The organism is Exiguobacterium sp. s46, assembly GCF_018618875.1.
Taxonomy (GTDB): domain Bacteria; phylum Bacillota; class Bacilli; order Exiguobacteriales; family Exiguobacteriaceae; genus Exiguobacterium_A; species Exiguobacterium_A abrahamii.
Map to the genome: position 1 here is coordinate 2,061,688 of NZ_JACSMY010000001.1, position 115,343 is coordinate 2,177,030.

Annotated in this window: 112 protein-coding genes, 1 pseudogene and 3 riboswitches (2 of these 116 only partly in view); of the genes and pseudogenes, 25 read left to right on the top strand and 88 right to left on the bottom strand. The window is 46.7% G+C overall.

The window, feature by feature from the left end:
* The 3 genes in view from KNQ08_RS10655 to KNQ08_RS10665 are tightly spaced (at most 5 nt apart) and all read left to right on the top strand, a layout consistent with a single transcriptional unit that may run on beyond the window.
* Nucleotides 1–184: the end of a hypothetical protein gene (locus tag KNQ08_RS10655; RefSeq protein ID WP_214805552.1), read on the top strand. 1,526 nt of this gene lie to the left of the window's left edge; only the last 184 of its 1,710 coding nucleotides appear in the window; the start codon falls outside the window, past its left edge; its stop codon occupies nucleotides 182–184.
* Complete coding sequence (locus tag KNQ08_RS17040) at nucleotides 181–441, top strand: YkgJ family cysteine cluster protein (protein ID WP_214805553.1); 261 nt, start codon at nucleotides 181–183, stop codon at nucleotides 439–441. The genes KNQ08_RS10655 and KNQ08_RS17040 overlap by 4 nt, the downstream gene beginning before the upstream one ends.
* A gap of 5 nt (nucleotides 442–446) precedes the next feature.
* Nucleotides 447–1,466, top strand: a complete 1,020-nt coding sequence (locus KNQ08_RS10665; protein WP_214805554.1) for a hypothetical protein — start codon at nucleotides 447–449, stop codon at nucleotides 1,464–1,466.
* A 106-nt stretch (nucleotides 1,467–1,572) separates the two neighbouring features.
* Here the strand turns inward: KNQ08_RS10665 and KNQ08_RS10670 are convergent, their stop codons facing one another.
* The 17 genes from KNQ08_RS10670 to KNQ08_RS10750 all read right to left on the bottom strand — a co-directional run bounded on the left by KNQ08_RS10670 (nucleotide 1,573) and on the right by KNQ08_RS10750 (nucleotide 18,025).
* Nucleotides 1,573–2,739, bottom strand: coding sequence for a nucleotide sugar dehydrogenase (locus tag KNQ08_RS10670; RefSeq protein WP_214805555.1), 1,167 nt, complete (start codon nucleotides 2,737–2,739; stop codon nucleotides 1,573–1,575).
* A gap of 7 nt (nucleotides 2,740–2,746) precedes the next feature.
* Nucleotides 2,747–3,610, bottom strand: coding sequence for a dTDP-4-dehydrorhamnose reductase (gene rfbD, locus KNQ08_RS10675; RefSeq protein WP_214805556.1), 864 nt, complete (start codon nucleotides 3,608–3,610; stop codon nucleotides 2,747–2,749).
* Nucleotides 3,607–4,593, bottom strand: a complete 987-nt coding sequence (gene rfbB, locus KNQ08_RS10680) for a dTDP-glucose 4,6-dehydratase (protein WP_214805558.1) — start codon at nucleotides 4,591–4,593, stop codon at nucleotides 3,607–3,609. Before rfbB ends, rfbD begins: the two co-directional genes overlap by 4 nt.
* Nucleotides 4,594–4,595: 2 nt before the next feature.
* Complete coding sequence (rfbC, locus tag KNQ08_RS10685; protein ID WP_214805560.1) at nucleotides 4,596–5,156, bottom strand: dTDP-4-dehydrorhamnose 3,5-epimerase; 561 nt, start codon at nucleotides 5,154–5,156, stop codon at nucleotides 4,596–4,598.
* The gene (gene rfbA / locus KNQ08_RS10690; protein WP_214805562.1) at nucleotides 5,153–6,058 is read right to left on the bottom strand and encodes a glucose-1-phosphate thymidylyltransferase RfbA; all 906 of its coding nucleotides are present in this window, start codon (nucleotides 6,056–6,058) and stop codon (nucleotides 5,153–5,155) included. Before rfbA ends, rfbC begins: the two co-directional genes overlap by 4 nt.
* A 2-nt stretch (nucleotides 6,059–6,060) precedes the next feature.
* Nucleotides 6,061–6,918: a glycosyltransferase gene (locus tag KNQ08_RS10695; RefSeq protein ID WP_214805564.1), complete on the bottom strand. Its 858-nt coding sequence runs from the start codon at nucleotides 6,916–6,918 to the stop codon at nucleotides 6,061–6,063.
* A gap of 14 nt (nucleotides 6,919–6,932) precedes the next feature.
* Entirely contained in the window at nucleotides 6,933–8,450 is a 1,518-nt protein-coding gene (gene murJ / locus KNQ08_RS10700; RefSeq protein ID WP_214805566.1) for a murein biosynthesis integral membrane protein MurJ, read from the bottom strand.
* A 14-nt stretch (nucleotides 8,451–8,464) separates the two neighbouring features.
* Nucleotides 8,465–9,748, bottom strand: coding sequence for an O-antigen polymerase (locus KNQ08_RS10705; RefSeq protein ID WP_214805568.1), 1,284 nt, complete (start codon nucleotides 9,746–9,748; stop codon nucleotides 8,465–8,467).
* 5 nt (nucleotides 9,749–9,753) lie between these two features.
* Complete coding sequence (locus KNQ08_RS10710; protein ID WP_214805571.1) at nucleotides 9,754–10,590, bottom strand: glycosyltransferase family protein; 837 nt, start codon at nucleotides 10,588–10,590, stop codon at nucleotides 9,754–9,756.
* A gap of 4 nt (nucleotides 10,591–10,594) precedes the next feature.
* A complete protein-coding gene (locus KNQ08_RS10715; protein ID WP_214805573.1) occupies nucleotides 10,595–11,347 on the bottom strand; it encodes a glycosyltransferase family 2 protein in 753 nt (250 codons plus the stop codon).
* Entirely contained in the window at nucleotides 11,340–12,209 is an 870-nt protein-coding gene (locus KNQ08_RS10720; RefSeq protein ID WP_214805575.1) for an NAD-dependent epimerase/dehydratase family protein, read from the bottom strand. The genes KNQ08_RS10715 and KNQ08_RS10720 overlap by 8 nt, the downstream gene beginning before the upstream one ends.
* Before the next feature lie 3 nt (nucleotides 12,210–12,212).
* A complete protein-coding gene (locus tag KNQ08_RS10725) occupies nucleotides 12,213–12,839 on the bottom strand; it encodes a sugar transferase (protein WP_214805577.1) in 627 nt (208 codons plus the stop codon).
* Nucleotides 12,840–12,858: 19 nt separating this feature from the next.
* Nucleotides 12,859–14,709 carry a polysaccharide biosynthesis protein gene (locus tag KNQ08_RS10730; RefSeq protein WP_214805579.1) on the bottom strand — a complete coding sequence of 617 codons (1,851 nt, stop codon included), beginning with the start codon at nucleotides 14,707–14,709 and terminating at the stop codon, nucleotides 12,859–12,861.
* A gap of 41 nt (nucleotides 14,710–14,750) precedes the next feature.
* On the bottom strand, nucleotides 14,751–15,638 hold the full coding sequence (gene galU, locus KNQ08_RS10735) for a UTP--glucose-1-phosphate uridylyltransferase GalU (protein ID WP_214805762.1): 888 nt from the start codon (nucleotides 15,636–15,638) through the stop codon (nucleotides 14,751–14,753).
* 191 nt (nucleotides 15,639–15,829) lie between these two features.
* Nucleotides 15,830–16,609 carry a tyrosine-protein phosphatase gene (locus KNQ08_RS10740; RefSeq protein ID WP_353049224.1) on the bottom strand — a complete coding sequence of 260 codons (780 nt, stop codon included), beginning with the start codon at nucleotides 16,607–16,609 and terminating at the stop codon, nucleotides 15,830–15,832.
* Nucleotides 16,606–17,301 carry a CpsD/CapB family tyrosine-protein kinase gene (locus KNQ08_RS10745; protein ID WP_050678204.1) on the bottom strand — a complete coding sequence of 232 codons (696 nt, stop codon included), beginning with the start codon at nucleotides 17,299–17,301 and terminating at the stop codon, nucleotides 16,606–16,608. Before KNQ08_RS10745 ends, KNQ08_RS10740 begins: the two co-directional genes overlap by 4 nt.
* Complete coding sequence (locus tag KNQ08_RS10750) at nucleotides 17,294–18,025, bottom strand: YveK family protein (RefSeq protein ID WP_050678205.1); 732 nt, start codon at nucleotides 18,023–18,025, stop codon at nucleotides 17,294–17,296. The genes KNQ08_RS10745 and KNQ08_RS10750 overlap by 8 nt, the downstream gene beginning before the upstream one ends.
* A 199-nt stretch (nucleotides 18,026–18,224) precedes the next feature.
* Between KNQ08_RS10750 and KNQ08_RS10755 the strand changes: the two genes are divergently transcribed.
* The gene (locus KNQ08_RS10755; protein WP_214724100.1) at nucleotides 18,225–19,376 is read left to right on the top strand and encodes a hypothetical protein; all 1,152 of its coding nucleotides are present in this window, start codon (nucleotides 18,225–18,227) and stop codon (nucleotides 19,374–19,376) included.
* A 38-nt stretch (nucleotides 19,377–19,414) separates the two neighbouring features.
* On the opposite strand, the gene KNQ08_RS10760 is transcribed toward KNQ08_RS10755, so the two are convergent.
* The 12 genes from KNQ08_RS10760 to KNQ08_RS10815 form a co-directional block, all read right to left on the bottom strand.
* The gene (locus KNQ08_RS10760; RefSeq protein WP_231681775.1) at nucleotides 19,415–20,314 is read right to left on the bottom strand and encodes an LCP family glycopolymer transferase; all 900 of its coding nucleotides are present in this window, start codon (nucleotides 20,312–20,314) and stop codon (nucleotides 19,415–19,417) included.
* A 181-nt stretch (nucleotides 20,315–20,495) separates the two neighbouring features.
* Nucleotides 20,496–21,182, bottom strand: coding sequence for a hypothetical protein (locus tag KNQ08_RS10765; protein ID WP_214805581.1), 687 nt, complete (start codon nucleotides 21,180–21,182; stop codon nucleotides 20,496–20,498).
* 15 nt (nucleotides 21,183–21,197) lie between these two features.
* Nucleotides 21,198–21,887, bottom strand: coding sequence for a hypothetical protein (locus tag KNQ08_RS10770; RefSeq protein ID WP_214805583.1), 690 nt, complete (start codon nucleotides 21,885–21,887; stop codon nucleotides 21,198–21,200).
* A 15-nt stretch (nucleotides 21,888–21,902) separates the two neighbouring features.
* Nucleotides 21,903–22,595, bottom strand: coding sequence for a hypothetical protein (locus KNQ08_RS10775; RefSeq protein WP_214805585.1), 693 nt, complete (start codon nucleotides 22,593–22,595; stop codon nucleotides 21,903–21,905).
* A complete protein-coding gene (locus tag KNQ08_RS10780) occupies nucleotides 22,595–23,305 on the bottom strand; it encodes a hypothetical protein (RefSeq protein WP_214805587.1) in 711 nt (236 codons plus the stop codon). The genes KNQ08_RS10775 and KNQ08_RS10780 overlap by 1 nt, the downstream gene beginning before the upstream one ends.
* 30 nt (nucleotides 23,306–23,335) lie before the next feature.
* A complete protein-coding gene (locus KNQ08_RS10785) occupies nucleotides 23,336–24,034 on the bottom strand; it encodes a hypothetical protein (protein WP_214805590.1) in 699 nt (232 codons plus the stop codon).
* A 44-nt stretch (nucleotides 24,035–24,078) separates the two neighbouring features.
* Nucleotides 24,079–24,762 (bottom strand): hypothetical protein, encoded by a 684-nt coding sequence (locus KNQ08_RS10790; protein ID WP_214805592.1) that lies wholly within the window; start codon nucleotides 24,760–24,762, stop codon nucleotides 24,079–24,081.
* Nucleotides 24,763–24,779: 17 nt separating this feature from the next.
* A complete protein-coding gene (locus tag KNQ08_RS10795) occupies nucleotides 24,780–26,339 on the bottom strand; it encodes a S8 family peptidase (RefSeq protein WP_214805594.1) in 1,560 nt (519 codons plus the stop codon).
* A gap of 137 nt (nucleotides 26,340–26,476) precedes the next feature.
* Complete coding sequence (locus tag KNQ08_RS10800) at nucleotides 26,477–28,051, bottom strand: S8 family peptidase (protein ID WP_214805595.1); 1,575 nt, start codon at nucleotides 28,049–28,051, stop codon at nucleotides 26,477–26,479.
* 123 nt (nucleotides 28,052–28,174) lie between these two features.
* Nucleotides 28,175–30,853, bottom strand: a complete 2,679-nt coding sequence (locus tag KNQ08_RS10805; protein WP_214805596.1) for a glycoside hydrolase family 70 protein — start codon at nucleotides 30,851–30,853, stop codon at nucleotides 28,175–28,177.
* A 207-nt stretch (nucleotides 30,854–31,060) separates the two neighbouring features.
* The gene (locus KNQ08_RS10810) at nucleotides 31,061–34,399 is read right to left on the bottom strand and encodes a hypothetical protein (RefSeq protein WP_214805597.1); all 3,339 of its coding nucleotides are present in this window, start codon (nucleotides 34,397–34,399) and stop codon (nucleotides 31,061–31,063) included.
* 500 nt (nucleotides 34,400–34,899) lie between these two features.
* Complete coding sequence (locus KNQ08_RS10815; RefSeq protein ID WP_149427902.1) at nucleotides 34,900–35,310, bottom strand: hypothetical protein; 411 nt, start codon at nucleotides 35,308–35,310, stop codon at nucleotides 34,900–34,902.
* A gap of 163 nt (nucleotides 35,311–35,473) precedes the next feature.
* Here KNQ08_RS10815 and KNQ08_RS10820 point away from each other — a divergent pair, with 163 nt between their 5' ends.
* Complete coding sequence (locus KNQ08_RS10820; protein WP_251133649.1) at nucleotides 35,474–35,725, top strand: hypothetical protein; 252 nt, start codon at nucleotides 35,474–35,476, stop codon at nucleotides 35,723–35,725.
* Nucleotides 35,726–35,794: 69 nt separating this feature from the next.
* On the opposite strand, the gene KNQ08_RS10825 is transcribed toward KNQ08_RS10820, so the two are convergent.
* The 6 genes from KNQ08_RS10825 to KNQ08_RS10850 form a co-directional block, all read right to left on the bottom strand.
* Nucleotides 35,795–36,220, bottom strand: a complete 426-nt coding sequence (locus KNQ08_RS10825) for a helix-turn-helix domain-containing protein (protein WP_029342712.1) — start codon at nucleotides 36,218–36,220, stop codon at nucleotides 35,795–35,797.
* A 111-nt stretch (nucleotides 36,221–36,331) separates the two neighbouring features.
* On the bottom strand, nucleotides 36,332–37,900 hold the full coding sequence (locus tag KNQ08_RS10830; RefSeq protein WP_214771625.1) for an SdrD B-like domain-containing protein: 1,569 nt from the start codon (nucleotides 37,898–37,900) through the stop codon (nucleotides 36,332–36,334).
* A 135-nt stretch (nucleotides 37,901–38,035) separates the two neighbouring features.
* Nucleotides 38,036–38,350: a four-helix bundle copper-binding protein gene (locus KNQ08_RS10835; RefSeq protein WP_214771627.1), complete on the bottom strand. Its 315-nt coding sequence runs from the start codon at nucleotides 38,348–38,350 to the stop codon at nucleotides 38,036–38,038.
* Nucleotides 38,351–38,446: 96 nt separating this feature from the next.
* Nucleotides 38,447–38,869 carry a hypothetical protein gene (locus KNQ08_RS10840; RefSeq protein WP_029342715.1) on the bottom strand — a complete coding sequence of 141 codons (423 nt, stop codon included), beginning with the start codon at nucleotides 38,867–38,869 and terminating at the stop codon, nucleotides 38,447–38,449.
* Between the two features lie 7 nt (nucleotides 38,870–38,876).
* On the bottom strand, nucleotides 38,877–39,299 hold the full coding sequence (gene fabZ, locus KNQ08_RS10845; RefSeq protein ID WP_029342716.1) for a 3-hydroxyacyl-ACP dehydratase FabZ: 423 nt from the start codon (nucleotides 39,297–39,299) through the stop codon (nucleotides 38,877–38,879).
* A 27-nt stretch (nucleotides 39,300–39,326) separates the two neighbouring features.
* Nucleotides 39,327–39,623 carry a DNA-directed RNA polymerase subunit beta gene (locus KNQ08_RS10850; protein ID WP_029342717.1) on the bottom strand — a complete coding sequence of 99 codons (297 nt, stop codon included), beginning with the start codon at nucleotides 39,621–39,623 and terminating at the stop codon, nucleotides 39,327–39,329.
* A gap of 404 nt (nucleotides 39,624–40,027) precedes the next feature.
* Here KNQ08_RS10850 and KNQ08_RS10855 point away from each other — a divergent pair, with 404 nt between their 5' ends.
* Nucleotides 40,028–41,395 carry a copper amine oxidase gene (locus KNQ08_RS10855; protein WP_069940026.1) on the top strand — a complete coding sequence of 456 codons (1,368 nt, stop codon included), beginning with the start codon at nucleotides 40,028–40,030 and terminating at the stop codon, nucleotides 41,393–41,395.
* Between the two features lie 96 nt (nucleotides 41,396–41,491).
* Entirely contained in the window at nucleotides 41,492–42,427 is a 936-nt protein-coding gene (locus tag KNQ08_RS10860) for a class F sortase (protein ID WP_214805599.1), read from the top strand.
* Between the two features lie 38 nt (nucleotides 42,428–42,465).
* Here KNQ08_RS10860 and KNQ08_RS10865 read toward each other — a convergent pair whose 3' ends face one another.
* The 5 genes from KNQ08_RS10865 to KNQ08_RS10885 all read right to left on the bottom strand — a co-directional run bounded on the left by KNQ08_RS10865 (nucleotide 42,466) and on the right by KNQ08_RS10885 (nucleotide 46,720).
* The gene (locus tag KNQ08_RS10865) at nucleotides 42,466–43,056 is read right to left on the bottom strand and encodes a hypothetical protein (protein ID WP_214805601.1); all 591 of its coding nucleotides are present in this window, start codon (nucleotides 43,054–43,056) and stop codon (nucleotides 42,466–42,468) included.
* A 14-nt stretch (nucleotides 43,057–43,070) separates the two neighbouring features.
* A complete protein-coding gene (locus KNQ08_RS10870) occupies nucleotides 43,071–44,132 on the bottom strand; it encodes a YheC/YheD family protein (protein ID WP_214805603.1) in 1,062 nt (353 codons plus the stop codon).
* The gene (locus KNQ08_RS10875; RefSeq protein ID WP_214805605.1) at nucleotides 44,129–44,746 is read right to left on the bottom strand and encodes a class D sortase; all 618 of its coding nucleotides are present in this window, start codon (nucleotides 44,744–44,746) and stop codon (nucleotides 44,129–44,131) included. Before KNQ08_RS10875 ends, KNQ08_RS10870 begins: the two co-directional genes overlap by 4 nt.
* Nucleotides 44,743–46,371, bottom strand: coding sequence for a hypothetical protein (locus KNQ08_RS10880; RefSeq protein ID WP_214805607.1), 1,629 nt, complete (start codon nucleotides 46,369–46,371; stop codon nucleotides 44,743–44,745). Before KNQ08_RS10880 ends, KNQ08_RS10875 begins: the two co-directional genes overlap by 4 nt.
* A 79-nt stretch (nucleotides 46,372–46,450) precedes the next feature.
* Complete coding sequence (locus KNQ08_RS10885) at nucleotides 46,451–46,720, bottom strand: LPXTG cell wall anchor domain-containing protein (RefSeq protein WP_214771659.1); 270 nt, start codon at nucleotides 46,718–46,720, stop codon at nucleotides 46,451–46,453.
* A gap of 102 nt (nucleotides 46,721–46,822) precedes the next feature.
* Between KNQ08_RS10885 and KNQ08_RS10890 the strand changes: the two genes are divergently transcribed.
* Nucleotides 46,823–48,340, top strand: coding sequence for a serine-rich family protein (locus KNQ08_RS10890; protein ID WP_214805609.1), 1,518 nt, complete (start codon nucleotides 46,823–46,825; stop codon nucleotides 48,338–48,340).
* Nucleotides 48,341–48,373: 33 nt separating this feature from the next.
* On the opposite strand, the pseudogene KNQ08_RS17045 reads toward KNQ08_RS10890, so the two are convergent.
* The 3 genes and pseudogenes from KNQ08_RS17045 to KNQ08_RS10900 all read right to left on the bottom strand — a co-directional run.
* Nucleotides 48,374–49,411, bottom strand: a pseudogene (locus KNQ08_RS17045) (adhesive domain-containing protein); the annotation flags it as partial.
* 318 nt (nucleotides 49,412–49,729) lie between these two features.
* Entirely contained in the window at nucleotides 49,730–50,053 is a 324-nt protein-coding gene (locus KNQ08_RS10895) for a winged helix-turn-helix transcriptional regulator (RefSeq protein ID WP_023469481.1), read from the bottom strand.
* 67 nt (nucleotides 50,054–50,120) lie between these two features.
* On the bottom strand, nucleotides 50,121–51,278 hold the full coding sequence (locus KNQ08_RS10900; protein WP_149427914.1) for an AI-2E family transporter: 1,158 nt from the start codon (nucleotides 51,276–51,278) through the stop codon (nucleotides 50,121–50,123).
* Nucleotides 51,279–51,528: 250 nt separating this feature from the next.
* Here KNQ08_RS10900 and KNQ08_RS10905 point away from each other — a divergent pair, with 250 nt between their 5' ends.
* A complete protein-coding gene (locus KNQ08_RS10905; RefSeq protein ID WP_214771665.1) occupies nucleotides 51,529–54,069 on the top strand; it encodes a HAMP domain-containing sensor histidine kinase in 2,541 nt (846 codons plus the stop codon).
* Between the two features lie 100 nt (nucleotides 54,070–54,169).
* The gene (locus KNQ08_RS10910; RefSeq protein ID WP_214771667.1) at nucleotides 54,170–55,018 is read left to right on the top strand and encodes an NAD(P)-dependent oxidoreductase; all 849 of its coding nucleotides are present in this window, start codon (nucleotides 54,170–54,172) and stop codon (nucleotides 55,016–55,018) included.
* A gap of 52 nt (nucleotides 55,019–55,070) precedes the next feature.
* Here the strand turns inward: KNQ08_RS10910 and KNQ08_RS10915 are convergent, their stop codons facing one another.
* Together KNQ08_RS10915 and KNQ08_RS10920 are read right to left on the bottom strand one after the other, a co-directional pair.
* Complete coding sequence (locus KNQ08_RS10915) at nucleotides 55,071–55,853, bottom strand: flagellar hook-basal body protein (protein ID WP_214771670.1); 783 nt, start codon at nucleotides 55,851–55,853, stop codon at nucleotides 55,071–55,073.
* 12 nt (nucleotides 55,854–55,865) lie between these two features.
* A complete protein-coding gene (locus KNQ08_RS10920; RefSeq protein ID WP_214771672.1) occupies nucleotides 55,866–56,654 on the bottom strand; it encodes a flagellar hook-basal body protein in 789 nt (262 codons plus the stop codon).
* 226 nt (nucleotides 56,655–56,880) lie between these two features.
* On the opposite strand from KNQ08_RS10920, the gene KNQ08_RS10925 reads away from it, so the two are divergent.
* Nucleotides 56,881–59,739 (top strand): sensor domain-containing protein, encoded by a 2,859-nt coding sequence (locus KNQ08_RS10925; RefSeq protein WP_214805611.1) that lies wholly within the window; start codon nucleotides 56,881–56,883, stop codon nucleotides 59,737–59,739.
* 44 nt (nucleotides 59,740–59,783) lie between these two features.
* Here KNQ08_RS10925 and KNQ08_RS10930 read toward each other — a convergent pair whose 3' ends face one another.
* Nucleotides 59,784–60,983 (bottom strand): multidrug efflux MFS transporter, encoded by a 1,200-nt coding sequence (locus KNQ08_RS10930; RefSeq protein ID WP_214771678.1) that lies wholly within the window; start codon nucleotides 60,981–60,983, stop codon nucleotides 59,784–59,786.
* A 180-nt stretch (nucleotides 60,984–61,163) separates the two neighbouring features.
* Between KNQ08_RS10930 and KNQ08_RS10935 the strand changes: the two genes are divergently transcribed.
* Nucleotides 61,164–62,033: a hypothetical protein gene (locus KNQ08_RS10935; RefSeq protein ID WP_214771681.1), complete on the top strand. Its 870-nt coding sequence runs from the start codon at nucleotides 61,164–61,166 to the stop codon at nucleotides 62,031–62,033.
* 470 nt (nucleotides 62,034–62,503) lie between these two features.
* Here KNQ08_RS10935 and mreB read toward each other — a convergent pair whose 3' ends face one another.
* The 27 genes from mreB to prfA all read right to left on the bottom strand — a co-directional run bounded on the left by mreB (nucleotide 62,504) and on the right by prfA (nucleotide 86,462).
* Complete coding sequence (gene mreB, locus KNQ08_RS10940) at nucleotides 62,504–63,484, bottom strand: rod shape-determining protein MreB (RefSeq protein WP_149427919.1); 981 nt, start codon at nucleotides 63,482–63,484, stop codon at nucleotides 62,504–62,506.
* A gap of 219 nt (nucleotides 63,485–63,703) precedes the next feature.
* Nucleotides 63,704–65,008: a UDP-N-acetylglucosamine 1-carboxyvinyltransferase gene (gene murA / locus KNQ08_RS10945; RefSeq protein WP_214771697.1), complete on the bottom strand. Its 1,305-nt coding sequence runs from the start codon at nucleotides 65,006–65,008 to the stop codon at nucleotides 63,704–63,706.
* Between the two features lie 251 nt (nucleotides 65,009–65,259).
* Entirely contained in the window at nucleotides 65,260–65,460 is a 201-nt protein-coding gene (locus KNQ08_RS10950) for a DUF1146 domain-containing protein (RefSeq protein ID WP_230088486.1), read from the bottom strand.
* A gap of 348 nt (nucleotides 65,461–65,808) precedes the next feature.
* Nucleotides 65,809–66,222: a F0F1 ATP synthase subunit epsilon gene (locus KNQ08_RS10955; RefSeq protein ID WP_023469493.1), complete on the bottom strand. Its 414-nt coding sequence runs from the start codon at nucleotides 66,220–66,222 to the stop codon at nucleotides 65,809–65,811.
* 26 nt (nucleotides 66,223–66,248) lie between these two features.
* Nucleotides 66,249–67,667 (bottom strand): F0F1 ATP synthase subunit beta, encoded by a 1,419-nt coding sequence (atpD, locus tag KNQ08_RS10960; RefSeq protein ID WP_029342738.1) that lies wholly within the window; start codon nucleotides 67,665–67,667, stop codon nucleotides 66,249–66,251.
* Nucleotides 67,668–67,703: 36 nt separating this feature from the next.
* Nucleotides 67,704–68,555 carry an ATP synthase F1 subunit gamma gene (atpG, locus tag KNQ08_RS10965; RefSeq protein WP_029342739.1) on the bottom strand — a complete coding sequence of 284 codons (852 nt, stop codon included), beginning with the start codon at nucleotides 68,553–68,555 and terminating at the stop codon, nucleotides 67,704–67,706.
* 42 nt (nucleotides 68,556–68,597) lie between these two features.
* Nucleotides 68,598–70,106: a F0F1 ATP synthase subunit alpha gene (gene atpA, locus KNQ08_RS10970; RefSeq protein WP_023469496.1), complete on the bottom strand. Its 1,509-nt coding sequence runs from the start codon at nucleotides 70,104–70,106 to the stop codon at nucleotides 68,598–68,600.
* A 19-nt stretch (nucleotides 70,107–70,125) separates the two neighbouring features.
* Nucleotides 70,126–70,659: a F0F1 ATP synthase subunit delta gene (locus tag KNQ08_RS10975; RefSeq protein WP_050676947.1), complete on the bottom strand. Its 534-nt coding sequence runs from the start codon at nucleotides 70,657–70,659 to the stop codon at nucleotides 70,126–70,128.
* Nucleotides 70,659–71,189 carry a F0F1 ATP synthase subunit B gene (gene atpF, locus KNQ08_RS10980; RefSeq protein WP_214805613.1) on the bottom strand — a complete coding sequence of 177 codons (531 nt, stop codon included), beginning with the start codon at nucleotides 71,187–71,189 and terminating at the stop codon, nucleotides 70,659–70,661. Before atpF ends, KNQ08_RS10975 begins: the two co-directional genes overlap by 1 nt.
* A 127-nt stretch (nucleotides 71,190–71,316) precedes the next feature.
* The gene (gene atpE / locus KNQ08_RS10985) at nucleotides 71,317–71,529 is read right to left on the bottom strand and encodes a F0F1 ATP synthase subunit C (protein WP_023469499.1); all 213 of its coding nucleotides are present in this window, start codon (nucleotides 71,527–71,529) and stop codon (nucleotides 71,317–71,319) included.
* A gap of 75 nt (nucleotides 71,530–71,604) precedes the next feature.
* Nucleotides 71,605–72,348 carry a F0F1 ATP synthase subunit A gene (atpB, locus tag KNQ08_RS10990; protein ID WP_023469500.1) on the bottom strand — a complete coding sequence of 248 codons (744 nt, stop codon included), beginning with the start codon at nucleotides 72,346–72,348 and terminating at the stop codon, nucleotides 71,605–71,607.
* Nucleotides 72,349–72,356: 8 nt separating this feature from the next.
* A complete protein-coding gene (locus KNQ08_RS10995) occupies nucleotides 72,357–72,743 on the bottom strand; it encodes an ATP synthase subunit I (RefSeq protein ID WP_214805615.1) in 387 nt (128 codons plus the stop codon).
* The gene (locus KNQ08_RS11000) at nucleotides 72,740–72,958 is read right to left on the bottom strand and encodes an AtpZ/AtpI family protein (RefSeq protein WP_023469502.1); all 219 of its coding nucleotides are present in this window, start codon (nucleotides 72,956–72,958) and stop codon (nucleotides 72,740–72,742) included. The genes KNQ08_RS10995 and KNQ08_RS11000 overlap by 4 nt, the downstream gene beginning before the upstream one ends.
* Before the next feature lie 777 nt (nucleotides 72,959–73,735).
* The gene (gene wecB / locus KNQ08_RS11005) at nucleotides 73,736–74,869 is read right to left on the bottom strand and encodes a non-hydrolyzing UDP-N-acetylglucosamine 2-epimerase (protein ID WP_214724159.1); all 1,134 of its coding nucleotides are present in this window, start codon (nucleotides 74,867–74,869) and stop codon (nucleotides 73,736–73,738) included.
* A 125-nt stretch (nucleotides 74,870–74,994) separates the two neighbouring features.
* A complete protein-coding gene (upp, locus tag KNQ08_RS11010; RefSeq protein WP_029342745.1) occupies nucleotides 74,995–75,624 on the bottom strand; it encodes a uracil phosphoribosyltransferase in 630 nt (209 codons plus the stop codon).
* Nucleotides 75,625–75,696: 72 nt separating this feature from the next.
* Nucleotides 75,697–76,653 carry a hypothetical protein gene (locus KNQ08_RS11015; RefSeq protein WP_214771700.1) on the bottom strand — a complete coding sequence of 319 codons (957 nt, stop codon included), beginning with the start codon at nucleotides 76,651–76,653 and terminating at the stop codon, nucleotides 75,697–75,699.
* Between the two features lie 153 nt (nucleotides 76,654–76,806).
* Nucleotides 76,807–77,475 carry an ABC transporter ATP-binding protein gene (locus tag KNQ08_RS11020; RefSeq protein WP_214771703.1) on the bottom strand — a complete coding sequence of 223 codons (669 nt, stop codon included), beginning with the start codon at nucleotides 77,473–77,475 and terminating at the stop codon, nucleotides 76,807–76,809.
* Complete coding sequence (locus KNQ08_RS11025) at nucleotides 77,472–78,500, bottom strand: ABC transporter permease (protein WP_214805617.1); 1,029 nt, start codon at nucleotides 78,498–78,500, stop codon at nucleotides 77,472–77,474. The genes KNQ08_RS11020 and KNQ08_RS11025 overlap by 4 nt, the downstream gene beginning before the upstream one ends.
* Nucleotides 78,501–78,575: 75 nt before the next feature.
* Nucleotides 78,576–79,931, bottom strand: coding sequence for a HAMP domain-containing sensor histidine kinase (locus KNQ08_RS11030; protein WP_214771707.1), 1,356 nt, complete (start codon nucleotides 79,929–79,931; stop codon nucleotides 78,576–78,578).
* The gene (locus tag KNQ08_RS11035; RefSeq protein WP_214771710.1) at nucleotides 79,928–80,596 is read right to left on the bottom strand and encodes a response regulator transcription factor; all 669 of its coding nucleotides are present in this window, start codon (nucleotides 80,594–80,596) and stop codon (nucleotides 79,928–79,930) included. Before KNQ08_RS11035 ends, KNQ08_RS11030 begins: the two co-directional genes overlap by 4 nt.
* Before the next feature lie 75 nt (nucleotides 80,597–80,671).
* Nucleotides 80,672–81,931, bottom strand: coding sequence for a serine hydroxymethyltransferase (glyA, locus tag KNQ08_RS11040; protein ID WP_029342751.1), 1,260 nt, complete (start codon nucleotides 81,929–81,931; stop codon nucleotides 80,672–80,674).
* Between the two features lie 111 nt (nucleotides 81,932–82,042).
* Nucleotides 82,043–82,582, bottom strand: coding sequence for a TIGR01440 family protein (locus tag KNQ08_RS11045; protein WP_023469511.1), 540 nt, complete (start codon nucleotides 82,580–82,582; stop codon nucleotides 82,043–82,045).
* Entirely contained in the window at nucleotides 82,582–83,022 is a 441-nt protein-coding gene (gene rpiB, locus KNQ08_RS11050; RefSeq protein ID WP_023469512.1) for a ribose 5-phosphate isomerase B, read from the bottom strand. Before rpiB ends, KNQ08_RS11045 begins: the two co-directional genes overlap by 1 nt.
* A 5-nt stretch (nucleotides 83,023–83,027) precedes the next feature.
* Nucleotides 83,028–83,543, bottom strand: a complete 516-nt coding sequence (locus KNQ08_RS11055; protein WP_023469513.1) for a low molecular weight protein arginine phosphatase — start codon at nucleotides 83,541–83,543, stop codon at nucleotides 83,028–83,030.
* A 17-nt stretch (nucleotides 83,544–83,560) separates the two neighbouring features.
* Nucleotides 83,561–84,559 carry an L-threonylcarbamoyladenylate synthase gene (locus KNQ08_RS11060; protein ID WP_064299235.1) on the bottom strand — a complete coding sequence of 333 codons (999 nt, stop codon included), beginning with the start codon at nucleotides 84,557–84,559 and terminating at the stop codon, nucleotides 83,561–83,563.
* The gene (prmC, locus tag KNQ08_RS11065) at nucleotides 84,556–85,404 is read right to left on the bottom strand and encodes a peptide chain release factor N(5)-glutamine methyltransferase (RefSeq protein ID WP_214771716.1); all 849 of its coding nucleotides are present in this window, start codon (nucleotides 85,402–85,404) and stop codon (nucleotides 84,556–84,558) included. The genes KNQ08_RS11060 and prmC overlap by 4 nt, the downstream gene beginning before the upstream one ends.
* The gene (gene prfA, locus KNQ08_RS11070; RefSeq protein WP_047394495.1) at nucleotides 85,404–86,462 is read right to left on the bottom strand and encodes a peptide chain release factor 1; all 1,059 of its coding nucleotides are present in this window, start codon (nucleotides 86,460–86,462) and stop codon (nucleotides 85,404–85,406) included. Before prfA ends, prmC begins: the two co-directional genes overlap by 1 nt.
* A gap of 156 nt (nucleotides 86,463–86,618) precedes the next feature.
* Between prfA and KNQ08_RS11075 the strand changes: the two genes are divergently transcribed.
* The 8 genes from KNQ08_RS11075 to treC all read left to right on the top strand — a co-directional run bounded on the left by KNQ08_RS11075 (nucleotide 86,619) and on the right by treC (nucleotide 95,140).
* Nucleotides 86,619–86,987, top strand: coding sequence for a GntR family transcriptional regulator (locus KNQ08_RS11075; RefSeq protein ID WP_029342757.1), 369 nt, complete (start codon nucleotides 86,619–86,621; stop codon nucleotides 86,985–86,987).
* Complete coding sequence (locus KNQ08_RS11080; protein ID WP_214771718.1) at nucleotides 86,981–87,847, top strand: ATP-binding cassette domain-containing protein; 867 nt, start codon at nucleotides 86,981–86,983, stop codon at nucleotides 87,845–87,847. The genes KNQ08_RS11075 and KNQ08_RS11080 overlap by 7 nt, the downstream gene beginning before the upstream one ends.
* Nucleotides 87,840–88,814 carry a hypothetical protein gene (locus tag KNQ08_RS11085; protein ID WP_214771721.1) on the top strand — a complete coding sequence of 325 codons (975 nt, stop codon included), beginning with the start codon at nucleotides 87,840–87,842 and terminating at the stop codon, nucleotides 88,812–88,814. The genes KNQ08_RS11080 and KNQ08_RS11085 overlap by 8 nt, the downstream gene beginning before the upstream one ends.
* Nucleotides 88,815–88,985: 171 nt before the next feature.
* On the top strand, nucleotides 88,986–90,344 hold the full coding sequence (locus tag KNQ08_RS11090) for an alkaline phosphatase (RefSeq protein WP_058704141.1): 1,359 nt from the start codon (nucleotides 88,986–88,988) through the stop codon (nucleotides 90,342–90,344).
* Nucleotides 90,345–90,355: 11 nt separating this feature from the next.
* Nucleotides 90,356–91,003, top strand: coding sequence for a DUF4352 domain-containing protein (locus KNQ08_RS11095; protein WP_214771727.1), 648 nt, complete (start codon nucleotides 90,356–90,358; stop codon nucleotides 91,001–91,003).
* A 128-nt stretch (nucleotides 91,004–91,131) separates the two neighbouring features.
* Nucleotides 91,132–91,839: a trehalose operon repressor gene (treR, locus tag KNQ08_RS11100; RefSeq protein ID WP_214771729.1), complete on the top strand. Its 708-nt coding sequence runs from the start codon at nucleotides 91,132–91,134 to the stop codon at nucleotides 91,837–91,839.
* Nucleotides 91,840–92,038: 199 nt separating this feature from the next.
* A complete protein-coding gene (gene treP, locus KNQ08_RS11105) occupies nucleotides 92,039–93,478 on the top strand; it encodes a PTS system trehalose-specific EIIBC component (RefSeq protein WP_047394480.1) in 1,440 nt (479 codons plus the stop codon).
* 21 nt (nucleotides 93,479–93,499) lie between these two features.
* Nucleotides 93,500–95,140: an alpha,alpha-phosphotrehalase gene (treC, locus tag KNQ08_RS11110; protein WP_214805619.1), complete on the top strand. Its 1,641-nt coding sequence runs from the start codon at nucleotides 93,500–93,502 to the stop codon at nucleotides 95,138–95,140.
* Nucleotides 95,141–95,434: 294 nt separating this feature from the next.
* Here the strand turns inward: treC and KNQ08_RS11115 are convergent, their stop codons facing one another.
* Complete coding sequence (locus KNQ08_RS11115; protein ID WP_214724179.1) at nucleotides 95,435–96,793, bottom strand: alanine/glycine:cation symporter family protein; 1,359 nt, start codon at nucleotides 96,791–96,793, stop codon at nucleotides 95,435–95,437.
* Between the two features lie 188 nt (nucleotides 96,794–96,981).
* On the opposite strand from KNQ08_RS11115, the gene KNQ08_RS11120 reads away from it, so the two are divergent.
* Nucleotides 96,982–98,685: a methyl-accepting chemotaxis protein gene (locus tag KNQ08_RS11120; RefSeq protein ID WP_214805623.1), complete on the top strand. Its 1,704-nt coding sequence runs from the start codon at nucleotides 96,982–96,984 to the stop codon at nucleotides 98,683–98,685.
* A gap of 53 nt (nucleotides 98,686–98,738) precedes the next feature.
* Here the strand turns inward: KNQ08_RS11120 and KNQ08_RS11125 are convergent, their stop codons facing one another.
* The 9 genes from KNQ08_RS11125 to KNQ08_RS11165 all read right to left on the bottom strand — a co-directional run bounded on the left by KNQ08_RS11125 (nucleotide 98,739) and on the right by KNQ08_RS11165 (nucleotide 107,291).
* The gene (locus tag KNQ08_RS11125) at nucleotides 98,739–99,560 is read right to left on the bottom strand and encodes a DUF6612 family protein (RefSeq protein ID WP_064299228.1); all 822 of its coding nucleotides are present in this window, start codon (nucleotides 99,558–99,560) and stop codon (nucleotides 98,739–98,741) included.
* Between the two features lie 212 nt (nucleotides 99,561–99,772).
* Complete coding sequence (gene ribH / locus KNQ08_RS11130) at nucleotides 99,773–100,231, bottom strand: 6,7-dimethyl-8-ribityllumazine synthase (RefSeq protein ID WP_035395821.1); 459 nt, start codon at nucleotides 100,229–100,231, stop codon at nucleotides 99,773–99,775.
* Nucleotides 100,228–101,418, bottom strand: coding sequence for a GTP cyclohydrolase II (ribA, locus tag KNQ08_RS11135; protein WP_214805626.1), 1,191 nt, complete (start codon nucleotides 101,416–101,418; stop codon nucleotides 100,228–100,230). Before ribA ends, ribH begins: the two co-directional genes overlap by 4 nt.
* Nucleotides 101,418–102,044 carry a riboflavin synthase gene (gene ribE, locus KNQ08_RS11140; protein ID WP_214805628.1) on the bottom strand — a complete coding sequence of 209 codons (627 nt, stop codon included), beginning with the start codon at nucleotides 102,042–102,044 and terminating at the stop codon, nucleotides 101,418–101,420. Before ribE ends, ribA begins: the two co-directional genes overlap by 1 nt.
* Nucleotides 102,029–103,069 carry a bifunctional diaminohydroxyphosphoribosylaminopyrimidine deaminase/5-amino-6-(5-phosphoribosylamino)uracil reductase RibD gene (gene ribD, locus KNQ08_RS11145; RefSeq protein ID WP_214805631.1) on the bottom strand — a complete coding sequence of 347 codons (1,041 nt, stop codon included), beginning with the start codon at nucleotides 103,067–103,069 and terminating at the stop codon, nucleotides 102,029–102,031. The genes ribE and ribD overlap by 16 nt, the downstream gene beginning before the upstream one ends.
* A gap of 159 nt (nucleotides 103,070–103,228) precedes the next feature.
* A riboswitch (FMN riboswitch) is annotated at nucleotides 103,229–103,373 on the bottom strand.
* Nucleotides 103,374–103,556: 183 nt separating this feature from the next.
* Nucleotides 103,557–104,762, bottom strand: coding sequence for a M20 family metallopeptidase (locus KNQ08_RS11150; RefSeq protein WP_050676973.1), 1,206 nt, complete (start codon nucleotides 104,760–104,762; stop codon nucleotides 103,557–103,559).
* Between the two features lie 22 nt (nucleotides 104,763–104,784).
* Complete coding sequence (locus KNQ08_RS11155) at nucleotides 104,785–105,603, bottom strand: MetQ/NlpA family ABC transporter substrate-binding protein (protein WP_023469540.1); 819 nt, start codon at nucleotides 105,601–105,603, stop codon at nucleotides 104,785–104,787.
* Nucleotides 105,604–105,622: 19 nt separating this feature from the next.
* On the bottom strand, nucleotides 105,623–106,273 hold the full coding sequence (locus tag KNQ08_RS11160; protein WP_023469541.1) for a methionine ABC transporter permease: 651 nt from the start codon (nucleotides 106,271–106,273) through the stop codon (nucleotides 105,623–105,625).
* The gene (locus tag KNQ08_RS11165; protein ID WP_214805634.1) at nucleotides 106,263–107,291 is read right to left on the bottom strand and encodes a methionine ABC transporter ATP-binding protein; all 1,029 of its coding nucleotides are present in this window, start codon (nucleotides 107,289–107,291) and stop codon (nucleotides 106,263–106,265) included. The genes KNQ08_RS11160 and KNQ08_RS11165 overlap by 11 nt, the downstream gene beginning before the upstream one ends.
* An 86-nt stretch (nucleotides 107,292–107,377) precedes the next feature.
* Nucleotides 107,378–107,481: riboswitch (SAM riboswitch) on the bottom strand.
* Between the two features lie 249 nt (nucleotides 107,482–107,730).
* A riboswitch (SAM riboswitch) is annotated at nucleotides 107,731–107,832 on the top strand.
* 67 nt (nucleotides 107,833–107,899) lie between these two features.
* Between KNQ08_RS11165 and KNQ08_RS11170 the strand changes: the two genes are divergently transcribed.
* A complete protein-coding gene (locus KNQ08_RS11170) occupies nucleotides 107,900–108,658 on the top strand; it encodes an alpha/beta hydrolase (RefSeq protein ID WP_251133650.1) in 759 nt (252 codons plus the stop codon).
* A 72-nt stretch (nucleotides 108,659–108,730) separates the two neighbouring features.
* Here the strand turns inward: KNQ08_RS11170 and KNQ08_RS11175 are convergent, their stop codons facing one another.
* Entirely contained in the window at nucleotides 108,731–109,345 is a 615-nt protein-coding gene (locus KNQ08_RS11175; protein WP_029342777.1) for a thymidine kinase, read from the bottom strand.
* Nucleotides 109,346–109,528: 183 nt separating this feature from the next.
* On the opposite strand from KNQ08_RS11175, the gene KNQ08_RS11180 reads away from it, so the two are divergent.
* The gene (locus KNQ08_RS11180; RefSeq protein WP_050676976.1) at nucleotides 109,529–110,179 is read left to right on the top strand and encodes a DedA family protein; all 651 of its coding nucleotides are present in this window, start codon (nucleotides 109,529–109,531) and stop codon (nucleotides 110,177–110,179) included.
* A 36-nt stretch (nucleotides 110,180–110,215) separates the two neighbouring features.
* On the opposite strand, the gene KNQ08_RS11185 is transcribed toward KNQ08_RS11180, so the two are convergent.
* On the bottom strand, nucleotides 110,216–110,461 hold the full coding sequence (locus KNQ08_RS11185; RefSeq protein WP_023469546.1) for a type B 50S ribosomal protein L31: 246 nt from the start codon (nucleotides 110,459–110,461) through the stop codon (nucleotides 110,216–110,218).
* Nucleotides 110,462–110,552: 91 nt separating this feature from the next.
* Nucleotides 110,553–111,926, bottom strand: coding sequence for a transcription termination factor Rho (rho, locus tag KNQ08_RS11190; RefSeq protein ID WP_050676977.1), 1,374 nt, complete (start codon nucleotides 111,924–111,926; stop codon nucleotides 110,553–110,555).
* Between the two features lie 355 nt (nucleotides 111,927–112,281).
* Between rho and KNQ08_RS11195 the strand changes: the two genes are divergently transcribed.
* A complete protein-coding gene (locus tag KNQ08_RS11195) occupies nucleotides 112,282–112,959 on the top strand; it encodes a C40 family peptidase (protein ID WP_029342780.1) in 678 nt (225 codons plus the stop codon).
* 71 nt (nucleotides 112,960–113,030) lie between these two features.
* The gene (locus KNQ08_RS11200) at nucleotides 113,031–113,798 is read left to right on the top strand and encodes an SDR family NAD(P)-dependent oxidoreductase (protein WP_133207851.1); all 768 of its coding nucleotides are present in this window, start codon (nucleotides 113,031–113,033) and stop codon (nucleotides 113,796–113,798) included.
* 273 nt (nucleotides 113,799–114,071) lie between these two features.
* Here the strand turns inward: KNQ08_RS11200 and glpX are convergent, their stop codons facing one another.
* Together glpX and murA (KNQ08_RS11210) are read right to left on the bottom strand one after the other, a co-directional pair.
* Nucleotides 114,072–115,037, bottom strand: coding sequence for a class II fructose-bisphosphatase (glpX, locus tag KNQ08_RS11205; RefSeq protein ID WP_035410722.1), 966 nt, complete (start codon nucleotides 115,035–115,037; stop codon nucleotides 114,072–114,074).
* Between the two features lie 32 nt (nucleotides 115,038–115,069).
* On the bottom strand, nucleotides 115,070–115,343 hold the 3' end of the coding sequence (murA, locus tag KNQ08_RS11210) for a UDP-N-acetylglucosamine 1-carboxyvinyltransferase (protein ID WP_047394432.1). It continues 974 nt past the right edge of the window; only the last 274 of its 1,248 coding nucleotides appear in the window; its start codon lies beyond the right edge, outside the window; its stop codon occupies nucleotides 115,070–115,072.

Below are 115,343 nucleotides of genomic sequence, written 5' to 3' on the forward strand. Positions count from 1 at the left end.
ACAAGTAGAGATGACGAATGAAATTGCTAACCAAATAGAACACACCACATCTGATCAAGAAATAAACTTAACTCTTTCAAACATCGTCGAAAAATATAATGTCTATTTAGCTTACGATGGAACGATTGGTGGTTTGGATGATTTTATGGATGATTCTAATACAATTTTAGAGTTTAAATTATGAGTTTCCCATGTAGCCAATGCGGACTCTGTTGCAAATCTCTAGATAATTCTTCGATTTACGATGATTTAAACCGTGGTGATGGCATCTGTGTTCACTTTGATGAACAATCCAATATGTGTTCAATTTACGAAGAAAGACCTCTGAAATGTAAAATTGATGCGATGTATCAGCATCATTTTTATAAATTTTATTCTTTAAAAGAGTACTATGCGTTAAATGAAGCAGCTTGTAATGAATTGAAAAAAAAGGAGACTTGATGAAAATGCCACTTCCATTTATTATTGGCGGAATCGCAATCGCAGCAGGAATTACAGGTGTTACAGCGGGTACAAAAGGTGTAAAAAAAATTGCTGATGCAAAGGCTATCGTCGAAGAAGCTGAAACTAAGTACAATAAATCAAAACGTGAACTTACTAAAGTTGAAAGTGAAACGGGAGCACAATTAGAATCTTTAGGGAAACTAAAAGTTGAAATCTGGAAAGATTTCGATCGCTTTTCAAGCGCTTTCGAAAAGATTAAAAACCGTCCGGAATTTGAGAACAAAACAACAGGTGAGTTCAAGATGCCTGAACATTCTCTTCATAAAATCGAAGAAATTCAAGTACAAGCCATTGAAGTTTTAGGTACGACAGCCGCTTCCGCTGGAGCAGGCGTAGCTACAGGTTTTGCTGCATATAGTGGTGTCATGGCTCTGGGGACAGCTTCAACTGGAACTGCAATCAGTTCTTTATCTGGAGTCGCAGCAACAAACGCAGCTTTAGCTGCTCTAGGTGGCGGTAGTCTAGCTGCAGGTGGTGGTGGAATCGCTTTAGGTTCCCAAGTATTAATGGGAGCAGTGACAGGTCCTGTTGTTGCCGTCGGAGGACTACTTGTAAACGCTAAGGGGAATTCAAGCTTAGAAAAAGCATATGAAGTAGAAAATGAAGTAGACAGTGTCATTAAGGTCATTAAGCGTTCTTTAGATTTTTTACGTCGTGTAGCTGTATTAGCTTCTAAAATGGAAGCTGATTTAATCCTTATTCAAGATACCTACCTTAAACAGGTTAGTCGTTTAGAAAACTTAGTTTCTCGTAAAAATGACTATAACTTCTTTACTCATGAAGAAAAAGTATTAGTTGATACGAATATCAAAATCGTTGCGATTTTGTATAAGTTATCGAATCAAGATCTAGTAGAGCATAATTCGGAATCAAAAGCTCTTCCAACATTACTTGATAATCAAGTTGATGAATTGATTCTAGAATCACAAAAAGCAATGGTAGCATTAAATATTAAAAATTAATTCAAGAATTAAGAGTTTATTATGCAAAATAGGAGTGCAGAATTGTACGTCAAAAGCGTACTTAATTCTGCACTCCTATTTTTGAACCCATACATGTCAAAGCTAATTAATCTCTACTATACAAATCTCGCGTATAAACCTTCTCTTCCACATCACTCAACTCTGGATGCATCCGATTTGAAATAATGATATCCGATTCTTGCTTAAACGCTTCAATGTCACGAATGACACGTGAGTTGTAGAACGTATCTTCAGTTAAGACTGGCTCAAAGACAGTCACTTCAATTCCTTTTGCCTTGATTCGCTTCATGATACCTTGGATCGATGACGCACGGAAGTTGTCCGAATCTGTCTTCATCGTCAAACGATAGACGCCAACGACTTTTGGATTTTGTTTGATGATCGTATCTGCAATATAGTCTTTACGCGTCCGGTTTGCTTCGACGATTGCACCGATGATGTTGTTCGGAACATCCTCATAGTTCGCAAGTAGCTGCTTCGTATCTTTCGGTAAGCAGTACCCACCATAGCCGAATGACGGATTGTTATAGTGATTCCCAATCCGGCTATCGAGACCAACACCTTCGATGATTTGCTTCGTATCTAAATTACGCACTTCCGCATACGTATCAAGTTCATTAAAGAACGCGACACGCATAGCAAGATAGGTGTTCGAGAAGAGCTTGATCGCTTCTGCTTCCGTCGAGTCTGTCAATAAGACAGGAACGTCTTTCTTCACTGCCCCTTGCAATAATAAATCAGCAAACTGTTGTGCGCGCTCTGAACGTTCGCCCACGACGATACGAGATGGGTACAGGTTGTCATGTAACGCCTGTCCTTCACGCAAGAATTCTGGCGAGAAGACGATATTCGGTGTATCGAATTTTTCTTTTAATTCTTCTGTATAACCTACTGGTACGGTCGACTTGATGACCATTGTGGCATCCGGATTAATCGCAAGTACCGTTGCGACGACGCTTTCGACTGTCCGTGTGTTGAAGTAATTGCGTACTGGATCATAGTCTGTAGGAGTTGCGATGACGACGAACTCTGCTTCTTTGTAGGCTTCGAAGTTATCTGTTGTAGCGTGTAAGTTCAATTCCTTATGTTGAAGGAAGTTTTCGATTTCTGCATCAACAATAGGCGATTTACGGTTGTTAACCATTTCTACCCGTTCTTTAATGATATCAATCGATGTGACTTCATTATGCTGGGCGAGTAATACGGCCATCGATAGACCTACGTATCCTGTTCCTGCTACTGTGATTTTCATGTGACTATCACTCAATTTCTTGTTTGATTTTTTGTTTCTGCTTAAAACGATTTAAAGCATCCTGCCAAGTCGGAATTTCATAACCCAAACTCTCGATTGAAGATAAAGATAATATACTTCTCATTGGTCTTTTAGCTTTTTGTGGAAACGCATCAGAGTTACAAGCTAATACTTTAACTGCTTTCTCTTTAAGAATCTCTTGGGCAAAATCGTGCCATGAACAAACGCCTTCATTTGAAAAGTGATATAGTCCTCCTGCTACTTTTTGGTTTACGATAAACCACATAAAACGTGCTAAATCTTCTGAAAAAGTAGGTCTTCCCAATTGATCAGACACCACATTTAATTCACTTCTTGTTTCCGATAGCTTTAACATTGTATACACAAAATTGTGACCATGAACCCCAAACACCCACGATGTTCGAATAATAAATCCGTCTTCCTTTAAAATCTCTTGAACAGCTTTTTCTCCAGCCAATTTTGCTTTACCGTACTCGTTCAAAGGATTAACAGCGTCTGTAGTTTCATAAGGCGTTTCTTTTGTACCATCAAAAACATAGTCCGTACTCACGTAAATCATTTTAGCATTGACTGTCTTAGCAGCTTTTGCAATAATTTCAGTCCCTGTAGCGTTCACTAGCCAGTTCTGTTCCTTCCCTTCGTCTTCTGCTGCTTCGACATTCGTATATGCAGCAGCGTGAAGAATCCAGTCTGGTTGAATCGAGTTCACGATGGTTTGAACTGCACTCTCATTCGTGATATCAAGTTCTGATTTTGTAAAAGCAACAACTTCAAATGCTGAAGCGTCAATTAACTCAACGAGATCTTTTCCTAATTGACCATTGGCACCTGTTATAATGACTTTCTTCATTTAACTAGTGTCGCTTTCTCTTTGAGTGGACGCCACCAAGCTTCGTTCGCTAGATACCAGTCGATAGTTTCGATAATTCCTGTATCAAATGTATATTTTGGTTTCCAACCGAGTTCTGTTTCTAATTTAGCTGGATCAATCGCATAACGACGATCATGTCCTAAACGATCTTCTACATACTTCACTAGGTCAGAAGAAACATTCAAACGTTCCACAATCAAGTCTACGATTTGGTTGTTTGTTCGTTCGTTATGTCCACCCACATTATAGACTTCACCCGATTTTCCATTATGGAAAACTAAATCGATTGCCGCACAATGATCGGTTACATGCAACCAATCTCGAATATTTTCACCATCACCGTAAATCGGTAATTCTTTTTGATCCATCGCATTGGTAATCATCAATGGGATGAGTTTTTCAGGGAAATGGAATGGACCATAGTTATTTGAACAGCGTGTAATGTTGACATCCATGCCGTATGTTTCAAAATAAGACCGTACTAACATATCTGCTCCAGCTTTAGAGGCAGAGTAAGGACTATTTGGTGCCAGCGGCGTATCTTCAGTAAAGTATCCTTCTGCGCCTAGAGAACCGTATACTTCGTCGGTCGATACTTGTACATATTTTTTAAGATTATGTTTCCGTGCAGCGTCCAGTAATGCAAGTGTTCCTTGAATGTTTGTTTCCACAAACACTTCAGGATTCAATATGCTTCGGTCTACGTGCGACTCTGCTGCAAAGTTGATGATACCTTCTACATTATGTTCTTGAATTAATCGATCTAACAATTGGCGATCAGTAATGTTTCCTTCTACAAATATATGATTTGGGTTGTCCATGACATCAGCTAAGCTGTCTTTATTGCCTGCGTACGTAAGTAAATCTAAGTTAATGATTTTATAGGTAGGATATGTATGTAACATATGGCGAACAAAGTTACTTCCAATGAATCCAGCTCCACCTGTAACGATAATATTCATTATTATTTCCCACTCCATTCAAAGTTGTTTTCTGCTTGTTCAAATGTCGGATGTTTTGTATCTTTATCTGAAAGAATCGGATTAGAAATTGGCCAGTTAATATTTAGTGCTGGATCATCCCACTGAATTCCTCGATCGTGTTCAGCTGAGTATAATTCGTCAACTTTATAAAAAACATTTACATCCTCAGTCAGGGTACAAAAACCATGTGCAAAACCCTTAGGAACCAATAATTGTCGTTTATTATGTTCACTTAAAATAAAGCCTTCCCACTCTCCATAAGTAGGAGAATTTTTGCGCATATCTACAACGACATCATAGATTGCACCAGTACCTACACGAACTAATTTTGTTTGCGCTTTTGGATTTAATTGATAGTGCATACCTCGCAAAACACCAGCTTCTTTAGATAACGAATGGTTATCTTGAATGAAGTCATGTTTAATACCTGCCGCATGAAATGTTTCTTCGTTGTAACTTTCCATGAAAAAACCACGATGATCGCCGAATACTTTCGGTTCAAGCAATACTACACCGTCTAATTTACTTTTAATTACTTTCATGATTGAACACCCTCCTCCTGAAGAAATCGATCTTTCACGGTGTTAGCGACATGCAAAAGATATTGACCATAAGCATTTTTCTTCAACGGTTGTGCTAAATCAATCAATTGTTTTTTTGAAATGTAGCCCATGCGATATGAGATTTCTTCTAAACAGGCAATCTTCAATTTTTGTCTACGCTCAATGGTCTCAATAAAAGTAGAAGCTTCGAGAAGTGATTCATGAGTTCCTGTATCAAGCCATGCAAAACCGCGTCCGAGGAGTTCAACACGTAATGAATTATCTTCTAAATAACATTTATTCAAATCAGTAATTTCAAGTTCTCCTCGAGGAGAAGGTTTCAAGGATTTTGCAAATTCAACTACACGATTATCATAGAAATACAAACCAGTAATCGCATAATTACTTTTAGCGACTTCTGGCTTCTCTTCAATTGAAATAACATTTTGCTGCTGATCAAATTCGACAACACCAAAGCGTTCTGGATCATGTACGTGATAGCCAAACACCGTAGATCCTGATTGTAAGGAAGAAGCTTTTTGTAGAAGCTCTGTGAAGCCATGACCATAATAAATATTATCGCCTAATACAAGAGCAACTGAATCATCACCAATAAAGTCTTCACCAATAATGAAAGCTTGAGCTAAACCATCTGGAGATTCTTGAACTTTATAAGAGATCTTTAGACCCAATTCTTTACCATCTCCTAAAAGTTGCTCGAAGCGAGGAGTATCTTCAGGAGTAGAAATAATTAGGATTTCCTTAATTCCAGCTAACATCAGAGTTGACATAGGATAATAAATCATAGGTTTATCGTATACGGGTAACAATTGCTTTGAAATTGACTTAGTTAATGGATATAAACGTGTACCACTGCCGCCAGCTAAAATTATACCTTTCATTTTTAAAGCCCCTCTCTTTTTCCTAGTTCATTCTTTTTATAAGCTTTATAACCTAAATAACTGCTCTTTATTTTATTGACCTTATCTTTTTCGCTAAAAATTATTTTATATATATATTTACTTAGTAAATAGTAGGACATTTTAACTATTTCTTTATTATCTTTATATTTTTTTCTAAAATAAAAATTATTTCTAACCATATAGTAATATCTTGAATTATTATGTTGAGTTTTTCTCAATAATATATTGATTAAAGAACCTTTTATAGGATCACCTAATTGTTGATATTGCGTTGATTGACCTACTAATATAATTTTATAGTTATTTATTCTCAAGAAAGTTCCTAAGTCAATATCTACGTAGGATAAGAAGAAGTTTTCATCAATCATTCCAATATTTTGTATCGCTTCTAGATTTACAAAACTTCCAGATGTCATAGTCCAATTTTTTTCTATAACTTCATTAGTTTTTATAGCAGGTTTACTATTTTTATTAGTATATATTTTCACATAATTAGGAGAAAAAATCCCGACTCTAGAAATATCTTTTCTTGATTGATTAGATATATATTCTTTCATTTTATTTATTTCATTCTCTGTATATTCTGTGTCTTGATCCATAGTTAAAATAAAATCAGCACTGATCTTAATAGCTTCTTGAAATGACCAATTTAAAGCTTTAGAAATTCCATTATTCTCAAAATTAGAGTAGTACACAATTTTTTTACTACTTTCAACATATTCTTTAATTTCTTTGTTTAATTTACTGGAATTATCATATATAAAAACTTTTTCAGAAACTTTTTCTAAAACTTTAATTCTATTTACCACTTCAGATGAAGCATTATATAAAATCATCATCGAACAATATCTCATTATTTTCTCCCTCCACTATTTGTATTTATTTTTATTATTTTAAAAAATATTAATAATAATATTATTACCGTATACAGTCCTGTCCCCATTAAAATATTGATTATGAATTTAGCACTAATAAAAATATGTATAAAATCAAAAGTGATTTTTTTAGTTATCCATATTGATAAATATGATGTAACTATTATTATAAAAATTTCGAGTAACATTTTTTTGTCTATTATTTTTAACACTTTTTTATTTATATAGATATACATAACTAAGCAAGAAATCGCTGTAGATACACTCGTGCTAAATGCTAAACCACTTAATCCATAATTTCTATAAAGATTTAAACTTAAAAAAATATTTAGACACAAAGAAAATATGGATAATATTGTAACTTCTTTAACTTTTTTATAGGAAAAGAAAATTCTTAATAGAAATTCTCTAACACCTAAAAATACTAGTGATACTGAATAGAGTTTAAATACAGATATTGTTATATATAATGACTTATCAGTCATTCCTCCTCTTCCTAAAAGAACATTTACTATTTCTTCAGCATAAAAAAGCATAATTATATTAATAGGAAATAAAATCAAAATTAAATTTTTTATATTTTCAGTACAAAATTTTGAGATTATTTTTTTACCCTCATTATCTGAAATCTTTTTTGAGATTATAGGATATAATATTGAAACCAAAGTAACAGAAATAAGTCCATGTGAAAATAAAAGAAGCTTATTTGAATAGTTTAATATTGAAACTCCACCTTCAATAATTCTAGAAGCAAGATTTCGATCAATTATAGTATTCAATTGATTTATAGCAACTCCGATAAAAGCTGGTAAAGCAATACTTAACATACCTTTAATTTCATAACTTACTTTAGGCTTTTTACTAAGTTTAAATTCAATATTGAAAACAGTTTTTTTAAACAGGAAATATACTGTTACAAATTGAACAAAAACTGTAATTAAACTAGAATACCCTAAAAATAACGAATTTGTTTTGTAGCTTATAAATATTATAAAAATAGAAAATAAAGACGCAGGAATACCTGCAAATATAGCTAAATAGTATCTTTTGTTAATTTGAAGTAATGTATTAATTATAAAGATACTCCCAGAAAACGCTAAACTAAGTGAACCAATTCTTGTAAACAAAACAGTCGTTTCAATAGCTTCTTTATCAAAACCTGTAGCAATTATTTTTGTTAGAGGAAAAGCAGTAATCCAGATTATAATTGTCAATACTAGAGAGAATAGAATTACTATTGCTGCTAAGTTATTTAAAAACTCTTGAGTGTATTTTAAGTCTTTATTTTTTTTTACTTCAAAATAAATTGGTATTAAGCTAGTAGTTATAGCAATACCGACATATTCATAAATAGTTCCTGGGATTGTCAAAGAAATTAAATAAGCATCTGTAATCGAATTTGCACCATAAAAATAAGCTAAGCTTATATCCCTAACAAACCCTAAACCTTTGCTAATAAATGTAAATATAAATACTAGTATGAAATCTCTTTTCATTGATTTCCCTCTTTTTATGTCTCTTTATAAATTTTTATTTTATTACGTATTAAAATCAAATATACACAAAAGAATACAAATGATGCTATAAAACTCATATATGACCATGCGCTAGTCACAAAATAAGTTAAAAAGAAGAGTATAGCTGTTAACAAAACACTGCTTAATTTATCTTCATTATTATTTTGTATTTTAAATGTGTATTTCGCGATTAAAATACCAATTCCGATAAAGATTAGTAGAGAGAAGAATATTCCAAAGTCCTCAATTAATGGTCTCATCCAAGTGTAAACATTAGTAGAAAATATGGGACCTGTAAAAACAACTTCTTTATATAAACCTGGTTGACGTTCTACAATACCTAAGAAATCAAAAATACCATAAAAAGTTTTAACACCGATCGAACTAATATCAGTAAATTTGTAATGACTTATCCATTCATCGAATGCAGGAATATGACCAAAAGCATATGTTAAAAATTTATTTGATAAAAGTTTGATTGTAAATATATCGAATTTCCCAACTCTTAATAACATTGCAGTAAACAATAAGCTTATAATTATACATAGACTTATGATTATACCAAAGAAATTCTTTAGGGTTTTCTTCCACGAAAAACCCGATTTTTTTTTAACTAAATTCCCGACTAAATATGCAGAAATAAACAAAAATGTACTAGAAATTACTCCTGCTTTGGCATTTTGAGTAAGCATTATAGATATACTAGGCAAAAATGTAAGTATACAAAAAATTATTTGTGACTTTTTAATTGTAAAATTCAAATTGTATCCACCAATTAAAGGTGCTAAATATACGCTTATCAATAAAATACTATTTAAAAGTGATCCATTATTACTTTGTCCAGCGTATCGTTCTGTAGCCATTAAGTTGTTTATCTCTAATAAATTATTAAAATTAAATAATGAGGATAAACTGATATTTTGTTCGTATATATTTTTTATTGGAAATATCATAGAAAGAATAATAACTATTAACATTAATTTGAACGCTAAGTTTTCATTAAAATAAGTTCTTTTCTCCTGATAACTATTATTTTTTACAGTTGCAAAAAATAATAGTTCTCCAACAAATAAGAATATAATCATAAACTCTATATACAATATTCCTAAATAACTAAAATTGAAATTGTAAAAAATTATTAATGAAATCGAAACCATTATAGTCCACAGACTACAAATTAAATTAAAAGGTGTATTTAATCGATCATAGTTTTTGGATGACATAGAAATAAATAGTAAATTTAATATCAAAATTGAAATAGAAACTAGTACATTCATATTATTTAATACCTTCTCTTGATATATTCATCATAAAAAATAGTAAATGAATTCTTCCAATAATTAAACTTTTTGGTGTCGTTAATGCCAGACATTGATCCATCTTCTTTGTGAATAACTTCTAATTCATTAATATATTTAAATTTATACATATTGTTTCTCGCAAATAAAACTAACCATAACTCCTCAGCTAAAAGAAACATTTCATTGTTAAATATTTTAAATGAACTGTCATAACTTTTTTTAGCTACCTCATATGGAATAATTATAAATGCTCCGTGTAAAGCATCTACTATATTACTGTTATTAGATATAATCTTCGAAAAATTGTTAATAAATTTAGAATAAACAATAGAGATATACATAAAAATTTTAAAATTTGTTACGGCACTCAATTTTAATAATTTCATGCTTAAATCTGTTAGCTTATGGTAAAAAGGATTTTGATTATTACCACTTAATGTTGATATTTTAGGTCCTATAATTGTTTTTCCATCATCATATCTAGATATTTTATTATAAGGTAGGGTTTTTAAGAGAATGTCTGGATTTGATATAATAAGATGCTTAAAATTATAATTTTCTATAGCTTTATCAATACCAAAGTTATTACCGTAACTAAATCCTTTATTATCGATGGAATAAAAATCACAATTATATATAGCAGATACTTTCTTTAATTCATCATTTGTTAGATTGTCATAAAAGCTATTTACAATAATTACTTTATAAGAAAAGTTATTAGTTGCCTTTTCTCTTATACTTTTTACTAAATCAACTATATCTTCTGTATTTTTATATGTTAGTACAACAAATATCATATCCACATTTTTTTTTGTCATCTTTCTAAACCGTCCGTTTCTTATTTTTAAGACCTTTAATAATCCAGTAATGAATCAAACCAATTGTTTTAAATATCGATAATTTTTCATAAGTTCTATATACAATCCAGTGATATTTTATTAGTGAAAGTTTGTTTTGAGATATAGAACCACTTCTAATTCTATGACTGGCTAAAACTTCATTTAATCCATAAATTTTTTTTGTTTTTTTAATTATAGTTAACCACATTAAATAGTCGTTTCTTTTTCTTATATTTGGAATAAAAAACTTACCTATATTTTTAGCATTGTACATTACTGTAGAATTTCCACAGTTGTACTTTAGTAGGTTTTTGTAATCCATTTCATTTTGTACACTTATTTTATCTAGAATTATTTCATTATTCTCATTTATTTTATTGTATGCAGTACTAGAAAAATCATATTTATTTTTTATCATGAAATTAAGTTGCTTTTCTAATTTATATGGATCCCAGACATCATCACTATCTAAAAATGCTATGAAATCACCTCTTGCAACTTCAATTCCTTTATTTCTAGACAAAGCTGCACCGCTATTTTGCTGATTTTTTATGTATTTAATCCTTTCATCAAAGATTTCAAATTTCCTTATGATTTCTTTAGATGTGTCTGTCGAACAATCATCAATTAATATCATTTCCCAATTTTCATAAGTCTGTTTTTGAACGGACTCAATTGTCCTAGTTAAATATTTTTCACAATTATATACAGGAGTTATTATTGATACTTTATTCATAGTTTTTACTTAGACCTACTTCCGTAATACGAATACTTTCTTTAAAATCATACATTTTATTTTTTATATTTAATTGATCAGTATCTTCTTTGTAATACAAATCTCCAAACAACTTGTTTAATGAACTATTTTTTTTAGAAAAAAACATTATTAAAGGATTAAGCAACTTAAAAGAAATTGTATGTTTTCTTTGATTATTCCGAATTTCTTTTACTAAATTTATAGTAGAAACATATTCGTTGTTTTGTGGGAGATAGATTCCACTGGCTCTTCTTAAAACAATCTCTTTTACATAAATTTCTAAGTTTTTCACAAAAATCATGCTTCTTTTATTGTTAATATTAGGGAAAAATATTATTTTCTTACTTAAGTAAGAAAGTTTTCTGTAATTACCAGGGGAACTATTACCATAAATCATTGGTGGTCTTAAAACAGAAACTGTAAAATCTTTTGATGCTAATTCTAATAATAAATTTTCAGCTTTTAATTTTGATTGTCCATAAAAAGTTTTTGGATTTGTTTGTGTGTCTATACTTATTGGCCCTTCCTCAACACCATATACACTCATAGTACTAAAAAAAATAAAGTGCTTAACACCTTCTCTTTTACTTTTTTTAGCTAATTCCAATGTTAAATCGCTGTTTACTTTCATATAATCTTCTAATTTATATTTCTGCTCGTTTTTATGAACTAATGCTGCGCAATGAATTACAACATCAGTATTACTAAAATCGATTTTTTCCCATTCATTATTTCTCAGTGAAATTGTCTTAGCATAAAATTGATTGACTTGTTTATTAAAGAATTCTTTTAGTGATGTACTTAGATATCCCTTAGAACCAGTTAAAATTATATTTTTCATTTTTTATTCCTTTGTAGATGCAATTTCATCTATTTTTTTTTGAGCAATATTACCTTCAACAATCCCATCACTTTTTAGTACACTAATAATCGTCAAAGCAAAGCAACGAACGTCCATAAAAAATCCTATTTGTTTTATATATTCTCCATCAAACCGAGCCTTAATTTCAATCGGTAATTCATCACGACCGTTGATTTGCGCCCATCCTGTCAGGCCTGGTAATGTATCATTGGCTCTATATTTATCACGTTCGTCTATCAAGTCATATTGATTCCATAATGCAGGACGCGGTCCAACAAAACTCATCTCACCTTTTAAGATGTTAAACAGTTGTGGTAGCTCATCTAAGCTTGTCTTCCGTAAAAACTTCCCGACGCGCGTAATATAAACATCCGGATCAGCAAGCAAATGAGTCGGTGTATCTTGTGGTGTTTCAATATACATGGTCCGGAACTTCAAAATGTTGAAATGACTTTTCTTCAACCCAACTCGTTTTTGTTTGAAAAAGACAGGTCCTCTTGATTCAATCTTTATCGCTCCCATGATGCATAAAAATACTGGTATCAATACGATACACGCCACAAGTGCTAGGGTGAATCCTAACAACCGTTTCACTGTCATATAACTCATTTGCTTTAGCTCCTTATGTTTATACTAATTTTTGTTGTTTCATCGCGACGTCATTGGCGATATCAAGTAGCGTATTGCGTAGTTGCAATGGATTCAGTTGATGATTTTCTACCATCCGTAATATTTCTTCGATTGGTTCAGCTTGTTTCGTTCGACCAACGAAAATCTTTGGATAGATCGCTTCTGGATCAACTTCTCCGTCTTTAAGTAATTCTTCATACATCTTTTCTCCCGGTCGGATTCCTGAGAATACGATTGGCATCTCGTCTTCCGTGAAACCACTCAACTCAATCATGTTTTTCGCAAGATCAACGATTTTAACTGGTTCACCCATATCAAGGACGAAGACTTCTCCACCGTCTGCTAGAATCCCCGCTTGAATGACCAATCGACTCGCTTCTGGAATCGTCATAAAGAATCGTGTCATCTCAGGATGCGTCACCGTGACAGGTCCACCAGCTTCAATTTGCGATTTAAAGAGTGGAATGACTGACCCACGACTACCAAGAACGTTACCGAAACGAACGACGGCAAATTTCGTCTGACTTCGTTTCCCTAAATCCTGAATGATCATCTCGGCAATCCGTTTCGTCGAGCCCATGACGTTCGTCGGGTTGACTGCTTTGTCCGTTGAGATCATGACGAACCTTTCGACCTGGTGACGATCCGCTACTTCTGCGACGTTCTTTGTACCATATACATTATTTTTAACAGACTCATATGGATTTGCTTCCATTAAAGGCACATGTTTATGAGCTGCCGCATGGAAGACGACATCCGGTCGGTGTTGTGCAAACACTTCGTCGAGACGCATTTGGTCTTGTACATCGGCAATAATTGGCACTAGGTTGATTGCAGTCTGTAAACCACGCAGTTCTCGTTCAATCAAATAGATACTGTTTTCACCGTGACCGAGTAATACTAACGTCGTGGGATTAAATTGAATGATTTGGCGGCAAATTTCTGATCCAATCGATCCACCCGCTCCTGTGACAAGGACCGTCCGTCTCTCAATTTCACTCCGAATCCCTGAGATGTTCAGTTCAACCGGTTCGCGTCCGAGTAAGTCTTCAATCGATACATCGCGTATCGCGTTGATCGATACTTTCCCCGTCACAAGTTCTTCAATCATTGGCAAGGTTTGAACGTTCTTACAGAGTGTCTTTGCCTCGGTGATGAGTTCAATCCGGCGTTGCTGTGACAATGATGGAATCGCTAAGACGATGGCTTCAATTTTATGTCGTTCGATGACTGCCTTTAAATCCTCAGTCGTTCCTGCAACTTCGATTCCTTGAATCACGAAATGCATGTGTTTCGGATCGTCATCAACGAATGCCACTGGCTTCAATTCGTGAAATGGTGATGCATAGAGTTGACGAACCAGTGCTCGTCCGGCACGCCCTGCTCCGATGACCAATGTTCGCTTACGTGATTTGATCATACGCCGCGGTAGAGCATATTTCCGCCAGTGCTGACCGATCCCAAGCAGACGTAATGCTACGCGGATCGCTCCAAGTAACAGTAAAGAAATACAAAAACTTAATAGTGTGATACGTTCTAAGACTTGTCCGAAGAATAGAACTTGATACACTATTAAGCCGATTGAGCTGAGTCCCAGGGACAATGATAATGTCATTGCTTCCTGTACACTCGCATATTTCCAGTTAACACGGTACAGTTTCATCAGAAACGCGACTGTGATGAAGAGTAAAGCAAATACCGTCGCTGACTGAACTAAATCACGACTGTCGATCAATAAAAATAATTCCTTTGGATATAAGAAAAAATATGTAAAGCTCATTGCAACCATTAATGCACAGGCATCCATACATGCTAATAAAATCGTTCGGTAATAGTAATACTTCTTCACGAACATTCACTCCTTTCAACTAATATTTGAAATGCTGTTTTTCAGACAAGCGATTGTGTTTTGTGTGCTTGCAACAATTCTTCCATCATTTCTGCCACGTCTGCTCCTAGGTCTTCACGGTTCAAAGCAAACTCGAGAGTCGTCCGAATGAATCCTAATTTTTCACCGACATCATAGCGTTTGCCATCAAATTCGTACGCAAAGACCCGCTGCATTTCGTTGAGTCGCGTAATCGCGTCCGTCAATTGAATTTCGCCACCAGATCCGACTTGTTGTGTTTCAAGATATTTAAAGATTTCTGGAGTCAACAAGTAGCGTCCTAGAATTGCTAAGCTCGATGGGGCTGTTCCTGGTGCTGGCTTCTCGACGAATGATTTCACCTTATGTAATTGCTCTGAGATGCTAGAGCTTGGATCAACGATGCCGTAACGATGTGTATCCTTTTCAGGAACTGGCTGCACACCAATGATTGAACTATTCGTGATTTCATACTGTTCGATTAACTGTCGCGTACAAGGTACTTCAGCCTGAACGATATCATCACCAAGCATGACGACGAATGGTTCATTACCCACGAATGCTTTCGCTTGAAGAATCGCATCCCCAAGACCTTTTGGTTTCGATTGACGAATGAAATGAATGTTAATCTTCGTTGTCTCTTCGACTAAGTATAGTAATTCTGATTTATTCTTCGAAATCAGGTTCGCTTCCAGTTCCGGTACGGAATCAAAGTGATCTTCGATCGCGCGTTTCCCTTTACCAGTGATAATCAAGATATCTTCGATTCCTGATTCAATGGCTTCTTCAATGATGTATTGAATCGTTGGTTTATCAACGATCGGTAACATTTCCTTCGGCATCGCTTTTGTCGCTGGCAAGAAACGTGTTCCGAGTCCCGCTGCTGGAATAACTGCTTTTTTTACTTTAATCACATAATCATCTCCTATATATAATTTCGGTTTCCCAAATTATATCTAACATTCCATTCTTTATGTAAAATACAATAACATAGGACAAGCGTCACTTTCCATAAAGATTTCCATAATTTCATAATGTAAGCGTTAACATAGAAAAAAGAGAGTGCCATTTCACTCTCTTTCCCTCACCTTGACAAAAAATGTTATACCCACTGTCCTTTCCAATTCTTCTCGACAGGACTCGGGGGATTGATTGTCACGAGTTGGTTCAAGAGAACGGCTTCATTGTTTTCATAAATCTCATCGATCAACCAATCTTCGAATGTTTTCTCAAGCATCCGTTCGCATTGCTTCCAGTAGAACGGACGTTTCTCTAGTTGATGTGCATCACTTGCCACAAGATGGGCTAACCCATTCTCAAGCAAGGCAATCGCAAACCGCTGGACATCCTTTCCGTATTTGCCGATCAAACTAGCACACGTCACCTGACTGATGGCACCGTTTGATATCAATTCAAACAGTAATGACGGATTCTGAATAATCGTCTTGTTCTTTTCCGGATGGGCAACAACGGGAATATAACCATCAGAAATCAATTCTGCAAAGACTTGGCGCGCATACGATGGAATCCCACTTGACGGAAACTCGATCAAAATATAGCGTGAATCGTTGAGTGTCAGCGCTTGCCCTGCTTCTAACGCTTCCATCAACTCACCGATCAACCGGATCTCATGACCTGGATAGACGGTTAGTGGAATATCACGTTGTTTCAACAAGACATTGAATTCATCGACGGTGAGCTTCACATCGACATCTTCTGTTTCGAATTGTGGATGATAGAGGTGTGGTGTCGCGATGATCCGCGACACCCCCTCTGCGACGGCTTGTTCAGCTAACTGTAAGGCATGTTCGACACTAGCCGGACCGTCATCGACGAGCGGCAAGATATGACAGTGGATATCAACCATATAGATGTCCCTCACTCATAGGAATAGTAGTATTGGTATGCTGAATCATCCGTCAGTTCACGACGGTTCAAGACGACACCGAGAATTTTCGCTTCGGCCAGTTCAAGCTGTTCTTTCGCTTTTAACACTCGTTGACGATCAGATGTCGTACAACCGACGACAAGGACAACACCATCCGTTAGTTTCGAAGTAATCCGACTATCGGCGACTTGTAGTAATGGCGGTGCGTCAAAGATGATGATGTCGAATTCTTCACGTAGTTGTTCCGTTAGATGCTCCATCGCACGTGACGACAAGAGCTCCGCTGGATTCGGCGGAATCGGACCGGCTGTCAAAATTGATAGGTTATCGACTTTCGTTGGTAAGATTGCCTTTTCTTTTTCCGCTTGGCGAGTTAAAAGACTCGAAAGTCCAAGACCATTCGCAACACGGAACGTATAATGAACCGTTGGGCGACGCATATCCGTATCGATAATCAATACTTTTTTCCCTTGCTGTGCGTAAGCGACAGCTAAGTTCGAAGATGTCGTTGATTTTCCTTCGCCTTGCGTTGCAGAGGTGACAAGAATCGCTTGAATCTCACGATCGACGGCCATGAATTCAATGTTCGTCCGGATCGTCCGGTACTGTTCGGCGACAGGTGACTTTGGTTGCGTGACTGTAATCAGTTTCCGCGCGTCTTTATTCATTTTGCTCTTCTTAGCCATATTGTTTGACCGCCTCTCGTTTTGCTGCTTTTGACGATGACTTGAATACTTTACTATCAATATCCGGGATACTACCGAGCACCGGCAGATCAAGAATTTGTTGGACCTGATCTTCTGTTCGGATGCGACGATCGAGTACTTCACGTAAGAACGCAAGACCGACACCGAGTAAGAATCCGACGACTGCTGCGATCGCTGTGTTCAAAATGATGTTCGGACTGACAGGTGACGTTGGGATACCTGATGTCGACAAGACAGTAACGTTATCAACACTCATTAATTCTTGAACGTCTGAACTAAAGACTTCAGCAATCGAGTTCGCCAAGTTGGATGCTAATGCTGCATCGGTACTTTGGACCGAAACGTTAATGACCTGAGAGTTTTGCTCACTTTCGACCGTGACCATGTTGTTCAAAGCATTCATATTCGTTGGTGCGTTCGGAACTTCCTTTTGAACCTGTTCTAAAATCGCCGGGCTCTTGATGATGACCCGATATGTATTAACCAATGTGACAGACGACTGGACAGACTGTGCATCAATGACTTCATTGTCTTGTTTCTTCGGTGTGACGAGAATTTGCGTCCCTGCTTGATACGTCGGTTTAATCAAAAAGCTACTGACGGCAAATGAGATGAGGGCGGCGACAATCGTCAACGCCAAGATGCGCCAGAACGATTTACGTAAAATCGAAAATAATTCCTGCAAGCTAATCGTTTCATTCATGGTCTAATTATTCTCCTTTATTTGTCTAATTCAGTGACTTTCCTACATCAACTAGGACTCAGTATAACAAATATTTGGGAAATGGTTGATGTTTTTTTAGGAAATGACATACGTTTATTGAAAAACATTGCGTATAATAAAAGATGAATTGTTACTTTTTACATTCATTTCCGTATCTCGACATAGGAGGAATTTCTTTATGCATCGCTCGTTACAAGCGCTACAATTCTATACATCTCACTCGAAGGAAGATATCGCACGACTTCATGAACGGATTCGTTCGAGTCTTGCTTCGACGGAATCCTTGACGGATACGATGATCCGAATTACCGGTCAACCGCCACTGATTCCTTATGACGAAGATACCGTTACGGTCGACGAATGGAATGCATTTCTCGCCGGAAAACATCATGCGACATTAGCTGACTTTTACGGTACATTAGTCGCTCGTCCAATCTTGGACGAAGATGGTCCACTCCCGGACGAGGCAGAAGAACCACTTCCGACTCTTTCACGGAGTCAACGCGAACCGGAACCAAAACGACGTAAAAAAGAGAAAGAAATCAAGCATGCTGGAGCAAAACGACCGTTACCTTGGGGCTGGATCGCGCTGTTGATTCTTTGTTTCTTACTTGGAGCCGGTGGAACTTACGTCTACTCGACATACTTCGTAGGATCTGCAGATACGACACCAAAGGCTACTGTCGAAAAACCGGTCACAGTTGAAAAAACGAAGGAAAAGAAACCAACAGCACCAGAAGAGACTGCCGCTGTTGATGATGTCCTATACGTCAAAACACGTTCGAGCAACATCTATCGGGAAGAGTCGATGACGACATTGCTGTACGAAGCCGATTTCGGTGACGGATATCGCATCGTCAAGAAAAATGACGGCGTGACTGAAATCGAATTGTCGGATGATTTAACGGGGTATATTAAAACGTCCGATACGACAAAACAGCTTGAAGGTGAACCACTTGCTGATGAAACGCTTTTGACGTGGGTCAACGATCAGCTCGATACGAGTTTTGTTACCGGGACCCTCATTGACCTTATCGGCAAAAGTAGTGAAGAACTGAATAGTCTTTATGGACCAGCCGATCGGACTTTCAATGATGAATTGCATGACTACCTGTTTTACGGAAATCACTTTTTTGTCTTGAAGGACAACAAAGTGATCGCCATTGACTGGACGGAGACGACTATTACGAATGAGCAATTAGCCTCACTCGCCCCCCTTCAACTCGAAACTGAATCGACAGGACTCGTCACGAGTAACTCGTATCGTCTCCAACGTTTTGCAAAAGACGGAACGATCAGTCGGATTCGTCTAGCGGAACAATCGTTTTAAACAAAAGCACCGACTCATAGTGGAGTCGGTGCTTTTTATCATTCCATATCAAGTGAATAGCGTAATGCCGTTTGTGTCTCTTTTAATGAATCTTCTGTCGGGTGCCAGTAATAGATTCCGTCGCCTTCTTTTCCACCCGTTCCTTCGAGTTTCAAGTTCTTTTGGTTACGGAAGGCATCCATGTAATCAAAGGCAAGTGTCCGCATCGGTTTGAACGAGACGTTCGTCTGCGCGTTTTTCCCGACGACATCCATGATGGCGTTGAAGTTACTAACCGACACGTCGGATGACAATTTGTTTGCGACTTGGGCGATGACTTCCCGCTGACGCATCTGACGACCGAAGTCACCTCGTGGATCTTCGTAACGCATCCGTGTGAACTTCAAAGCCGATTTTCCATCTAAGTTGACTTTACCAACCGGAAAATGTGTTCCACTGACAGTAAAGTCGATATCATTATTGACCGTCACACCACCAACTGCATCAACTAGGGACGTGAATCCCTCCATGTTGATTTCCGCATAGTAGTTGATTGGGATGTTGAGGAATTTCTCGACCGTCTTGATTGCCATCTCTGGTCCACCGAATGAATACGCGTGGTTGATCTTATCGTTCGTTCCTTTTCCGACGATATCGACCTTCGTATCCCGTGGAATACTGATCAATCGACTTTCGTTCCGTGTCGGGTTCAATGTCATGACCATGATCGAGTCACTGCGTCCCCGTTCCCCTGGCCGTTGGTCGACACCGAGCAATAGAACGGAGACCGGCTTTTGCTCTTCGACGACCTTGTCTCCCGTATTCTTGACCGGTGACTGAATTTTTTTGACCGTCTGGTCGACTTGATAATATGTATAGCCGATGAATCCGCCGACACCGACGACGAGGACAAGTGCAATCAACAACATGATTTTAAGTGGCGTCCAACGTTTTTTCACCTTACGTCTTTTTTTTACTCGTTCCAACTGCGTCCATTCCCTTCTGTGTTTTGCTTCTCGTTAATATCGGTTGTGTATGAAAAGACTTACAGTCCGAGTATAGCGAAATTCGAGGATGATTTGTCAAAAACGGGAAAAGATGAAAAAAAGAGCCTATCGTTAAGATAAGCTCCTTTGTTGATTAAAGCGTTGTTTGACTAGCCACTTTGTAGGTCTTTTTCTTGAAATCATAGTCCATGATGATATATTTGCGTTGGCTTGTCGACGTCGGGAAGACATACCATTTCGTGTATCCTTTGACGCCTGCTCCGATTTCAAGCTCTTGTTTCGATTGCACAGATGTCCAATCAATGGTCGTCAAACTCGTCCATTCCCCTAGACCCTTTCCAGACAAAACACCGTCCAATTGCTTTTCAGTCATGCCATTTTTAATCTTTTTCCCTTTCATGAGCTTCATCTTACTTTCGCGGAATCCCGTAACTGAATCTAAACGTAAAAGACTGACCGTTTTGCTTGTCAAACGATAGACGGAACTCTTTTTCTTCGTCATGAACATCAAGCCTGTCGAATCCAAATATGTTTTTTCGTTGATGAACGTATAAAATGTCGCCTTCTGTCCATTCGTAGTACTTGTAGAATCTGCTTTTTTCTTCAAGACTGTCGATCCACTTTTTTTCGTCAGTTGTTTCTTATAGTCTTTTCCATAGATGACTTTTGCTGCTTGTTCGATTGTCATCCCAGCTTTTAACGCTGTATAGCGATTCGTCACTTTCGTTTCATCTTTCGTCGCAGCAGATGCTGCACCTCCGAATAAAGTCGTTCCTGCGAGTACTGTTGCTACTGCAACTTTCGTAAATGTCATTTTCATGTTCCTATCTCCTTTTTAGAATGTCTCGTGATTTTCAATAACGTAGGCTTTCTTTTTCGTGTCATAACTCATCTCAACGTAAACACGTGATTTCGTCGATTTTTGGAAGACATACAATTTTCCTTTAAACGCTTCAATCTCATAGTCTTTGATTTCTTTCGCACTGAAGACGCTTCGTGCATCTTCCTCAAGCAATCCAGCCCATTCACCAAGACCAGACCCCGAAAGCACACCATCGAGTTGTTTCTCCGTCATTCCCGTCTTGATTTTAGCGCCCGCGTTTAACTTCCGTGCACTCTCTCGGTATTCGGAATATGTATTCCGTCCCATTTCGACTTGTTTCGAAATAAGACGATACACGGAATCGTTCTTTTTCGTCATGAAACCGAGCGACATCAAAGTCGGAGGAATCTTTGCCTTCCGATCATAGATTTCGTAATAAATTTCTTTACGCTTATCTTCAACGTCCTTAAACTCTTCTTTCGTCTTCAATACTTGTGAACCGCTTTTCGTCGTTAATTGTTTTTTGTAGTCTTTGCCGTATAAGACTTTTGCGACCTGCTCCATCGTCATACCCGCTTTGAGTGCTGTGTATTGATTTGTCGCTGTTGTTTCGACTTTCGTCGCCGCCGATGCCGTTCCACTAAAGAGTGTTGATCCCGCGATGATTGTTGCCACTGTGATTTTCATGAAGGTCGTGTTCATACTCTACTCTCCTTTTTAGTACTGACTATGATCTTCGACACGATACGCTTTCTTTTTCGTGTCATAGATGAAAAAGATGTATTGCCATTTATGTGTTGCTGTCGGAAAAACGTATGATTTCGTATGAATGATCGTTGCTTTCCTTGCTTTGACTTCTTTTTTTCGAAGAACGGATGTCGTATCGACGTGACCGAGTGTCCCGAATGCTCCGAGCCCTTTCCCCGTCAGTAATCGATCAACTTGTTGCTCCGTCATCCCGTTCTTGATTTTCGCACCTTTGATCAGTTTACGATCGCTCGTCCGGAATCCGGCTGCCGTGTCACGTTTGAACTCCATTTGTTTCATCGTCAGCCGATACTTCGTTCCGCCCGTCTCCGTCATGAACATCAGGACACCGATCGCTGACGGGAATTCCACTTTTCGATTCACAAGATCATAGAGAAGGACGTTCCGATCCCATTCCTCCATCTCAATTTCTGTGTTCAATCGTAAGACTTGTGAACCGTTTTTCATCTTCAGTTGTTTTTTATACGTCTTGCCATAGAGGACTTTGGCGACTTGTTCCACCGTCATCCCGGGCTTTAAAGCACGATATTGTTTCGTGGCGATCGTCTCAGCCTTCGTTGCAGCACCCGCCGTTACTGGATGTAAAGAAACTATTGCGACAAGTACCATGAGAAGCCATCGTTTTACGTTCCACTTATGCATCAGAATCCACCGTCTTCGTTTGCGCCGGAAACTGTCATTACATCCGCAACGACATAGCCTTTACCCGTATCATGCATCCTGACGCGCTTCTGCTTCTCCTTATTATCCGTCTGGAAGATATAGATTTTCACTTTTGCATTTCCGAATCCAATGTTTTTCAGCTCTTGTTTCGAGAAGACCGAGCGATAGTCCATCACAGCCCACGTCATCCAGTCGCCGAGCCCTTTCCCTGTCAGGACAGCATCTACTTGTTTCGTGGTCATGTCGAATCGAATCTGTTTCCCTGTCATGAGCTGTTTCGTACTTTGCCTTACGGTCATCGGGTGATCTCGTTTCATGTCCACGCCTTTAAATACAAGGCGATAGAGCTTATCCTTCGGTTTTTTCATGAACATGATTTGCATGACATGCATCGGCTCTTGTTTCGTTTGATCATAGAAGAAATACTGGAGGCTATCGACAGATTCTTCTGAAATGACTTTCTTTACATCGTGTTTGAGAACAGTCGATCCATTTTTCTTCGTTAAGTATTTTTGATACGACTTGCCGTACATCTGCTTAGCAAACTCTGTCACCGTCATCCCGAACGAATAGTTTTTCAAAGAATCGGTAAATTGTTGTTCGTTTTTCGTTGCCGCCGAGACCGTTCCACTGCTAAGTAATACGATGACCATCAGACAGACGAAACTCGACTTGATCCACTTCTGCATCCCGTTCACTCACTTTCTATTGCACGTGCTTTAGTTTTTTTCCTGAATCGTCCGAACATCACTGATCTCATAAGTTCTTTTTTGTTCGCTATACGTCAGTTCGACATGTTTCCACTTGTTCGTCGTCGATTTAAAGACATATTCTTTGATCCGAGACACTTCAGCAAACCCACGTTTTTGTTCGTCCAGCGTATAAGCAGACGCTGTATCCATATGACCGAGCATCGTCCAGTTGCCAAGACCCTTCCCCGTCAATTTCGCATCGAGCTCTTTTTCCGTCATCCCGTTCTGAAGCGCGGCACCTTTGACGAGCGATCGTGTACTTTCGCGATACCCTGTCTTCGTCTTCCGTTCGATGAACAAGCCTTTCGTCACCAAGCGATACTTCGTACCCTTCTGTTTCGTCATGAATTGTAAGACTAGTTCAGTCGGGGGATGTGTTGTTGTCGAATCGGAGAGGACGTGGATTAATTGCTTATGTCCTTCTTCATCCCCTTCGAAGTTGATTGGAAGTTTAAGAACAGTCGATCCGTTTCTTTTCTTCAGGTGTTTCTGATACGACTTGCCATACAGGACTTGCGCGACTTGTTGCATCGTCATTCCATTTTTCAAGCCTTTGTACTGTGACGTCGCAAGCGTTTCTGCTTTTGTTGCTGCGGATACTGTTCCTGGAACAAACAGACCAAGCAACAGTACTAAACAGAGTGACCCTATCATGATGCGTTTCATATCTGTTTCCTACTCTCCTCGATGACTCCACGAATCATCCTTATTCATTTTTCGTATTTCAATGAAATCCCGATTTCTGTATCAACCTCATATCGCTTTTTCTGCTTGTTATAGGACAAGGTGACGACCTGCATCTTTTTCGAATGTGGTCGATGGAATTGATAGATTTTGTAGCGCCCCGTTTTCATCGGACTTTCTTTGAAAACGGACGAAACGTTCCAACTAAAATACATTGACACCTGTCCGAGCTTTTTGCCGGACACCAGTTGGTCGAGTTGTTTCTCCGTCATCCCGTGGCGTAATGACGCCGGCTTCATGAGTGTCCGGCTATTTTCATACAACCCATTTTCCGTATCGGCTTGATAGTACAGCGCTTTTTGTGTCAGATAATATGTCTTCTGGTGCTGTTTCGTACTAAATTCAAGAAGCGTTGTCGTTGGAAGGTTTTTGGAGGGGCGATCAAGTACGTATCCGAGGGACCGATACCCTTGTTCGTTATCGGTCGTTCCCGGTTTTTTCGTAAAGATGACACTACCATTTTGCTTCTTGATGTATTTCCGGTACTCTTTTCCGTATATTGTCTTCGCGACTTCCCTCAGCGTCATACCGAACTTGAGTGCTTTGTACTCTTGTTTAATCTGCAGTGCTTCCTTTGACGCTGCTTGTCCTTCGAGTGTCCCACTGAAACAGAGGACACCGATGAGGAAGACACATAGAATACGTTTCATCGTTTAACCTACTTTCCTTATTTCACGAGCTGAACGGCGCGATCGGCATTCAAGCGACCGTATCCGTACGTCGTGTCACGACCTTTTTTGCCGAGGTCCTTTGCTGACTTCCGAAGAATCGATTCGACGTCCGTCACTTTGATACTTGGCTTTAAGCTATAGAGGACACTCGCGACCCCTGCGACATGCGGTGTTGCCATCGATGTGCCGCTCCAGAAGATCGATTCGCCGTCTTGCAAATAACTCGCGATATCCTGCCCCGGTGCGACGAGATCGAGTCCTTCGCCATAGTTCGAGAACGACGCTCGTTTATCGAATCGGTTCGTCGCCCCGACCGAAAAGGCATATTTCGAGCGTGCCGGATAGGACAGTTTCGATGCGCCTTCGTTACCGGTTGCTGCTGCGACAAAAATTCCTTTCTTACGCGCTTCCGCTAAGGCATCTTCAATCGCTAAGGAAACACCGCCACCACCAAGACTCAAGTTGATGACTTTTGCCTTTTGTTTCACAGCGAACAGAATGCCTTTGGCGATATTCGAGTTCGACGCATAGTTATTGCGCGAGATGACCTTGATCGGAATGATGCTTGCTCGATCGTTGATCCCCGTCATCCCATACCCATTGTTTGATGTTGCAGCAATGACACCGGCAACATGTGTGCCGTGTCCGTGATCGTCATAAGCGAGTTGATGTTTATGAACAAAATCGTATCCGAGATCCATCCGGACGCGTCCAGCGAAATCCGCATAGGTCGGATTAATCCCCGTATCGACAACTGCCACGCGAACGGTCGAACGTGACTTGTTGGCAATCCGTTTGACCATCGCGTGATAACCGATATCCGCTCCCTTGACGCCTCCGCGTTGTCCAGTGTTTTTTAATGCCCACTGGACGGACTGGAATGGATCGGTGCTGAGTAACTTCATCGGTTGATCGAGTTCGACGTACCGGACACCTTTTGTTTTTTCAAGTTGGCGTTTGGCTGCCATCGCTTGGATGAAGCTGTTGTAGGAGAACTTCTCGAGCCGTAGCGTACTGTCGATCGTTTCGTGATCAGTAGCCCGTGACGTCTGTGACAACGTACTCGCTTTCGTCGCTCCGTTCAGACGAACGACAAGACTCGTTGCCTGTCCGGTTGTCGTTGATTTTGTCGCGTATTCTCGAATTGGTTCGAGTCGTTCGAGTTTATAGGGAATCGTAAAAGCTTTATTCTTCGTTCCCGTTACTTCAATGTATTGTCGTCCACTCCATGTCAGTGGGAAAAAGAGTGTCTTTTTACTATTCGCATACCGCGCATACGGATCTTTTTGTTTGTATTCCGTCTGCGACGTATAAACGGTCGCTTTTTTGGAAGTGTCAAAGGCGAACTTCAAGTGTGTTCCACCTGACAGATACGTCTTCGTATCAAAATAGAACAAGGCTTTCCCGCTCGCATCGAACGTTCCTTTGATGTAGCCTTTTTTCGTTTTGCCTTCAATGGCCGGCACTTTTTTCGCCGTTGTCGCAGCTTCTGTCGTATCCCATGTATATGTACCAAATGCACTCACGAGGAGAGCACTGACGATGACCTTTTTCATTTGGGTTTCACTCCTTATCGTTGTATCCTTTTTCATTATAATGGAAAAAATTGATTTTCCTAGTTCTTTTTACCTCTATCAATCAATGAATTGACTGAAAAAAAGAAGCCCTGTTCGCACAGGACTTCTTGACTGCATTACGGAATCATTTTGACTGCGTTATCAGCATTCAAACGACCGGCACCATAACTCGTATCATAGCCTTTTTTACCGAGATCCTTCGCTGATTTCTTGAGGATACTTTCCACACTACTTGCTTTCAAGGACGGCTTCAGACTGATCAAGAGACTCGCGACACCCGCGACGTGTGGCGTCGCCATCGAAGTACCACTTCCATATAACAACTCTCCATCTGCGAGGTAGCTTGGAATCGAGACGCCAGGGGCAACGAGGTCCAGTCCCGTTCCGTAATTCGAGAACGACGCTTTTGTATCCTTTCGTCCGGTTGCACCGACCGACAAGACATATTTCGAACGGGCCGGATATGCGACCGTTCCGCGTCCTTCGTTCCCGGAAGCAGCGACGATCAGGATGTTCTTCTTGACCGCTGCGGCTAATGCCGACTCGATCGATTTTGAAGAAGAACTACCGCCGAGACTCATGTTGATGACCCGGGCACCTTGTTTTGTCGCATGCTGGATGCCTTTGACGAGTCCCGAGACCGAACCAGCCCCTGACTCATCGAGGACCTTGATCGGAATCAACGTCGTCATCGGATTGATACCGGTCATCCCGTACGTGTTATTTCCACCTGCAGCAATGATCCCGGCGACGTGTGAACCGTGTCCGTTGTCATCCCAGGCTGTCTTATCGCCATTGATGAAATCATAGCCGAGATCCATCCGGACTTTACCTGCGAAGTCGGCATACGTCGGATTGATGCCGGAGTCGAGGACTGCGACTTTCGTTGCAGACAGCTTCTTGCCTTTGATCCGTTTTTGCATGGCGACGAAGCCGATGTCTGCTCCTTTCAGTCCCTTCTTTTGTCCCGTGTTCTGCAGCGACCATTGATGTTTTTGATAGGCGTCGACACCGAAGGCTTGAATCGGTGCGTCGAACTCTGCGAACGCCACGCTGTTTGATCGCTCGAACTTTTTCTTCGCCGCTTCAGCGTCAGCATAGGAATCATAGACGAGTCGTTCGATGCGGAGCTCAGACGCTAGTGATTCGACTTTTGAGGCCCCGAACGATTGCGCCCGCATTGCACCAGGACGTGTCTGCACGAGTAACGCCGGTTTGACTGCTTTGACGGCAGCTGTCATTGATTCCTCAATCGGTTCATAACGCGAGATGTAGGCGGGAACAGAATAACGATCGCCCGGATAGCCTTCGAGAACTAAGTACTGCCGTCCGCTCCAACTGAGTGGGAAGTAGAGTGTATCATCCGTGACTTGGTAATACCGATTGTAGACACGACCTGCTTCCGCGTCAGCTTTACTGGCGAACATCGTTCCGTACGTGTCGTAGTCGAGTTCGAACTCAAAGTGCGTTCCTTTTGCGACAAAATCCTTCGCATCAAAATACCATACCGCAAATCCATCCGAGTCGAAGCGACCTGTCAAGGCACTGCCGGCTTGTTTTGAGAAGGTCGGGACTTCCTTCGCCTTCGTTAATGTCGCCGGACGAATCGTTTCCTGCTTTTCAAGCGCCTTGACTGGTACTGTACTGCAGATCAAACCAAGTGCTAAGCTCCCTGCTAACCATGTTCGCATCATTGTTCCTCCCTCTAGGTCTTTCTTACTAATACCCGGATTAGATGGGATTATGTGGAATATAGTAAAACATTGACGCAAATCGAAAAAACATCACTCTCGCAGGGAGAGTGATGTCTAATATTACTTGACTGTGACTGTGAATGTTTTGACGACTTTGTAGTTTCCTACTGTCGTGTATGTGACACGGATCGTCGTCTTACCTGCTTTGATTCCTTTTACGTTACCACGTGACGAGACTTGTGCAACTTTTTTGTTTGCTGATGTATACTGAACAGATTTGATCTTATCCGTTGCTGACGTATACGCGATACGTGTCGTCTGGTTCTTCTTGAGTGTTGCTTTTGTTGCTTTCAGCGTGACGCTGTTTGCTTTTGTTTCGATCGGTAAAACTGTTTTCAAGACAAAACCGTCTTTTAACGTGACCGTTGCTTCAACCGTCGTCTTACCTGTTGCTTTGCCTGTCAGGCGACCTTTTGAATCAACTGTCGCTTTTTTCGTATCAAGGACACGGTAGCGTGTTGACGCAACTGCTGATGTCGTGTTCGCGACTGTCGTTTTCAAGTCGAGTGCTTTTCCTTGGTAGACAGCACCTGCTTTGATTGCTGCAACTGGCGCTTTTGTTGCTTGTGGAACGAAGACGCCGACGTAACCGTTGACTTCAGCTGTCTTGATACCTTTGACTGGAACCGTCAAGATACCGTTCTTATCTGTAACGAGTTTCGTGTTCGTGACGCCACTAGCATCGACGAAGACTTGGTTCGCGTGTGTTTTACCCATGTTGACTTGAACCGTCGTATCAAGCGCTGCGTTTTTCCCGATGACTGTCGCGACACCTGTGTTGCGGTCTTTTCCGAAACGGACGCTTGAGATCAAGTCTTTACCCGCTTCTTTTGACGTGTTCGACGTATGGTACGCAACGTGTTGTTTACCATACGCATACTGTTTACGGACTTTTAGGAGATTCGTGATTTCATCATAGTACGGTGTCGTTTTCGACATATACGATGCATCCGTCTGGTAGAGATCACCGTAGTAGACTGTTGGTACCGTGTTTTTGTTCGAAAGAAGGAACGCGTATTGCGCGACGACGTTTTCCGTCGAGTATTTCTTCGTTGGACTTGCGAGTTCTTTGTTATAGATCGCAAGTGCCTTCGCTTCATCTTCTTTATTGTAGAGCTTCTCGAACGATTTCGGCTCGCTGTCTTTTCCGTACTGCGTATTCGTTTTGATGCCGTACGTATCAAGCATGATTTGGTTGACGCGGTTTTTCTCTTGGTCATGGTTGTTGACGAATGACCAGTTCGCTTGAACGTTCGTCGCGCCGTCACCTTCACGGTTAACGACTGAGACTTTCGCTAAGTCACGGAGTGCACGTTTGTTCGATGGCGTAAGTGCTGAACGGAGCGTGAAGTAAAGCTCTCCGTCCATGACGAGTTGTTCATTATTGTTAGCTTTCATGTAAGCATTCTGTTCTGTTTTATAGCTCTCGATGTAGCTGAGGTAATCTTTTTTACCGAAGTGCGCTTTTGACACTTCTGCTTCTGCATTCAAGATTCTCGTATCATAGTGTGATGCTGCATCGATCCGGAAACCGTCGAACTTGTATGTCTCAAGCATCCACTTCATCCAGTTCTTTTGCTCCTTGATGACTTCTGGGTTCGAGTTCGCCAGGTCGACACCGATCAAGAACTCATCGTTGTTCGTCATCGTTTTGTTGTATGCCTGCGTTGGGAAGCCAGTCTCATCGACGAAGAGGAATTGATCTTCGATGTCGATCCCTGAGTTATCGTTTTGGTATGAACGTTCTTCTGATCCATAACCGTACGCAGCCTGCGTTTTCATGTATTCTTCCGTCAACGAAGCGATTTTTCCGTTTTCCGTTGAAGTGAGCAATGCTTCTTTTGTTGCGAAGCCGTTTTGTTTCATGTACTCGAGGTATCCTTCATCCTTCGCGTATTGCGAAAGCATCGGCTTCCAGTTCTCTGGTGAGACTTCATACCAGCCGTCTGCTGCGAGATACGTATCGATGACATTCAAGTTCTGTGTCTTCGCTGCGTCAAGCAACCATTCTGGTAAGTAGTTCTTCGCATCGTCTTTGCCGAAGTAACGGTATGGTTTACCGTCTTTGTCCGTCATGACGCGGCCCATCCCCTGCCCTTGCAGTGATGTTCCATTGATGAACGATTTGTTCCATTCTTTGAGGTAACCATATTTTGCTTGTCCCATACCGCCACCTTTTGTATAAGCGAGATAAGGTGTTGCGAGCGTCTTCGTTTTTTCTCCGCCTGTGAACGGGTTCGTAAACGGCTCACCTGAGCTTGTCGCACGACGAACGAAAACAGCTTCACGTTGATTGAGACCGAGCATTTGGTTCGGAACGAGGTCCATCTGGACTTTGATGTTGTCGTCATGCAACATGTCGACCATCATCTCGAGTTGTGTGGCTTTTCCGTATTTCGTCGCAACTGTTTTATTTGGTCCTTGTGGGAATTCACCGAGGTCATAACGGTCAGCGATTGCATATCCTTCCATGTAACGTGCCATATCGAATGAACGATATGCAGGCGGCAACCACACATCTGTTACGCCCCATGAATTGAGCAATTCACCTTTTTTAGCAAGCGTCCGGTACATGTTGCTTTCGTACGGTTGATACAGGCTGAAGCTTTGGAAAATAACGCGATTGTCGAGCTTTTCACTTGGTGCGAAAGCCTTTGCGCTTTCTGGTGCATACGTCAGTCCGCTTGTCGCGACCAATGCCGCAAGCAAACCTGTCGAGACTTTTTTCGTCTTGTTCATGAGTCTAATCTCCCTTTTAAAGATGTATATTTTTGATTATTTCTACCTAAAATTCCAAATAACATCACATAATTTAACATCTTTTTAAAGTAAAGACAGATGTAAATTTATAAAATAGGTAAATAGATTTACCAAAATGCAATCGATTGCGCTATTTTGTCACAAAAAAACCTCTCCCTACCGTAGTAGGAAGAGATTTTACGTTTCTTATAGTCCGAGAAGAACTGCTTTCTCGTAACCACCAGTCAAGACAGAGTTGTCATACGACTGAAGCTCTTTGTTGACCGTGATGACGTTCGACAATGTTTTAAGTGTCCCTTCTGGAACTTTGATCTTAACGATGTCGAGACCGTTCGTGATATCATCATCCGAATCTGCAAGCGAGATGCTTGTGCCGACTGGGAGATTTTTTCCGTTCAACGTGTACTGTGCAGTGTTCGTTGCATCGTACATTCCAGTGTATTGAACACCTTCTGTGAACTTGATACGGATGACGTCTTTTTCATCTTTTGCGTTAGCTGTGACTTTAGCGATTTCGAATGGCGAAGCCACTGGTGTGACTGGCGTTTTCGAAACTTTGAAGTCGTGTGTCGCTGTAGCGACAGTGTTTCCGACATCGTCAGAGAGTGACTTGACGACGACTTTCCACTCTTCGCCGTATCCTTCTTTGTCGACGAGATACTGAAGGTTATCATTCGCAGCGACGCGGAAGTTCATATCTGAGCTATCCGTGTAACCAACGACTGATCCATCGATCGTAACGGTTTTACCGTTTTTATCTTTACCGATGAACTCAACTGTTGTTTTCGGCGGAAGTACTGTACCTTCTGCGTTGATGAGTGGTGTATCCGACTGATCAAGACCACGAAGTTTAACCGGCTCGCTCATCATGACTGTGAAGTCATTCGTCAAGAGGTAACGGTCAATCGTCGTGATTTCCGCACTCTTCAGATCTGGAGAGTTGAGCGGTGAACCAGCATAGTTGAGATCAAGCGACAACGCGTCGTTTTTCTCGCCGTTTGCTTCTGCTTTGACAGAATCTTTTGCGAGCGAAAGTTTGAACTTATCGTTGTAGTAGTTCTCTTTCGTGTTGACTGTATCGTAGATTTCCGTCCAGTCCTTATTGAGTTCGAGGAGAACTTCGCCTGTCTCTTCATCGTAGTACGTGACATCAGCATACTGGCTGAAGTCTTCGTACAACTTCGTGTTCGAGTTGTAACGCTCGAGTTTCAACTTCTTCGAAGCAAGCAATGCTTTGACTGCGTCGAGGTCGAGACCTTTAAGCTGTTTGCTGAACATGATACGGAATTGTTCTGGTGACTCAACAACGACGCCTGCAGTTGGCTTGACTGTATCAGCAGCAACTGTGAAGTCGAGGTTTTGTGTCGTTCCGATGTTCGACTCATCCGAAAGGGCTGCGAAGTCCATCGTGTTCCAAATTTGGAGTGAGTGTTTACCAGGTGCGAAGTAGCCTTCTTTTGCTCCTGGATACGCTTCTTCTGGAGCAACACCCATCATTTTCGCATCGTTCAACGTGATGATGACTGTATCACGGCGATCGACACCTGTTTTGTTATCAAATCCGAGGTATTCGACTTTGAAGTACTTCTCGCCGTATTGACCATCGATTTTGAACTTCGCATCTGCGATTGCTTCAGAGAATTTCACTTCAAGTTGGTTCAGACCGACTGGTTTGACCGAAGTGACTTCCGGCTGACGTGCATCCGTCAACTTGAAGCTTGCTTTTGACTTCACTTCTGTATCCGTGCTGCTCGTGATTTTCGCAAGCACTTTAACAGTTGCGTTGTCTTGGAGTGGTGTTTCTTTATCAAGGATCAATTCGAATGCCTTTGGATTCGAAGGAATCGATTTGATACCGATGACGCGTTTCGAACCATCGAATTGCTCGATTTGGATGTTGTCGTTTGCGAGGTATTCGCTCTCGTCAACCGTCGGTAATTTCTTATCGAGACCGAACGATTTCAAGAGAAGATCACGTGAAACGGCTTTATCGAGGAAAATCGTCACACGATCCGCTTGGTTCGATTCCGCTGCAAGGACGTTGATCAATTCAACTGGTGCTGGCGTAACCATGACCGTGCTGAATTTGACTTTCGCTTGTCCATCGATTTTACCGATCAAGTCTTTGTACTCACCGTTGACTGTCTCGATGATTTGCGCGTCGATTGTTGCTTCGATGTCTGTGTTGCTGAACTCAGACGTCAAGAGAACCGTCGCTTTACCATCTTGAATCGTAACGCGTTCTTTCGCGAGTGAACCGAATGATGTCGATAATTTCAAGACGATATCGTCTGCTTTCGTATCGACTTCACCTGTTGCTTTGTTTTTCAACTGGAATGTGACTTCCGTGTTGTCTGATCCGTTTGCAAGGATCGAAGACGCTTTTGGTGTCACTTCAAGCATCCAGATGTTTTCGACGCTTTGCGTCATGAAGCTGAGTGAACCGAGGTCTTTTGCAACGCCACCAATCAAGATGCCTTTTGCGTCAACTGAGTAGTCCATGCCGTACTCGAGTCCTTCGACTTCAAGAACTGCTGACTTCTTGTCTGCGCTAAGTGTCGCTGACTTGACTGTCGCACCTGCGATTTTGAAGTTGTCTGCTGAGACAGAGTCAACGGCACGCGAGAATGAGACTTCGACTTTCTCTTTGCCGATTGCTTTCGCTGAAGCGAGGACCGTGTTTGCGATCGTGAAGTCCATCGGAGCTGATTTGACATCGCCGACTTTGACGACGTAGCTGTGCGTTCCTTCTGGAATGCCACCTTGCGACGCCATGAACTTCCCTTTCGAGAGCGTTCCTTTTGCAACGATTGGCGTCGTTGATAAGTCTTTACCTGGGTAGATCAAGAGTTCTGCCATTGCGCCCACTGCTGGGTACATGACATCTGCTTTGACTGAAAGCATCTGATCATCGACGCTTCCCATGACGTTCGAGATGCTTGCTGCCTTGACTTCGTAGTTGATGTAACCTGTTACGACAGAATTAGCACCTTTGTACGAGTAAGCCAGTTTATATTTGCCTGCTTTTGAAGTCGATGGAGTTTTGAGATTGAACTTGCTGATTGGGCGTTTCACGATGATACCTGATTTGTACTGGATGCTGATCGTGCTTGGCAATTGAACTTTTCCGCCAACAGCGACCGGCTCGAGGACTGGTTCGAGAACATCAACTGGGTAGTTTTGAAGTTCGACTTTGAGGATCGCTTTTTTCGTCGTACCCGCTACCTTACCGTAAAGGACTTGGTATTTGTTGATGTATTTCTTTTCGAATTTGACAGAACCGCTCCATTTGACTGAGCGCATTTCGTACTTGCCGTTTGAAAGTTTGACTTTGACTTTCGTCGGAAGCGTCAATTTCTTTACTGCATATTTCGAACCACCAGCGTGCTTCATCAAGATTGGAGAGATGTATTTAACCGAGACCTTCGATGCTGCATCAGCAGCAACCGGTGCTACGACAGACGCCGTGACTGCAAGCGCAGCTGCAGCAGCGTACAATTTGTTCGTTTTCTTCGAATAACCCATGTTTACTATTCCTCCTCTTTTCTAACAAATCAAAAGCGCAAATCCCAATTTATAATCTACAATATAAGTAAAATATAGAAATATTTTACTTTAAAGCAGTTAAAAAATTCTTTAGTCGTCTTAGGAGGAGTACGTTCTGTTTCACGTGCGACTTTTCGTCTATCATCAAGACGATCCATTCGTGAGCCATTATGTATCCGATTGGGATGAACTAAAGAAACTGCCGAAATCGCTCCAAGAAGCCATTTCTGATTGTAGATTCGTGCGTTCCACCGTTTCGTTTTTGAGAATCGGTAGAAACGCTACAGGTCAAATATACAAAACTAGGAAAGACGCCACAATAGATTTTTTGTAAAAAATAGGTGAATAGTAGTAAGATAAAATATATTTACATGGGCTGTGCATGGAAATTAATTTTTGGATTCACCCCTTTAAAGAAAACGCTTACATTTTATTAAGTTTTCCCTTTATTTTCGTTTTATTAAAATAAAGTTTTGATTTCACGAGATAAAATGATCTGCTTTTTCGATTGCTCGTAGGAACGATTCCCGATGCAAGCGATGGATATCATCAGCCCACATTTCAATCTTCGTTCCGCGTCGCTTTAATTCAATCGGTAATCCGCGACCAATCCAATCGAGCTGTCGTTGCAAGACATGACGTTTTCGTCCATCTTGTCGCTCCGCCTCCGTGAACTGGCGCAGATACTGTAAGACATAACCGAATCCGAACTCGATCGGAATCCGCAGTTCCGCTCCTTTGTCGCGTATCCGGATGATCCCGGCTCCATAATGGATGGCTCGAAACAATTCCTCATTGATGCGCTGATACCACGTTCCTTGTGTCAGACAGTGCGGCTCTAGTGCGCCTTTTTTCCCACTCGGTAAGACTGCAAAATAATCAATGACCATGCGTCTGCTCCTTTTCATCAAAAATAGGTGAGTCCGCGAGGGGCTCACTTATCATGACAGGTCAAACGGTTCGATTGTTCGAAACGGATTTGAATCTTTTCCCATCATTCAACATCGAAAAAGCTTTCCGAATACGCTATACTGGATTACGGGAATGGGAGGAATGCTCGTGGCTATCATTATCTTTTGCCTCGTCTGTCTCATTGCGTATCGGATCCGCAAGCTTCCCGAAGCACTACGGACGATTTTACTCATCCTCGGTTTAATCAGTGGATGGTTCGCGCTCTTTGAGATGATCAGCTTCATCGAAGCTAACCCGTACTTGGCTGCAATCCCGATTGGACTGGGACTTGCTTACTGGTACTGGTACCGTAAAAAGAAACAAGCAAGCGACAAAACCCCTTCCGACTCGTGAAGTGGGTTTTTCTTATGGTCGAACGAAAAAAAGCGATGTCTCCTCAATTGGGGACATCGCTTTTCGTGTTCAGGACTGAACTTTCCGTTCGATTGCTGCGATTTTCTCTTCGATCTCAAGCAACTTCAGTTCGTGCTCGAGTTCGAGACGACGTTTTTTGCGTTTGAGACGATCAAGTTCTTCTGCGAGTGACTCGTTTGATGCTTCCGGCTTCGGTGGGGCTTGCTCCATCGATTGACGGAGTGGGTCAAACAAGTTTGATTTCGCGAACTGAGCCGCTTCCGGTCCGAACATATCTTGGATGAGTGGGAGAATCTTGTTCATCGCGGTTCCTGGAATCTGCGACTTCTCATCGACGAGACGTTTCAGCGCCAACTCATCGACGAGATACCCTTTTCCGTCCTGTTCGGCATGCAATTCGCCCGTCCGAATCCAGCGACGGACCGTTTCTTCTGAGACACGTAACAATTCACTGATCTGTTTTGTCGTTAACATCGTCATCCCTCTTTCCCTCTAGTAGTACCTTTACTATACACACATGTGTGCGTGTGTGTCAAAGTATACACACATCAAAAAAGAGACCCTCGTATAGAAGGTCTCTAATCGTTATGCTCCCCGACGAACGAGTAACCAAAGGCCGACGATAGCAAGTCCTACTCCCGTTGCTGCATATGGGAACGGCTTGTCTTCACCTGCTTGTGGTAATGTGCCCGTTGCTGTCGTTGTCGTAGGTTTCGATTGTTTTTCAGCCGAATCGACTGTCTGAACAGATGTTTCTGTTGACGTTGGTGTTGGCGTCGGTTTTGCGACCGGTTCTGCTTTCGCGATTTCCGCGAGCAAAATCGTACCGAGGCTGCCGTCTTCGATCGTCACACCCGCTTCCGGTGATTTTCGCTCGAAGTACTTCAACAATTCATCAATCATCTCTTGTTCTTCCGGCGAGATTGCTTCTTCATCGCTCGCCATCAGTTTCATCGCTTTCGCTTGCTGAGCGAATGACTCATAGTCTTCATACATCTCTTCGTCCATATCCATCATCAAGTCATCCATGTCAAGGTGATGCATCGCTTTGACCGTGTAACCCGCTGCGACTTCCGTCTTGATCGTGTACGTTCCCGGATCAAGTTGGAGCATCATTAAATCATCTTTTGCGATCTTTTCCTGATAGACGTCCTTTCCTGTGATCGCATCCGTCACCGTATACGTCGCAGGAAGTGTTCCTTCATCAAAATCTGGCTGTTGGTTTCCGTTTGCATCAAAGAAATTGACAACGGCTAACCAATGCTCGAACGCACCGTCGAGCTCTTCGTCGCCGTAAATCCCAGCGTCGATCACTTCCGTCTGACCTGCGACGAGACGGACTTTCTTCATCCCAAAGTCTTCATCGACATCGGAGTCGATCGTCCGGTCGTCACCAACGTTTTGCTCGGAATAGAAATAGTACCCCATGTCATATCCGTCGACTTCGACTTCATATGTTCCTGGTTTTAAATCCTTGAAGCTGTATAGACCATTCTTCGTGTATACTTCATCGATGACATCTTCATTCCGGTCCATCAAATAGACGACGACATCATCGAGACGTGTTTCCTTCTCTTGGCGAATGCCGTCTTCGTTCTCATCGAACCAGATCGTTCCTTCGATCGTTGCCGTCGTCGGTACCTCGACTGGTGTCGGTGTCGCGTCATCACCTGTCTCTGGCTCGTCTGTCGTCGGCTCTTCCTTGACCGGTTCTTCCGTCACAGGCTCTTCCGGTGTCGGTTCGTCTGTCGTCGGTTCATCCGTTGCCGGATCTTCTTTAACCGGTTCTTCTGTTACTGGTGTCTCTGGAGTTGGTTCTTCTGTCTTCGGCTCTTCTGGCGTGACGACTTTACCGAACTGGACAAGAATCGTCCGTTGTCCATCTGCTGAGACGACCTTGACGACAGGTGCCGTCTCTGCCGTGAACGTCACGACCGGTGTCTCTTCGATGTTGACGTCTTCACCTGTCACGCCATCTTCAAAGACGAGTGCCGTCTCCGACGTGATATCAACGATGCCTGTGCCTTCAAACGTCAACGTATATGGACCCGTGCCCGTCCCGGTGACGTCCCACTCGACAGTTTCTGCGTAGACCGGTAACTTCAGTCCGAACGCGACGACGAGTGCCATCAAAAGTAAGCTAAGTTTTCTCATGAGTGTATGTATGCTCCTATCGTGATTTAATATTACCTCCCTAAATAGTAAACAAATCCGCCAAAAATAACCAGAAAAAATCTTGAATTCCTGCTATTTTTTTATAATAAAAAAGCCTTGTCGAGAGACAAGGTCTTAGACGAGCTGACTACACGCTTGCGCACATGCCGTACACGCCTTCGCACACGCTTGGCAATGGTCATGATCGTGTTTACTACACTCAGCGGCACAGGCTTCACATATCTCCTGGCATGCCTTTGCAAGAACCGCGACATTCGAGCTGTTTCGAGCGATTGCTTGTAGCAAGAGGCTACAGATATCCGCACAATCCCGGTCGAGTCGAATACAATTCGCCATATGTCCGACATGTTCTTCCTTCAGACAGGCATCAAAACAATGATTACAAGCAAGAATACAATCTGTCAGTCGTTGCTGTACCGTGTGATTCATAATGATTCCTCCTTTGTATATGTTTTTTGTACCCTGACGAGCCGAAATCAAACAAAAATAAGACAGCACATGGAGCTAGAAGCTCGCTATGCTGTCTTATTTGACGATCTCAAGCGGAATCTCGATCCCACGCCCTGCTCCTGCATCAATGATGAGGACCGGAAGACGTTGGTCATCGAAGACTTCTTTTTCAATCGTCGTATTGGACGTATAGGTCCGGATTTCCCCCATCTTCTTCGCTTCGAAGGAGACGAACGGAAACGGAATCGATTGATTGGCGACTTCGAGCCGAATATCGACCTGTTGGTCATCGAGTCGAATGTCATTCGCTGTCCGGATAACAAGACGCATCCGGTCATTTTCCGTCAGAGTGACCTGAGCGGAAATGTTCTCGGTCTGTCCTGCACGCTTAACGGGATCTACGATGACCGTCGGGGAAGCGGTCTTCGCTTGTTCTGCGCGCTGACAACCAGGAACGACGAGTAAGGAAATCGCGAGGGGGAGAAGCCAGCGTTTCATGTTCGCTTCACTTCATAGCAAACGTCAGTTCAGCGACACAGGCGACTTCCCCATCGACTGTGGCTGTGGCACGACCTTTACCGATTGGTCCGCGGACCTTCGTCAATTCGACTTCGAGGCGGAGCTGATCCCCGGGCACGACTTGACGTTTGAAGCGGCATCCTTCAATTCCTGCGAAGAAAGCGAGCTTCCCTTGATTCTCTTCCATCTTCAATACGGCAAAGGCACCGACTTGCGCGAGTGCTTCGACGATCAAGACGCCGGGCATGACATTGTATTCTGGGAAATGGCCATTGAAGAATTCTTCGTTCGCCGTGACGTTCTTGATTCCAACGGCACGTTTTCCCTCTTCGACTTCCAAAATGCGGTCAACGAGTAAAAATGGATACCGGTGCGGAATGACTTCCTTGATTTGTTCGATCGTATACATATTCGACAGCTCCCATCACTGATTAAATTAAGATTTCATCCAAAAATCGGTGATGCGGGTCCATGTGTCGAGCTTTAACACATCCATTGCCTCGCCACCACCAAACGTCGCATAACCCACCATTGCGCCGACGATCAGTGCTACGACGATGAGAACGAGAACGATCAGTACACGTACGATGATCGGAACTCGGCGTGTCGAATATGCACGAAGACGTCGCTCTGATTTGTGCTCCGGATTGCCGGTTTCCTGGTTTGAAGCCTGTTGCTTCTTCTTCAGGCGTTCACGCGTTGGCTGATCCGTGCCTGTTTGGTTTTGTACCATCTTGATCACCTTTCATTGATTCAGTCTGAGAACAGTATAGCATATTAGTACCTGGTATTAAATAGTTCCAAATTCGCTACAAAACGTGTTCCGCAACTAGTGTAACACGACCAGACAGGCAATTCCTCTAAAAAATTTTAGTTTGTGTATATAAGGAAGGCGAAAAACAGTTTCCCACGTTCTGCGGTTTTTTTACACTTTTTTAAATCCAAACTGAACTGTCCGGCGTAAGCTTTCCAGAACGACGCAACAACGGTCCTTGGATGGCACGAAATATCACTTCAACAACTCATTAAAAAAATTAAAACTTTATGCAATCCAAATCACCCGACGTTGCGTAAGCTATTCAGAACAGGCAAGAAACACCTACCAAATAAACCAAAAACTGAGAGGAATGATTTAAGATGAAACACACGAAAAAATTCGCAGCATCAGCAATGGCAGCAGCACTCGTACTACCAGGAACGGCAGCATTCGCTTCCGGTGGCGGAGAAGACATGAAACAAGATGCACCGAAAAACGTCACGGTCAAAACAAAAGCCGCTGACCTTCGTGCAACACTCGATCAATTACTCTCTGAGCACTTCGTCCTCGCAGTCATGGACATGAAGAAACAATATGACGGTTCAAAAGATGCACAGTACTACGAAGCAGCACTCAAACAAAACGCACTCGACATGACTCCAGCAATCGCTTCAGTCTACGGCGAAGAAGGCGCAAAACAGTTCGAGAAAATCTTCGTTGATCACAACAAATATACGACAGACCTCGTCAAAGCTGTAAAAGCAGACGACCAAGACGGTATCAACGCTTCGAAGAAAGAAACAGAAGAGTTCGTTCAAGATCTCTCAAGCTTCCTCGATACAGCTACGGAAGGTAAACTCCCGAAAGCAGCAGCTGAAGAAGTCCTCCGTGCTCACGAAGCAGACGTCTACAAAACATTCCAGCAATATGCAGCTGGTGACTACGAAGGATCGTACAACACGTTCCGTGAAGGTTACAGCCGCATGTACGATATCTCAAAAGCACTCTCTGTTGCGATCACAACACAGATGCCTGAGAAATTCGACAATACGAAAGCTGACTCAAAAGCAGCAGACCTTCGTTCAACACTCAACAGCCTTGCAGCTGAACACGTCGCTCTTGCAAACCTCAGCTTAACAGCTGGTGTCGATCAAGCGAAAGACTACGATGCAGCAAACTGGGCTGAAGATATGCACACAGCTGACTTCAAAGCAGCAATCAAATCAATCTACGGTCAAGCCGGTGCAGATCAGTTCGAGCAAGTTTGGACGAAAAACCACATCGAAGCACAAGCGAACCTCGTCACAGCAGCAATCAATGACGACAAGAAATTGATGGGTGACGCACAAGACATGCTCAAAATGTTCTCGAACGACTTCGGTGCATTCCTTGGTGCCGCTACAGAAGAAAACCTTCCAACAAAAGCAGCACAAGAAGCCGTATCAGGTCACGAGACTTACGTCCAAGATACGTTCATGCAGTATGTTGAAGGCGACTACAAAGGTTCTGTCGACACATTCCGTGAGTCTTACGCTTACATGTACGGCGTAGGAGCTAACCTCGGTGATGCAATCGTTAAACAATCACCAGAGAAGTTCATGGATGGTACTCCAGGATCAATGCCTAACACAGGTAACGGTGGAATGAGCGACAACAACTCAGCTGCAACAACTGGTGCGATCGCAGTATTCGGTCTTGCACTCGGAGCAGTCGGTCTTGTCCTCGCACGTAAACGTCAAAACGCCTAAGAAATTGGGTATAATCAATAACAGGATAGCGACATGCTATCCTGTTATTTTTGTACATAGAGGGAATCTCTTCTCTCGGAAAGGAGATACGCGTTTATGAAACGTTGGTTATTACCGGCGAGCATCCTCTTGATGGTCGCATCGGTCGGAACGTTATTGTTCCTCTTATTCGGTCAAACAAAACCGGATACATCAAACATCACGCAAGGTGACCCCAAAACAGAATCCGCGGCCTCTTCCGAGACGAAGGAAGAAGATCCGCTCAAGCCGTCTGAAATCTTCAAGAAGGAGTTCAAGGACCTCTCGGCAACAGAGGTCGAGCTTCCAAAACAACTCGTCATCCCGAAGCACGACATCAAGACGAAGGTCGAACAGGTCGGGCTCGATAAAGATGGTGCGATGGCGACACCTAAAAATGAACAACAAGCCGGCTGGTATAAGTTCGGTCCGCGTCCCGGTGACGTCGGTAATGCCGTCATCGACGGTCACACTGATACGAAGACTGGGCCAGCAATCTTCTATAAACTGCATGAGCTGAAGAAAGGGGATCCCGTCGAAATCACCGATGCGTCTGGACGTAAGCTCGTCTTCCGCGTCAAAGAAATCGTTCAGTACGATCACTTGAAAGCACCACTGAAAAAAATCTTCGGTCCAGCCGATACCCGGAACCTCAACTTGATTACCTGTATCGGAACGTATGATGAGAACCAAGGCACGTATGATGATCGTCTCGTTGTCTTCACGGAACTGGACGAGAAAGCATCGGATCCGGTCAAAACACCACCGAAGCCGGCGACGAACATTCGGATCAGTGGTGGATTCGTCAACTGGTATGCGTCAACCGATGAAGACGTCGTCAAATACAACGTCTATCAAGAGAAGGATGGAAAACGCAAAAAACTCGGTACGACAGAATCGATCGAGCGTAAAGCGTTCCCACTCCCAGAAGATGCAACAGGTCGTTTCGTCGTCACAGCGGTCAATAAAGCAGGAATCGAATCAGAAGACGCGTTCAGCGCCGTCCAGAAATGACAAAACGGGATGTCTCCAACTTGGAGGCATCCCGTTCTTTATTTTGCTGCTGGTAATGCAATCCGGAGTTGCTTCTTACCGGACATCGTCTCATAGAACAGACTGAGTCGCCCTTCCGTCACACGGAGTTGCTCCGACGGAATAAAGACGATCCCGATCCGACTCTCATCCGGTTTGTATTTACCGTTCAAGGCATTAAATTGATCCGCAATCGTCACAATCTCGTCCGCTGTCTCATACTCCCCGATCTTTGGTAAGATTTCAATCTCGTCCGCTGACTGATTCGTCACTTTGACCGTGATCGCAAGCAACCGCCCCGGCTCCCCCATCACTTGGAGGAGCTTTTGTTTTTCGACCTTCATCTGAACGAGCGGTGTTTGTCGCGTTTTTTCCGTCGTATCGACGTCCAGCGTCTTCAGCTTCAATCCTGCCATCTCATAGACGACACCGAGTCGATCTTCGCGATCGAACTGCTTCAGCTGTGCTTCATCCAGTCGAATTGACGTCCGTGGTTTCGTTTCTTTTACCGGCTCCTCTGCCTGAAACCAACCGAAGAGTGGGACCATGAATTTCGTTACGATGATGAGGACGAGCAAGCCCGACATCACATAAAACAATACTGTCTTCACACGTCGCCTCTTTTCTAAGCCTCGATCCGTTCCTTCATCCATCCCCGGTCGAGTCCATGTATACCGGGACGCCCATGTGTCGCAAGGTACTGGCAATACTGGACCGCGAGATACTCTGCCTGAAACTCGACATAGCGCGTACCAGGCAAGCTGTTGACCTCATAGAGATAGATACGTCCATCCGCACCAATCCCGACATCGATCCCGAGCGCATCGAGCGGGTAGGCATAAAACGATTCGAAATAAGCCGGGAACCGTCGCGCAAAATCGACGATTCGTCGCGAAATCGCTTCATGTTGATCCGGATAGTTCTGCTTCATGAAGATGTCCATCCGCGTCGTCGAGAACGCTCCGTGACTGAGATGGCTGACCGATTCTTGGTGATTGTTGCTGACGAACGGAAAATATTTGACGAGTTTCCATTGCCCGTTCGCTCCCTTCGCGACATGGATTCGCATGCAATACGAATGCCCATGAATCGTTTGCGAGGTGATGAACGGCTGGACGATCATCGGATTCCGTTTCGTCTCTTCTTCGATGCGGTTGATCAATTCCCCTGTCGAACAGACGGTCGACTCGAGTAGATGGCTGAATCGATACTGATCTCCCTCCTGCTCGATCGTATAAATCCGTTGCCCTTGTTTCCCGTTCGCCGGCTTGAAGACGATTTTTCCGTACTTCTCAATCAGCGGGAAAATCGTCTTTCCTTTCTTTACCCGGTGCATCGGAATCAAGACGTCCTGAAACGATCCTTCTTGCGCCAGTTGACGTAAGACGACATTTTTATTCCCAATCCGGTGTGTTGTAAACGGAATCTCGGCTGCGAGACGATTGAACAATTCCTTGTCTGCATCACTGAGCGGCAAATGATTGTAGATGACGTCCGGAAACTCATACATACTTGGATGCCACGCATCTTCGTCGAAGAAGAGTCCGCGGATCGTCCGATTTTCGAAGTCGACATCGCGCGGACGGAAAAAGAAGATGTCAACACCCATCGAAGCACCGATGACGCAGGCAATCTTATCGCGAAACTGTGGATTCTCGTTTAGGCGTAAAATTCCGATTCGTGTCATGACGCATCCTCCTCGACCGGTTCAAAATAGATCAAATAACGTTTCGTACTGTCCGTGACGTTATAAAACGGATAACAGGTCGAAACGACGAGTGACTCCTGCTTCGTTGACTCAAGGACCCGCGTGTCTTTGTAATCGACAATCTCGCTCGATTGCATGACGTAGCGATAAGACCCGTTCGCGAGATAGAGGACGACCTCGTCGCCCTTCTTCAACTGACTGATTTTCGAGAACGTCGTATCGTTATGCCCGGCGAGGAAAATCCGGTCGCCTTGCCCTGGAAAGGCCGTCTCCGGATGATGGCCGACACCTTTTGCGAGTGTCGCATCATCGACGCCTTCAAGCACCGGTAACTCCATCTCAAGTGATGGCACCCTTAAATATCCGACCGTCTCACCGGTTTGGAATAGGACATCCTCTGTCTTCTCCTCCGCTTGTTTGCTCGTTGCTTCTGATTTTGATGTGGTCGATGACGTTTCTTCCGCCCGAACGACATCTTTTGCTTTTGCGAGTTCCGTCGTCAAGGTTTGCTGGACCGTCAGTTTTTGATATCCGACGTATCCAAGTAAGGCAAGTCCGATGACGAGTAACAGCGTTGATACGCGTCGCATCATGACGGCACCTCCTTCAGCATTCGTGTCCATGCCCGGCAATACCCAGATAAATTATGCTCGACGTCATCGATTCGAACCCGCATCGAGTGGTGCCGGATATAAAAACTTCCGAGAATCCGACCGGGTTTCTTCATATACATCGCGACTTCTGGATAGAAGAAGCCGTTTCGCTGATAAATCATCCGTCGTTCAATCGTCTGGTCGAGCCAGTCCAGCGGAAAATCTGCTAACAAGTCGGCTCGTCCGAGCACTTCGATTCGGTCAATCATCTCGCGTGCCGCAAGCATCAGTTCAAGGAACGTCGGGTACGTCGTCTCCCGGTGATGAATGAAGTCGAGTTTCGGGGAGACGTTCTGGAGACCGAACTGGAAATACCGCGCTTCCGGTAACCATTTCGTCAACTCATTCGCACTGTAGCTCAACCAGTGATCGTGGAACTTCCAGTACGATTTAGCGATGAAATGATCAAACGATTGGACGACACTGTCGAGCCAACGTGAATTGGAATCGAGTGCGTACAACCGCATCAAGGCATACGTTGCTTCTCCTTCGTAATAGATGATTCGGAAGGCATCCTTCAACGCAAACGACGGGTACTCGAGTACATGCAGGTATTGACCTGATGGTTGTTGCAGTGAAAGAATGCCGGCTGCGAGTCGTTGACTGAGTCGTAGATCCTCCGTCGTCTGAAACGTCTGCATATATTCCGTCAATGCTAAGATCGCTGCAGCATTCGCGCCGAGCTTGATTTCGTTCGATTCACGATCAAGCAAGAAGGAACGCTCCCCTTCATGTACGATCAATTCCTCGATCAAATAGCGTTTTGCTCGATCGATTGCTTGGCGTAATCGTTCGCTTGATGTCAGTCGATAGGCTTCAATCATTGAATAGAGTGTACTTGCATGACGTAAGCTGTTGTAGAACTTGATCGGTTTATCAAAGCATGGGAAGTAACCATATTGGAAGCGACCATTCGTCCGGACTTGGCGAGCAAGATACTCACTCGACTGGGCGACGATCGTCTTGATTTCAGAAGGAAGTGGGCTTGTCGTCTCACGGATTTTTTCGACATCACGTATGACTTCAAGTACATATGGTGTTTCGTCTGCGAAGACACCGAGTGTATCAAAGAGGAGGCATGGACTTGTCGGATGAAAGTCCATCCGCTCCGTCCGCCCTTGTTGGTGCGCATAATTGCTCAAGTTCGTTAGATTGATGTGTAGTTCTTGATGCGTCGGATCTTTTGTCAAAACGGCATTACCATTCAATTCTTCTTCTAGATAGGCACAATGCATCTTCCGATCGAATGCGATTCCGTGTCGGAAGTAATTTTTCCGAGTGTCTTTCACACGCTCGTTTAAAGTCTCAAATGAGAGTGCCTCAAAGTTTCGAGCGATATCGAGTTTTAACCACTCCATCTCCGGTTGTTTACGGAGCCAATTGCGTGCTTGATCTTTTACGGATTGTAGCCCTTTGCCTTGAAATCGAACGACACGAGCCCGCTCTGATGCTTGTCCGAGTGAGACGAATAACATCATCTGACGATTCCAGTAATAGATATCATCGGTTTTCATGTGTTGTTCCAGTACATCGATGGCAGTGGTGAATCGGTTGAGCAGATCCATGTTCAGCTTCACTCCTATTCTAAAAGGATGAATCGCAGTGAGGCACAGATGGCCCCACTACGATTAACTACAGCATGACTTACTCTTGTGGACGGCGGCGGAACAGTTTCGTGAACAATCCGGCAGCTGTCGCAAGCATTCCCATGAGGGTGATCAAGAACAGATTTTCCGAAGTGTTCGGTAACGTACCACCAACGATTCGTTTAACTGGTTGAGTGATCGGTTTTGAAACGAGTGGTGATTTCGCGGTTGATGCTTTAACCGAAGTGTTTGGTAACGTCGGTTTAACGCTCGAACTACTTAGAGAGCCTGATGAAGGTGTAGGCTTGATGTTTGATCCTGAACTCACTATTGGAGATGGGGTGATGACTGGTCCATTACTAGGCGGTGTCATAGGTGGTGTCACGGCTGGAATCGTTATGACGATATTATCATTGTCAGTATTAGTGTTTTGATTCGAAACATTGTTGGAATCGTCTCCACTATTTTCGTTGTTACCATTATCTCCACCATTAGTATTGTCAGTATTGTCGTCATTTCCACCATTAGCATTATCCTTGTCTCCATTGTTATCGTTATCCGCATCAGCATCCGCATCGGCGTCGGCATCCGCATCCGCATCAGCGTCAGCATCGGCATCGGCGTCGGCGTCGGCATCGGCATCCGCATCGGCGTCAGCATCGGCATCTGCATCGGCGTCAGCGTCGGCATCCGCATCCGCATCGGCATCAGCATCGGCATCCGCATCAGCGTCGGCATCCGCATCAGCGTCGGCGTCGGCATCAGCGTCCGCATCGGCGTCGGCATCGGCGTCAGCGTCGGCATCCGCATCGGCGTCAGCATCCGCATCGGCGTCAGCGTCGGCATCTGCATCAGCATCGGCATCAGCGTCGGCATCGGCGTCAGCGTCGGCATCCGCATCGGCGTCAGCATCAGCATCGGCATCCGCGTCGGCATCCGCATCGGCGTCAGCATCAGCATCCGCATCGGCATCCGCGTCAGCATCAGCATCAGCGTCAGCATCAGCATCGGCATCCGCATCAGCGTCCGCGTCGGCATCGGCATCCGCGTCGGCATCCGCATCCGCATCGGCGTCAGCATCAGCATCAGCGTCGGCATCGGCATCCGCATCGGCGTCAGCGTCGGCATCCGCATCGGCATCTGCGTCAGCATCCGCGTCGGCATCGGCATCAGCGTCCGCATCGGCGTCAGCGTCGGCATCCGCATCAGCATCGGCATCAGCATCGGCGTCAGCATCAGCATCGGCGTCAGCATCAGCATCCGCGTCAGCATCCGCATCAGCGTCTGCGTCAGCATCGGCATCCGCATCAGCGTCGGCGTCGGCATCAGCGTCCGCATCGGCGTCGGCATCGGCGTCAGCGTCGGCATCCGCATCAGCGTCGGCGTCGGCATCAGCGTCCGCATCGGCGTCGGCATCGGCGTCGGCATCGGCGTCAGCGTCGGCGTCAGCGTCGGCATCGGCATCCGCGTCGGCGTCGGCGTCAGCATCAGCATCCGCATCGGCATCCGCGTCAGCATCAGCATCCGCGTCGGCATCCGCATCCGCATCGGCGTCAGCATCGGCGTCAGCATCGGCATCCGCATCAGCGTCCGCGTCGGCATCGGCATCAGCGTCGGCATCCGCATCCGCATCGGCGTCAGCATCAGCATCAGCGTCGGCATCGGCATCCGCATCGGCGTCAGCATCAGCATCGGCATCCGCGTCAGCATCGGCGTCAGCATCGGCGTCAGCATCGGCGTCAGCATCAGCATCAGCATCGGCATCCGCGTCAGCATCGGCGTCAGCATCGGCGTCAGCATCAGCATCAGCATCAGCATCGGCATCGGCATCCGCGTCAGCATCAGCATCCGCGTCAGCATCGGCGTCAGCATCAGCATCCGCGTCAGCATCGGCGTCAGCATCTCCATCTGCCTCTTCATCAAAGACGATCGTATCTTGACCATCTAGATCGGCGAGCAGTTGTACATCGATTGCAGACGTATTGACGACAGATCCTGTAACAACAACTTCGTCTTGAGCAACTCCAGCCGGTTTATCAACGATGACATTGGCACTAACAGAAGTTGGTCCAAGTACTTGTACACCTGCGAGTTCATTCGACAAGTTCACTGTATCGTTCGTTACTGCCGTTAAAAGACTGTTCACACCTGGCAGTAAATTTTTGACTGGGTTTAAAACAGGATCAATTAAGTTTCCTGCTATTCCGGATAGTTTTAAATTCGTGATGGCGTTGACTAAATCGGTTAAGGCGTCTTGGACAACTTGTTTCGTTACCGTATCAAGATGCTGTCCTAAACCATCACTAAAATCGATGATGATTGAACCATCCGGATTAATCGTGACTGGAGCGGAGCCCTCATAATCTAGAAGGTCTGACAGTGCGGTATCTAAATTCTGTAGATTGTCCAGAGCATCCGTTAATTCTGTGAGCCCCTCCACTCTCAACAAACTACCTACGACTGGAGTACGTTGTAATCGATCGATACCCGCTAATAGGTCAGTCACAGTATCTGCTACTGTTCCCGTCAACGGATCTAGCTGTCCTTTAAGCGTCGGTAAATCTTCAAGTGTGATGGGTAATAATTCAACACTGACCGACGCACTACCGTTCGCCTGCATTTTTCCCGCTAAATCTGGAATGTTGAAGACAGCCACCCGGTCCGGGTTCAATACTTCCGCATCGGCTAATCCGATTCCGGTTAAATTAAGGGCTAAATCATAGTTATTCGGTTGTTCCGTCAGATTTGCATTGACCGCGACATCCGTCAATAGTTGAACTTCAGCTAAGCTGACTCGATTCGGTCCTTGGACAAGCGAGTTTCGAACTGAGTTCGCGAATTGGCTTTGTTGCGTCTGAAACTTCTTTTCAGAATTCTCAGCTGCTTCGGTTTTCGTATAGGTGAATGAGATCGGAGAGAGGGCGAGAGAGGACGCTGCCAGCAGTTTTACTAGTCTTCGTGTGTGGTTTCTATGGTGTCGATTCATCTTCTTTCGAAAATCAGGTGCTTTTTTCTTCATTTCAACACTCCTTTTCTACGGAAAAAATAATCGTACACCTATTATTATGCATGCAATTACCATAAAAATATACAATTTTTTACAAAAGTAATGGTTGAATAGTTATTATTAACCAGTATTTTAGATATTAATTTACCATAAAAATATAAATAATATATATTATTAATAATAAACCACTAAAATATATTGTAATTTTATTTCATACTAGTTCTATCCATTTTGTGTAAAAACGACTTAATTTAATTTTATATGACCATAGTTTTAAAAAACGTAAAAAGACCTACGAGCATCTGCTCGTAGGTCTAGAACCCTGTTTTTTTAGTATCGAATGTGCTGTTTACTCCACCGAATCGATTCCTTGAACTGTCGGACGAGATCTTCAGCGGGTGCCGTTAAATAATAGGCAAGTCCGTGTACTTTCTCAGACATCTGTTGGACTACGAGTCCATCTTCGATCAATTCCTGTAACTGTTCGAGGATTTGACCGTGCGACTGATCGATCCGTTGCTCGAGTTCCCCGATCGTCAACGCACCATCACGCAAGAGATAAATGATGCTCGACTTCAAGCTGTTCTCGAAGTTGTGTTGGAATTTCTGCAATGCCAGTAAATCGGCTTGTTCTTCGGTATGACGTGAATCCATCTGATTCCTGCCCCCTTTTTCTTAGCTACCTCTTCAGTATGACGTACTTTTACGTGAATTTCAAAACTCAATCGCGCTCCGTGATGATCGTATCAAACGTCTTCTCTTCCTCTGTGATGACCATCTTCTTCTGCGACCGGAGATGATAGAGACGACGAATGTTCAGGATGACGACCTTCATGACAGCGTAGAACGGAACACCAAGCAAGACGCCGAAGAAACCGGCGATGTTACCAGCGACGAGCAAGACGATGATGATTGTCAACGGATGAACGTCAAGCGTCTTCCCTTGCACGAGTGGTGACATGATGTGCGAATCGATTTGCTGCGCGACCGTCATGACGATGATCGCATAAATCGCAAGAATCGGATCCTGGATGAACCCGACGATCAAGGCCGGAATGACACCGAGAACCGGACCGAGGAACGGAATGATGTTCGTTAGTGTCGCAAACAAAGCGAGCAATAACGCATAATCGATCCCGATGATCAGGTATCCGATGTAAGCTATAATCCCGACACCGATGCTGACGATGACTTGCCCGCGGATGTAGCTCATGATCGTCAAGTGGACGTCCCCGAGGATTTTCTTCGTTTCCTTATGGTACTCATACGGCATCAGCTTGACGAGATTGCCTTTGAGCTTATCGCCGTCAAGCAACATGTAGATCAACATGATCGGAATGATGACGATCGTCACGACCGTCGTCGTCAGGACACTGACGAATCCACCGACACCTGTGCCGATATTCTTCAGGAACGTCGAAGCGTATTCCGAGATGTTTCCCGAGAACTTATTGAATAAGTTGTCTTGCCCCGTCATGAATCGTGAAAAGAACGCACTGTTCTCCAGTTGTTCCCGAACGTCGACCAATTGCCGCTGGAACTGTGTCGCAAGCGTCGGAATCGAATTGACGAACTGTGTGATCTGCTCTGACAACATCGGACCAAAGATGAATCCGAGTGTCGTCAGTATACCAATCAAACCGACCAGCACGATCAAAACAGCCGGGCGCCGCTTCATCTTTTTCTCGAGCAACTCGACGATCGGTAGCAGGACATAATACAGAATTCCGGCAATCGCGAGTGGCGGTGCGACCATCTGAAGCAGAATCGCGATTGGTCGGAATAGGAACGTAACGTGATTACCAATCCAGACGATGATCAGTAACGTCATGACCCACCAAGCGAATCGGTACCATTTGTTTTCGAACATTTTTTGCATCTAACCACTTCCCTACATAAAATGATGAAGTTCAATATCCTCTTTAGTTTTCCTTAAAACGATACTTCTTAATCCTTATTCTTAGAAAATATATAGTTCGTTATCGTTTAACACATATATGATATATTTGTTTTAGTCAATTTTGCAGATTCAGATTTGCCGAGACCTTCAAATCTACGTAAGATAAGTGTATTCGGCATTTAAGAAATCTTTTTGATACATGTAAAAATAGAATACGGAGGATACCCCAGTGAAATGGATCAATCATACCATCGGTCGCCAATTGATGTTCGCCTTCTATATGGTGTTCGTCGCCCTCAGCATCACGTCTGCGATCGTTTATTTCTACACGGAACAGAAGATCGATCAGGCGAATGCGACGTTCGATGATTTGCGTGAACGACGGACGAATGCAAACGCACTCGCTAGCGAATGGACTGCTGCCCAAAGCAACGTCAAATCCTACTTATTGACCGGCTCACAAGAAACGCTTGATGCCGTCAAGACAAACCAACAGGAGATCAATCGCTTGACGACATGGTTTGAGAAGTATGCCGTATACGAGCAAGGTCAAGAATATGCAACCGCGACACGTCAAATGTATGACGATTATTTCGGAACGTCGCTTCCGCTCCTCAACGAATACGTCGAAGGAAAAAAAGATGGAAAGATCAACGAAGATTTTGTTGATCCGAATACACTCGCAGCCCTATCGAACGGAAAAGATTTGTTCACTGAAAACGGTACGTTACGCGGATCGGTTAGTTTATCCGACGCTGATGTCGACATGACACGGATTGATACGTTACTTGCTGATTATCTGACGCTGATCCAAGGGAAAGAAGTCGATGCGAAGAACGATCTCCTTGGCGAAATGCGTGTTGCTCAGTTCATCTGGCTCTCAAATCTCGTCGTCTTGATTCTCGTCCTCTTCTCGCTCGTACGCCCGTTCATCAGCCGCGTCACGAAGCAGGTCAATACACTGTCTCGCGACAGCGCCTTACTTGCGACGGGAGAAGACATTCAAGCGATTCCATTGCCGAAACGCAAGGATGAACTGCATACGCTGACGGCATCGTTCAATCAGATGGCGGCTTCGATTGCCGATAACAAGGTCCATATGCTGGCGAAGAACGAGGAACTCCAAGCGCAACAAGAGGAACTCGTCGCCCAACAAGAAGAATTGCAAGCGCAGCAGGAGGAACTCGAAGAAGCACTCGATATCACGCTTCGCAGTGAACAACACCTGAAGTATCGCAATGAATTGACGGAGACGCTCGCTTCTCGTGAGACGTTGACGGCTTATCCGGAAATCATCGAAAAGCTCGTCTCCATCACGCATTCTGAAATCGGTGCCCTGTTGTTCCTCGATCAACAAGAAGTCCGCTCGACGATCGATTACGGGATGACGGAAGAGATGGTCGGTCGTCTTGTCTCTGACGATCAGTCACTCTTGCACCGAGCGAGTCTCTTGAAGCGTCCTGTTCATTCATCAAAACAGGTCGCGCACGAGAGTCCGCTTCCGTATCCGTACTATATGTATGAGGTCGCGGTTCCTGTCATGGATCCGTCAAAAGAGCATATGATCGCCTGCATCTATCTCGTTCGTTATCGTGATGCCTTCACGACGGAGCAAATGAGCGACATCCTGTCGTTCTCGCATCAATTGTCACTCTCACTCCTACGGATGGGCATCTATGAGGAAATGATCCGTGAGAAAAACAAGACGACACAACTATTGAACTCGATTCGGGAAGCCGTCGTCTACATCGAACATGAGACAGATGAGTTACTCGTCAACGAACCGCTGATGACGTTATTCCCGGAAGTCCCGACTCAGTTCGAGGATGAAGAACGCTCCGCCTTCGAGCAAGCGATGCAGGCATTAGCTGACATCATTGATGAACCGGCAGCGTTCGAACGCTACATCGAACAAATCGTCGAACTCGATTTACCGAAAGATAGCTTGATTGTCTCGATTCGAAAGTATAGTACCTATATCCAGATTTACGCTGAGAAGATTGAAGTCGACGGCACATGGGTCGGTACGATGCTCGTTCTTCGCGACGTGACGAAAGAAACGGAAGCCGAGCGGATGAAGGAAGAGTTCGTCTCGACCGTCTCGCATGAGTTACGGACCCCACTCTCTTCGATTTATGGCTTCACGGAGCTGATGCTCAACAAACGGTTCGAGGAAGAACGGCAACGGAAATATCTGCAGACGATTCACTCCGAGACTGGTCGCCTGACGACGCTCGTCAATGACTTCCTCGACGTTCAGCGCATGGAGTCGAGTGAACATCGCTATGAGATGATGACGTTCGATGTCGTCGAACTCGCCCAGGACTTGATCGAGTTCTATGATGTCTCGCACGAGACGCATCAAATTGATTTCGAAGCCCGTGGACCAATCATGATTGACGGCGATGCAGAAAAGATGAAGCAGTTGCTGAACAACCTACTCAGTAATGCCGTCAAGTACTCCCCGAGCGGTGGTACGGTCTTGATACGGATTACAAATGAACTCGGTTTCGCTCAAATCCGGATCCAAGATGAAGGTATCGGGATTCCGCAAGACGCGCTTCCGAAATTGTTCGATAAGTTCTATCGTGTCGATAACTCCGAGACGCGAAAAATCGGCGGGACCGGTCTTGGTCTCTCGATCTGTAAGGAAATCGTCAAACACCACAACGGAACGATCGATGTCGAATCCGTCGTCGGTGTCGGATCAACCTTTACGATTCGCTTCCCGATCGCTGTCATCTCGACGATTCTCACATATGAAGATTAATCACCTGACCGTTCACATCACATGGACGGTCTTTTTTGTCGTTAGATTCAATCAGGCGCGGGGTATAGTCAAAAGCGCATTATTTTAAGGAGGAATCGACATGCAACTTGGATGGATTGGGTTAGGACATATGGGGGTACCGATGGCAACACGTCTACTTGACGGTGGGCATGGCTTGACCGTCTACAACCGGACGTATGAAAAGACAGCTCCACTGACTGAACGAGGAGCGACAGCTGTCAAAGAAGCACAGGACGTCGTGCGTCAAAGCGATATCGTCTTCGTCATGCTCGCGGACGGACCAGCTGTCGCATCCGTCATCGAAGACATCACACCCGCTCTTAGCGGTAAAATGATCGTTAATTTAAGTACGATCTCACCGGAAGAAACGAAGGAGATGGCTCGTCTCGTCGAAAAAAGCGGTGGCACGTACTTGGAATCGCCGGTCTCGGGCTCCGTTCCGGTCGCAGAAAACGGTCAGCTCGTCTTACTTGCCGGTGGTGACTCAGAAGTCGTCGCGACCTGTCAGCCATATCTTGACCTACTCGGCAAGGAAACGATTCATTTCGGACCACACGGAACAGGCAGTGCGGCGAAACTTGCCATTAATTTATTGCTTGCTGTCGTCGGACAAGGGGTCGCGGAGACGTTGTTGCTTGGAGAAGGTGCGGGGCTCGAGAAGGAGAAGCTGATTCAGATGATCAGTGCTTCCGGGATGAACACCCCGCTCTTCACCGGGAAACGCGACATGTACCGGAAGAACGACTTCCCGTCCGCCTTCCCGCTCCGTCTGATGGCAAAGGATCTCGGACTCATCACGGCGGAAGCAAAACGTCAACAGCTCGAACTACCACTTGCAGAAGCGACGGACGCTAGCTACGCTGAAGCAAAACCGACTTATGGTGATGCGGACATGGCAGCGATCTATCTCGCGTTACAAGAAAAATAATGAAAAGGGTGATACCTCTCGATATGAGAAGCATCACCCTTTTGCTGTGAGATTATTTAAGAGACGTGACGATTCCCATCATCTGATCACTCGTCATCAACGCTTTCGAGTTGAACTGATACGCCCGCTGCAGCTGTGTCAAGTTCGTCATCTCAAGTGCCATATCGACGTTTGATGTCTCGAGTCGACCGACCGTCAACGGATTGCCCGCTGCATTCTGGTATTGTCCGGTCGCCGTGAACAAACCACCACCGACTTCCGTCAACTCACCGTAGTTCGGGATGTCCGCGACACCCACTCGAGCGAGGACACGACGATCCCCGTTTAGGATCCCCGTGATGTTGCCGTCCTTATTCAGCTCAATCTCTGTCGCGTTCGCCGGCAAGACGATCGGATCATTCGCTTGGTTGATGACTGAGCGTCCGGCATCGTCCGTCAGCAAAACTTGTCCGTTCGCTTGCGGTGACAACTGAAAGTTCCCGTCTCGCGTGAACTTCGTTACGCCATCCGTATCGATGACACCGAAGAAATGGTGTGGATTCCCAAGTGCTGCGTCGAGTTTTCGGTCCGTCGTCCGGAACGTTCCGACGCCAAACCGTGTCGCTTCGTTTGCGACGTAGCCTCCAACACCGAGTCGAAGCCCTTCTGGTGTCGTCAATGGACCTGGTGTGAAGCCCGCCGCTTGGTTATTGATGTTACGGACGAGCAATTCATTGAACTGGGCATCCCGACGCTTATAGCCGTTCGTATCGACGTTAGCCAGGTTTTGACCGGTCGTGTCGAGCTGTTTTTGCAACTGTCCCATCGTACTTGCGGATGTATAGATTGATTGCATCGTATCCTCCTATTAGCGAACGCGTCCGATTTCGGAAACAGCCTTCTCCGCTGTCCGGTCGTACGCTTGAATGACTTTTTGATTGGCTTCGAACTGACGCAGACCAGCATTCATCTCTGCCATCGTCTGTTCAATCTCGACGTTCCCGAGTTCGAGTACACCTTGATCAACTCGGACGTTTCCGGCGTTCAATGGATTAGCGGAACGGAACAAGCCGTTTCCTGTCCGCTCAAGCGTCTCCGGTTGATCAGTTACGACAAGACCGAGGTTACCGATCGCCTGACCGTTTCCGTCTGTGACGGCACCATTCGCGTCAACGAGGAAATCTTCATTGACGACGTTGAGTGGTTGTCCGTTCGTATCTAGGACGAGATCATTCTCCGTTGTCCGGAGTAATCCATCCTGTCCGACGGCGAACTGTCCGTTCGTCGTATAAAGTGTCTCTTCCTCTCCCGTCAACGGATCCTGATGGCGAATCGTAAAGAGCGGTGCCCCGTCAAGCGAACTGATTTGCAAGTCCGTCGCATTGCCCGTCTCCGTGATTGAACCTTGCGTGAAGTTTGGCGTCGCTGCCTGCATGAAGACACCGGTCGCGAGTTTTCCGACCGTCGCGACTCCCCGCACACCTGTCCGTTCATTGTTTGCTGTCTGCTGGATCAGCATCTCCGGAAATGTCCGGAGTGACGCTTGATCGGCTCGGAAGCCCGGCGTCCGCGCATTGGCCAAGTTGTTACTGAGCATTTCCTGTTGGCGTTGTAATGCCTGCATCGCATTCGACGCCGTATACATTCCTCGTAGCATGCGTTCATCTCCTCATTGACTTCATGTTCAATTCTTTCCTCTCAGTATATCGGTCGCTTCTTCATCAATTATGAGCTTTTTTGAACAAAAAGGTAATGTTCGGAAGAGATGAATCAAAAGACCTATCAGAATCCCGTTCGCCTTTTTTTTAATAGATTACATATTAAAAATTGACAAATATTGTTATGCTATAAACAACAAAAACATGATTCTCGAGGTGAAACCTATGAGCTTCTTTAAAAAACGTGCCACTGAACGAACTGTGCCTGGGTCTTTGGATTTATACACACTGTCCGACGTCACTTATTTTTTGGAAAATCATCCGGATGCCGTCTATACGATGGATACAAAAGGTCACTTCATTTCCTTCAACAATAAATTTCCGCTTATGCTCGGTTACGACCGGGATAGTCTTAAGCAACTCCATTTCGAAACGTTTTTAAAGCCCAATGATGTAGAGGAAGTCAACCAGTTCAAGAAACGGGTCTATTCGGGCGAAACCGTCCACTTCACGACGACGGTTCGTCATAAAGATGGGCATTGGTTGACGTTGAACGTCACGAACATCCCGATTTACGATCAACGTGTCATCATCGGTCTTTATGGGATTGCCCGTGATGTATCACAGCAACAAGAACTCCGAACCGATTACCAGCGCTTATTGATGAAAGATCGATTGACGAACGCAATCGAAGGAGTCAGTTTCGTTGAATACTTTCCAACGTCAAAAGAAATCGTTGCATCACCCTCTCTCGCTACACTATTACAACTTTCTAAGAAACACTTAGCGAAGATGGACACCTATGACTTTCTTGAAGAACTCCACCCAGAGGATCGAACGATTTTTCGCGAACAAAGTCTCGCGCTGCATATGGGACAAATTCCAACCTTCTCGATGCAGTTACGAATGGGGCGCAGAGGTCAATTCCAAAAGATCGTCCACTGTGAAGGGGTCGTTCAGACGGATACGATCCCGAGTTCACTTCTCTTCATACTCAAAGATGCGACACCCCTCATCCATCTCGAGCAAGAACGGGATCTTGCGATTGCCTCTCTTAAAAAGTTCTTCACGTCGCTGCATACTACTGCTTATGAGCATCGTTATAAAGATAATACCGTGACGTTTCATGCTGCCGGGTTCCTCGAACCGTACACCGATTATCTCCGACGAATCGAACAGGATCATCAATTGTGGACGAAACTCGTCTCATCCGAAGATCTCGTCCTCATGAAAGAGGCATATCCGAAAATTCGTCAAGGGGAAGTCGTTCGACTCGTCTATCGTTTAAACTATCCCGACCGCCAATTCTGGGTCGAAGAGACGTGTATCCCGATCATCGATGCACATGGTGAAGTTCTCGGTCACTATGGAGTCTCGACCGATATCACGCGTCTAAAGGAACAACAGCATGAGATTTGGCACTTGTCGATGCATGACCCGATCACTGATCTACCCAATCATGCCTTTACGTTAGAACAGGTTCGGGAATTATTGAAGCATCGTTCCCCCTTCACTTTATTAACGGTCACGTTTAATCAACACAGCCGTCTCGCTGAGCGATTCGGTCACGAAATCGGGGAAGAATGGATCCGCCAGACAAGTGCAACTGTGAAAAAGATTATCAAAAAAGAAGTATTCATCGGTCATCTATTTGGTGATAAATTCCTTATCATCCTAAAAGGTAAAATCGACGAAACACGGGCAATCGGACTTGCTAATCAATTGCTCGAGCTGACTCATCACCGGTTCGACGTCTTGTCCTATGAACTGTTTTCGAAGGTCTTCATCGGCATCACCTATTCCGTCCATCACGATCATACGGCAGAAGAGTTGATTAAACAGTCATATACAGCACTCCGTCGTGCCAAGTCGATCTCTAAGAGTAATTTCCAATTCTATTCGTCGAAACTCGACATCACGACATACCGTCGCTATCAACTCGAACGCGATTTGCGCCATGTCATCAAGAAGAATCAACTCTTCCTTGAGTATCAACCGAAAGTCGATAGCTGGAGTGGACGTATCGTTGGTGCGGAAGCGTTGATTCGTTGGGAACATCCAGAGTGGGGGCGACTGGCGCCAAAGGATTTCTTATCTCTGTCAGAAGAAAGTGATCTCTACATCCACATCGGTGACTGGGTACTCGATCAAGCCTGTCGATTGATTCGTGATCTACTCGATGAGCAACCGGAGCATGTTGTTCCGTTATCGATCAACTTATCACCGAAACGGCTGTTCTACGGTGATTTTGCGAGTATCGTCGAACGATATTTAAAAAAACACGGTGTTCCTGGACATCTGTTGGAGATTGAACTACTTGAGTCCGACGTGCTACTTGAAGGCGGACAAGTCCTCGAGACACTCGACCGTCTTGTTGATCTCGGTGTCAAACTATCACTCGATGATTTCGGAACAGCTTATTCATCGATTTCTTATGTCCAGCGTTATCCGGTGCATTGCCTGAAGATTGATCGATCGTTCGCAATCCATGCCGAACACGATCCAAAGAGTCTCTCCGTCATCAAAAGCGTCATCTATATGGCGAAGGAGTTCGGTTTGACCGTCGTTGCAGAAGGCATCGAGAACATGCAACAGCTGAATCTGTATCGAGACTTGGAATGTGAGATGATCCAAGGCTATCTCTTCAGTAAACCCGTCGATATCGAGACTTTTAAGCAACTGCTTGCAAACGGCACTCTCTATCCGAAAGATACGGGCACCGCTCCACCGAAGGAGCCGATTCTTAGTCTGCATGCGAAGGTGACGATTTCGAAGCTGAATGGACAGTCGATCCAAGTCGGATCGTCTCCGATCTTGATTAATCGTTGTACGAATCGGACGATTTCTTTCTATTCCTCGATTCGTCTACCGGTGAATCATAAACTGGAGCTCTCCCTGCAACTGCATCACCTGACACACCCTTACATCTTCCTTGAACCGACGTCGATTTCTGAACTCGATAACGGTCTCTTCTACTATATGGCTGACTTCCAAGTCCGCGCGCTATCCCTCATCGTCCAAGAACAGTTAAATCATTCCCATCATTCCCGCGTCGACGACTTCTTCGAACAATCGACTGTATGAAAAAAGCTTCCATCCCCTTAATCAAACGGGAATGGAAGCTTTCCTTAGTTATTCGGATTTTTGTTCAAGACAGCGGTCTGTGTCCGCTCAAGCACGGCATTCGTGATGACGATCAAGCCGGTGAAGAGGAACAACGCTTCAAAGCCGAAGTGACCAGCAATCTGTCCACCAGCCAGTGGTCCGAGGAAATTCCCCATGAACTGCGCGGACTGATTATATCCAAAGATACGTCCTGATGCATTGGCTGGCGTATTCTTCCGGAGCAGTGCCTGTACCGACGGCATCAGTGCTGCTGTCGCAAAACCGATTCCCATCCGTAAGACAATCAACTGACTTGTATCCGTGACGAATGCTTGCGGAATCAAGAAAGCAGCAAAGACGAGTAATGCAAAGAATAAGACACGCTCTGCGCCAATCTTATCGGAGAGACGACCGAGTCGTTGCGCTGCAATCAAGGCCGCGATACCAGGTGCCGAAGCGACGATCCCGGATAGTAACGCCAGACGTTCTGTCCCCGGACTGAGTTCGCGGACGTAGAGCGACAGGATTGGACTGATCGATTGTGCCGCGAACTGAATCAAGAACGTCGTCAAAAAGAGGCTTAAGATGAGTTCCGGATGACGCAGCGACTGGATGATTTCCTTTGCGGACGCCATCTTTTTAACTTCCATTGGGACGAAATCTTCTTTGACTAAGAAGTAGGTCACGAGGAAGGTAATGAAGAGCGGTACGCTCGTAAAGAGAAAAACGGGTCGAAGCCCAACAACGTCGGCGAGGAATCCTCCAATGAGGGGTCCTAGCAATCCACCAGCAATCCCACCGGTCGACAGGGTGCCGAGCGCCCAGCCACTTTTCTCTTTTGGGGTTTGGGAAGCAACGAGTGTGATGCCGGCTGAGATGAATCCGGATACGGCTCCCATGACAAGACGTAAAAAGACGAGTTGATAGACGTCTTGGACGAAACTGATCAAGAACATGACGATCGACATACCGAGACTTGCGCGAAGCAACATCAGCTTACGACCTTTTCGATCGGCAAGACGTCCCCAGATTGGTGAGACGATCGCAGCGACGAGGAATGTAGCACCAAAGGCGATCCCAGACCAGGTCGTAATATCTTGTCGGCTGTCGACACCGAGTTCTTCAATGAATAAAGGCAAAAACGGCAATACGAGACTGAGGGCGGCGGCGGTCAAAAAACTACCAAACCAGACGACGACTAAATTTCTTTTCCACAATGGCATTGTGGCATCACTTCCTTTTAATTGACAATTCGTTTCAATGCAACAACTTTTAATATACACTTCACATTATGAAATGTCTAGGATTTGAACTGTCAAAGTGTAGAACGGGACCTTTGATGCATATAAACTAGCTGACTACGACCGATAGTAAGGTAATCCACACGAAGGAGTGAAAATGAAATGAAACGCTTTTTGATTAGCGTAGTCTGTCTATCGTTACTTCAATTCGGACTACCACTCAAGAGTTCAGCTGCCGTTTCCGTCACTCGTCACACGGTCATCTGGTCCATCCCAGAGGCCAAATCCATTTCAACGAAGATCAATCAGCTGGCAAACAGACAGATGAAACGTGTCTATCTGCATGTCGCTGTCGAGGGTGACCGTACTCTCTACCGAACATTCGTTGAAAAAGCGCACGCTGTCGGCATTGAAGTGTACTTTCTATTCGGACAGCCGCGCTGGATCACAAACGAAGGAACGACAGCTCGACCAAACGTCGAGGATCCGTTAGCCTGGATTTCGACTTATCAGCAAGAAACGATCAGTCATCCGGACGGCATCAGCGTTGATCTCGAACCGTATGCCTTACCGGAATGGGAGACGGACCAACCACGTGTCATCGCCTCCTATGAACGGATCTTACTTGCCTTTCGCGAGAAAGCGTCTGTTGAAGGATTACCGCTGCAACTGTTCCTTCCGTTCTGGTTCCATACCGTACAGGATGAAAGCGGTCGCCCTCTCAGTGAATGGGCAATGGAGCTCGCTGATGAAGTCACGTTGATGAGTTACCGAACTGTCTATGGTGGTGGGAATGGACTTGGTGCCATTACAATGACGGACGCGCTCTATGCCGCAAGCAACAATCACACTTTATCGTATGCGATCGAGTTCACTGAACTTCCTGAGACACCGGACATCACGTTCTATGGCAAGACGCGGACGCAGCTGAATCAGCTCGTCAATCAAACGATGGCCAGTTCACTGCCGCCAAGTGCGATCGTCTATCATGATTTTGAAGCGTACCAAGCGTTCATGCGTAGTACGCAGTGAGCTATCTTCATCTGTCTGCCCCCTTTGCTTTTCATCCGCTTTCCTCAGGCGAGACACAAGCCAGTCTTCACTGTTCGTATAACAGTGAAGCCGGGTCTTGTTTGTCTCTGACAGCGCAAAATCGCGCTTTTCCCTGTAGGAGTCGGATGAAGCACAAGGAGGCACATGATCATTTAGTACCATGGCATTGCATTATGTTTAAAACAAAGGGAGTCCAGTTTCCGATACGTACTTCGGAAACTGGACTCCCTATTGGTTTGATTCATATCGAACGAACTTGTCCATTCTCGACTCCTGCAGGAAAAGAAAGTGCAAGCAGCACTTTCGTCAGGGATAGGTAAGACCCGACAACTCGCATGAAATGCACGCTGTCGCGGCTTACCTCCCGCCTGTGGAAAGCGAGAAGGACAAGACGGTCGTTATAGGAATGAACTTTTACGAGAGATCATATCCTTTACGCTTACACGCTCTTACTTCCCAAGATTGTCGAGCATGATTCCTGTACCGCGCGCGACACATAACATCGGATCTTCTGCGATCAGAACCGGTAGACCGAGTTCTTTTGCAAGCAGTTGATCAATTCCGTCCAGCAACGCGCCCCCACCTGTTAAGATGATGCCACGATCGATGATGTCTGCTGCAAGCTCCGGTGGTGTCTTCTCGAGCACACGCTTCGTTGCTTCGACGATCTCCATCGCTGCTTCCGCTAGCGCATCGTGCATCTCTTCCGATGTCACCGTGATGTTGTGTGGTAAACCCGTCACGAGATTTCGTCCACGAATATCCATCTGCTCACGACGTCCGTCTTCTGATACAGTGGCAACCGTCGTCTTGACTGCTTGTGCCGTCCGTTCTCCGATGATGAGCTTATGTGTCTCCTTGATCGAACGAATGATGTCGTGGTCGAAACGATCTCCTGCGACCTTGATCGTCTCCCCGCATACGATATCACCCATCGAAAGTACGGCAACATCCGTCGTTCCGCCACCGATATCAATGACCATGTGCCCTGCTGGCATCCAAATGTCCATACCGGCACCAACTGCTGCGACCTTCGGCTCGACTTCAAGGAAGACCGTTTTTGCGCCTGACTTTTCACCGGCTTGACGAATTGCTTTCGCTTCAACTGTCGTAATGCTTGCTGGTGTACAGATCAACATCCGGACTCCACCGAACATCTTACGAACTTCAATCTTATCGATGAAATGGCGAAGCATCGCTTCCGTCATTTCGAAATCGGCAATGACACCGTCTTGAAGTGGTCGAATGGCTACGATGTTCCCCGGTGTCCGCCCTACCATCAAATGTGCTTCCGTACCTACCGCATGAATCTTACCTGTTGCCTTATCGATCGCGACGACCGATGGCTCATCGAGGACGATGCCTCTCCCTTTGACATGAATGACGACGTTCGCCGTCCCTAAGTCGATTCCGATATCTCTTGAAAACATCTCGTGTGCTCTCCTTTACCCACTGGCTATTCTTCCAAAATATAGAACGTCGTTTGGACGTCTAACCCATTTATGTATACATACCTTTCAATTCTAGCATATGCCCCCTCATGAAACGACTTTCTTTTTCCCCTTTTCGGATTTCATTGTCGTCATTTTCAAAAGACGACAAAAAAGAGCATTATCCCGCAAAATGGGATGATGCTCTCATATAAGTGCTTAAAGTTTTGTAGCAGCTGTTTCTTCAACGACTGTCGCTTCTTCTGTCACACGTTCTACGTCTGCACCAAGTGCTTGTAACTTCAAGTGGAAGTCAACGTATCCACGGTCGATGTGGTGAAGCGCACCAACGCGTGTTTCGCCTTCAGCGATCAATCCTGCTGTGACGAGTGCCGCACCTGAACGAAGATCCGTTGAAAGAACTTCTGCACCTTGCAACTGGACGCCACCGTTGATGATCGATGAACGACCTTCAATCTTGATGTCAGCGTTCATACGACGGAATTCTTCAACGTGCATGAAGCGGTTTTCGAAGACCGTTTCCGTGATGACTGATGTGCCGCCTGCTTTGAGGACGAGTGCCATCATTTGTGCTTGAACATCTGTCGGGAAGCCTGGGTGTGGCATCGTCTTGACGTCGACTGCTTCGAGTTTCGCTGGACCGACGACACGGAGACCTTCTTCTGTATCCGTGATCTTAACGCCCATCTCTTCCATCTTCGAGATGAGTGGACGAAGGTGTTCGCGCTCTGCGCCAATGACTTCGACGTCACCTTCTGTGATCGCTGCTGCGATCATGAACGTACCTGCTTCGATCCGGTCAGGAATGACATAGTGTGTTGCACCGTGTAATTTCTCGACGCCTTCGATGCGGATCGTTTCTGTACCTGCACCGCGGACTTTTGCGCCCATTGCGTTCAAGAAGTTAGCAAGGTCTACGATTTCTGGTTCTTTTGCGACGTTTTCGATGATTGTCGTTCCTTCTGCGAGTGTCGCGGCCATCATGATGTTTTCTGTTGCACCGACTGATGGGAAGTCGAGGTAGATTTTTGCACCTTGGAGGCGACCGTCGACATGTGCTTCAACGAATCCGTTTCCGATGATCGTTTTTGCGCCCATCGCTTCGAATCCTTTCAAGTGAAGATCGATCGGACGTGATCCAATTGCACATCCACCTGGCATTGCGACACGTGCGCGCCCGAGGCGTGCAAGTAATGGACCCATGACGAGAATCGAAGCTCGCATCTTACGCACGTACTCGAGTGGTGCCTCGTCTTTGAGATTCGGCTCTGCATTGACCGTCACCGTGTTCGCTTCTGCGTCGAATTCGACTTCCGCGTTCAAGTTGCGTAAGACGTTATTGATTGTATAGACGTCTGCTAGACGTGGTACGTTTTGAAGAACTGATTGTCCCTCTGATGCAAGCAATGTCGCGACGAGTGTTTTTAAGACCGCGTTCTTTGCACCTTCTACTTTGACTGTTCCAGCTAATTTACGTCCGCCACGGACAACGATTTTTTCCATTCTCCCTACTCCTCTGCTTCGTTTCTGTTCTAGTATGTTCAATTCGTGATTGGTGAGGATCATAGTTGGAATTCAACGAATGTTAGAAAAGAAACTTCCCTATAGTTGATCTCTTACTACAAAGCCAATACGACGTTTCGATTGTAATGTTAGATGATTGCTAAATGACTGTGTTCCTTCATTGAAAGAGCAGTGTCCTGTTCCATGGTAAAACAAATTACCATTTCAGGGTTTACAATGCAGTTACAAGTTCACCCGATTAAAAACTGAAGACGTTGTGCAAAACCGGCATAATCCAGTAAAAAGCGCGCTACGATGGATCCGAGTGCAATCGCAAGAATCGTTCGTAAGGCTACCGCATGCGGTCCTTTAGGATGTTGCAGGATTTTCTCCCATTTGACTGGTAACAAGGACCACCAAGCGAGCAAAATCGCCACGATATAGACCAGCATACTAACTAACGCACTCACACCAATAGATGTCACTTTCGTTGCACCTCTTCTTCATAGTTTCTTCAACTCTACTATGATTTCATAAAATGAATGATTGCGCAAACAAAAAAGAACACGCTGAATTAATTTTAGCGTATAAAATATATTTATTGAAGATAAATTTGGTCTTCTACTGAAAAAAGGTTGAAGAATTCGTGAAGACGAGGCATATAGTGTACTTTTACATTTTTGCAGTATTTTAAACCTGTATCCTTCATCGTGTTGCGAAAACGGTTGCCATACGGAAAATCATTGATGGTTTGTACAAAAAAACCCCTGTTCCGCGAACGGAACCGGGGTTTCATCAAATCAATCGCGACCGTAGTCTTTCAAGCTGAGACGGTTAACTGCTCGTTTCAGTGAAAGTTCAGCACGCTTGAATTCGAGTTCTGATAATTTCGTGTCCTGGAGACGACGTTCTGCACGAACCTTCGCAGCTGCAGCACGGTCATAGTCGACCTTGTCTGCTTGCTCCGCAGTTTCCGCAAGAACTGTTACAGTATCCTGGCGCACTTCCATAAAGCCACCGCTGATAGCGATCAACGTGCGTCCGCCATCTTCGTGGCGCAACTTCAAGATGCTGATATCGAGTGGTGTTACGAGTGGGACGTGGTGTGGGAGAACCCCGATCTCACCAGAAATCGTCTTCGCAACGACCATACGGATATCGCCATCATACACTTCGCCATCCGGGGTGACGATATTGACATGAAGTGTGTTCATCTCAAGTCCCCCTTATGCTTTGTCACTTAGACAAGCGCCTTCGCTTTTTCAATCGCATCTTCGATCGGACCGACGAGACGGAATGCTTCTTCCGTTAAGTCATCGTGTTTACCTTCGAGGATTTCTTTGAAGCCGCGGATCGTGTCCTTAACTGGGACGTACGATCCTTTTTGTCCTGTGAACTGCTCAGCTACGTGGAAGTTCTGCGACAAGAAGAACTGGATACGACGCGCACGGTGTACAGTCAATTTGTCGTCTTCTGACAACTCGTCCATACCGAGGATTGCGATGATATCTTGAAGTTCTTTATAACGCTGAAGTGTTTCCTGAACTTGACGTGCAACACCGTAGTGCTCTTCGCCGACGATTTCCGGTGAAAGGGCACGTGATGTCGAAGCAAGTGGATCCACGGCAGGATAGATCCCCATCTCAGAGAGACGGCGCTCAAGGTTCGTCGTTGCATCTAAGTGAGCAAACGTCGTCGCAGGAGCCGGGTCAGTATAGTCATCGGCTGGTACATAAACCGCTTGGATCGATGTAACCGAACCTTTGTTTGTTGATGTGATTCGCTCTTGGAGCATACCCATCTCTGTTGCGAGTGTCGGCTGGTAACCAACGGCAGATGGCATACGACCGAGAAGGGCCGATACCTCAGAACCCGCTTGTGTGTAACGGAAGATGTTATCAACGAAGAGAAGAACGTCTTGTCCTTGCTCATCACGGAAGTACTCTGCCATCGTCAAACCAGTCAAGGCAACACGAAGACGTGCACCCGGTGGTTCGTTCATCTGACCGAAGACCATCGCTGTTTGTTTAATAACGCCTGAATCCGTCATCTCGTGGAACAAGTCATTTCCTTCACGCGTCCGCTCACCAACACCTGCGAATACCGAGATACCGCTGTGCTCTTGGGCGATGTTGTTGATCAATTCCTGGATGAGGACGGTCTTACCTACACCGGCACCACCGAAGAGACCGATCTTACCACCCTTGATGTAAGGAGCGAGCAAGTCGACGACTTTAATTCCAGTCTCGAGAATTTCAACTTTCGTTGAAAGGTTATCGAAAGTCGGTGCTTTTTTGTGGATCGGAAGACGTTCCACGTCAGCAGCGATTTCTTTTTCATCAATTGGGTTACCGAGTACGTTGAAGACGCGACCAAGTGTCGCTTCTCCGACGGGTACCGAGATTGGAGCATTCGTATCGATTACTTCAATTCCACGGCGTACTCCATCCGTTGAGTCCATCGCAATGGTACGGACGACGTCGTCACCAAGGTGCAGGGCGACCTCAAGCGTCAAGTCGATAGCCACTTCTTCTACAGTTTGCGGCGTATATTGAATACGAAGCGCGTTGTAGATGTTCGGTAAGTGTCCTTCGAACTTAACGTCGATGACAGGTCCCATGACCGCGACGACGCGGCCTTTTAAACCGAGTTCGTTCATCGTGTTTCCTCCTACCTATCGTTACGTCAGTCGGGATTACTGCTGTGCAGCAGCCCCACTGACGATCTCTGTGATTTCTTGCGTGATTGCAGCTTGTCGAGCTCGGTTGTAGACGAGAGTCAATCGACCGATCAAGTCATCTGCGTTATCTGTCGCACTTTGCATTGCTGTCATACGTGACGCATGTTCTGCTACTTTCGCGTCAAGAAGCGCACCGAAGATCAAGCTCTCCGCATAACGCGGGAGGAGTTCAGCAAGGATTTGTTCCTCGCTTGGCTCGTACTCATAAGTCGTCGAAGACGAAGCTTCGATTTCTCCGAGTGGGAGAAGAGTTTCGACTTTCACTTCTTGGCTGATGACAGATAAGAAGTGGTTGTAGCACAGCTTGAGCTCGTCGATTTCGCCAAGCGTGAACGCACTCACTGTGCGCTTCACGATCTCAGCGACGTCGACATACGAAGGAGAATCGTTCAAGCCTGTGATCGCATCCGTGACCGTGATTCCGCGTGAACGGAAGAACTGGACACCGACTTTACCGACCACGAAGAGAACGTAACTGTCCGCAGTATGCTTTTCTTTGATTTCCCGGTAGACTTCACGCAGCACGTTGGCGTTATATGCACCAGCTAAGCCGCGATCCGATGTGATGACGATGTAGCCCGTCTTTTGGACGGGACGTTTCTCGAGCATCGGATGGCTCGCACCTGTCGTGCCATTCGCAATGGTTCCGAGTACCTCTTGCATTTTCAGCATGTAAGGTTGGAACTTCGCGCTATGTGCTTGAGCGCGGTTCAGTTTCGACGCCGAAACCATGTTCATCGCTTTCGTGATCTGTTTCGTACTTTTCGTCGAGTTGATCCGCGTTTGTATCTCGCGCAACGATGCCATTTCGATTCACCACCTTGTTAGTATCAAGAGCGTTCCGCCGGATTAAACCGTCGCTTGGAACGTTTTCTTAAATTCTGAGATTGCTGCTACGATCTCTTCGTCTGCTGGAAGGTTACCTGTCTTACGGATCTCATCGCAAAGTTGTTTGCGGTTTTGATCGAGCCAGAGGTTGAGTTCCTTTTCAAAACGACGAATATCCGTTACAGCAACATCATCAAGGTGACCACGAGTCAAGGCATAGATGATGATGACTTGCTTATCGACAGTAAGTGGTTGGTTCAAGTCTTGTTTCAAGACTTCAACTGTCCGCTCACCACGGTTAAGCTTCGATTGAGTCGCTTTATCAAGGTCAGATCCGAACTGAGCGAATGCTTCAAGCTCACGGTAAGATGCGAGGTCAAGACGGAGCGTACCCGCTACCTTCTTCATCGCTTTTACTTGAGCCGAACCACCTACACGCGATACCGAGAGACCCGGGTTGATCGCGGGACGGACACCTGAGAAGAAGAGATCCGATTGAAGGAAGATTTGACCATCCGTGATCGAGATAACGTTCGTCGGGATATAAGCTGAGATATCCGACGCTTGCGTCTCGATGAACGGAAGAGCAGTCAAGCTACCTGCACCAAGCTCGTCGTTCAACTTCGCCGCACGCTCAAGAAGGCGTGAGTGGAGGTAGAAGACATCCCCTGGGTAAGCTTCGCGGCCTGGTGGGCGTTTCAAGAGAAGTGAAAGCTCACGGTAAGCAGCTGCTTGTTTTGAAAGATCATCATAGATGACAAGAACGTGTTTGCCTTGGTCCATGAAGTGTTCACCCATCGCGACACCTGCGAATGGTGCGAGGTAAAGAAGTGGAGCTGGCTGTGAAGCCGCTGCCGAAACGACGATCGTGTAATCGAGGGCACCGTTTTTACGGAGCGTTTCGACGACGCCACGGACTGTTGATTCTTTTTGTCCGATTGCGACGTAGATACAGATCATGTTTTCTTCTTTTTGGTTGATGATCGTATCGATTGCGATCGACGTTTTACCCGTCTGACGGTCACCGATGATCAACTCACGCTGTCCACGACCGATTGGAACGAGGGCATCGATCGCCTTGATTCCTGTCTGAAGTGGTTCGTGTACCGATTTACGCGCCATGACGCCAGACGCCTTACGCTCGATCGGGTTGTAGTGTTCTGTTTCGATTGGACCAAGACCATCGATTGGCATACCGAGTGGGTTGACGACACGTCCGAGGAGTGCGTCTCCTGTTGGTACTTCCATGATGCGGCCCGTACGGCGAACAGAGTCGCCTTCTTTGATTTCAAGGTAGTCACCGAGGATGATGATACCGACGTTGCCTTCTTCTAAGTTTTGCGCCAAGCCCATTGTGCCGTTAGCGAATTCTACGAGCTCTCCCGACATGACGTTGTCGAGTCCGTGTGCACGAGCGATACCATCACCGATTTGGATGACCGTACCTGTCTCGTTCACTTCCATCGTAGAACCGTACTGCGCGATACGCGCTTTAAGCAGGGCGCTGATTTCTTCAGCTCTAATGCTCATGCGTTTCACCCCTATTTTCTTACGCTTTTAACAGCTCACGCTCAAGGCGCGTTAGTTTAGTTTCGATCGTACCGTCATATGTCGTGTAACCGATTTGGACGCGAAGTCCTCCGATGACGCGCGTGTCGACGACGTTCTCGACTTCAAGCGTTTTACCTGATTTTTGGCCAAACGTCTCTTTCACTTTCGTGAGTTCCTCGTCTGACAATTTGTATGCACTCGTGACGATTGCCGTCGCGACATTGCGGTGTTCATTCAATAATGCAATGAAGTGTTCCGGTAATGTAACGATCTCTGCTGCCCGGTCGTTTTCGACCATGACAAGCAATGTGTTTAAGACGATCGAGTTGAAGCCAGTGAAGCTTGTTTGAAGAACTTGCTTGAGCTCTTCAGCAGAAATCGATGGGTTATCTAAAACCGAAGCGAGCTCTGGTGTTGCGTGGAGCACTTCGCCGAGCGTCCGCACATCAGCTTCTGCTTGCTCGAGCACATGGTGCTCAAGCGCAAGATCGAAGAGCGCTTTTGCGTAGCGTCCCGCTACGTGATCACGCATTAGTTCGTGCCCTTAGTATCAGCAAGGAATTGATCGACGAGTGCTTTTTGAGCGGCTTCGTCTGTCGCAAGCTGTGTTTTCATGACGTGGCGTGCTGCAGCGATTGCTTGAAGAGCGACATCGTTCTTCAAAGCAGCTTGTGCTTCAGCGCGTTCACGTTCGATCGCACGGCGAGCTTCTTCCTTACTCATTTCGGATTCAAGACGTGCCTGCTCCATCGCACGTGCTTGCTCTGCTTCTGCCTGACGGCGTGATGCTTCTAAAAGATCGCGTGCTTCCGTACGCGCCTTGTTTAATTCTTCGCGTTGTTGTTCTACGTAGACTTCAGCGTCTTTACGGCTCTTTTCAGCCGAGTTGATCTCGCTAGCCACATGCTCTTCCCGCGCTTTCATCATGTTGACGAGCGGGCCCCATGCGAATTTCTTCAAGAGGATGAGGAGCAAGAGGAAAACGACGATCGTGACGATCATGTTGGCTAATAAGAGATGGCTTTCGCCACCAGTTTCTGCCGCAAGATACGTTAGATTCATTCGATTACACTCCCCTCGTGGTTGGTTCAACTTCAATATCTACATAAGGGAGCCTAAGCTCCCGTGACGGTTCACTCAAACGTTGAACGAATAGCGCCCTATGTAGTCCGTTCTCGTTAATCGTGGATTAAGAGTTGAGAAGAAGGAAACCGACCGCTACACCGATGATTGGAAGTGCCTCAACGAGACCGATACCGATGAACATTGTTTGACGAAGTTCGTTTTTGAGTTCTGGCTGACGTGCTTGACCTAATACTGTACCGTTTACGATAAGACCGTTACCGATACCTGCGCCGAGTGCGCCGAGTCCGATGATGATCGCTGTTGCAATAAGATTCATGATAAATTGCCTCCCTAGAGTATGTTCATTGATTTGTCGTGCTGTTATCGGAAAAGCGGATGCTTTACCTTCGAATTAATGGTCGTGCGCTGCCTTATGTCCGATGTAAACCATCGTCAAGATAAGGAAGATATACGCTTGGATACCACCGATGAAGAGTGAGAATCCTTGCCAGATCAACATCGGGATACCCGAGATGATCGCGCCGACTGGTCCGAGGAATTGGAAATCGTTCGTACCAGAGACGATACCGATCGAAAGAATGATTCCGATCATGATTTCACCAGCGAAGATGTTTCCGTAAAGACGAAGACCGAGCGTCAACGTGTTTGCAAACTCCTCGATGATGGTAATGATAAACATCGGCGTCATGAATGTTTTCGCATAAGCGCCGAAGCCTCGCATCTTCACACCGTAGTAATGACTTAAGACTACTACGAGAGATGAAAGTGCCAGTGTCACGTAAGGATCTGCAGTTGGTGAGTTGAACCAAATGTAGTGTCCCGTCACGACGTTGAATGGGAGACCCATGATGTTGGACACAAGGATGAACAGGAATAATGTCATTCCGAACGTAAGGAAGCGACCCCCTGTTTTCCAGTCCATCGTGCTGCTGATAATTCCGCGAACGAATTCAAGGAACATCTCCATCACGTTTTGAGCACCGGTTGGCTTCATCACAAGACGTCGCGTACCGGCCACGGCAATCAAGAAGACGAGAGCAGCAGCAATCAATACTGTGATCAAGTTCGTCCAGCTACCGTACAGAACGAAGTCACCCCAGAGTGGGATTTCGTAAAGTGGCATTTCGTGGTTCATTTGACTATTCACCTCTTTTCCCGCTTGAGTTCGTGAGTCAAGAACTCACAAAATTGTATGACGTGGCCGGCGAGAAGGCCTATTACCACCGCAGTTAATGACAATTCAGTTTGATACTTCAAACCGATCATCACACAAAGTACCGCGACCGCCATGCGTGAAACGGTCCCTCGAGACACTGGCTTGCGCCCCGTCTCGATTACACGATACATCCGATCGACGCTGAGTCGTTGAAGCGTCAAGATCAGAAAGCTGCCAGTTCCACCAAGTGCTAGTCCATAGATGACTAGGTCACTCGGGCGTCCGATGAGCAGCAGGACAGCCAGGATTCCGTAAAAGAGTCCAAACCATCGTAAGTACGCACGATACAACGCATCTTGAAGGATGATGTTCATGTCTTCTCCCCTAACAAGTGCCTGATCATGGCGATCATGCAAAGAATGCCGATGAAAATCCCGATGAACACGGCGAACGTCGCACCCATTTTTTCCCACCATTGTTGTTGTTCCCCATAGTTCCCAACCAAAAAGCCAATGACGATCGGTGCAGCCAGTGCCGTCGAAATTTGCGAGGCCATGACCATACTCTTCGCGAGCCCACTTTGGCGCACTAGAGACGACCCCCTTTTTTCCCAATTGTGAGTTCTTTTTCTTTCCCACAATTTGCGGATTTTCATACTAGTCAAGAATACAATGAAGCAGCTTTCATAGTCAAATGAATTCACAATAAAAACAGAGCCGAAAAACCTATACATATCAACGATTGATAAGGTTTTCACAGATGTCTTCCATGCAAGTCATTTCACGAAGATGTGAAGAAAATATGTAGTACTATCAACGGTTAAAGAGATTGTTCATATGGTGAACAAAACCGTTGAATAGTAACGTTATATCGTGCCCGTTAAAGCGAAACAAGACCTCTAAAATTGATTTGTGTCGATTTTGTGAAAAAACATTTTTTGTTCACAATTGAAAACGCTTCCGAATCGGGACATAAAAACAGCTCTGACATCTGTTTGTAACAATACATTTCAGCGATTTCCATTTTTTCAATCGTGCGGTACGTCACAGCTTGAATCGTCATCGTTTCCTTTCCAGTTTCAAGGTCATCTGGTTTTACATTTTCTAAACAAATGGGCTGAATTTAGTGGAAATGGTAAGATTTAAAGATATTATTCCTGTAAACTAAAATCTTTTGCCGTCATAGATGTACTAAAACAAAAAAGAATCGCTTATTTCACGCGACTCCTACAGGAAAAAGCACAAGTCTTTGTGCTGTCAGAGACAAGTGAGACCCGACTCCTCGTCTAAGGACGATGAGACGCGGCTCACGTCTCGCCTGAGGAAAGCAAGTGAATGTAAGCGATTCGGAGGGTGATCGTCGTTTTTTATTGTGTGAGTAACGGTGCCGGAGCTTCCCCTTGACCGAAGTGATGCAGGATTGCTTGGACGATGCGTTCGGACGCATGACCATCGCCATACGGATTCGAGGCATGCGCCATCTCTTGATAAAGTGTTTCGTTCGTCAAAAGTTCCGTTGCCATCTGATAAATCGTCTCTTCTTCCGTACCGGCAAGCTTCAACGTTCCGGCAGCAATCCCTTCTGGACGCTCCGTCGTGTCGCGTAAGACAAGCACAGGTACACCAAGCGACGGTGCTTCTTCCTGTACGCCACCTGAATCAGTCAGGATTAAATGCGCACGGCTCGCGAAGTTATGGAAATCAAACACATCGAGTGGGGCGATCAGAGAAATTCGATCATGCCCTTCAAAGACCGTCTTCGCAGCTTCTTGAACGACCGGATTGAGGTGAACCGGATAGACGACATGCGTATCCGGGAACGCATCGACGAGGCGACGAATCGCCCGGAACATCTGATGCATCTTCTCGCCTTGGTTCTCACGACGATGTGCCGTCATCAGGATCAGCTTCCGGTCCCCGACCGTCTCAAGCATCGGATGGACATAATCGGTTTGAACGGTCGTCTGCAGAGCATCGATTGCCGTATTCCCCGTGATGTAGACACCAGCGTGACGGTTCTCGGATGCGAGATTCGCTGCTGCTTGTGCTGTCGGAGCAAAATGTAAGTCCGCGAGCGTCGACGTCAACTGACGATTGACCTCTTCCGGGAACGGCGAGTATTTATTATACGTGCGCAGTCCCGCCTCGACGTGACCGACTGCGATCTGATTGTAATAGGCAGCCAGGCTTCCGACGAACGTCGTCGTCGTATCCCCATGAACGAGGACAAGATCTGGCTTGATCTCCTTCATAATCGCATCGAGTCCCTCGAGACCACGCGTCGTAATATCAACAAGTGTCTGACGTTGCTTCATGATATTTAAATCATGATCCGGTTGGATTTCGAATAAATCGAGCACTTGATCGAGCATCTCGCGGTGCTGGGCAGTGATCGTAACATGAACATCAAAAGCAGGGTGTTGCTTCAGGGCATTGACGAGCGGTGCCATCTTGATGGCTTCCGGTCGTGTCCCGAAAATCGGCATGACTGTAATCGGCATGGTGACTTCCTCCTTTTTTCCTTTTTTCATTAAAGCATACTTCAGCAGTCTTGCGCAGTTTACGAAATAGCAACGAAAAGACCGCAGATCATCGTCTGCGGTCTTTTTGTGTAGCTTGCTGTTTTTTACTTCGTTCCGAAGAGACGGTCTCCTGCATCACCGAGTCCTGGGACGATATATCCGTGGTCGTCCAACTTCTCGTCGAGTGCCGCGAGATAGATGTCGACATCCGGGTGTTCTTCTTGAACGCGTTTGACGCCTTCAGGTGCTGCACAGAGACATGCGAGCTTGATGCTCTTTGCCCCTTGTTTCTTTAAGGAGGAGATGGCGTCTGCCGCCGAACCACCTGTCGCAAGCATCGGGTCAACGACGACGAAATCACGTTCTGCGACGTCTGTTGGGAGCTTGAGGTAGTATTCCGTTGGCTCGAGTGTCTCTGGGTCACGGTACAAACCGATGTGACCGACTTTGACGTTCGGCATCATGCGGAGCATGCCGTCGACCATACCGAGACCGGCGCGGAGAATCGGGACGATCCCGAGTTTCTTGCCTTCGATCATCTTTTGCGTCGTCTTCGTGACCGGTGTCTCGATCGCGACATCTGTGAGTGGAAGGTCACGTGTGATTTCATATGCCATCAATGAAGCCACCTCGTCGACAAGTTCCCGGAATTGTTTCGTTCCTGTTTCGACTTTACGCATGATCGTCATCTTGTGTTGAATCAATGGGTGATCAAATACATGTACTTTACTCATTGTTTGCATCTCCTCTCCATTCTCTTTTCGCATTGTACTCTAAAAACGTACTGCTTGGGAACTGTTTTTTCGTCAGTTTCCGAGCGTACTCTTCCCTGATAGAATTGCTTTTGCGGCGTAAGACCATTCATTGTCCGGTTGTTTCGCGAGTTCTTGCAAGGTCGCACGATAATCACCTTTTTTATATTTTTGTTCATAGACCGCTTGCATCCAGAGGACGTCACTCATGTATCCGGACTTCGGGAAATCTTTCCGATAGGCAATATAATCCGCCTGTGTCGTCTGCTTGAGCTTTCCGACAGCGATCAACTTATAGAAGCGTGCCATACCTGCTGTCTCTTTGTTCGTCAAGACGGATCCGGTCAAGACACTGTCTGCTCGTTTGTAGTCTTTCGCCTGAACAGCAGCAACCCCTTGCTCGAGTGCTTCTTTCGGAGGTAGTTGCGTCTGCTTTGTTTCGGAAGAAGTCTCCTTCTTCTCTGGCTTAATCGCTTTCGCTTTTTCTTGCTCACTTGCCAGCTGCTCGTTTTTTTCTTTTAACTGTTCGACTTCCGTTTGCAGCGCTGCGAGTTGTTGCTCGACCTCTGTTTGTTTCGTTGCGACTGGTGTTGCGGGTTCGCTATCCAACTGTGTCCAGACGAGAACGAGAGAGACGACAGCAACGGCTCCACCAATCCACCATGGATTCAGTTTTCCGAGTCGCTTCCAGTCTTTCAATTGCGGATGATTCTGAACCGTCATGGGAAAGGATGCCAATCGCTTCTGGGCAAGACGCTTCCCACCTGCTTTTCCTGCGATCGCCAGGCGATAACGATAGACTTCTGCTGGCATCGGTAAGATCTTCCACTGTTCAAAACGAGCATCTGCCTGTTCATAAAATCCTGCCTGTTGCATGATGACGATTGCTTTGAAATCTTCGAGCATCCGGTAATATTCCCGGCGCTCGTGGCTTTTATGGGTGAACCATTCTGTCAGGCGTTCCGTTTGAATGGCTTGAAGTTCTGATTGGATCAAGGTTGATAAGTTCACATTTATTTCCACCTTTATCTTTTTTTACTACGGTTAAGTATAGCAAAGATAACGCTTCCGCAAATGGTTCGTTTCCCCTATCTTCTTGACGAAGCATTGAAAAAAACCTCTTGTTTTCGTACGTCGATGTACGAAAACAAGAGGATGAATCGTTTAACGATGAGAATAGGATCGGGATGCTGTTGCTTCCGTGATCCGCCCATCTTCAATCCGCCAAATCCGGTCACAGACGTCAAGCATCCGTTCGTCATGCGTGATGACGATGACGGTCTTGTTCGACTCATGCGCTTGTTGTTGCAACAGCTCCATCACCCGGCGACCATTCGGATAATCGAGACTTGCCGTCGGTTCATCCGCGAGTACAAGTCGTGGTTCATTGACGAAGGCCCGGGCAATCGCGACACGTTGTCGTTCGCCACCTGATAAGGCGTGCGGCAAATGGTCTTTCCGGTGCTCGAGTCCGAACACGGCGAGCGCCGCCGTCGCGTCAACCGTCCGTCCAGCCTCCTTTGCGACCAATTCGAGTTGCTCTCCTGCTGTCAAAAATGGTACGAGATGCGATTCTTGAAAGATGAACCCGACTTCCTCGAGACGCAAACGACGACGTTCTTCGTCCGCTGCTTCACTGACGCACGTATCATCAAAGTAGACGGCACCGTTCGTTGGTGTCTGTAACAATCCAAGCAACTGGAGCAATGTACTTTTCCCGCTACCACTTGGTCCGACGAGGGCAATCAACTCACCCGCTTCTGCTTGTAAGTTGATGTCATGTAGAACCGTCATCTCACCATAACTTTGCTCAATCTGATTTAATCGAATCATCCGTTCATTCCTCCCATCGCATCTGCCGCTTCGAGTTTCTTGACCATCCGTAACGGAACGAGCGCACCGAGGATTGCCGTTACGAGTAAAATGCCGCCGTACATCAGACTAGTCGACCATTCAAAACGGAATGGAAGATCCGCCGGTAAGAAACGACTTGTTAAATAGGTGATGGCGACGCTGACAGCAAAGGCGAGGCTCGTCAAGAGGATGACTTGTACGAGTAGACTCGCACCCATCGTCCGGGTCCGGATGCCGATTGCCTTCAAGACACCGAGCTGTTTCATCTTTTGCATCGTCAAAATATAGAAGAAGGCAGTCAGAATCAATGCCCCGATGACGACGAGTGCGACCCGCATCATCTGGAAGGAGTTTTGCTCCGCTGCATAGCCTGGTACGTTCTCAACGACTGCTTGTTTTGAGAAGACGGCTTGATCCGTTTGCAACGACTGACCGATATACGCTGAGACGTATGATGCCCCCATCTTCGATTGCCATGCTTGCCACGATTCATCCGTCATCCAAAGGACCGGTGCGTGACTATAACGTCCGTCCGTTACTGTACCGGCAATTCGGAACGTCTCTTTCGTCCGAAAATCCGTAATCGTATCGCCAACACGGGTTCCGCGTTGCTCCGCGTACGCAGCATCAACGAGAACTTCACCTTTTTGCAATGATTGCAACTGTTTTGGACCATAATTCGTCGTCTCTGGTAACGCAAAGACCGTCACATCATCCTTCGTTCCATTCTTCTTCTCAAGCACCATGTTCTGGACACCGAGTGCTTCCGCGCCCTTTGGTGTCTCGTCCGCCTGTAAGAACGAACGCGTCAGCTGTCCTTCTGCATCTTTGCTCAGCGCAAACTGCTCGACCGGTAGATTCCGGACGGCAGCCCCATTGTCGTAGGCCAGCCCGTCCGCAAGACCGGTGATCATCAAAATCAATAAGACGATCAACATCGTCACGATCGTCATCCAACTGAATCGTCCTTTCATTCGGACGAGTTCTTTCCATCCTAACTTCATCGCGTGATCCCTCCTGTATGTTCGCTACAGGATTGATGATACGACTGCAATATGAACGGAACATGAACGCACGCGTCAAATGCGTAAAAAAGTCAATGTCACAGTCAGACTGGATGAATCAGACGACAAATTCGCGTCCCCACCAAGTTGGCGCATCGTCTCTTTAACGATCGCAAGCCCGAGTCCCGTCCCGCGCGACGTTCGGGATGCATCGCCTTGATAAAAGCGTTCAAAGGCATGTTCCATCTGTTGTTCGGTCATACCTGGTCCTTCGTCCTTGATTCGGACGATGACCTGATTCACTTGTTCTTCCGCTTGAATATGAATCGTCGCTCCTTCGGCTGAGACTGAGACGGCGTTTCGAATGACATTTTGGAAGACATGTTCGAGCGCACTGGCATCTGCTTGAATCTGTAGTGCTGGCGATACATCGAGTGCGACAGCGATGCCTTGCTCATCCAGCTGAAAGGCAAGTGTTGTGAGTGTCGTCTCTAGACTCGTTCGTAGATCGAGTGCTTGTCGTTTGAAGCGCCGTCCTTCATCGAGCTTTGCTAAGATCAATAATTGACGCGTCAGCTCCGACATTCGCGCTGCCTCTTGTTGAATGATTGCCCGTCTCCTGACGTCTTCTCCCGTCACGTCGAGTTGTCCAGCGTACCCCGAGATCGTCGTCAACGGCGACTGGAATTCATGCGAGACGTTTGCAACGAACCGGCGTCGTTCCGTATCGGACGCTTCAATCGCCATCGCCATCTCGTCAAAGCGTCGGGACAGTTCACCAATCTCATCGCGCGCCTTCGTTCCGACACGAATTCCATAGTCGCCGTCTGCCATCTGTTCCGTTGCTTTTGTCAGGCGCCGGATCGGACGCACGAGATACCGGATCGAGAAGACGAGCAAGAGAAAGCTGATCACGACAAGCAGTCCGAGGAACAGACCAACGAACAGGTGTAACTCGCGAATCTGCCGACTCAAGTCCGGACGGACGAAGATTGCATCCGTTCCTTGTGCCGTCTTGACCGACGTCCCGTACGTGTTGATGACTTCGTTATCGAATAGTCCAAGCAGGAAGAGATGAAACGGATACTCACGCATCCCGTAGTACGGTTGACCATTTTTCACTTGCTCGATGACTTGACTCGAGAGCGTTTCATTGCGAAATGTGTTTCCGTAACGCTCCGTTCCGTCATCTGTTCGAACATACAGTTGAAAGCCAGTTGCTTGTAACATCCGGTAAAACGATTCCGTCTTTCCGTCACCGTGCGTCTCGTAATAATCGATCGCTGTCTCGACCGCTTCCTCGACTTTTTGGCTATAGCTGTCCTGCCAAAACGAATAGTAGGCGATGTTACTGATTAAAAGAGCAAGCAGGGCGGACACGAGTAAGACGACACAGACGAGTCCGACGATTTTCGTATAGAGGCTCCTCATGCGTCGACCTCCAACCGGTACCCGAGTCCGCGAACGGTCTCAATCTTCACCTGATTCGTCTCCTTCAGACGTCCACGAAGTCGTTTGATGTGGACGTCAATCGTCCGATCGTCTCCCATGAAATCAAGTCCCCAGACGTGTTCGATCAATTCCTCGCGGCTAAAGACCCGTCCCGGAAAACTCGCCAACTGATGTAATAATTCGAACTCGCGCCGCGGGAGTGTCCACTCGGTCGACTGGATCGTCACGAGCTGACTGCGTTTATCAATCGTGACATCCCCGAGATGTAAGACGGGTTGCGCCGCTTTTTGATAGCGCCGCGCCACGGCGTGAAGCCGAAACACTAATTCTTCCGGATCGAACGGTTTCGTGATGTAATCATCAGCACCTGCTGCAAAGCCGTCCCGCTTATCTGTCAGTTCACCGAGCGCCGTCAGCATCAAGATTGGGATGTCCCCGTTTTGCCGTAACCGCTCACATAGGACGAGACCGGTCTGCCCGGGAAGTAGGACATCGAGCACGGCTGCCTCGAACGTCATCGTTTCAATCCAAGCGAGCGCTTCGTTTCCGTCTGCTGTCGCTCGGACGGAGTGTCCGTCGGCCTGTAACGTCGATACGACAAGTGATTGGATATGTGGGTCATCTTCAACGACTAAAATATACAATCGTACGCCTCCTTTTTTAGACAAACAAAAATCCCCTCCCCCTTCTCATAATGAAAAGGACGAAGGGGATGACAATCATCCGCGCTCTGGGTAGAGTGGGAAACGACCTGTCAAAGCAACGACACGCTCACGTGCTTGTGCGAGAACGTCTGCTTCTTCTGGGTGGTTCAAGACGAGTTCGATCAACTCGGCGATTTCTTTCATCTCGGCTTCCTTGAAGCCACGTGATGTCATCGCTGCCGTTCCGATCCGGATACCACTCGTGACGAACGGGCTCGCTGGGTCGAACGGAATCGTGTTCTTGTTGACCGTGATGCCGGCTTCGTCAAGCGCGTGCTCAGCAAGTTTCCCTGTGATCCCGAGCGGTTGTAAGTCGACGAGGAGCAAGTGATTGTCCGTTCCGCCTGAGACGATTCGGAGTCCACGCTTCGTCAATTCCTCACCGAGGACTTTTGCGTTCGTGACGACTTGACCGATGTAGTCCTTGAACTCTGGTGCAAGAGCTTCACCGAACGCGACAGCTTTCGCGGCGATGACGTGCATGAGTGGACCACCTTGGATACCTGGGAAAATGGCTTTATCGATTGCTTTCGCATGCTCTTCTTTACAGAGGATCATCCCACCACGTGGACCACGCAACGTCTTATGCGTCGTCGTCGTGACGAAGTGCGCATGCTCGACTGGGTTCGGGTGCTGACCTGCTGCGACAAGTCCAGCGATGTGTGCCATGTCGACCATCAAGTAAGCACCGACGCTGTCTGCGATTTCACGGAAACGTTTGAAGTCGATGACACGCGGATACGCCGATGCGCCCGCGACGATTAATTTTGGTTTATGCTCTTCTGCTAATTTCGCAACGACATCGTAATCAATCATCTCTGTCTCTTGATCGACACCGTATTCCACAAAGTTGTACTGGACACCGGAGAAATTGACGGGGCTACCGTGCGTCAGATGGCCACCGTGCGAGAGGTTCATCCCGAGGACCGTATCTCCCTGCTCGAGAATCGTGAAGTAAACCGCCATGTTCGCTTGTGCACCCGAGTGTGGTTGCACGTTCGCGTGCTCCGCACCGAAGATTTCCTTCGCGCGGTCGCGTGCTAAATTCTCAGCGAGATCGACATACTCACAGCCACCATAATAACGACGACCTGGGTAACCTTCTGCGTACTTGTTCGTCAAGACGCTGCCTTGTGCTTCCATGACAGCTTGCGAGACGAAGTTCTCGGATGCGATCAATTCGATGTTATCCCGTTGACGACCTAGTTCCTGGCGCATTGCCGAAAAGAGTGCCTCATCTTGTTGTTTCAGATACGTAAGCGGTGTTTGTTCCATCTGAATTCCCCCATTTCATTTCGATAGACCTATCTTAACACGAATGTTTCGTTCCCGGCATCCCTAAAAACAACATCAAAAAAGCAAGGGGTGCGCAACCCCTTGCATCAATCATTCGTATTTAGCACGTGCTCCACCGATTAATTTCGGTCGTGTCACGGCTGCCGTCACGTGTGCCTCACCGATTTCCTTGTGCGGCAAGCGCACGGGAATCGCAACAGCTTTCAAGTGCATCCCGATGAACGTGTCACCGATATCAATCCCGGCGTCTGCCTGAATCGCTTCGACGACGACCGGTGCCGAGAAGCGCTGATAGGCAGCACTCGCCATCGATCCACCGGCTTCCGGAACAGGAACGACCGTCACTGGATCGAGTCCGAGTCGTTCTGCCGTTTGCCGCTCAAGCGTCAGCGCCCGGTTGATATGCTCACAGCCTTGGAAGGCAAGATCGACTTGGTGCGACCGACGAAAGGCATCGAAAACATCGAACAACGCGTCTGCGACTTCCGGTGAACCGGCCTTGCCGATTTGTTTGCCGATGACTTCACTCGTCGAACAGCCGATCACGAGCAATTTTCCTTTTAAGGAAAATCGTTCATCCAGAGCGTTCAGTGCTTCTTCTAAATCGTGCTGGATGCGTGTCAAGTCCATTACTTCACCTCATAATCTGAGATTTTGCAAACGCGGTTCTCATGACGTCCGCCTTCGAATTCCGTTTCAAGCCAAAGCTGTGCGATCTCACGAGCCAGTCCTGGACCGATGACGCGTTCGCCCATCGTTAAGATGTTCGAATCGTTGTGCTGACGCGTCGCTTTCGCGCTGAACGTATCATGGACGAGTGCTGCTCGGATGCCCTTGACTTTGTTCGCTGCGATTCCGATCCCGATCCCTGTTCCACAAATCAAGATGCCACGATCAAACTCTCCGCTTGCGACTGCCTCAGCGACTGGAATCGCGACATCCGGATAATCGATCGAGTCGGCTGAATGCGTACCGAAGTCCGTATAGTCGATGCCGAGCTCTTGTAAGAGGTCGTTGATTTCTGCCTTTAACTTAAAACCGCCATGATCCGCGCCGATTGCTACTTTCATCTTTACTATTCCCCCGTTTGTTTAGGTTGTTTTTTCGGAAGTTTCCGTGTATCCGGAGCTTTTCTTCCGTTTCCGTTCTGCGTCAATTTTAACACAAGACGGTTGACGAGGGGTTCGAGTTCATTACGTACTTGCCGGTAGACGTTCATTGATCCGCCGTACGGATCGTTGATGTCCCGTTCAAGCCCTGTCACATATTCATATAAGGTGAACGTCCGTTCCTTCAGTTCCGGATAGCGTTCACCGACTTCCTGCTTGTGCTGACGCGTCATCGTCAAGATGATGTCAGACCAACGCCCGAGTACATCATCAAAGACTTGCGTATAGTGTTCGAGTTCGATCCCGCGCTCACGTAACACTTGTAAGGCGTTCTCGGACGCATCAAATCCTTGCATCGAACGTAGTCCTGCTGAACGGACGTCGAATTCCTGATCGGCGACTTTCGAGCGTAGTAACGCCATCGCCATCGGGCTACGGCATGTATTTCCTGTACAGATGAATAAAACGCGACGTGTGCTCATCTCCGTATCCTCCTTCTTCAAGGGCGAATGACCCGACCACCTGCTGCTTTATGGAGGCGGTTGCGGACCGCAAGCCCCACCCCTTCTTCTGATAGGTCTCGTACAAAAATCTGATCCACCGTCGTCTGATCAAATCGCCGTAAACAATCGTAAAGACGTTGTGCCGCCGTCTCCATCGAATTACCAAGGGAGCAGCGAACATCTGCGTCGACTTCCTCCCCGTCAAACAGGAGGACGCCCGTCTTGTGTCCGGTTTGTCGTGCATCATCGATGAGTTGCTGTAAGAATGAAAGATCTCCCTCCACTACGGAAAGTGTTGCTTCCGGTGCGTAGTGGGTATATTTCATCCCGGGTGCCTTCGGTGTAACATCTTTCATCGATAAGGCAGGATCGAGTGTGACAGGACCGATGACCGACTCGATTTGTTCGCGTGTCACGCCGCCCGGTCGTAAAATCGCCGGTGGCGTCATCGTACAATCGATGACAGTCGATTCGACCCCGATGCCCGTTTCCCCTCCATCGACGATCGCAGCGATGCGTCCCGATAGGTCATGTGCGACGTGCGCAGATGACGTCGGTGAAGGTTTTCCGGAACGGTTGGCACTCGGTGCTGCGAGACCCAACCCTGTCGCCTCGATCAATCGAAGCGCGAGCGGATGGTCTGGCATCCGTAATCCGATCGTATCTAGTCCTGCTGTGACGAGTGTGGATGCGGTGCCGTTCGATTCGAGGATGATCGTCAAGGCTCCTGGCCAGAACGCCTCCATCAAACGAGCCGCGACATCTGGGATGTGCGTGACGAACTGATGTGCCTGTTCTACGGATGCGACATGGACAATCAGCGGATTGTCAGAAGGTCGACCCTTCGCGGCGAAGATTCGCCGAACAGCCGCTTCGTTCGTTGCGTCCCCTGCGAGACCATAGACGGTCTCGGTCGGCATCGCCACGACCTCTCCTTCCTGCAATAACCGAACTGCTTCATCCATCGTCTGTAAGTCAATCATTTCCGTCTTCACGCTGTACAATCCTTTCGTTCCGCATACACGATACGGTCTTTACCGTTTATATCTTTTAAAATACCCGTTTCCGCATTTGGATAACGTTCTTTTAACATCATTTGCACTTCTGGTCCTTGATTGTGTCCAATTTCAAACGCAATCAGTCGGAAATCGTCTCGTAGGACCCGTCCACTCTCCTCGACGAGACGTCGGTAAAAGACGAGACCGTCTTTTCCGCCAAACAGGGCGAGATGCGGTTCGTGGTCGAACACGACTTCACTGAGTAATTCCTCTTCCTCGATATAAGGAGGATTCGAAACAAGCACCCGCACGGAATCATCCGCAAGTGGCGCTAGTAAATCTCCTTCAAGGAACGTCACGTCTCCACCAAGCTTCGCTTGATTTTGCTTCGCGACTGCAATCGCGGCCGGTGAAATATCGACGGTCGTGACCGGTTGCTCGAGTTCGAGGGCGAGCGTGATTCCAATCGCTCCGCTACCGGTTCCGATGTCGACGATCTGTCCCGCGGTGAACGACTCACGTTTGAGACGCTCCGTGACGAAGACGATCAACTCTTCCGTTTCCGGTCGTGGAATCAAGACATCCGGTGTGACACGGAAATCCCGTCCATAAAACGGCTGATAGCCGATTAAATGCTGAACGGGTACGCCGTGAACATGAGCAAGCAAGTATTCACTGAATCGTAAATCTTGCTCCGGCGTCAATTCATCGGACAAGCGGACAAGGAGTCCGGTCCGGTCGACATCCAAGACGTGCATGAGTAACCATTCGGCACTTGAACCCTCGCGTCCTGCTTGTTCCATCATCGTTTTTGCATCATTTAAACGTTTCGCGATCCGCATCAGTTCGCCGCCTCCGATGCCCGCGCCTGATGTTCCATGACAAGCGTATCGATGACTTCATCCATCTCGCCTTGCAAGATTCGATCAAGCTTCTGGATCGTCAATCCGATCCGGTGATCCGTCACCCGGTTTTGAGCGAAATTATACGTCCGAATCCGCTCTGAACGGTCACCCGTACCGACAGCTGACTTCCGTTTTTCATCATATTCCGCTTGCTGTTCGCGTTGAATCTTATCGTAGACACGCGCGCGCAAGACCTTCATCGCTTTTTCCTTGTTCTTGATTTGCGACTTCTCATCCTGACAGCTGGCAACGATTCCCGTCGGCACGTGCGTGACACGGACAGCGGACTGTGTCGTATTGACGGACTGGCCACCCGGTCCACTCGACGTGAACGTATCGACTCGGACATCCTTGTCATGGATCTCGACTTCGACGTCTTCTGCTTCTGGTAACACGGCGACCGTTGCGGTCGATGTATGAATCCGCCCGCCGGATTCCGTTGACGGAACGCGTTGGACGCGGTGTGCCCCGTTCTCGTACTTCAACTTCGAATAAGCACCCGTTCCTTTGACGATAAAGATGATCTCTTTGTAGCCACCAAGCTCCGTGTAGCTCGCATCGATGATCTCAATCTTCCAGCTCTGTTTCTCAGCAAACTTCGAGTACATCTTAAATAGGTCACCCGCAAATAAGGCTGCCTCGTCTCCCCCTGCTGCACCACGAATCTCGACGATGACGTTCTTATCGTCATTCGGATCCTTTGGTAATAATAAAGCCTTCAGCTTCGCTTCAAGCTCTTTGATCTCCGGTTCAAGCATCGCGACTTCTTCCTTTGCAAGGTCGCGCATCTCGGGATCTGTCAACATTTGACGTGCCTCTTGATAAGCTTCCATCTTCTCGCGATAGACACGGTACGTCTCGACGGTCGGCGCAAGCTGTGACTGCTCCTTTGAGACCTCACGCAATTGATTCGTATCATTGATGATGGCTGGATCAGCCAACATATCATTTAGTTTTTCATAACGGTCCTCTAACGCACTCAATCGATCCAACATCTCGGTCATCCTTCCTGGCGATTCTTCTGTCGTCAGTATAGCAAATATTGCGATCGATGGCGTCATCGTCTTCTTGAAAAGAAACGTTGACAGACAGGTTGTAAATTCCTATAATTGGTGTATTAATTGAATTAGTACACTTAAGGAGGTGAAGAAATGTTCACCGTTGATCCGAAAAGTCCGTTACCGATCTATGAACAGTTGGTCGCTCAAATCATCCGCTCGATTGCTCGTGGTCTACTCCGCTCCGGCGAACAGATGCCATCCGTCCGTGAACTTGCCGGTACACTCCTTGTCAATCCGAACACTGTCTCCCGCGCCTATCAGGAACTCGAGAGCCGCAACTTCATCGTCACGATGCGCGGTAAAGGCTCCTTCATCTCAGACATCCCACTTCACGAAGTCAAACAAGCTGCCATCCAAGATCCACTCATCCGCCTTTGTGCCATCGCCGACGAATTATCCATCTCAAACGAAGAACTCTATCAACATATCTTACACATAAGGGAGGATTCCTCATGTTGACCGTTTCTCATCTGACGAAACAAATTGACCGTACCATGATTTATGAAAATGCATCCTTCACCCTGCCGGCAGGAACGATTACTGCCTTGATTGGTCGTAATGGTGCCGGAAAAACGACATTACTGAAAACACTCGTCGGAGCGCTCGAGCCGACTCGTGGAAAGGTCGAATGGAACGGCGAGTCGATCCACCACGTCCCGAAGACGCGGAAGCACCTTTTCCTCGTTCCGGATTCTGTTTCCGTCTACCGCCAGATGACGCTCGGTGAACTGATCAACTTCTATCACGTCTTTTATCCAAACTTCGAGAAGACGTATATCGAAAACTACTGCCGCTCGTCGAATCTCGATCGCGGACGTCGCGTCACTTCTTTATCGAAGGGACAAGCGCAATTGTTCCTTCTCCAACTCGCGTTCGCAACGAATGCCCCGGTTCTGTTACTCGATGAACCAACCGATGGACTTGACCGAATCAACAAACGTGATTATCTGAAACAACTCGTCTCATTACTTGCGGAGCGCCAGACAGCCGTTCTGATTGCTTCGCATCAACTCGAAGAACTCGATTCCCTTGCCGACCGTGTCATGACGATCGAAAAACACCTCGTCCGCGAACCGAAGGCACTCGATGATGCCAAAGCTAGCATGCAGAAATGGCAAGTCGTCTATGAAGATGTTCCAGAGCTCAGTCATGCCGATCTCCACGTCTTATCCCAAACGGGTCGGGTCGTGACGTTACTCGTCTTATCCGATGCAGGCGCGCAGTATCTTGAAACGACGAGTCCTCTATTAAAGGATGCTTTGCCGGTGCAGATGGAAGATTACTTCTTAGGGACATTTGGAGGGAAACGACATGGTTAAGCAATTGATCCGCTATCACATCAAGCAAGGCATTTGGCCACTCGCTTGTTTTATTCTACTGGCGATCTTCAGTTATGGTTTTGGTAGCTATACCATCATCAACGACTTTGAAACATATGAAGTATCTTATCAAACCGAAACGATTCAAGCTGTCCTCGTCAGTCCGTTCTTCACTGGATTCGCTGCCATTCTGATCGCCGTCTTTGCGATTTTGATGCTCGGTTCCGAGCGCGGAAGTGGTCGCAGTCTGATCTTACACGCGTTGCCGTTTCCGAAGGTCTGGCTGTTTTGGATTAAATGGGCGATCGGCACTGTGACGTTGATCGTCTTCCCGATCATCGGTTTTTTCGCCAGTTGGTCATTACTGCAAGCATTCGGTATCAATCCGTTTGATTACGTCACGTGGTCGTCACTCCTTCAAGATTTTGGTCTATTCCTTCTATTTGATGTGACAATTTTGACGATCTTCTTATTCGCCGGAACGATTGCTGGTGATATCATCGGACAACTGTTACTCGGAACGTTCTTCTTGTTCTTGAATTACTTCACGTATTTCAGTATCTATGCTATCGGTCAACTGGGTTTTGGCGTGGGCTACGAAGAGTTAGACAAACCAACAAGCTTTTTGATGACAATCACGACGCCCTTTGCACTCTTCTTCGAGTACAATACCGATTTCAACATCGCTTATGCTGTATTGTTCAGTTTAGCCTTGACGGTCGTCTTACTGATTTTCGGTAGTCGTCTCTATGTCAAAGGTGCGAACGAACGTCTCGGGCGTTTCACGATTTTCCCGAAATTACATCCAGCACTCATCATCACCTTCTCGATCTATACGACAATCCTACTCGCGGGAATCATCGGTCTGATTTCGTCCGAGAATCAATTCCTGTACTGGCTCGCAATCGCGATTCTCGCGTGGCCGACGTTCAGCTCTTATCGCAGAATGATTGGGTGGAGTCGCTAATGCAACGAATGGATCTTCTGAAATGACTTTTCAGAAGGTCCATTTTTTTTGTCATCGATTCTTCACAAAGCTTTACAAACGATAAACATGGATTTCACATTCTATCCGTAAGGTGGAGTTTGTAGGTCGTATCGATCATCAAACCCCAGCACCTTTCGAGGAGGAACTCTTATGAAATTAAAACGTATCATTCCGATTTTTGCCTTATCAACCCTTTCCCTTAGTACGATGCTCTCGATGCCTGAAGCAGAAGCAAAGACGAAACCGGTCAAATCACCGGAAATCCGGAACGTCATCTTCTTGATCGGCGACGGGATGGGTGTCTCCTATACATCAGCACATCGTTACTTAAAGAACGATCCATCGACACCGGTTGCTGAAAAAACAGCGTTTGACCAATACCTCGTTGGTCAACAGATGACTTATCCGGAAGATCCGAAGGAAAACGTCACCGATTCCGCTTCCGCAGCAACAGCGATGTCATCCGGCGTCAAGACGTATAATGCAGCGATTGCTGTCGATAACGATAAATCGGAAGTCAAGACCGTCCTTGAAGCAGCGAAAGAACGTGGTAAGTCAACAGGACTCGTTGCAACATCGGAAATCACGCATGCGACACCTGCTTCGTTCGGTGCTCATGATGAGAGCCGAAAGAACATGAACGCGATCGCAGACGATTACTTCAAGGAACGCGTCAATGGGAAGCATAAAATTGACGTCATGCTCGGTGGCGGTAAGTCGAACTTCGTCCGTCCGGATGTTGATTTGACGAAAGCATTCAAAAAAGACGGTTACAGTTACGTCACGGATCTGGATCAATTGCAAGGTGATAAAAACAAACAAGTCCTCGGTCTGTTCGCAGATGGTGGATTACCAAAACGGATTGACCGCGAAAACTCGGTCCCATCGCTTGAACAAATGACGAACTCTGCCATTAAGCGACTCGACTCGAATAAAAAAGGATTCTTCCTGATGGTCGAAGGTAGCCAAGTCGACTGGGCCGGTCATGACAATGATATCGTCGGTGCCATGAGTGAGATGGAAGACTTCGAGCGGGCATTCAAAGCCGCGATCGCATTTGCAAAGAAGGATAAACATACACTCGTCGTCGCGACAGCTGACCACTCAACGGGTGGATATTCAATCGGTGCAGATGGCATCTATAACTGGTTCGCTGAACCGATCAAAGCGGCAAAGAAAACACCTGACTTCATGGCGCAAAAAATCGTCGATGGTGCGGACGTCCGCAAGACGTTGACGACGTATATCGATCAGGACAAACTCGCCTTGACGGACAAAGAAATCGATAGCGTCTCCCGCGCTGCTGAATCGAAGAAATTACTCGAGATCGATAATGCGATTGAAGAAATCTTCAACGAACGCTCGCATACAGGCTGGACGACAGGTGGACATACAGGTGAAGACGTACCGGTCTATGCGTTCGGTCCTGCTAAAGAACGTTTCGCGGGACAAGTCGACAACACGGATCACGCGAAAATCATCTTCGATCTCTTGAAATCGAAGAAATAAGGAGAATGTTCATGAGACAGATACTTGCTACTTTGATGCTCGGGACGGTGCTCGCTGGTTGTGGCACTTCAGCATCACAAGACACACCAAAAGAACCAGCGTCTGCGAAACAGGAGCAGCCGGTATCGCTTGAAAAAACAAGCGCCTACGTTCCAAACCCACAAATTCCAGACGATCGCGATTTGACAAAAATCGATCAGACCGTCACGGATGATAAGGGCGACCTGACGCTTAAACAATTCAAACGAGTGAACGAAACACGGAAGATTGGTCCGATCGAGATGACGATCGAAGAGATCAAAGTATTCCATGCTCGTCCAAGCTATGGCATGATTGATTTCTTCCATGGCTTTACGCACGATGAATCCTTTGATTTGATCAAGACACGGGTCACGATCAAGAACACAAGTAATGAACCGGTCACGTTCAATCCTGTCGCCCACTTCAAACTCGATGCTGCGACAGAAAAGACGCTCGAGGACGACGTCTATTTGGAGTCGCTTGCGAAAACTTACGCCCCGTCCGAGTCACGGAGTGGTAACTTCGGCTTCATCTTGGAACAGCCGGTTGACTCGATTGAACTCTTGACGAGTGATGTTCTCGATGAAAAACAAGATGTCCTCAAAAAAGGAACGACGTTTTCGACGTCTCTTCGTTGACTGACATTCACACTTCTACGCTCTATCTATTTTCCGGTCATGTCCGGATCATAGGTGGAGCTATTTTGATGCCTGTAATCGTTCCGTGCTACACTAAAGGCATTATTTGAGTGTAAAGGACGGATCATATGCCGAAGTATTTAAACATCTATCACGAGCTCGCACAGCGGATTCAGGAAGGAACGCTCCCGGCTGAAACGAAATTACCTTCTGAGACGGAATTGATGCACGAATTCGAGGCGAGCCGCGGAACGGTCCGAAAAGCGATCGATGCCCTGCAAGAAAAAGGCTTCGTCCGTAAACACCAGGGGAAAGGTGTCTTCGTCCTGTCGCAAGAAGCGATCGAATTCCAATTCAATGGGATCGTCAGCTTCTCGGAAGCACATCGCCGGATGGGGCGACATGCCGTCGAGACGGATGTAGTGTCTTGCGAAGTCCTCTCCGCCTCTGCTGAGCTCGCTTCGTTATTACATGTGGCACAAGGAACGAACGTGACGCGCATCGAGCGCATTCGCCAAATCGATGGTGAACGTGTCATCCGTGACATCAATCATTTCGTGACAGCACTCGTACCCGGACTCACTACTGACATCGCTCAAGGTTCGATCTATCAGTACATCGAAGAGACACTTGGTCGGCAGATCAGCTACGCAAAACGAAAAATCGAAGCTCGCCCTGCGACAATGGAAGACCAAGAACGACTCGACCTTCACGATATGACGCATGTCATCGTTGTCACGAACGATACGTATTTCTATGAAGGACAACATTTCGAACGGACGGAATCGCGTCACCGGCTCGATAAGTTTCAGTTCACTGATATTGCCCGTCGTTGAATATACGCTACGTTGAATATACGCTACCTAGATGAGGGAATCCGTAGCTGACGGATTCTCTCTTTTTTATTCTTCTTAACTTATCTATATAAGTTCTTGACCAACTTATATAGATAAGTTAAGATAAGTGTGCGCAGATAAGAAAACGTTTTCATTTCAAAAGTGGTCAAGTATGTCACTTCCAAAAAGGAGCATCGAGATGAAACCAAACTATCGTCAGATTGCAGAGCAAATCATTGAGAACATCGGAGGTAAGGAGAACGTTGAGCAGGCAGCTCACTGTGTCACCCGCCTTCGTTTAACGCTTAAGAACCAAGAGCTTGTCGATCAAGAAGCCTTACTTGAAGTTCCGCTCGTCAAAGGCGCGTTCTTGAACGCGGGTGTCTATCAAATCGTCATTGGTGCCGGAGACGTCGACCGGGTCTATGCAGAATTCATTCAATTAACCGGTTTACAGGCAACGACGATCGCAGATGTTAAATCGTCTGGCGCTGCCAAGATGAATCCGTTCCAAAAGTTGATCAAAGTCTTTTCTGATGTCTTCATGCCTATCATCCCGGCGATCATCGTTGCTGGTCTCTTAATGGGAATCAATAATCTATTCGGTATCGAGTTCGGTGGCAAGACGATGATCGATCGTTATCCGAACTTACAAGGACTTTGGGATCTTATCAATATGATGGCAAACACGGCCTTCGTCTTCCTCCCGGCACTCGTCGGTTGGTCAGCGACGAAACGCTTCGGTGGAAGTGAGATTCTCGGGATCGTCATGGGTCTGATGCTTGTTCACCCAGATCTCTTAAACGCTTGGAACTACGGACAAAGTGCTCTAAAAGGTGAAATCCCGACATTCAACATTCTCGGTCTCTTTGAAATTGAAAAAGTCGGTTATCAGGGACAAATCCTCCCTGTACTCGCCGCTGCTTATGTTCTCAGTACGATTGAACGTTGGCTCAAAAAACGGGTACCGAATGCGATTCAATTACTCGTCGTACCGATTACGACGATCACATTGACGGGCTTCCTCGCCCTTGCCGTCATCGGACCGGTCACGCGTCAAGTCGGTGACTGGATTACAATCGGTGTCGTCAATACGTTCGAAGCTGTTCCGTTACTTGGTGCCTTACTCTTCGGCGCACTCTATGCGCCGCTCGTTATTACCGGCATGCACCACATGTTCATCGCCGTTGATCTACAGTTGATCGGACAAAGCGGAACGACGTTCATCTGGCCGATGATCGCGATTTCGAACATCGCCCAAGGTTCAGCAACACTCGCGATGCTTTTCCTCGCGAAAAACGTTAACGATAAAAACATGGCATCAACGTCCGCTTTATCCGCCTACTTCGGGATCACGGAACCAGCGATGTTCGGGGTCAATCTCCGATTCAAATATCCGTTTTACGCGGCACTCGTCGGTTCAGCGATCGCGTCAGCTTTCATCGCCGTCAGTGGCGTTCTTGCTCCTGCGATCGGTGTTGGCGGATTACCTGCTTTCATTTCGATCGTACCAGGCTCGATTCTGTCATTCATCGTCGGCATGGTGATCGCGATCATCGTTCCTGTCGCCTGTACGTTCCTGTTCCACTATGTCTCGACGAAACGCGCAAAAAAAGCTGCCCTGAAAAAAGCAGCGTAATTTTAGAAAGGTGTGTATCTCATGATCACGACAACCGATTGGCGCAAATCCGCCGTTTATCAAATCTATCCGAAGAGTTTTTATAGTCCGGAGGGCAAAGCGACCGGTACGTTACGAGGCGTCACTGCCAAACTCGATTATCTGGCGGATCTTGGTGTCGATTATCTCTGGTTGACGCCGGTCTATGCCTCACCGCAAAACGACAATGGTTATGATGTCAGTGATTATTACGCGATTGATCCATCCTACGGAACAATGGACGATTTCGAGACGTTACTTGCAGAAGCAAAACAACGCGGTCTGTCTGTCATGATGGATATCGTCGTCAACCATTGCTCGACGTCGCACTCTTGGTTCGAAGAAGGACGTCACCCGGACAGCCCGTATCACGACTATTTTATCTGGCGCGATACACCGAACGACTGGGTATCGAAATTCGGTGGTCCCGCTTGGTCATTTGATGAGGTAGCTGGCAAGTATTACTTGCACCTGTTCGACAAGACGCAAGCGGATCTGAACTGGGAAAATCCACGCTTACGAGAAGATGTTTACAACATGATGCGCTTTTGGCGGGATAAAGGGGTCAGCGGCTTCCGACTTGATGTCATCAATTTGATCTCAAAGACGCCAGGTCTTCCGAACGATCCAGCAGGGGACGGACGTGCGTATTATACGGACGGACCGAACGTCCATGACTACTTGCAAGAGATGAACGCAGAAGTCTTTGCTGGACACGATCTCATGACGGTCGGCGAGATGTCGTCGACGTCACTTGAACACTGCCTCCGTTATTCATCGCTTAATGAACAAGAACTGAAGATGACGTTCAATTTTCATCACTTGAAGGTCGATTATCCGAACGGTGAAAAATGGACGGCAGCACCGTTTGATTTCAAGCAACTGAAACAGATTTTCTCCGACTGGCAATCCGGCATGAACGGACAAGCCTGGAACGCTATCTTTTGGTGCAACCATGACCAGCCACGCGTCGTCAGCCGGTTTGGTGACGACGTCACGTATCGCGTCGAAAGTGCGAAGATGCTCGCGACGACGCTTCACGGTTTACAAGGTACACCGTATATCTATCAAGGAGAAGAGATCGGCATGCCGAATCCGGACTTCACGGATCTGTCCGACTACCGCGATGTCGAGACGTTGAACGCCTATCAGGAAGCTCGGGACAACGGCGTAACGGAAGAAGCGATTCTCGCTGCGATTCGTCAAAAGTCGCGTGACAATGCGCGGACGCCGATGCCGTGGTCGGATGCTGTCAACGGTGGCTTTAGTTCAAGCGAGCCGTGGATACCGGTCTCACCAACGTATGATCACATCAATGTCGAGTCGGCTGTCGCAGACACAAACTCGGTCTATCATCATTACAAACAGTTGATTCAACTCCGCAAACAGTATGACGTGCTGACGGACGGTTCGTACCGTCTGTTGACACCAGACGATCCGTTACTCTGGGCGTACGAACGTGCCACAAGCGAGGAAGAGTTGCTTGTCGTTTCGAACTTCTACGGAACAGAGACGACGTTCACGTTACCTCGTGACGGATCGGATTATACGGTGTTGCTTCACAACTATCAGAAGATGCAGACAGAGGGTCAGACTTTGACGTTACGTCCTTATGAATCCCTGATGCTTTATCGTCAAAAGTGATGTATCTCTCGTTTTTCTCTTGATTACCATCTCTAACAACGAATGTTTCATCCTCGCTTTCCACAGGCGGGAGGTAAGCCGCGGCCACCCGCATTCACTGCGGTCTGCCGGGTCTTACCTATCCCTGCCGAAAGCACTGTCTGTGCTTTCTTCTCCTGTAGGAGTCGAGGATGCGCATTCTTAATTTCTTTCGATCAAATAAAAAGGGAGATCACCATCCGAGTTCATGACCCGGAACGTGATCTCCTTTTTTCATACTTCATCATACACGAACTCGTTATTAGAGCATGTATCCTACGAAACCTTCCGATTCGCTTCTTCTCGTTTCAACTGTTCGCGGAACAGTCGTGTCTCGGCAATGACGACGCCGGACAGTCCAATCAAACCGATTAAGTTCGGAATCGCCATCAATCCGTTGAAGACATCAGAAATCGCCCACACCATGTTCAAGTTCGTCGTCATTGCACCTGCTCCAGCGACTAAGACGAACAGGATGCGGTACGGTAGGATTGATTTTTGACCAAACAGATAATAGATCGATTTTTCACCGTAGTACGACCAGCCAAGAACGGTCGAGTACGCGAACATGACGAGACCGATCGTAACGATGTATTTCCCGGCAGGACCGAGGAAGACTTCGAAGCTCGCCGTCGTCAATTCAACACCCTCCAACTTCGTATCGAGTTGTCCCCCCATGACGAGCGTCAGACCCGTGATCGAACAGACGACCAATGTATCGAGGAAGACTTGCGTCATCGAGACGAGCGCTTGACGCCCCGGGAAGTCCGTCTTCGCAGCAGCAGCTGCGATCGGTGCTGAACCGAGTCCTGCTTCATTTGAGAACACACCACGCGCGACACCATAACGAATCGCCGCTCCGATTGCCCCACCCGTGATGGCCTCGTTTGAGAATGTACTACTGAAGATCGTTGAAATCGCACCTGGAATCAGATCATAGTTCATGATGAGAATTAGTAAACCACTTCCGACATAGAAGAAAATCATGAACGGAACGAACAGACTGACGACTTTCCCGATTGACTTGACCCCACCAAGAATGACGACACCCGTCAATACCATCAACGCGATCCCCGTCACGTAAAGTGGCACATCGAACGTCGATTTCATCGCGAGGGCGACCGAGTTCGTCTGGACCCCGTTTCCGATCCCAAACGCAGCGATCGAAGCGAATGCAGCAAACAAGACACCGAGCCATTTTTGCTTCAGTCCCCGCTCAAGGTAATACATCGGTCCTCCTGCCATCTGTCCTTTCTCATCGACGACACGATATTTGACGGCAAGGATCGCTTCCGCGTATTTCGTCGCCATCCCGAACAGACCGGACAGCCACATCCAGACGATCGCGCCTGGTCCCCCGAGGACGACGGCGGTTGCGACACCGACGATATTCCCCGTACCGACGGTCGCAGCCAGTGCCGTCATCAACGCTTGAAAGTGACTGATGTCACCTTCAGACTTATCGTCCTGATGCTTTGAAAACGCAAGCTTCAGCGCATACGGCAGTTTGGTAATTTGAATGAATCCTAAGCGAATCGTCAAGTAAATCCCCGTACCGACCAACAGAATGAGTAACGGTGGTCCCCATACGATATCGGACACCGCACTAATCCACTCACTAAATGAATTTCCCATTCGTCTTACCTCCCTTTATGAGATATGTAGTTCCTTACCATTTTTTCAGAATTTACTGATAATTGTCAAACTATTTTTTCATGAAACTATTTTACGTTTTAATTTTTTTGATAATAAGTAAATTTTTTACTTGTGAAGGTATAATCAAGAAAATAAATAGTTCATCTTGCAAAAAAGGAGCGAATCATATGAAGATTAAAACAAAGCTTATCTTATTGTCCTCCATACTTTTGCTCAGCTTGATCGGTGTCGGTTTATACGGCGCATCTTCTCTCAGTCGCGTTGACCAAGAGAGTCAAACGATCACCTCGTCTTGGATTCCTGGTCTGAACTTATCCCATGAAACGAACACGGCACTGTCTGATTTACGACGTGTTGAATTATTACACATTCAAGAAAATGATCCAGAAATTAAAGCCGGTTATGATAAGCGTGTCAAAGACGGTTTAGCGACCGTTGACGCGAATCTCGCGAAATACGAGAAAACGATTTATTTAGAAAGCGATCGCGCACTGTTCAATGATCTCACGAAAAAATGGCAAACTTTCAATGAGACGACTGATCGCCTTCTCGCCCTTAGTACGCCGGAAACCCAAAAAGAAGCGGTCACCTATTATGAAGGTGAGAGTCGTGATTCATACTTCGCCGTTTCTGATCAATTAACGAAAATCGTGAAATACAATAATCAACAAGCGAAAATAAATGGTGATGCCATCACAAGTTCTGCCAATACAGCTCACATCCTTTTCTTCACGATCATCGGTGTCGTCGGATTACTCGGTGTCATCTTCACCGTCTTGATTTTACGCTCGATCTTCGGTCCACTCCGCCAACTACAGGCGAAAACGTATGAACTAGCAACACAAGGTGGCGACTTGACGGCACAACTCGACGTCGTACGTGATGACGAGATTGGACAAATCGCCCAGTCGATGAATCAATTCATCGCCCACTTACGGACAATCATCATCCAGGTTGATGATACAGCAACCCATGTCGTGTCGACTTCACGTCACGTCTCCGGTCGAATCAGCGAACTCGATCAGGATATGGCGTCGACTTCCCATACGATTGAAAACTTATCAGCCGGGATGCAGGAGACAGCTGCTTCTGCCGAAGAGATGAACTCGTCTGCTGTCGATATGGAAGCGACGATTCATGATATCGTCGCTGGTGCAGAAGCGAACGGAAAACGGGCACAAGAAGTGGGTGGACGTGCTGAATCGCTTCAAGTCGTCGCAACCGAAGCGAAACAGACCGCGAATCACATTCTCGCTGAAACGAAAAGTAAACTCGAGGACGCAATGGCTCGCGCAAAGGCTGTCAAGGAAATTTCCGTCTTATCGGACGCGATCCTCTCGATCGCGGCGCAAACGAATCTATTGTCCCTTAACGCTTCAATTGAAGCAGCACGCGCTGGTGAAGTCGGTCGCGGCTTTGCCGTCGTCGCCGATGAAATTCGCAAACTTGCCGAAAGTAGTCGGGATACCGTCGAACAAATCCAAGATGTCTCGATTTCTGTCATCGAGTCCGTTGAACACTTGAACGCCGCGTCCGGCGAGATGCTCTCTTTCATTGATACAAAGGTCGCCAAAGACTACGATTTGTTTGAGGATGCCTCCGTCCAGTATCGGAACGACGCACATTTATTCGGTGATGCAGCGGAACACTTCGCTGCCCAAGCCGGTCAACTTCAGGAACTGACAGCGAACATGCTTGGTGTCATCAACGATGTTGCCGTCACCGTCAATGATGGTGCGCAGGGAACACAATCGATGTCGGAGCAAATCAATCATTCCGTCCAAGCGTTCCGAGATGTCCATGAACAGACTTCCGTCAGTCAACAACAGGCGGAAGCACTAAAGGATGTTCTCCGCCAGTTCCAAGTCTAAACGACAAGCCCCTCGTCTTCACATCAGAAGAGAGGGGCTTGTTTTTTCATTTTTTACTGTCCAGCACCTGTGAGCGGTTGTGCGTCTTTTGCTTCCGCCGGTAATGTGATCTCGTCGATCTCATTGAATTTCGAGAACGTCGACTCATTCTTCATGTTGAACTCGGTCTCTTTTTCAATCGCAAACACCATATCCATGTCGAGTGACTTCGGATAGAACGTCTTCGCGTCGTACGTCATTTTGTAGTTCATCTTTTTATAATCGATGCTATCCATCGCATCTTTCATCTGCGCCATCTGTCCTGTCTGTTCGAGTGAATCCTTCATGAAGGCTTTCAGGTCATCACCACTCAGCTTAACGTCGATCTGATAGACATCGCCCTCTTTTTTCGCTGTCCAATTATCTTTGTATTTCTTTAGGAGCTGCAAGTTTTGTTCCGTCGATGCCGATGATTCCATCGCTTCGACCATCTCGCCTAGTTCTGAAACGTCTTGAACGATCCATTGTCCGTTTTGCGAGAGGTACATTTTATCGTCAACGATGTAACTTTCAATCGTCACGTCTTTCCCGTCTTCAGGATTTTTCATCGTCATCGTCTGTTTCATCGCGAGCGGCTTTTGAATGATATCAGCGGAAACCTTCTGATCCATCGCCATCTCACCTGCTTTAGAGCTGACCGTTCCTTCCATGTGGAACGATTTGATGTCCTCTTGAGCGGCTGTCGCTTTCTTTAATAGCTCTGTGTTCGAGAGTTCCCCCGACTTCGTCGAACCAGATCCGCTGCCACTACCTGAATCCGTCTGTCCATCTTGGCATCCGGCTAGTCCAATCGATGCTGCGACAATCCCGGCTGCTACCCACCTTGTTTTCTTCATATTCATTTCCTCCTTTATACGCGTTACCCTGATTTACGAAAAACATTGGAAAATGTTTCAAACTTTCTTTAGTAGACCATTACCGTTCTACTTAAAATTGAATCCTCAAATTTCAAATCTACAATTCTTTTTTTGAAATTTGGTTCAGTGTTCGTGAGATTCCCGCAAAAAAACAGGCTGATGGAAGCTTCCATCAGCCTGTTTCTGGTTCGTTAGATCGTCCGTAAAAGATTCGCCATCTCAATCGCAGAAACCGCAGCTTCATAGCCTTTGTTCCCAGCTTTCGTACCGGCACGTTCGACTGCTTGCTCGATTGAATCCGTCGTCAGGACACCGAAGATGATCGGTACGCCTGTGTCGCGCGACGCACTCGCGACACCTTTCGCGACTTCGTTACAGACATAGTCATAGTGCGACGTTGCCCCGCGGATGACAGCGCCAAGCGTGATGACTGCGTCATACTTGCCGCTTTTCGCTAATTTTTCCGCGACAAGTGGAATTTCGAATGCTCCCGGAACCCACGCCGTATCGACAGCATCCGCTGCAACACCGTGACGACGGAAAGCGTCGTTTGCTCCTCCGACGAGTTTTGAAGTGATCAATTCGTTAAAACGTGCAGCGACGATTGCGACGCGTAGTCCTTCTCCTGTTAAGAAACCTTCGTAGATCATAATGTGTGTCCTCCTTGGATGTCGAGCCAGTGCCCGAGTTTCGTTTGTTTTGTTTTCAGATAACGCTGATTTTCAGGTTCAACCGGTACTTGATGTGGTACACGTTCGATGACTTCGATGCCTTCTTGTTCGAGCACCTGTTGTTTGTCCGGGTTATTCGTCATCAAGCGGATCTTTGTCACGCCTAGATCACGCAACATGTTCGCTGCGACCGTATAATCACGCATGTCCGTCGGATAACCGAGTGCATGGTTCGCTTCGACCGTATCGAGTCCTTGTTCCTGCAACTCGTACGCTTTTAACTTCGCCATCAGACCGATGCCGCGACCTTCCTGACGTAAATACAAGACGGCTCCACCTTCTCGTTCGATCCGCTCGAGTGCCGCATCGAGTTGCGGTCCACAATCGCACCGCTTCGAACCGAAGACGTCCCCTGTCAGGCATTCCGAGTGTAGACGGACGAGCATCCCGTCGTGTGCTTCGCCGGATAAGACAGCGACATGTTCTTTCTTATCTTGTGTCGTATAGCCAATCATCCGAAAGGCTCCGAACGTCGTCGGAAGCAACACTTCCGCCTCCCGCTTCAACGGTCGCTCAAGATACGCGACGAGTGCTTCGATCGTAATCAGTTTTAAATCATGTTCTTCCTTATAGAGAAGTAGATCATCGACCCGTGCCATCGTGCCGTCTTCCTTAATGATTTCACAGATGACGGCGATCTCATCGCTACCGGCAAGACGGGCAAGATCGACACCCGCTTCCGTATGTCCACGTCGCTCCCGGACACCGCCCTCTTTTGCGATCAATGGGAAGATGTGACCCGGTCGTTTGAAACGTTCCGGTCCATCCGTCAGCATCCGCTGAATCGTTAGCGACCGTTCCTCAGCACTGATGCCGGTCTTTGCCTCTTCATGATCGATGCTGAGCGTAAATGCCGTTCCATGTGGATCTGTATTATTCGCTGTCATCGGAGCAAGTTCGAGTCGCTGTGCGATCCGCGGACTGACTGGTACACAGACGAGTCCTTTTCCGTATGTGATCATGAAGTTGATGTTTTCCGGTGTCGCATGTTCTGCGAGCATGACGAGATCGCCCTCATTCTCACGATCCTCGTCATCGCAGACGATGATCGGTCGTCCGTTCTTCAAATCTTCTATCGCGTCTTCAATCAAGTCGAATCCGTTCATTACATGTCGCCTCCTAAGAATGCTGCCCAGTCCGTCTGCTTCTCATGCTGCGTGAAATGATAGAGATGTTTCGCCATCATGTCACACTCGATATTGACGACTGCGCCGCTTGCCAATCGATCAAACGTCGTCACTTGACGTGAGTGCGGAATCAATGAAATCGAGATCGTTTCCGGCGTGACGCGTTGCAACGTCAGGCTCGTGCCGTTGATTGCAATCGAGCCTTTCGGAATACAATACTTTTGCCACGATCCGACATCAAACGTATAGACCATCGCTTCTCCATCCGGTCGCCGACTGATCAGCCGCGCTGTTCCGTCGATATGTCCACTGACGAAATGACCGCCGAAACGACCGTCTGCCGGCATCGCCCGTTCGAGTTGCAATGGGCTTCCGACGCGGTACGTGCCGAGGGCTGTAGAACGGATCGTATCATGGACCGCATCCGCCGTGAAACCGGTCGGACTCATCGACGTGACGGTCAAACAAATCCCGTCGACGGCGATGCTATCACCGATCTTCGTTCCTTCGAGTACCCAGTGCGCCTCAATTTCAAGCGCTAACCCGTTCGGTCGCGGTATCTTTCGTTTTAAGGTTCCGACTTCTTCAATCAATCCGGTGAACATGTCGTCTCCTCCTTTCGGATGTACGTCAGATGGAGATCCGGTCCGACCGTCTCAACCTGATCGATTTGAAAACGATCTTCGATATCGTGTTGACTATTCCACGCATCGCCTTCAAAAATCGATGGGGCTTGGTAGACTTCGATTCGGTCAACGAGATCTGCTTCAAGGAAAGCGGCTTGAATCGTCGGTCCACCTTCGATCAAAACACTGCGGATGTCTTGTTCGTATAAGCGTTTCAAAATCGCTTCCGGCGTCTCATACTCACCAACGAGAACCGTCACCTGATCGTGACTAATCCGAGGAACACTCGTCAGCCAGTAGGTTGGATTTTTACCATCACGAAAAACTTGCGCCGTCTCCGGTACTCGACCACGACGATCGACGATTACCCGAATCGGTTCGATGCCTGACGCCGCGCGTAAGGTCAGTGCCGGATCATCGACGAGGACCGTCTCACTGCCGACGAGGATCGCATCATGGCGACCTCGCAGAGCACGACCGTTCGCGCGTGCTTCTTCTGACGTGATCCAGCGCTGTTCACCTGTCGCCGCGATCCCGTTCATCGTCTGAGCGATCTTGACGGTCACGGTCGGACGTTTTCGTTCGATCGTCTTCCAGAATTCCGTGTAGAGGGCTTCTGCCTCATGCCGTAACAAGCCGACCTCGACTTCGACTCCCGCGTCCTGTAGACGTTTGATTCCTGAACCAGCGACAATCGCATGTTTGTCTTCCGTTGCGACGAAGACTCGTTTGATCCCTGCTTGTAGAATCGCTTCCGTGCATGGTGGCGTCTTACCGTGATGGTTGCATGGCTCGAGCGTCACGTAAAGATCAGCACCACGGGCGGCCTCTCCTGCCATCCGTAAGGCCTCGACTTCCGCATGCGGCCCACCGGCAAATCGGTGCGCACCAAAGCCGATGATGCGTCCTTGTTTGACGATGACACAGCCGACACTTGGATTCGGACTTGTTTGTCCGTGTAACATATGTGCTAATTGCATGGCATAACTCATCATCTGTGACATCGCGTTCACTCCTTTCAAATGAAAAAAGACGCCCCTTGAAAAAGGGGCGTCTGTATAGAAGGGTTCACGAAATACACGGTTCGCCCACTGCATTTTTTCATGCAGAAAGAGACCACCTCCTGAAAACATTTTTTCAGAAAATAGCTTGAATCGTGTCGTTTCGTTCTTCTCCCATCCGGACTTTACCGTCGGCCCTGGAATCTCACCAAGTCAGCCATGATGCGTACATCATGGGTCGCGGGCTCGTCGATCAATCGATCGCATCACCGCCGGTTGGGATTTTCACCCTACCCCGAAGAACTGGATTATTGAGTTATACAACTTTAGCCTAGCATATCTTTTTCAAGAAAACAAAGCGCAAATGCTTCTGTCTTATCTCTTTTTTGATTTCGTTCCACTTCTGTCATCCATCACCAATTCGCGATCAACTGGATCTCAAAAACGACTGGAGCACCTGATAGCAGTGCGTCCAGTCGTTGTGTTCTGCTTACAAATACCCGTTCTTCCGGTCGTGGAATTCTTGAGCGATTGCCCCGCGCGTCCGTTCATCCGCGAGGACGCGAAGCGCTGTCCGCGCGAGGATTTTCGCCCCCGTGATCAATGCTTCATCTCCAGCTGCTGAACGGGCCGCTTCTTTGAATGCTTCCGTATGGGCGACCAGATCGTCCGGACCAATCTTGATATACGGATGGATTGTCGGGATGACTTGACTGATGTTACCGGCATCCGTCGAGCCAAGCCCCGGTCGTTCGTCTAAATGGACCGTTTCGCCGAGCGCCTCTGCTTCTTCTTGGAACAGACGGTCGAACGTCCGATTGAAGACAAGGTTATCGACTTCATTTTGGAACGCGATGACGTCAAGCGTCGCCCCGGTCGCGAGTGCCGCGCCTTGGGCAACGGCTTTGACTTTTTCCGTGACGGCATTGAGGCGTTCCCGTGTCGTTGCCCGGATGAAGAAACGTGCTTTTGCGTATTCCGGAATGATGTTCGGCGCATCGCCACCATGCGTGATGATCCCGTGGATCCGGACATCGTCTGGTAACTGCTGACGTAAAGCATTGATTCCGTTGAAGAGTTGAATGACAGCGTCGAGGGCGTTGATGCCTTCTTCCGGTGACGCCGCTGCGTGCGCCGGACGACCCGTAAAGGCAAAGTCGAGCGGATCGACCGCAAGGGAAGAACCCGTGATCCGTGTTTGACCTGAAGGATGGACCATTAAGGCTGCATCGATCCCTTCCAGCAACTGATGTTTGACGAAACTGCCTTTCGCACTACCGTTCGGTCCACCTTCCTCGGCCGGTGTTCCGAGCACGATGACACTCCCGCCGACTTCATCGAGTACTTTACTGAGCGCGATTGCTGCCGCAACACTCGTCGTGCCGATGATGTTATGTCCGCACGCGTGACCAATGCCTGGCAACGCATCATACTCAGCAAGAAAGGCAATCGTCGCGCCTGGTCGATCGCTCGACTTCTTCGCGAAGAACGCGGTATCGTGTCCCGCGACGCCGAGTTCTACCGTAAAACCTTCAGCCGTTAGACGCTCCGCATGTAGCCGCGAAGCAAAGAATTCCTCGTTGCCGATTTCCGGCGTCGCATGAATTCGGTGACTCGTCTCAAGGTACGATTCCCGTTTTTGTTCGATGTCTTGTTCAATCGTCTCTACCCATGTCGTGCGTACTGGTGTCGTCATGCTATCCACTCTCCTTTTGAAATTATTCGCCGATGTCGCTTAGTGGAACGAACGTCGGGATCGTACTGCCTTTGTATTCTTTTTTGATGAAGGCCGCGACATCTTTTTGTTGATACAGCGATGCGATTTTTTTCAGTTCTTTTTTGTTCTTGTCTTCCGTCCGTGTCGCGATGATGTTGATGTATGGTTTTGCTGTCTCGTTCTCATGGACGATCGAGTCCTTGATCGGGTTGAAGCCAGCGTCAACGGCAATGCCATTGTTGATGATCGACGCCGCGACGTCCGGTAAGACGCGTGGCGTTTGCCCGGCGACGATCGGAACGATTTTCAGCTTTTTCGGATTCTCGACGATCTTATCGACCGAACCGTTACCATCGAAGTCGTCCGGTAGCTTGATCAGACCTGCTTCTTGCAGTAACAAGAGGGCGCGTCCCATGTTCGTCGCTTCGTTCGGAACAGCGATTTTTCCGCCATTTGGAATGTCTTTGACATCCTTGTATTTATCCGAGTAGATCCCCATCGGTGCGATGACAGTCGTCGCAATCGGCGATAGCTTCAAGTTATGTTCTTTCTTGAAAGCGTTGAAGTAGGAAATCGTCTGGAAGGCATTGGCGTCGATCTCACCCTCAGCCAGTGCCATGTTCGGCTGGACATAATCGGAGAACTTGACGAGTTCGATTTTGATGCCTTCCTTCTCTGCTTTTTTCGCGACATAATCCCAAACTTGTGTGTCTGAACCGCTGACACCGAGCTTGATCGTCTTTTCGTCTTCTCCTGATGCTGCGCACCCGGCAAATAAAATCGTCGTGAGTGTTGCTCCAATTGCTACTGCTTTTTTCATGGCTGAATCGCTCCCTTGATTAATGTCTTCTAATTTTTCGTGCGACGATGTTGCCTGTCGTCTGTAAGCCTTGGACTAAGATGACGAGAATCCCGACCGTGATGATCATGACTTTCGTGTCGAATCGTTGATAACCATAGGTGATCGCTAAGTCACCGAGACCACCGCCTCCAATCGCACCTGCCATCGCTGACGCCCCGATCAAGCCAACCGTCGCGATCGTTAAGTTCAGGATGAGTGAACCGAGTGCTTCCGGCAGGAGGAAGCGGAAAATCGTTTGAAACGGTGTCGCGCCCATCGCTTCTGCTGCTTCAAGAACGCCTTTATCGACTTCGAGTAAAGAACTCTCGATCAGACGCGCCATGTACGGTGCAGCGTAAAAGACGAGCGGGACGATGGCGGCTTCTGTTCCGATCGATGTCTGAACGATCAAGCGCGTCAACGGGATGATCGCGACGAGTAAGATGATGAACGGAATCGAGCGGAAAATATTGACGATACTGTTGAAGAACGTGAACAGCGGGACATTTTCAAGCAATGCTCCTTTTCGCGTGACGACAAGCAGGATCCCGAGTGGTAAGCCGATCAATGTCGAGAATAAGAGCGAAACGGATACCATCGTCATCGTCTGTAAAAATGCTGTCCAGATATCACTGTAATTAACTAGCATGGGCAAGTACCTCCTCGACCGTCACCTGTGCCTGATCGATGTAGTGTAACGCTCGTTTTACTTCAGCCGGCTCACCGATCAGTTCAACGAGCAGAGTGCCAAACGGTGTCTCCTGCAACTCCGTGATGCTACCGTGCAAGATGTTGACATCGACGTCAAAGCGTTTCGCAACTTGCGATAAGAGCGGCTGCCCGGTGTGATGTCCGAGGAAATGAATCTTATAGATCGGATGTGCATTCCGGGACTCGATCAACTGGCGAATCGATGCTGGAATCTCGTCGTGCATGACGGAGCGAACGAAGTTTTTCGCTGTCTCGGTCTTTGGATTCGAAAAGACATCGAAGACCGTTCCTGACTCGATCAACTTTCCAGCTTCGATGACGGCGACCCGGTCACAAATTTCACGAATGACGCCCATCTCGTGGGTGATCAAGAGAATCGTGATCCCGTACTCGGCATTGATCCGTTTTAATAACTGGAGAATATGATGTGTCGTTTGGGGATCGAGTGCTGACGTCGCTTCGTCACATAAGAGGACGGAAGGTTGCGTCGCGAGTGCCCGGGCGATACCAACGCGCTGTTTCTGCCCACCCGACAATTGATCCGGATAATGATCCGCCTTGTCCGCGAGATCGACGAATTCGAGTAACTCCGTCACCCGGCGGCGAATTTCGTCTTTCTTGACGCCTGCGAGAACGAGTGGTTTCGCGACATTCGTAAAGACCGTGTTCGCATTCAATAGATTGAAGTGCTGAAAGATCATCCCGATCCGTTGTTTTGCTTGGCGCAATTTTTTCGGAGACAGTTGCGTTAAATCTTCTCCATCGACCGTCACCGTTCCTGACGTCGGTCGTTCTAATAGATTGACACAGCGGAGCAGTGAACTTTTTCCGGCACCGCTAAAGCCGATGACACCAAAGATTTCGCCTTTTTCGATCGTCAGGTCGACACCGTCGAGCGCTGCGATCGTCTGATCTTTCGTGACGTACGTTTTCTTGACTTGATGAAATGCGATCATTCCGTTTTCCCCCTTCATTCAACAAAAAAGGTCCCTTCTTGAGAAACAAGAAGAGACCTGGATCCGCACAGTGGCAGAATCCACTCTACTCATCTCTCAGACATCTGTCTGATGGAATTGGCACAGTGCTCATAATGAGTCTGTTGCCGAGGTTTCGTAGGGCCAGTCCCTCCACCTCTCTGGATAAGTATTGCGGTATGAAATTCGTATGTGTGTTGTTGCGTTGTTGCTTATGTCGTAAAACTAATTTTTACATTACGGGTCGAAACTTTAAAAGTCAACCAACTTTGCAAAAATAATCCATTTGGCGCATATCGATGGATGAACAAGTTATGAGTTAGCTTACTCAACGGATCATGATTCGTCAAGAAAGATTTGACAAGTCATTTTTGGTCGTGCTACCATCGCTTCAATGATTATTCCGACAATTCCAATATGATATTTATCAAGAGTGAACGAGAGACCTGGCTCTATGACTTCACGGCAACCTGCAATCTGTAAGGTGCTCCGACCAGCAAAGCGCGGCTTTGGATGATACGGTGAAAAACTCGTGGGCGTCCAAGCAGTGACGTCGACGAGTTTTTTTCATGAATGGAGGAAAAATAGTAATGATGAACTATCCTGTATTGACTGGTGCTGAAGCGTTTTATTTTCAAGGTGGATCGATCGGCATTCTAATCTGTCATGGTTTTAACGCCACTCCGCAAAGTGTCCGGGACGTCGGTGAGGCATTCGCTGTTGAAGGTTTTACCGTCTATGCCCCGCGCTTACGTGGACATGGAACGAACGTCCGCGAGTTTGAACAATCGACTGCTCGATGTTGGAAGCAAAGCCTGCAAGACGGCTATGAACGTTTACAAGAAACATGCGATCAAGTCTTCGTCATCGGTCAATCGATGGGTGCGACGCTTGCACTGTCGCTCGCCGCTGACGGCATTCCGTTTGCCGGCATCATTACGATCAATGCTGCTCTTTCCGTTCCTTCTTACGAAGCACTTTCGTTCGAGGACGGTCCAGAGTATTTACCAGAAGGGGCACCGGACATCAAACGGTCTGCTTTCGAAATCATCTATGACCTCGTTCCAAGTCGTTGTGCGTTCGAACTCGTCCGTCTGATGGATGAGACGAAAGGACGCCTCGGATCGATCCTTCTGCCGACATTAATTCTCTACTCGGCGACCGATCACGTCGTCCCGCCGTCGAGCTCGGATTATCTGCATCAGCACATCGGAACGAATGATAAACGAAGCTACTGTTTACTGAACTCGTACCACGTCGCGACCCTCGATCATGATCAGGATTTGATCGTTCGTGAGACGATCCGTTTTATCGAACGCTCAAGCCGGTTCTCACAGGAAACGGGATAATAAAAAAACAGCTATTCACTTAGAAGCGAATAGCTGTTACATCAAAGGACGACCGCGACCGGTTCGTCTTTTTTAATTTTCTTGGTGCTGCACCGATTGGAGCGGCTTCGGTTTTCCAGGCACCTCATGGCAATGGCGGCACCGTGGCTCATATGATTCTGAAGCGCCAACTAGGATGATCGGATCATCGTAGTTCGCTGGTTTTCCATCAATCAACCGTTGTGTCCGGGAAGCCGGATCACCACATGAAAGACAGATGGCTTGCAGCTTCGTTACGAATTCTGCGCGCGCCAGTAATTCCGGCATCTTGCCGAATGGCTCTGCCCGGAAATCTTGATCAAGGCCTGCACAAATGACGCGTTTTCCGTCTTGTGCAAGTGCTTCGATGACTTGTACGATCTCATCATCAAAGAATTGAACTTCATCGATTCCGACGATTTGTGTTTCCTCTGCTACTGCTGCGTAGAGATCACGACTCGTCGCCATCGGAATCGCCACGACGGAGTTGCCGATATGAGAGACGACATGCTCTTCATGGTACCGGTCGTCGATTGCCGGCTTGAATACTTGAACGGGCAGTTTGCCGTACTGCGCCCGTCTGACACGACGAATCAACTCTTCCGATTTCCCGGAAAACATACTGCCACAAATTACTTCGATCCAGCCGTACTGATTTATTACATGCATCATCGTCCGACACCGTCCTCTAAAAATAGTCACTTTAACGAGTATAGCCCGAAACGGTATCGAGAAAAAGGGTTGACTTCCGGAAATCAAAATTCATTTTTTCTTTACCTAGAATTTTTGTCCTTTCATTCCAACCGTCCCCTATTTCCTGTACACTGAAGAAGAAGACTCTCACGAAAGAAGGTGTCCCCGATTCATCATCTCTTACATGACATCCTGCACCAATATGGTGCCCTTGGTCTCTCCGTCCTTCTCGCAGGTGGTATCGTGGGATTGCCGGTTCCTGATGAGACCCTGCTCGTCCTGTCCGGTTTTTGGATGCATCAAGGCAATCTACCACTCGTCGGTACGATTCTCGCCGCTTACGCCGGCAGTTGTATCGGGATGACGATCAGCTATTTACTCGGATTAAAACTCGGTATGCCACTACTACACCGCGTCGGACCGAAAATGCGTATCTCAGAAAAACATATTCTTTCCGCTGAAGCCGGATTTCGTCGTTACGGAAAATCGGTCTTGATCATCGGTTACTACATACCTGGTCTCCGCCAGCTCTCTGCCTTTTTTGCAGGTGTCTCGAAAATGCCGTTTCGCGTGTTTGCGAGTTATGCGTATACAGGTGCGTTGATTTGGATCAGCGTGTTCTTAGGCGCCGGCTACTTCGTCGGTCGTCACCTCTCGTTCCACAAAGTCATGGACTATATCTTGGCACATCCGGAAGTCATGCCGTATTTAATCGGGATTGCCGGTGGAATCGCCTTCTCCTTCGTCTTGAAGACGTATCTCGCGTATCGTTCACAATTCAGTCTATACAAAAACAGCCTGCTTCCATAATGGAGGCAGGCTGTTTTTTTAAGAACCGACAAGTGATTACTTGCGGCCGTATTTTTTGTTGAAGCGATCGACACGACCATCTGCCGCGTTGAACTTTTGACGACCTGTGTAGAATGGGTGCGAGTCTGAAGACACATCCACACGGATGAGTGGGTACTCGTTACCATCTTCCCAAGTGATCGTTTCGTTCGAAGAACGAGTAGAACCGCTTAAGAATTTGTACTCAGTCGTTGAATCCATAAATACTACTTTGTTGTAGTTAGGGTGAATTCCTTGTTTCATGGTTGATTTCTCTCCTTCCGCCCTGGTTCATTTGCTGAGCCAGAGTAAGTTACCTTCCTATACTAAACGATTTTTTTGCGCGTCGCAATAGTTATTTTTCAGTCGTCGTTTCCTTCTTGACGGTACGCGGTTTTGCCGGTGCGCGTCGGACCGCCTTCTTCTTTTCCTTCTCAAGTTCGACGAAAAATTCCTCATTATTTTTCGTATCGCGAATCTTCCGTAGGAACGTATCAACGAATTCGTTCGACTCGTTCATCGTCCGACGAATCGTCCAAAGCGCATCGAGTTGCTCTTTCGGAAGCAACAGTTCTTCCTTCCGTGTACCGGACTTCCGAATGTCGATCGCTGGGAAAATCCGACGCTCTGACAACTTACGATCAAGATGCAACTCCATGTTACCAGTCCCTTTGAATTCCTCATAGATGACGTCATCCATGCGCGATCCTGTCTCAACGAGAGCTGTCGCAAGAATCGTTAAACTACCACCGTGTTCGATGTTTCGAGCTGCCCCAAAGAACCGTTTTGGCTTATGGAACGCAGCCGGGTCAATTCCCCCTGAGAGCGTCCGACCGCTTTGCGGTACCGTTAAGTTATAGGCCCGTGTTAGACGTGTGATCGAATCCATCAAGATGACGACATCCTTCTTGTGTTCGACGAGTCGCATCGCCCGCTCGAGGACAAGCTCAGAAATCCGGACGTGGTTGTCTGGTGTTTCGTCAAACGTCGAGCTGACAACGTCTGCTCCCGGAACCGAGCGCTCAATATCTGTTACTTCCTCAGGTCGCTCATCAATCAAGAGAATGATCAGTTCGACATCAGGATGATTCTCCTGAATCGAATTTGCGATTTCTTTGAGGAGTGATGTCTTCCCTGCTTTTGGTGGTGCGACGATCAAACCACGTTGACCAAACCCAACCGGTGCGATCATATCCATGACACGAACGGATAGATGGCGTGGTTCTGTCTCAAGTCGCATTAGACGATCCGGATAGATCGGTGTCAGTGCCGGGAAGAATAGACGGTTACGGGCTGTATCCGGTGCTTCACCGTTGACGGCTTCCACGCTAAGTAATCCTTGGAACCGTTCGTTTTCCTTCGGCGGACGGACTTTACCTGTGACGACATCACCATTACGTAGATTAAAGCGTCGGATTTGAGATGCTGCGATATAAATATCTTCAGAGGATTGGGAATAATTGATAGGACGAAGGAAGCCAAAGCCACCATCGTTTTGCATTTGTGGATTGCCAGGGATGACTTCGAGTACCCCTTCGAGGAAATAAAGACCAGTCGATTCAGCCTGTGCTTTTAAAATCTTGAACATCAACTCGCGTTTACGGGCTTCCCGGTATTGTGGGACATTCTTCGTCTTTGCGATTTCATAGAGTTCTTTTAATGTCAGTTGGCTCAATTGAGCCAGTGTATAGGAGCGTTCTGGTTTATCTTTTTTATCAGTTGTTGGCATGTTCTTCACCTATTCTTTATAAATTCAACTGCATTCAGCATACTTCCATACATACATCAGGAGGTATGTAATTTTATTCGTGAACTAAAGGTATCATATTTTTTTTAATTCGTCGTCAACAATCCTCTGCGTTTCTTACTTTGTAATATTCAAGGATATTATTTCAGTTATGTTACAAAAGCATCTGTTTTGTCTTCTAACTGAAAAAACGTTTTCAAGTGTGCTCGTGCTAAGATATTCCTGCAGACAAAATTCTTACACAGTTGTAAGGTAGACTGCTTAATCACACACTTAATGATTTCATCATATAACTTACGGACGCAACACACTACATTTAAACGGAGGAATTCTTAACATGAAACGTTTTCTAGCATCGATCGCGACGGCAGCCTTAGTGGTTTCAGGTTTTACATCAGTGGGTACAGGTAAAGTTGAAGCAGCGACAGTCACGAAAGTCAAGATCACGGACAACGGTCTTCGTGTTCGGACAGCACCTTCTACGAAAGCAAGCATCGTCGGGAAAGTCAACGCTGGTCAAGTCTTTACATACAAAGGCAAATCAGGCAGCTGGACAAAAATCTCATACGGCGGTAAAACACGCTATGTCTACTCACAGTACACAAAGACATACAAATCATCTTCTAGCGCTAAAAAATCAACGAGCTCTTCTTCTAAACGGACGAAAATCCTGAGCGAAGCAGCAAAACATAAAGGTACACCTTATGTATGGGGCGGAACGACGACTCGTGGATTCGACTGCTCTGGTTTCACAAGCTACGTGTACAAGAAAGCGGCTGGTAAAACATTGCCACGTACGTCTTCTTCACAATATTCTTCTTCTAAGAAAGTCAGTGTTTCAAAAGTACAACCAGGAGATCTTGTCTTCTTCTCACACGGTAGCGGCATTCAGCACGTTGGGATCGCAACAAGCAAGTCAAGCATGGTCAACTCAGAAACAGGTGGCGTTAAATACTCAAGCTTCAAATCAGGGTACTGGGGTTCACGCCTTGTCGGCGCAGGATCTTACCTATAATTCATCATCTCAAAGCGGTTGAGCATTGGCTCGATCGCTTTTTTTCATCTCATTCATAAGGAGGAAATAGGATGCATGTCTTAATCACAGGTGCTTCAAGAGGTCTTGGTCGTGAATTCGCTTATCTGCATGCACGACAAGGGGATCACGTCCTGCTCGTCGGACGCGATGCGACAGCGCTCTTCGAAACGAAGTTCCATGTCGAGCGACTCGGGGGAACGGCAACCGTCTTTCCGTATGACTTAACGAAGCGGACGCATCGTCTGGCACTGTTTCGGGCAACGGAACACATTCCGGTCGACTGCGTCATCAACAATGCTGGAATCGGCGTTTTCGGTTCCTTCCTTGAGACCTCGTTTGAAGACGAGTCTCGAATGATTGCTTTAAACATCGAGGCATTGACGCATGTGACGAAGGTCTATGCCTCACGTATGAAGGCACGCGGAATCAAAGGACGTATCGTCCATCTCGCGTCAACGGCTGCATTTGAAGGCGGACCATGGCTGAGTGTCTATTACGCGACGAAAGCCTATGTCCTTCATTTCTCGGAAGGCTTGACAGAAGAGCTCGCAGAAGACGGGATTCAAGTCAGCGTTGTCTGTCCGGGTGCGACCCATACCGGTTTCGAATCGGCAGCAAATCTTGAACAGTCACGCTTGTTCTTGCGACCTGGTGTCATGGATGCTCCGACGGTTGCGCGCATCGCCTACCGCGGCTATATGAAGGGGAAAACGTTCATCGTTCCTGGCTTCGGGAATGCCTGGTATATCTTTTCGACGCGTTTTCTACCGCGTCGGTACGTCACCCGACAAGCAGGAGAAGTCCAGCGTCCGCGGTGATCGTCAAATAACGATTCATTTATCACTCAACGTTCATATCCTCACTTTCCTCAGGCGGGAGGTAAGCCGCGACATCTCGCAGCTTATGCGAAATGCCGGGTCTTCCCTTACCCTGACGGAAACGTTAGCACGTTTCCTTTTCCTGTAGGAGTTGAGGACGAACGTCTTGATTCCTAGAAACACATCAAAAAAGAGTTGGCATTCCGGAGATCATCCGCAACGCCAACTCTTTTTGTGTGGATTCAGACGTCCTGTTTGAGGAGTCGTCCTGTTTTACTTAATGACAAGCTTCGGTTTCTTCTTGAACGAGTGAATCCCCTCGACAAAACGAACCGTTCCTGATTTCGCACGCATGACGACAGAGTGTGTCTGACCGCCCTGCGCCGTGAACTGGACACCTTTCATCAATTCGCTGTCCGTGACGCCTGTCGCAGCAAAGATACAGTCGTCTCCTGCTACGAGATCGTCCATCATGAGGATCTTCGACGGATCTTCGATACCCATCTTCTTACAACGCTCGATCTCAGCATCGTCTGCCGGTAACAAGCGTCCTTGGAGTTCACCACCGAGACATTTCAAAGCAACGGCAGCAAGAACGCCTTCCGGTGCACCACCTGAACCGAGCAAGATATCAATCCCTGTATGCGGGAACGCCGTATTAATCGCACCAGCAACGTCACCGTCACCAATCAAGCGAATCCGTGCCCCTGTTGCCCGAATCCGTTGAATGATTTCTTCGTGACGTTCACGATCCAGGATCGAGACGACGACGTCTTCGATTTCTTTGTTCTTCGCCTTCGCGACTGCTGCGATGTTTTCTTCGATCGTCGCATCCAGACTGATGTGTCCTGCCGCTTCCGGACCAACCGCGATCTTATCCATGTACATGTCCGGTGCATGGAGTAAATCTCCTGCATCCGCGACCGCGAGGACAGCAAGTGCGCCCCATGTTCCTTTTGCGACGATGTTCGTTCCTTCAAGCGGATCGACGGCGACGTCGAGTCGTGGTCCATACCCATTTCCTAGCTTTTCTCCAATGTAAAGCATCGGTGCTTCATCCATCTCGCCTTCCCCGATGACGACGGTTCCTTTCATCGGAATCGTATCGAAGACGTCACGCATAGCGCTTGTTGCCGCATCATCCGCTTCGTTCTTCAATCCTTTTCCCATCCAACGCGCAGAGGCAAGCGCTGCTGCCTCCGTGACGCGTACAAGTTCCATTGATAGACTTCTCTCCATGTGTATGTCCCCTCTCCCTTGTTACAAATCGGTCAAATCGTTTCACGCCATACGAGGGCGCCTAGTTCCTTCAACTTCTGATCAAATCGTTCGTAACTCTGGTCAAGCACTTCTGCGTGGTGCAATGTCGTCTCCCCTGAAGCGAGAAGTCCCGCCAAGACAAGTGCTGCGCCACCGCGTGGGTCCGGTGCCTCGATTTCCGTACCAAGTAAGGTTTCTCCACCACGAATGATGATTGAGGCGTCTTCATGCGTGATTCGAGCATTCAAGCGTCGTAACTCCTGCACATGCCGGAAACGTTGCGGG

Coding starts and splice junctions, on each gene's coding strand:
- KNQ08_RS17040 (WP_214805553.1), top strand. CDS start 181: ATGAGTTTCCCATGTAGCCAATGCGGACTCTGTTGCAAATCTCTAGAT.
- KNQ08_RS10665 (WP_214805554.1), top strand. CDS start 447: ATGCCACTTCCATTTATTATTGGCGGAATCGCAATCGCAGCAGGAATT.
- KNQ08_RS10670 (WP_214805555.1), bottom strand. CDS start 2,739: ATGAAAATCACAGTAGCAGGAACAGGATACGTAGGTCTATCGATGGCC.
- rfbD (WP_214805556.1), bottom strand. CDS start 3,610: ATGAAGAAAGTCATTATAACAGGTGCCAATGGTCAATTAGGAAAAGAT.
- rfbB (WP_214805558.1), bottom strand. CDS start 4,593: ATGAATATTATCGTTACAGGTGGAGCTGGATTCATTGGAAGTAACTTT.
- rfbC (WP_214805560.1), bottom strand. CDS start 5,156: ATGAAAGTAATTAAAAGTAAATTAGACGGTGTAGTATTGCTTGAACCG.
- rfbA (WP_214805562.1), bottom strand. CDS start 6,058: ATGAAAGGTATAATTTTAGCTGGCGGCAGTGGTACACGTTTATATCCA.
- KNQ08_RS10695 (WP_214805564.1), bottom strand. CDS start 6,918: ATGATGATTTTATATAATGCTTCATCTGAAGTGGTAAATAGAATTAAA.
- murJ (WP_214805566.1), bottom strand. CDS start 8,450: ATGAAAAGAGATTTCATACTAGTATTTATATTTACATTTATTAGCAAA.
- KNQ08_RS10705 (WP_214805568.1), bottom strand. CDS start 9,748: ATGAATGTACTAGTTTCTATTTCAATTTTGATATTAAATTTACTATTT.
- KNQ08_RS10710 (WP_214805571.1), bottom strand. CDS start 10,590: ATGACAAAAAAAAATGTGGATATGATATTTGTTGTACTAACATATAAA.
- KNQ08_RS10715 (WP_214805573.1), bottom strand. CDS start 11,347: ATGAATAAAGTATCAATAATAACTCCTGTATATAATTGTGAAAAATAT.
- KNQ08_RS10720 (WP_214805575.1), bottom strand. CDS start 12,209: ATGAAAAATATAATTTTAACTGGTTCTAAGGGATATCTAAGTACATCA.
- KNQ08_RS10725 (WP_214805577.1), bottom strand. CDS start 12,839: ATGAGTTATATGACAGTGAAACGGTTGTTAGGATTCACCCTAGCACTT.
- KNQ08_RS10745 (WP_050678204.1), bottom strand. CDS start 17,301: ATGGCTAAGAAGAGCAAAATGAATAAAGACGCGCGGAAACTGATTACA.
- KNQ08_RS10750 (WP_050678205.1), bottom strand. CDS start 18,025: ATGAATGAAACGATTAGCTTGCAGGAATTATTTTCGATTTTACGTAAA.
- KNQ08_RS10755 (WP_214724100.1), top strand. CDS start 18,225: ATGCATCGCTCGTTACAAGCGCTACAATTCTATACATCTCACTCGAAG.
- KNQ08_RS10765 (WP_214805581.1), bottom strand. CDS start 21,182: ATGAAAATGACATTTACGAAAGTTGCAGTAGCAACAGTACTCGCAGGA.
- KNQ08_RS10770 (WP_214805583.1), bottom strand. CDS start 21,887: ATGAACACGACCTTCATGAAAATCACAGTGGCAACAATCATCGCGGGA.
- KNQ08_RS10775 (WP_214805585.1), bottom strand. CDS start 22,595: ATGCATAAGTGGAACGTAAAACGATGGCTTCTCATGGTACTTGTCGCA.
- KNQ08_RS10780 (WP_214805587.1), bottom strand. CDS start 23,305: ATGCAGAAGTGGATCAAGTCGAGTTTCGTCTGTCTGATGGTCATCGTA.
- KNQ08_RS10785 (WP_214805590.1), bottom strand. CDS start 24,034: ATGAAACGCATCATGATAGGGTCACTCTGTTTAGTACTGTTGCTTGGT.
- KNQ08_RS10790 (WP_214805592.1), bottom strand. CDS start 24,762: ATGAAACGTATTCTATGTGTCTTCCTCATCGGTGTCCTCTGTTTCAGT.
- KNQ08_RS10795 (WP_214805594.1), bottom strand. CDS start 26,339: ATGAAAAAGGTCATCGTCAGTGCTCTCCTCGTGAGTGCATTTGGTACA.
- KNQ08_RS10800 (WP_214805595.1), bottom strand. CDS start 28,051: ATGCGAACATGGTTAGCAGGGAGCTTAGCACTTGGTTTGATCTGCAGT.
- KNQ08_RS10805 (WP_214805596.1), bottom strand. CDS start 30,853: ATGAACAAGACGAAAAAAGTCTCGACAGGTTTGCTTGCGGCATTGGTC.
- KNQ08_RS10810 (WP_214805597.1), bottom strand. CDS start 34,399: ATGGGTTATTCGAAGAAAACGAACAAATTGTACGCTGCTGCAGCTGCG.
- KNQ08_RS10815 (WP_149427902.1), bottom strand. CDS start 35,310: ATGGTCATTGATTATTTTGCAGTCTTACCGAGTGGGAAAAAAGGCGCA.
- KNQ08_RS10820 (WP_251133649.1), top strand. CDS start 35,474: ATGCTCGTGGCTATCATTATCTTTTGCCTCGTCTGTCTCATTGCGTAT.
- KNQ08_RS10825 (WP_029342712.1), bottom strand. CDS start 36,220: ATGTTAACGACAAAACAGATCAGTGAATTGTTACGTGTCTCAGAAGAA.
- KNQ08_RS10830 (WP_214771625.1), bottom strand. CDS start 37,900: ATGAGAAAACTTAGCTTACTTTTGATGGCACTCGTCGTCGCGTTCGGA.
- KNQ08_RS10835 (WP_214771627.1), bottom strand. CDS start 38,350: ATGAATCACACGGTACAGCAACGACTGACAGATTGTATTCTTGCTTGT.
- KNQ08_RS10840 (WP_029342715.1), bottom strand. CDS start 38,869: ATGAAACGCTGGCTTCTCCCCCTCGCGATTTCCTTACTCGTCGTTCCT.
- fabZ (WP_029342716.1), bottom strand. CDS start 39,299: ATGTATACGATCGAACAAATCAAGGAAGTCATTCCGCACCGGTATCCA.
- KNQ08_RS10850 (WP_029342717.1), bottom strand. CDS start 39,623: ATGGTACAAAACCAAACAGGCACGGATCAGCCAACGCGTGAACGCCTG.
- KNQ08_RS10855 (WP_069940026.1), top strand. CDS start 40,028: ATGAAACACACGAAAAAATTCGCAGCATCAGCAATGGCAGCAGCACTC.
- KNQ08_RS10860 (WP_214805599.1), top strand. CDS start 41,492: ATGAAACGTTGGTTATTACCGGCGAGCATCCTCTTGATGGTCGCATCG.
- KNQ08_RS10870 (WP_214805603.1), bottom strand. CDS start 44,132: ATGACACGAATCGGAATTTTACGCCTAAACGAGAATCCACAGTTTCGC.
- KNQ08_RS10875 (WP_214805605.1), bottom strand. CDS start 44,746: ATGATGCGACGCGTATCAACGCTGTTACTCGTCATCGGACTTGCCTTA.
- KNQ08_RS10880 (WP_214805607.1), bottom strand. CDS start 46,371: ATGGATCTGCTCAACCGATTCACCACTGCCATCGATGTACTGGAACAA.
- KNQ08_RS10895 (WP_023469481.1), bottom strand. CDS start 50,053: ATGGATTCACGTCATACCGAAGAACAAGCCGATTTACTGGCATTGCAG.
- KNQ08_RS10900 (WP_149427914.1), bottom strand. CDS start 51,278: ATGCAAAAAATGTTCGAAAACAAATGGTACCGATTCGCTTGGTGGGTC.
- KNQ08_RS10910 (WP_214771667.1), top strand. CDS start 54,170: ATGCAACTTGGATGGATTGGGTTAGGACATATGGGGGTACCGATGGCA.
- KNQ08_RS10915 (WP_214771670.1), bottom strand. CDS start 55,853: ATGCAATCAATCTATACATCCGCAAGTACGATGGGACAGTTGCAAAAA.
- KNQ08_RS10920 (WP_214771672.1), bottom strand. CDS start 56,654: ATGCTACGAGGAATGTATACGGCGTCGAATGCGATGCAGGCATTACAA.
- KNQ08_RS10925 (WP_214805611.1), top strand. CDS start 56,881: ATGAGCTTCTTTAAAAAACGTGCCACTGAACGAACTGTGCCTGGGTCT.
- KNQ08_RS10930 (WP_214771678.1), bottom strand. CDS start 60,983: ATGCCATTGTGGAAAAGAAATTTAGTCGTCGTCTGGTTTGGTAGTTTT.
- KNQ08_RS10935 (WP_214771681.1), top strand. CDS start 61,164: ATGAAACGCTTTTTGATTAGCGTAGTCTGTCTATCGTTACTTCAATTC.
- mreB (WP_149427919.1), bottom strand. CDS start 63,484: ATGTTTTCAAGAGATATCGGAATCGACTTAGGGACGGCGAACGTCGTC.
- murA (WP_214771697.1), bottom strand. CDS start 65,008: ATGGAAAAAATCGTTGTCCGTGGCGGACGTAAATTAGCTGGAACAGTC.
- KNQ08_RS10950 (WP_230088486.1), bottom strand. CDS start 65,460: ATGCTGGTCTATATCGTGGCGATTTTGCTCGCTTGGTGGTCCTTGTTA.
- KNQ08_RS10955 (WP_023469493.1), bottom strand. CDS start 66,222: ATGAACACACTTCATGTCAATATCGTCACCCCGGATGGCGAAGTGTAT.
- atpD (WP_029342738.1), bottom strand. CDS start 67,667: ATGAACGAACTCGGTTTAAAAGGCCGCGTCGTCGCGGTCATGGGACCT.
- atpG (WP_029342739.1), bottom strand. CDS start 68,555: ATGGCATCGTTGCGCGAGATACAAACGCGGATCAACTCGACGAAAAGT.
- atpA (WP_023469496.1), bottom strand. CDS start 70,106: ATGAGCATTAGAGCTGAAGAAATCAGCGCCCTGCTTAAAGCGCGTATC.
- KNQ08_RS10975 (WP_050676947.1), bottom strand. CDS start 70,659: ATGCGTGATCACGTAGCGGGACGCTACGCAAAAGCGCTCTTCGATCTT.
- atpF (WP_214805613.1), bottom strand. CDS start 71,189: ATGAATCTAACGTATCTTGCGGCAGAAACTGGTGGCGAAAGCCATCTC.
- atpE (WP_023469499.1), bottom strand. CDS start 71,529: ATGAATCTTATTGCAACAGCGATCATCATCGGACTCGGCGCACTCGGC.
- atpB (WP_023469500.1), bottom strand. CDS start 72,348: ATGAACCACGAAATGCCACTTTACGAAATCCCACTCTGGGGTGACTTC.
- KNQ08_RS10995 (WP_214805615.1), bottom strand. CDS start 72,743: ATGAACATCATCCTTCAAGATGCGTTGTATCGTGCGTACTTACGATGG.
- wecB (WP_214724159.1), bottom strand. CDS start 74,869: ATGCCGATTACAGTCATGCCGATTTTCGGGACACGACCGGAAGCCATC.
- upp (WP_029342745.1), bottom strand. CDS start 75,624: ATGAGTAAAGTACATGTATTTGATCACCCATTGATTCAACACAAGATG.
- KNQ08_RS11020 (WP_214771703.1), bottom strand. CDS start 77,475: ATGATTCGATTAAATCAGATTGAGCAAAGTTATGGTGAGATGACGGTT.
- KNQ08_RS11025 (WP_214805617.1), bottom strand. CDS start 78,500: ATGAAGTTAGGATGGAAAGAACTCGTCCGAATGAAAGGACGATTCAGT.
- KNQ08_RS11030 (WP_214771707.1), bottom strand. CDS start 79,931: ATGAGGAGCCTCTATACGAAAATCGTCGGACTCGTCTGTGTCGTCTTA.
- glyA (WP_029342751.1), bottom strand. CDS start 81,931: ATGGAACAAACACCGCTTACGTATCTGAAACAACAAGATGAGGCACTC.
- KNQ08_RS11045 (WP_023469511.1), bottom strand. CDS start 82,582: ATGGACTTGACACGCATCCAGCACGATTTAGAAGAAGCACTGAACGCT.
- rpiB (WP_023469512.1), bottom strand. CDS start 83,022: ATGAAAGTAGCAATCGGCGCGGATCATGGCGGTTTTAAGTTAAAGGCA.
- KNQ08_RS11055 (WP_023469513.1), bottom strand. CDS start 83,543: ATGAGCACACGTCGCGTTTTATTCATCTGTACAGGAAATACATGCCGT.
- prmC (WP_214771716.1), bottom strand. CDS start 85,404: ATGCGGATCGCGAAACGTTTAAATGATGCAAAAACGATGATGGAACAA.
- prfA (WP_047394495.1), bottom strand. CDS start 86,462: ATGTTGGATCGATTGAGTGCGTTAGAGGACCGTTATGAAAAACTAAAT.
- KNQ08_RS11075 (WP_029342757.1), top strand. CDS start 86,619: ATGTTCACCGTTGATCCGAAAAGTCCGTTACCGATCTATGAACAGTTG.
- KNQ08_RS11080 (WP_214771718.1), top strand. CDS start 86,981: ATGTTGACCGTTTCTCATCTGACGAAACAAATTGACCGTACCATGATT.
- KNQ08_RS11085 (WP_214771721.1), top strand. CDS start 87,840: ATGGTTAAGCAATTGATCCGCTATCACATCAAGCAAGGCATTTGGCCA.
- KNQ08_RS11090 (WP_058704141.1), top strand. CDS start 88,986: ATGAAATTAAAACGTATCATTCCGATTTTTGCCTTATCAACCCTTTCC.
- KNQ08_RS11095 (WP_214771727.1), top strand. CDS start 90,356: ATGAGACAGATACTTGCTACTTTGATGCTCGGGACGGTGCTCGCTGGT.
- treR (WP_214771729.1), top strand. CDS start 91,132: ATGCCGAAGTATTTAAACATCTATCACGAGCTCGCACAGCGGATTCAG.
- treP (WP_047394480.1), top strand. CDS start 92,039: ATGAAACCAAACTATCGTCAGATTGCAGAGCAAATCATTGAGAACATC.
- treC (WP_214805619.1), top strand. CDS start 93,500: ATGATCACGACAACCGATTGGCGCAAATCCGCCGTTTATCAAATCTAT.
- KNQ08_RS11115 (WP_214724179.1), bottom strand. CDS start 96,793: ATGGGAAATTCATTTAGTGAGTGGATTAGTGCGGTGTCCGATATCGTA.
- KNQ08_RS11120 (WP_214805623.1), top strand. CDS start 96,982: ATGAAGATTAAAACAAAGCTTATCTTATTGTCCTCCATACTTTTGCTC.
- KNQ08_RS11125 (WP_064299228.1), bottom strand. CDS start 99,560: ATGAAGAAAACAAGGTGGGTAGCAGCCGGGATTGTCGCAGCATCGATT.
- ribH (WP_035395821.1), bottom strand. CDS start 100,231: ATGATCTACGAAGGTTTCTTAACAGGAGAAGGACTACGCGTCGCAATC.
- ribA (WP_214805626.1), bottom strand. CDS start 101,418: ATGAACGGATTCGACTTGATTGAAGACGCGATAGAAGATTTGAAGAAC.
- ribE (WP_214805628.1), bottom strand. CDS start 102,044: ATGTTCACCGGATTGATTGAAGAAGTCGGAACCTTAAAACGAAAGATA.
- ribD (WP_214805631.1), bottom strand. CDS start 103,069: ATGTCACAGATGATGAGTTATGCCATGCAATTAGCACATATGTTACAC.
- KNQ08_RS11150 (WP_050676973.1), bottom strand. CDS start 104,762: ATGACGACACCAGTACGCACGACATGGGTAGAGACGATTGAACAAGAC.
- KNQ08_RS11155 (WP_023469540.1), bottom strand. CDS start 105,603: ATGAAAAAAGCAGTAGCAATTGGAGCAACACTCACGACGATTTTATTT.
- KNQ08_RS11160 (WP_023469541.1), bottom strand. CDS start 106,273: ATGCTAGTTAATTACAGTGATATCTGGACAGCATTTTTACAGACGATG.
- KNQ08_RS11165 (WP_214805634.1), bottom strand. CDS start 107,291: ATGATCGCATTTCATCAAGTCAAGAAAACGTACGTCACGAAAGATCAG.
- KNQ08_RS11170 (WP_251133650.1), top strand. CDS start 107,900: ATGATGAACTATCCTGTATTGACTGGTGCTGAAGCGTTTTATTTTCAA.
- KNQ08_RS11175 (WP_029342777.1), bottom strand. CDS start 109,345: ATGCATGTAATAAATCAGTACGGCTGGATCGAAGTAATTTGTGGCAGT.
- KNQ08_RS11185 (WP_023469546.1), bottom strand. CDS start 110,461: ATGAAACAAGGAATTCACCCTAACTACAACAAAGTAGTATTTATGGAT.
- rho (WP_050676977.1), bottom strand. CDS start 111,926: ATGCCAACAACTGATAAAAAAGATAAACCAGAACGCTCCTATACACTG.
- KNQ08_RS11195 (WP_029342780.1), top strand. CDS start 112,282: ATGAAACGTTTTCTAGCATCGATCGCGACGGCAGCCTTAGTGGTTTCA.
- KNQ08_RS11200 (WP_133207851.1), top strand. CDS start 113,031: ATGCATGTCTTAATCACAGGTGCTTCAAGAGGTCTTGGTCGTGAATTC.
- glpX (WP_035410722.1), bottom strand. CDS start 115,037: ATGGAGAGAAGTCTATCAATGGAACTTGTACGCGTCACGGAGGCAGCA.